Genomic DNA, 115,343 nt, shown 5'->3' on the forward strand with positions numbered 1-115,343 from the left:
AAGCTTGTCGATAAATTCCTGTGAAGACCCACGGCGCGAAGCCATCGTTTTAGCTTCACCAATCCCATGAATAACAATTCGTGCGGATTTCACCAGCTTCAGGATATCCTTAAGTGACGGCTCTAAAAGAAGAGAAGAATACGCATCCTCACTAAGCTGATCAGGAACATGAAGCATTCGGTACTGAGCCCCTGCTCGACTAGCAAACTGAGCACTAATCGTGTTCGACTGATTTTCCACTCTCTCACCAAGACCTCCGCGCGCTGGAACAAACATTAAGTTACGTGTTCGATGCTCTGGAGTCATCATATCGGCGACTGCAGCGATGGTTGTACCACCCGTTACCGCGATCACATCGTTTGGTAAAAGGTGCTCCTTTAACTCAGCCACACAGGCGCGTCCCATTTCCCGCTTTACCCAGCTATCCACGTCACTGTTTCCAGAAACAACAAGTACTTTTTTTACACCGAGCTTTTGTTCAAGCTCAGTTTCAAGTGAGCGTAAACCTAGCAGCTCTTTCATCATGTCCTCAAGTTGAAGAAACAATGCTTCGCCATCAGCGGTGATACTCATCCCAGCACTAGCAAAGTGAACAAGCCCCTGCTCCTTTAAAAAGTTAACCTCGCTGCGTAAAACTCGTTCAGACAGCTGAATGTTTGAAGATAAGCTTCGCCTACCAATTGGTTGCATGACACGAATGTTCTGGAGAATACGATAACGTTTCACCATTACATCCAAAAGATCTGGTAATAATTTTTGCTGAATGTCTAATAATACTCGCATAGAGCGAAAACCCCTTATTTTTTGTATACTACAACTCTCGGGACTTATTGAGTCCCGCTTAGACGTTTTTTGTCCCGAATAGAGCAAAAAAATAAGACCAAATCCTATCTTCATTTTTATTCTATCAAGGAAGTGGTCGCTTCACAAGTATATTTTATCCAATCGCCTCTTGTAAGCCCTTTCTTATTTTCTCTTTCGAAAGCTGTCCAAAATCAATTTCAACATCGCCGATCACTACAACCGGTATCATTACTTGATATTTCTCAAGTAAATCATCATCTTTATAAATATCAATGACATCATATTCGAATAAAAAATCTTTTTTTAATTCTTCGACAATTCGCACACCTTTATCGCATAAAGGACAATTTTCTTTAGAATAAATCGTCATGTTTATCATGGTTACTTTTCCCTTTCCTATTCGTACCTTTTCCTTTTTGATGACGAAGGTATACCGAGTTCATCTCGATATTTAGCTATCGCTCGTCTTGACACGGACATGCCATGCTCCTCTGCCAAAATGTTCACTAACTTTTGATCTGATAGTGGTTTTTGTTTATTTTCAACATGAACAATTTGCTTGAGTTTTTCTTTAATTGCCTGGCTAGAGGTCGATTGTCCATCCTCGCCTTGAACGCTAGATGAAAATAATGCTTTTAATTCAAAGACACCTCTAGGCGTATACACATATTTATTTGTTGTAGCCCGACTCACGGTCGATTCATGCATATCAATTTCTTCAGCCACTTGTCGCAATGTTAACGGTTTGAGTGTTCCCTTTGGTGACTTAAAAAAATCAAACTGATGTTGCGCAATCATCTCAGTTACCTTTAGAATCGTGTGCTGACGTTGGTGAATACTTTTCATTAACCATTGCACCTGCTGATATTTTTCTCTTACATATTGTGCTACCTCATCACTTGATTGATTCAATAAATACTCGTAATCACGGTTAATCTGAATGAGAGGTAACTGTTGATCCGGAATGACAACTAATTCTCCTTCTTTCCAAACAAGGCTAAGGTCAGGCTTCACAAATTGAGCAGGTTCATCATGATAGCGCAACCCCGGTCTTGGATTAAGTAATTGAATTTTATCATATACTTCTTGGATGTCACTTAATGAAATGTGTAAATCTTTCGAAATGTCCTTCCACTTCTTCTCAGCAAGCTCCGTTAAATAACCACTCACAATTTCCTCGACCAATGCCTCTCGCTTAGGAAGACGACGCAGCTGTAGAAGTAAACACTCTTGCAAATTTCTTGCCCCAACTCCTGCTGGCTCAAAGGTTTGCAATATATGAAGCAGGCGCTCACCTTGCTCTAACGGTGCTCCCAGTTCCTCACAAATCTCTTCAAAACCTCTAGTTAAATATCCATGGTCATCTAAACTATGAATGAAATAGCGAATCCCCTTTTCCCATTCTTTCGGCAAGGAAAGTAGTCGGAGCTGCTCCGTTAATATTTTGTTTAGACTTGTATGTTCGATTACCGCATAGTCGAGCGGCGATACGTCATTAGTCGGCCTTGTTCGTTTCCGATCGAATTGGAATAAATCTGTTGGCGGTTGCTCCTTTAATTCGATAAGAGGATTCTCAAGTGCTTGTTCATGGATAAAGGACGTAAGCTCAATCGTAGAAAATTGTAATAAATGTATCGCTTGTTGTAATTCCTTTGTCATGACCAAATTTGTCATTTGTTTTTGATAAAAACCAAGCTCCATGCCTTCTCCCCTCCTTTCCTCATCATAGCACATAGATGGTATCACTGAAATGAAAACGTTTACTTCGTATAATATTGTTTATATTTGATTTGTTGAAAAAGTATGATTGAATATCATATTACTTTTTTGTTTGAGGATTATGAAAAACGGATAAGATGAAAGAAGGGTTTAAAAGGCTTAATCGTGAATAGTATAAGATAGGAATGTTCGTAAGACGGATATTCACATTCAAAGCAAGGCAAATCATTTGACCTTCTTTGACCTTTTAAGTATGATATACATAATTGCAAAACTCATATCCACAAGGAGGAATTTATATGAACTTAATCCCTACTGTCATTGAACAAACGAACCGAGGCGAACGTGCTTATGACATTTATTCTCGTTTGTTAAAGGATCGCATCGTAATGCTTGGTAGTGCCATTGATGATAATGTTGCAAACTCAATCGTTGCACAGCTTCTTTTCTTGAATGCTGAAGACCCTGAAAAGGATATTTCCCTTTACATTAACAGCCCTGGCGGCTCAATCACAGCTGGTATGGCGATCTACGATACAATGAACTTCATTAAGCCTAAAGTATCAACGATTTGTATTGGTATGGCAGCATCTATGGGTGCATTTCTTTTAGCTGCTGGGGAAAAAGGTAAGCGTTACGCGCTTCCTAACAGTGAAGTGATGATTCACCAACCACTTGGTGGAACACGTGGGCAAGCATCTGATATTGAAATTCACGCTCGTCGCATTATCGAAATGCGCGAAACGTTAAATAAAATTTTAGCGGATCGCACAGGTCAACCAATTGACGTAATCGCACGTGACACAGACCGTGATAACTTTATGACAGCTGAAAAAGCAAAAGATTACGGATTAATTGATGATATTATCTCTACGCCAAATGCAAAATAATATTATACGAACAAAAAAAACTCTTGGGGCTTTGCTCCAAGAGTTTTTTTGAAAAGATTAACTCGAGAAAACCGATCGAGTTAAATAACGAGCCAGAGGAAGGTCGCCTCTGGCTTTCAAAGACTAACTCGAGAAAAACGCTCGAGTCAAATAACGAGCCAGTGGAAGGCCGCCTCTGGCTTTCAAAGACTAACTCGAGAAAAACGCTCGAGTTAGTCTTTTTCAATAAACGCGACTAATGCGTTTAGGGCGTCTTGTTCGTCTTTGCCGTCGACGATGAGGTTAATTGTTGAGCCTTGGCCGATAGCTAAGCTCATGAGGCCCATAATACTTTTAGCATTGACCCTCTTGTTTTCCTTTTCAATAAAGACTTCTGATGAAAAGCGATTTGCTTCTTGTACGAATAAGGCAGCTGGTCTTGCTTGTAATCCTGATTTCAATTTCACTTCTACTTGTTTTTCAACCATGTCGTTTCCCCCTCACATTTTTTACAATTTATTTGGTTCAAAAGGTTGGCCTGAGCGAATTTTCTCGGCAATTTCATCAATTTTCCGGAGACGATGGTTCACACCTGATTTACTCACTTTACCACTTTCAACCATTTCTCCTAACTCCTTTAATGTAACATCCTGATGCTTCATTCGTAATTCAGCAATTTCTTTTAATTTTGGCGGCAATTGGGCCAAGCCAAGTTCTCGGTCTACTAAGCGTATATTTTCTACTTGCCTTAGTGCTGCCCCGACCGTTTTATTTAAATTCGCGGTTTCGCAATTGACGAGGCGGTTCACTGAATTACGCATGTCCTTCATGATGCGTACATCTTCGAAATAGAGTAAGGCCTGATGTGCGCCGATAACATTTAAAAATTCGGTAATTTTTTCACTCTCTTTTATATACGTGATGAACCCCTTCTTACGTTCCAAAGTTTTTGCTTTTAATTGATATTCGTTCATTAATTCACATAAAGATTGATTATGTTCTTCATATAATGAAAAAATCTCAAGATGGTACGAAGAGGTCTCTGGATGATTAATCGAGCCACCTGCTAAAAAAGCCCCTCTAAGATAGGCACGTTTGCAGCATGTTGATTCAATTAATGACTTCGGAATCGTTCTAGTAAACAGGAATCCTTCTGCGAGAATCCCTAATTCCTCCAGAAGACTTTTTGCTTCTTGTGTCATCCGAACGAGGTAAACATTATTTTTCTTTAGGCGCATTTTTTTACGAACAAGAAGTTCCACATACATCGTTGGATAGAGCTTTTTTATCAATGTGTAAATTCTTCTTGCGATGGCAGCGTTTTCAGTGGTTACATCTAACCCAAACTGCCGATTCCCTAATGAAAGTGTCCCATTCATTCTGATGAGAGCTGACAATTCTGCCTTGGCACAGCATAACTTATATTCAAGCTGTGTTAATTCTTTTTTTGTTGTGGCTGCGAAGGACAACGGTCTCACCCCTTTTTAACCCGTATAGAGAACGAGATTGGTTCTCTATACGTATAAACATTCATTTTGTGTACCGTCCTGCTTGAAGCAAGGCACGCGATACCTTTATCGCATCATGACGAAGCATGTTTTCCTGTTCTATTACATAATGATCTTTGATAATATTTACTCCCATCGCTGCTAGACGTTCTTCATCCACTATAACAGGTTCGGCTTTTTCTTCAGCATATCGCTCCTTTACCTGTTGCGAAATGATCGAACCATGGACAAGAATATCATCAACTAAACCAGGACCACAATGACTAACAATTCCTTGTAAATGGTCCGCTGCTGAATAATGGTCGGTTTCTCCATGCTGAGTCATGACATTACAAATGTATACTTTACGTGCCTTAGATTCAAGAATTGCTTCACAGATGCCTGGAACGAGTAAATTCGGTAGCACACTTGTATATAAACTGCCTGGCCCTAAAACAATTAAATCTGCGTTCTTAATCGCACGTATACTTTCAGGCAACGGTTGAATCTGATCAGGCGTTAAGAACACACGCTTGATTTGTTTTTCCTCGAGTGGAATTTTTGACTCTCCACTTACAATCGTTCCATCTTCCATTTCGGCATGTAAAACAATACTTCTATTTGCTGCCGGAAGCACTTTTCCACGGACATTTAACACCTTACTTAACTCCGTAATCCCTCTAGAAAAGTCACCCGTTATCGATGTCATTCCAGCTAATAATAGATTGCCTAGTGAGTGGCCAGATAGCCCGTTTCCATTTTTAAAACGATGCTGGAATAATTCCTCCACTAGAGGCTCCACCTCCGCTAAGGCGATGAGCACATTTCGTACATCACCTGGAGGTGGAATATCTAATTCTTGGCGTAGTCTTCCGGAGCTTCCACCATCGTCAGCTACTGTAACGATGGCTGTAATCGAAACAGGGAACGTTTTTAATCCCCTTAATAGAACCGATAACCCGGTTCCTCCTCCGATAACAACTATTTTTTTCTTTTTCACGTAACCTTTTCCTTCCCTTTATCCTTATCAATATCTCGATGACTAACATGTATGACAAACTCATCAGAAAAGGCCTCACCAAAATATTCTGCTAATGTGACAGAGCGGTGCTTTCCACCCGTACATCCAATTCCAATGACAACTTGACTCTTCCCTTCACGTTTATATTGTGGAAGCATAAACGTTAGTAAGTCATTCAATTTCTCGATAAATTGCTGGGTTTCAGACCATTTCAAAACGTAAGAAGAAACCTCTTCATCCAATCCTGTTTTGGGACGCATATGGTCAATATAATGTGGATTTGGTAGGAAACGCACATCAAAAACTAAATCAGCATCAATTGGAATGCCATATTTGAACCCAAATGACATGACATTAACCGTAAACGGATGACGCTCTGTTAAAGCGAACCGTTGGATAATTCTTTCCCGCAGTTGAATTGGCTTCAAATCGGTCGTATCAATAATCTGCTGTGAACGTCCCTTCATTTCTTCTAACATTTCTCGTTCTAATTGAATTCCCTCTAAAGGAAGACCACTTTTTGCAAGAGGATGTGAGCGTCTAGTCTCTTTGTAACGTTGGACAAGTTTTGCATCTTTTGCATCAAGGAATAGGATATGCATTTTTAAATTAATATTCGGTGATTGACTGATCGTGTCAATCGCTTCGAATAAATGGTCGAAGAACTTTCGACCTCTTAAATCAATCACCAATGCCACACGATTCATTTTTCCATTAGACCCTTCAATAAGGTCAACAAACTTTGGTATAAGCGCCGGTGGCAAATTATCAACACAGAAATAACCAAGGTCCTCAAAACTTTGAACAGCTACGGTTTTACCGGCCCCAGACATTCCTGTAATAATGACGATTTGAATTTCCTCTTGCTTAGACGTCAACGATTTCACCTTCTTTATAAAAATATAACGAGCTTTTCACCCATTCAAAAGCTGAGAAGAACGCGTAAGCTGACGTATTAGACCTTTCTTTACTCAGGTAATGGATCTAGACGCGACGACAGGAGCTTAAAATCCGGCGTATAATGAAACGTTCCGTACATCATCCCGTCTCCTTCGAGTAAATGACGGAATAAATACGTATCTCCTTCTGCCATCGGTAATGCTAAAATGTCCTCGTTATTCTTCCACTCTAACTTACCTTCAGGCGATTCATCTAACTGCTCACCTTCAAACTCAGTCGCCTTAAATGTAAACATCATCCATTCCGAAATGATCGTATCATCTTCTTTTATAAGAATCGTAAAAACTGCTCTTAATTGAACATCTTTAAGAAGAAGTCCTGTTTCCTCGCGAAACTCGCGACAAACGGATTCTTTAATCGTTTCTCCTGCTTCCATTTTACCACCAGGAGCTACCCACCAGCCCTTGCTTGGCTTTTGTAATAGCAAGGACCTATTACCATCAACTAAAAGACAATTTGTTACACGCTGCAATGACTTCACCTCACGTTCCTACCTTAACATTATACGATCATTTTCATGTCGTCACAATTACAAGGATTAGGGAATCAAGGTGAACATCTTGTGAATCAATATGGAAATATCATGATAGAATCTGTAAAAAGTTGGTTTGGGTTGTAAAACTTAGATGTGGTTCTGTGTAAAAAAAGGGCACGGACGTAACGTCCGTGCAAAAATTATATAAAAAAGGGGGTCAATTACTTACTCTTATAGTACCCTTTTTTTGTTTCATGATTGTTACAGTCTGATTAAGACCGAATTACGTTTTATATCGATTGTATTACTTTACCTTTTCTGCCAAACTTTCAACGTAATGCTGAACATTTTGAGCAGCTAAACTTCCATCCCCAGTCGCTGTGACAATCTGGCGTAAAGACTTTTCCCGTACGTCCCCAGCAGCAAAAATACCAGGCACTTTTGTTTCCATTTCTTGATTTGTCACAACATAGCCTTCTTCGTTTAGAATACCAAGGTTTTTGACGCTTTCATTAAGCGGAAGCATACCAATATAAATGAACACACCATCCGTTTTAAAATCTTTTTGCTCTCCAGTTTCTGTATCCTCAATCGTGACACTTCCGACTTTACCATTTTCCGCATTGATCTCTTTCACAACATGGTTCCAAATAAAGTCGATTTTGTCATTGTTAAACGCACGATCTTGGAGAATCTTTTGAGCACGTAGCTGATCACGACGGTGGATGACCGTTACTTTCGATGCAAATCGTGTTAAATAGACCGCTTCCTCAACTGCCGAGTCACCTCCACCTACAACAACAAGCTCTTTGCCTTTAAAGAACGCTCCATCACATACGGCACAATACGAAACACCGCGCCCGCTTAATTCCTTTTCACCAGGCACACCGATTTTTTTATATTCTGCGCCAGTCGCAACAATAACAGCTCGCGCCTTATATTCCTTGCTCCCGGCTTTGACGACTTTAATATCTCCTTCGTCAATGATTTCCTTTACATCACCATAGCCATATTCAGCACCGAATTTCTTCGCATGCTCAAACATCTTCGTTGATAAGTCAGGCCCTAGAATATGGTCAAATCCTGGGTAGTTTTCAACATCCTCTGTATTTGCCATTTGTCCCCCAGGAATCCCGCGCTCTAGCATAATTGTACTTAAGTTAGCACGTGATGTATAAACCGCTGCTGTCATCCCAGCAGGACCAGCACCAGCAATAATAACATCGTAAATTTTTTCTTCACTCATCATACTCACACTCCTCAACACTCTATCGATGGAATTAGGTCGTTCCCTATTCCGACCGCTCTCGATTACAATTTCATCGTAGCCAAATTAAAACATATTGTCTATAAATATGCTTATAGAATAAGCCCCGCTTTTCTTTGTACAAGCAACCTAATCTAAATCTATCGCCAAATGTCATATTTAAGATTGCTTTTTGATAATGTTCCAACCGTACTTTCCTCTAACAGCTGTTGGGCTATGCGATACCCCAAGCCTGAAGCACGACGCCAATATCCATTTGCTTTTTCTACGTAACCAAGCTGGTACAAGGCAATTCCGTAGCAAAGTAACAGCTCAGGTCGTTGGTCGAACATGTAAGTCTCAAGCATTTTCATTCTTTCAACCGTTTGCTGATAATCACCAACCGTACATAGCACTTGAGCTACCTTTACGTGATGATCGACATCAAGCGGGTATACTTGACGTAATGCTGAAACGAAAGGCTCGGCTTGTTTAGTGTCTCCTTGAGCAGTAAAAAACATCGCTAAATTACAGATCGCAAATAAATTCCCTTTATCCTCATTTAAAATGTGTTCACAAATCGCAAACGCTTCATCCTTGCCCTCACGATAATAAGCCTCTGCTAAATGATTATGTGCCGCCCAACATGTAGGATGTGACTGAATGACCGATTCTAAAATCGGAATCGCAGCCTTCACATCCCCATTTCTAAGTAATGTTCTTGCTTTCTCATGCTCAATGATTAATTCATCAGATTCCGACTCGTAATCTTCCCAACCGTCTATTTCGCTGCGCTCAAACTGAAGAAGCTCAAGAAGATCACGAGCATCATCAGAAAACCCATCCTCAGGACAGAGCTTCAAGTACCGAATGACTGCATTCTCAGCTTTTTCAAAAAGCCCTAAATAAGCATAATTGTTAGCCATAAAGAAATAGCATTCCGATTGCTCATCCCCTTGTTCCTGTAAAATTGTTGATAAAATCTCATTTGAACGCTCATATTCACCGAGTTCCGACAAAACAGCTGCTAACTGAATATGAAAAACAGGCTCCTGATTTGTTAGCTTAACCGCCCTCTCAAAGAGTTTAACGGCTCGTTGCAAATGATTTTTTCGGTACGCAACAATTCCACGGTGAAAAAAGTAATCTCCACTCCTAAAAAAAGGAACAACAGTGGTGCGCTTATCTTTCTGTGTTTGATGGGTTCCATCCATTAAGTCAATTCCTCCAGCATTTCATTCATAAGTCCTAGTATACAATAAATTTAGACATAGTTGGCATTTTCAACGCAGATTTCTAAACATCATATTAAATTTCTATTTTTATTTTTTCTAATTTGTTTCAAAAAAAGACCTCCAAAAGATTTGGAAATAAAATCTTTTGGAGGTGCATCCTTATTCGAGGGCACTGAAAAAGGGTGGGTTTTCCTTTTCCAGTGGCCTTTATGTAATGTGCGTAGCCGTTGCCCGATTTTGAAAACCTTGCTACGAGTGGTTTTTTCGTAGCAAAGCGTGCAACGTGCGTAGCCATTACTTCTTCTTTGAGTTACTTAAGAAGGTTTTTCAGCAGCTTCCCTTATTCTGCTTTTTTCGGTTTATGTCTTTCTTCAAGCACCGCAAGAACATCATCAAGGGGAAGCTTTTGTTCACGTAAAAGCACCATCGTATGGTAAAGTAAATCAGCGACTTCCCACTTAAGCTCTTCTGGATCCCGGTTTTTTGCCGCGATAATGACTTCTCCAGCCTCTTCGCCAACCTTCTTCAAAATCTTATCAACGCCTTTTTCAAACAAATACGTTGTATAAGCCCCTTCTGGCATTTCTGCCTCACGCTTCGCAATCGTTTCTTCAAGCTCATCCAAAATCGCAAAACGAGTCGGATTCACATTCACCTTTTCACCTAATAATGAATCAGCAAAGCATGTATATTCACCTTTGTGACAAGCAGGACCAGCAGGAACAACTAATACCACTACTGCATCCGCATCACAATCATAACGCATGTCGACGATTTGTTGCGTGTTACCTGACGTTGCCCCTTTATGCCAAAGCTCTTGGCGAGAGCGACTGTAGAACCACGTTTCTCTCGTTTCAAGCGACTTTTCTAACGACTCCCTATTCATATAAGCAAGCGTAAGCACTTCTTTGCTGCCTGCATCTTGAACAATCGCAGGAACAAGACCCTTTTCATCAAACTTAATCGTTTCTATACTCATCGAATCTCCACTCCTTGCGTTTTTAAATATGCCTTTACTTCAGCCACCGACGTCTCCTTATAGTGGAAAATCGAAGCAGCTAAAGCCGCATCCGCATTCGCTTGCTGGAACACGTCAGAAAAGCTTTCTTTATTACCAGCGCCACCTGAGGCAATAACAGGAACCGTAACTGCATCATTAACGGCTTTCGTTAACGCTAAATCAAACCCCGTTTTCGCCCCATCTTGGTCCATGCTCGTTAATAAAATTTCTCCAGCACCGCGACGAACAGCTTCTCTCGCCCAATCGGTTACTTCCCAATCTGTCGCTTTTCGACCACCATGTGTGTAAATCCGCCATGAGCCTAGTTCTTCGTCGTACTTGGCATCAATCGCGACAACGATACATTGTGAGCCGAAAAAGTCCGACCCTTCGGTAATTAATTCGGGACGATTCACAGCAGCTGTATTTAACGATACTTTATCCGCACCCGCTCGTAAAATCCGCTTCATATCCTCAAGCGTATTTATCCCGCCACCAACTGTAAACGGAATGGCTAGTTTACCTGCAACCTCTTCAACAACCTCAACCATCGTTTTACGACCTTCGTGTGAGGCTGAAATATCTAAAAATACAAGTTCATCTGCTCCTTGCTCATCATAAAATGCAGCAAGCTCAACTGGGTCTCCAGCGTCACGTAAATCAACAAATTGAACGCCTTTAACAACACGGCCATCCTTTACATCTAAACACGGGATAATTCGTTTCGTTAACATCGATTACTCTCCCCCTTGAAGCGCTTCTTCCAACGTGAATTGGTTCGTGTAGAGCGCTTTTCCAACAATCGCCCCAGCCACTCCTTTTTCAGCTTTCGTACGAAGCTCAGTTAAGTCCGCTAGTGAGCTCACCCCGCCTGATGCGATGACCTCTTTTCCAGTCGCAACTGCCAAGTTCGTAATGGCTTCTGTATTCGGGCCAGATAGCATGCCATCTCGAGAAATATCGGTGAAAATAAACACTTCAGCCCCATATCGTACAAGCTCCTGCGCTAGCTCCTCAGCTTTAACAGAAGACGTTTCTAGCCAGCCCTCTGTTACCACATACCCATCACGCGCATCTAAACCAATCGCAATACGTTGGCCACCATACTTAGCAAGCATTTTTTTCGTGAATTCCGGATTATTCACCGCGACACTCCCAAGAATGACACGGTCAACGCCTTGCTCTAAATAATACGCAATATCTTCAGCTGTACGAATACCTCCACCAACTTGAACTTTCGCATTCAGCTCTTTCGCTACACGGACAACATGCTCATGATTGACACGTTTTTTCGCCTTCGCACCATCAAGATCAACCATGTGAATCCACTCTGCCCCTGCATCCGCAAAAGACTTTGCCATATCAAACGGAGAATCTCCATATACTGTTTCTTGATCATAATCGCCTTGGACAAGACGGACACATTTTCCATCTCTCATATCAATTGCTGGATAAATGATAAACTTACTCACGTCCTGCCACCTCTTCTTCTACTAATTTACCAAAGTTCTTTAAAATGCTCATTCCTACTGTACTACTTTTCTCTGGGTGAAATTGCGCCCCCATCACATAGCCCCGTCCAACAACGGCAGGAACCTCTTTATAATAATCACTTGTTGCAAGTAAGACAGATTCATCATCTGTGTTTACTACATACGAGTGAACGAAATACACATGTCCTTCATCGACTCCATCAAGCAACGGATGGTCAGCGTCTTTAAATGTCAACCTATTCCAGCCCATATGTGGGACTTTATACGTTTCGCCAGACTCCGTTTTTCCAGAGAAACGCTCAACACGTCCAGGTAATAAGCAGATCCCTTTTGTGTTCCCGTGCTCTTCACTTTCTTCAAATAAAAGCTGCATCCCAAGACAAATGCCAAGCAATGGTCGTTTCGCAAACGCCCAATCTTGTAAAAACGCAGCTAGTCCTGTTTCATTTAAGATGTTCATCGCATCTGGGAAGGCACCAACACCAGGTAAAATTAAACCATCAACCTCAGCTAGCTCCTCAATGCTATCGGACAAAATATAGTCCAGCCCAAGACGCTCTAGTGCTTTGCTGACACTATGCAAATTTCCCATGCCATAATCGACAATTCCAATCATGTTACAACATTCCTTTCGTAGAAGGTACACCTTTCACACGAGCGTCAATCGTTGTTGCTTCATCAAGTGCGCGCGCCAATGCTTTAAAGATTGCTTCAATAATATGATGCGTGTTGTGACCGTAATGAACAATGACATGAAGGTTCATACGCGCTTCCAGAGCGAGCTTCCATAAAAACTCATGTACAAGCTCGGTATCAAACGTCCCTACCTTTTGACTCGGGAATTCTGCACGGAATTCAAGATGCGGACGGTTGCTTAAATCAACGACAACCTGCGCTAATGTTTCATCCATCGGAACAAATGCATTTCCGTAGCGCTTAATGCCTTTTTTATCTCCTAGTGCTTCTTTTAACACGTGCCCAAGACAAATGCCAATATCCTCTGTTGTATGGTGATCATCAACCTCAACATCGCCTGTCGCATCAATCGTTAAGTCGAAGTGGCCATGCTTCGTGAACAAGTCAAGCATGTGTGTCATAAACGGAACACCTGTCTCGAGCTCCGACTTTCCTTCACCATCAATAGTGAAATCTAATTTAATTTGTGTTTCTCCTGTATTACGTTCTATTTGAGCACGACGTTGTTCCATTATTCATCCTCCATTCGAATGTCGATCGCACGGGCATGCGCCTCTAAGCCTTCAAGGCGTGCTAATGCAGATATTTGAGCGCCGTTTGCAAGCAGCGCTTCTTTGCTATAAGAGATAATACTCGATTTTTTCGTAAAATCATCGACGTTTAACGGACTTGAAAAACGAGCCGTTCCGTTTGTCGGTAGTACGTGATTTGGTCCCGCAAAATAATCACCGACGGGCTCTGAACTATACGCTCCAAGGAAAATTGCCCCAGCATGACGGATTTTACCGACTAGCTTCATCGGATCAGCTGTTAAAATTTCTAAGTGCTCAGGTGCCAATTCATTGACAACCTCAACCGCTTCGGCCATATCCACGGCAACATAAATTACACCGTAGTCTTCAATGGACTTCGACGCAATCGCACGCTTCGGTAACGTTGCAAGCTGGTTCTCTACCTCGACCGCTACTTGTTCCGCAAGTGTCTGCGACGGTGTAACTAGAACAGCCGAGGCCATTTCATCATGCTCCGCTTGCGACAGCAAATCAGCCGCAATATAGCGTGGATTCGCCTCTGCATCAGCTAGCACCACGATTTCACTCGGACCCGCAATCATATCAATGTCGACTTGACCAAAGACAGCACGCTTTGCTAACGCAACATAAATATTTCCCGGCCCTGTGATTTTATCGACATTCGGAACGCTTTCCGTCCCATATGCTAATGCTGCGATTGCCTGAGCACCACCGACCTTAAAAATGTGCTTCACACCTAATTCATTTGCCGTTACAAGCACGCCTGCTGGTAACGTTCCATCCGCTTGAGGCGGAGACACCATTACGATTTTCTTCACGCCAGCGACCTGTGCGGGAATGACGTTCATCATAATCGATGAAGGGTACGCTGCTTTTCCGCCTGGAACATACACACCCACTGAATCTAATGGCGTAATTTTTTGCCCAAGTACGGTTCCATCTTCTTTCGTTGTCATCCATGATTGACGTGTTTGACGTTGGTGAAAGTCACGAATATTGTCAATCGCTTGACGCAACGCTGCTAAAATGGTGTCATCAATCTTTTCATAAGCAGCCTCAATTTCACCCTGTGACACTTCTAATGTAGAAAGCCGTGCTTTATCAAACGTTTCTGTCAATGTGAACAAGGCCTTATCGCCTTGCTCTCTCACCTGTGCAATGATATTCGCAACAGCATCTCGTTGCATTTCTGTGCCCGTATCTAAACTGCGCTTGATACTGACTTGTTTATCAACGGCTACAATTCTCATGCCTCTTCCCCCTCAATCACTTTTGACAAACGCTCGACCATCTCATCAATCCGCTCATCCTTCATCCGATAGCTAACAGGATTTACGATGAGGCGAGAGGTAATCGGAACAATCGTTTCCAGTTCAACAAGCCCATTTTCCTTTAGTGTACGCCCCGTTGATACAATATCAACAATCCGGTCCGCCAGCCCAATTAACGGTGCAAGCTCAATCGATCCATTTAGCTTAATAATTTCAACTTGTTCGCCCTGCTCTTTAAAATATTGCGTTGCTAAATTCGGATATTTTGAAGCCACCTTAGGATTAATATCCTCTTTCGTATAACCAGGCAGTCCAGCAACCGCTAAATAACACTCACTAATTTTCAAATCAAGGACTTCATATACATCTCGCTCTTCCTCAATCATCGTATCTTTACCAGCAACACCAACATCAGCAACACCGTGTTCCACATACGTCGGAACATCCATCGGCTTCGCTAAGATGAAACGCATATTTTCTTCTGGTACATCGACAATGAGCTTTCGAGAATCATCGAATTCCGCCGGCAAATTGTAGCCACACTTCCGTAATAGCTCAACCGCCTCTTCAAAAATCCGTCCCTTCGGCATCGCGACAGTTAACATATCACTCATCCTACTCGCCTCCTTTCTTTGTCTTTCCAATACAATAAATTACATCTGAGTATTGCTCAGACATGCGGTCAACATCTGAAATCCCCGCTAAATCCTGTAAAACAACAACTTCTCCATTTGCTCGCTTATCTGTTGCAAGAGCAATCGCTTCTTGACGATGATCCTTGCTAAAAATAATACATGTCTTTTCTCGTCTTTCAACTGTTTTCCCGATAGCTTCTACTAATAGATCAAGTCGAACACCGAAGCCAGTCGCTTGCGCCGGACGGTTGAATTTTTCGAGTAACTCATCATAGCGTCCACCACTACATAACGGTACACCTAACCGATCGCCACCATAGCCTTCGAACACGGTTCCGGTATAATAGCTCATATGAAGCACAAGATTTAAATCAAATTTTACATACTCATCAATCCCATAGCTTTCAAGCACTTCCCACAGCTGGTTTAACTCCGCTAACGCCACCTCGCCTTGCTCGGTTTGCACAAGCTTCGATGCTTTTTGAAGCGCATCTTTTCCGCCACGTAGCTTTAATAACCCAAGTAGACGACCTTTATCAATCGATGATAATGGCAGGTTTTTCACATGCTCACGGAAGCCAACATAATTTTTTTCATATAAATAACGACGCAAAGCATCGGCGCGATCTTCATTTCCGACGACATCTAATAGTAATGCGTTCACATAGCCAACATGGCCAATCGCAATTTTAAAATTCGATAAACCCGCTCGTTTTAATGAAGCAACCATTAACGCGATGACTTCACCATCAGCACTTACGGTTCCATCACCGATCAATTCCACCCCAACTTGTTCAAACTCTGCCGGCTTCCCACCTTCATGCTGCTGCGCACGATACACATGTGATTGGTACGCCAAACGAATCGGGTACTCTGCTCCCTTTAAGCTTGACGCCACAAGTCTTGCGATCGGCGCCGTCATATCCGGACGTAGCACAAGTGTATTACCTTGTTGGTCTAATAACTTAAACAGCTGTTGATCTAGAATTGCCGATGCCACTCCTACTGTTTCATAATACTCTAGTGTCGGTGTTTCAATGGTTTGATAGCCCCAGCCTTCCATTTCCAACTCAAGCTGCTCACGAATCTGCTTTTTCGTTTCATATAATTCAGGTAACGTATCCCGCATTCCAATTGGTTTTTCAAACATAAATGGTTTTGACATGCTTACACCCCAGTTCGCTCATTTCATTTATTTTAACATTTATTCGACGCTTTAGTTCGCTAATATACTACCAAGATAAAGTATAATCTCAGTTTACACGGCAACAGAGAACACGTCAATAAAAACAACCTTCATTATTTTTGTAGAATGGCCCAAAAATAGACTACGATTAAGAGCATGCAGATTCAATTAATTAAAATGAACAATGATAAATGCATAAGAAAAAACGGACAGCGATTGCCGAACTGACTCAATCATAGAGAGTTTAACAATAGTTATTTAGTCTACCAAAAAAATGTTGTTTAATGTCGAATTTTGCAATTGATAAATCTTAGGTCATAGGATAAAATGAGTGGATAATAGAAACACTTACCTAAAAGTAGGAGGAGACAGCATGAATGAATTAACGGTACAACAGGAAACAGTAAGAGGGAAAAACATGTATATGTTTTACTTTTTAGTGTTAAATACGATCTTCAATATACTCGTTACGTTCACCTTAGGTGGATCAACATTAGTAACGATTATTAATCTTGTATTATGCACACTAATTGGGGTGTTACATTTTAAGAAAATAGCCATAAATTCGATTCCGTATCTTGCACTTATAACATTAAATTTATTTTTTAGTATTATTGTTTTCACAGCTCCACCTGGGGTTGATTTAACAATGCTTTATTATCTAACTATCGTTTTAGCAGCTTTTTATCTTGATAAAAAACTATTTTACATCGGTAGCGCTTTAACGACTGGCACATATCTCACTTATTTTGTAACATTTAACCTCGAACCTGCTGCTCTTATCGGCTTTGGTATTCTTTATTCCTTACTTTTTATCGTTTTATTATTAATTGTTTTAATTGCCCAAAAGAACGACCAAAAAATCAAAGACATGCAAGCTCAATTACTTACAAAGCTAGAAGGTGAACAACAAACGAAGGAACTTCTTGAGAAAAACGGACAAGCGATTGTGATTCAGCTTGACACCATCCAAACAAAGGCTAGTGAAAATGTCACATCCTTTAGACAAATGAACGATTCTATTCAGGAAGTGGCATCAGGGACTAATATTCAATCTCAAACATCAAATGCAATTCTTGAAACAGTTGCTAGAACAAACAATCGCGTAAAAGATATGTTAGTCAAAACAGATGAGCTACGTCAATATTCTGAAGTGGCCGAGCAAAACTCGAGCCTTGGGGCAGAGCAAGTCGCGTTATTAGAAAACCAAGTATTACACTTCCAAAAGCTTATCGAAGACATGTCTAAGGATATGGAAAGCCTTAGTGGGATGATTGCTCAATCCGTTAGCTCGTTGGAATCGATTCAACAAATTACATCACAAACGAATTTACTTGCACTAAATGCCTCAATTGAAGCTGCTAGAGCAGGTGAAAGTGGTAGAGGATTTTCTGTTGTCGCATCTGAAATCCGTAAGCTTGCGGAAACAACGGAGGAAACAGCGAAAAATATTTCAGTTAACCTTACCAACATTGAACAAAACAACATCTTAACACAAAATCAAATGAAGACCATTGCCGATGAAATGAAAACAAACATTAATACAACACATAAGACAAAAGAGGCCTTCCAGCACATTGATTTTGCGGTCGAATCGTTAATGAACGAGTTTAAAGCATTTTCAACCATTGCCGGCCAAATTGGTTCAGATTCCAATCAAATTGAACAATCCGTAACGGAATTCGCAAGCATCATTGAACAAACAACGGCTTCACTCCAAGAAGTATCAAGCACAGTTCAATTACAACTACAAACAAATTCCGACTTAAATCAAACCATCCAAGAAACGTACGATGGTGTTCTACAAATGACATCGAAAAAGTAAACCTCATGTAAAAAAGGGCTGTGCCAAAAAGGTTAACAAACAACCTTTTGGCACAGCCTTATCTTTCTTTATATTCATCAACCTACTCCGGCAAAATGAATCAGCCTAACAGAGGAAATCTAATACTTTTCCTGCTGGTTCGCTTTATATTTCGCAAAATAAGGAAAAAGCAGCAGCACTATAAGAGGTAATAAAACAGCTAGCACCATTCCTAAATAAAAAGAAACTTTACTTACATAAGAGATTACAAATAATACGATTAACCCTGTTATAGCACCTAAAAGTAGCCTTGTTTGTATCGTAATAGAATGTCGAGTTTGACATCTACTACATTCCAATGGTTTATATGACCACCGAACACCCTTCTGAATTTCTCTCCAGGTGAATGGCTGACCACAAATCTCACACTTTTGGATTCCCAAAAAATCACCTCTCAAGCATGTAACGCATCAAGAATTATATAACGGAAGAACAACACTTTAATAGAAGCGTTGCAATATGAAAAAACCTTTTACTTTTTCTCCACCACATATGTAATAGCATTTGTCTTTAATAATACAGGCTTATCATGACGGACGATTTCAAATTCCAATGGTTTAACTAATTGGTTTTTAACGTCCCAGCCTTCATAAATCCTGTTTAATTTAGTTAGCATATACTCAGTTGGCAGGTTGATCTCTATTAATGCATCAAGTTCTTTGCCCGTTTCCATATCAAGTTCAATCACTTCTGAATTAACAATGATACAATTAATTCCGCCAGATTTTGTGCCTTCCACCATTTGTTGAATCACGTTATCAAATATTTTTTCAGTCATAACATGCTCTAAACTAGAAACAGCAACGATGTAATCGAATTCAGCTTTCTTTATCCGAACATTCCCTATGTCCGCTTTTTCTGTTTCGATTACATGGTCCACTCCAAATTCTCTACTATACTTCTCTAATTTCTCAATGGCTGAATCTAATAAATCGACACAAACAACTTTCCCACTACGTTCTTTAACTTTCTGTGCTATCGGAATACTGTTTCTCCCAACGCCAGACCCTAGATCCAGAATTTTAAGGTTATCTCTACCCTCAAACGACGCTAGGAAGTCCATTACGGTTTTTACCGGTTTATATAACCACGAACCTTTCTCAAATAACTTGTAGTTCTCATAGCAAAAATCATGGTACTTTTTTTCTTCATTCCGAATAAATTGTATTCGACTCATGAGCTTCCCCCTGAAATTTATATATCACACCTTTATCATAACACCGTCTTTCCCTATATTGGATATTTTTTCAAAATACAATTTCTATAACAATCTCTTTCATATTTTGTGAGAGTTCATACGTTGTTACTTATTCATTTTCATCTCGTGCCCACTTTACTACAAATCGTAAAGCAAATAATAGGAATACTAATCCACCGAGCCACCCGATAATTGCTAAATATCCCCCGTAATCTTTTAACACCATTCCTCCTGCAATAAAGGCATTTCCTAAAAGGACAAATAGAATGGTCAATTTTCGATTTTCACTCAATCTCTTTCTCCTTTCCGGCCACTTCTCCCTTATCGTTACTTAAGAAAAAGCAATTCCTCTTCTTAGAAGGATTACTGCCTACTACAACGTTAGCTGGTACTTTAATGACAACTGCGCCTGCAATAACAGCATTATCTCCTATGTTGGACACTTGGATTGATAGCAAAGGATGAGTGGGCATATAGATATCTACACTGGGTTCAAGCATACAACGATCTCCAAAATCTCACTTCACATAATAACTTCAAATTCATAAAAAGCCGTTGGATACTTACCTAAGATAACTTCTTCTCTTACCTTTTTAAACCCCTGTTCTTCATAGAAGTTGCATAACTTCATTCTATCCGCTGCACAATCAAGCCTTAAATACCTTTTATTCTTTTTTTCCGCTTGTAGTTTCGCCCATTCCACCATTTGTTGCGGTAGTCCCTTTTTCGCAAACTTCCTGCGAATCGCAAGCTTATGTAAATAGAGTGAAGGAGTTTCATCTGACCAAAGTAGACTATCTTGTTCTTGAAGTATAACAGCTACCGCTGACTCGTTATTAACAAACCCAATAAACAAATCCTTCACGGTATTGTTTTTTAATATGGTATCGATTGAAAGCTGGTTATCGCTCCACATTTCCATCTCATTATTTCTTAACCATTCAGCAGCTTCTTTGAGAATGGAAGAGAACTCTTTCAGTTCACTCTCTAAAATCCCTCTAATTTTTAATTCCATTGTTTTCAACTCCAATTGAGAAGTAACTTCATTTCCTAAACTCTCGCCGTTAACGAAATGAGGTTCTTAATTAGGTAAATACTCTCCTTCTTCAGTCCATTCGCCACCTTTTGATAAGGAAGAAAGGCGTTTCATAATATTCTCACTTTCCTGATTATCTGCCGTCCAGACTGCTCCCATATCAATTTTCATCGGGTATACTTTTGCAGTTTGCTTCCCATCCTCATTAATCGCCACCTGTAAAACAACGCTTTGTCTTGCAAGTTCTTGATGACTGTTTGTAAAGATAAAATTACCTAAACTGTAGGCAATAAGCTTTCCTTTGTAGTATTCAAGCCCCTGCAGCACATGAGGATGGGAACCTATGACCATATCTACTCCCAAATCAATTAATTGACGGGCCATTTCTCTATCAGCTGTTTCTGGAGTATCCGCTAATTCTTTCCCCCAATGCATATAAACGACCGTTATATCTGAATTTTCTACTGCTTGCGTGGCCAGTTCATACACTCGTTCATCTTGATACCCACTTGCAAGTCCTGGCTGTTCCTTTCGTGCATACCAGGAAACAGACGGTAACACACGACTAAATCCAAGAAACGAAACGGTTTTTCCTCGAATCGTCATTTGCTTTGATTGATAAGCTTCTTCCTCGTTAAAGCCGCCACCGACGTATGTAATATCATGTTCTGTAAGAGTGTTAAGTGTATCTTCAAAAGACTCTGTTCCAAAATCCAAACTATGGTTATTAGCAACGGTGACCATATTTACCCCTGCCCATTTCATTCCTTTAATAAGGTCAGGATGACTTCGGAAAGCATACGTTTTATTCGTAGGTTCACCTCTTAAACTAACTGCTGTTTCAAGGTTAACCATAGCTATATCACTTTCCTCAAGATATGGCCTTGCTTGTTCCCACGGAAATTGATAGCCTTTTTCTTCTAAAATGGGTGCGACATTACCGGCAGCCATCGTATCACCCGCAAACGAAAAGGTTATTGGCGGCTCAGGTTCTATTTCTTTTTGTGGTGCAATATCGTCTTGATTCTGCAGTGGCTGTCGTTCCCGGGAGATATCTTCTTCATTTTGAGCACATCCCGTACATACGAAAATTACTACAGGAACAATGAATAACAAACAAAACCTCTTTACCATGCAAGTTACCTCCTGATTGACGTTTTAAAATTAATGATTTTGTAATCGTAACAGAAAAAGCCTTTGTAATGAATTCAACCTTTAACTTACTCCCATAGTACTAGAACAGAAAAAGGAACTGCCGAAGCAAATTCCTTTTCAACGAACGTTTGGATTCATAAGTAGTGTAGCTAGCTATGATCGTTGGACTAGTTGGTTCATTCATTAATCTATTTAGGAAACACAATAAATAGACGTCCTATTATGGCGGAGCGCCTCAAAAAGGTAGATGTTTATCTTTTGGGACACCTCTGCATATTAACTTTTTAATAAGAAAAGCCATACTCTCTTTTTGAAGTATGGCTACTTGTTAGCGGAATACCCTTATTATGGCATCATTCTTTATTTTCGTAATTTAATAGTTCAGACACTGTTAGAAATGAATAGCCTTGCTCTTTTAACGAAGTAATAATACCTTCTACTGAGATTAGCGATTCTATCCTGCTTTCATACATGACATGCAATAAGATGATGGAACCCGGTTCTATATTTTCTACAACATGGTTAACAATTTCATTTGAGTCAGTAGCTATTTTAGGATAGGATTCAGGCTCTAAATTCCATAAAATCGTATCCCTATCTTGTTTAAATAAATAATATGGTAGCAACACTAACCTTTTACCAAATGGAGGGCGGAAAGTGATTTCACCTTCATATCCAATTTGACGTATCAACTCATCTGTTTTCTCTATTTCTTCTTTGATAAAAGAAGGGGATTTAAAAACCATTCGTTGATGTGAATATGAGTGATTTCCAATTTCGTGCCCGTCTTGTACAATATTTTTCGCATCCTCAAAATAATTAACAATTTCATTTCCCGTTAAATAGAAAGTAGCTTTAATATCATGTTCTTTCATAATATTTAGTATTTCATATGTATTTTCCCCAGGACCATCTTCAAAGGTTAATGCTACTACTTTTTCGTTTGTTTCTACACTCGTAATCAGACCACCAAAAAGTTGTAACGTTCTTGATTTAGCTAGTTCATTTAATAAATAACCTATACCCATAAATAGAATAATGGCAATACTAAGACTTATTATTGTTTTTTTCATGCTTCCTCCCATTTAAACTACTTTCACCTTAGTATAGATTACTATCATTCATTAACTCCTCTTACATATTTTTCTGCGTCTCCATTAATTAAACGGTCTTAACCCTAATGAGTATAGGACTAAGACCGCTTGAAATTTATTATTTCCGTTGTCTACTTGACTGGGGGACAGTTCTTTTTAAGGATTGCCTACTTTAATTCTAATAATTTTATTGCTCTAATTAGCCAATATAAAACAACCCAAGGAAAAACAAACTTTGTACTCCATTCAATAAAATGAATGATGACAAAAAAATGATAACCGAAAGATTGCAAACAATATAAAGAACAAATAGTGTTGAAGCAACAATAATGGAATACTTCCTCGTAGAACTTAAGCGGAAACGTCTAATAATAAAATAACTAATTACAATTACAAAATATACGATAAGTGCTGTAACAAAAAAGGGATATACAATCGCCCAAAACTCTCCTGTAAACATCGTCCCCTCCTACTTGAAAGACTTATGCCTATTTCTATATATTAATATATTTCTTTAATTAGTGGGAAATTTTGATTCTTCTACATTAATAGTTTTGCCGAGGAGAATCTACATATTTGCATCGTAAAATTCTTTTTAAAAACCACTTTTTCGTGGTGGCATATTACATACTTCTAGGCTTTGAAGGAACAACCGTACCGGTTTACACCCTCAAAGAGCCTCCTTTTCCTCTATTTCATTTGTTCCGCTGATTATTTGTAAAGCCTTGGTAACAGTTTGCACAATTAATAAATAGAATACAGGCAGCACTAATTCAACGACAGAAGCAATTAACCAAATGACTCCGATAATGGTTTCAGATGCACTGCCAATCAAAATCTCCATGACAAATCTCGATATAAAATACAAAACAAAATAATAAGGAATATAACGACTTAACTGGTTAGCAAGCTCTTTCGTCACGTGCCTCGTTTCAAATTGTCTCGCCATTGTTGAGTAAATGTTCCACATTCCCCAAATGTTATAAATAGGAATTAGTATTCGAAGTAAAGCCCCACTAGGTGAAATAGGATACTTGATATAGAAGTGATTCAAATCTAAATGAACCTTATAAATCCAAATTAAGTAAAGAACAATTAAAATAAAGGAGATTCCATTAAAAAATAATGTGATAAATTGATCAAATGGTAAAATGCTTTCGTAAATATTTTGATGAAAGGTATAAAAATATGTATTGATTAAAGCAATCCCACCAATAATTATTGTTGTCCATAAAAAGATTCGTAAAACCTTACCGATTGAGTTTGAAACAAGCCTCACTTGATTCATCCACCTTTCTTTCTATATAAATTTTCTAAGTAATCAATAGCCTCATCTAACGTAGCTACTGGAATGACGTTCAAAGATAAATCCTCTTTTTCAACTACTTCAAACGCTTCTAGTTGATTACTTTTTGTCTCACCGTAATACTCTCGGTGTTTTGGTACAAAAAAAATGTCTACTTGGTTCTGTTCTGCTGTGAGTAGTTTGTGACGAATGGCCCCTACTTCTCCTACCGTGTAATCTGAGTTAATTGTTCCTGTTCCCGCAATAAGAAGCGATTGGTTACGAGAATAATCTCTACCATTCCATTCTTCAAATAAACCAATAGCTACCATTAACCCAAACGAATCGCCGCTATATAAAGAAGAATGCTCTAAAATCTCACTCACCCGCGAATAAAGTATATTAGACTCACTAGATTCCTCAGGAACAGATAGCGAAACCGCGTTAAAAATTGCATCCTCTTTATAAGATTCCATCTCCTCCAATTGCTCATTATAATAAGCATATTCTAATGGACTGATAGGAGTAAATTCTACATCGGGATAAGAATTCTGAAATGCTAATTTCTCAAAAAGGTTTGTAGTCACTCCTGAATTTACATAAGTAAAAAAAACACTCCCCCTAATACCCAACTCTTCAACAGAAACAACATCTCCAGTTGCAACAAATTCTTCATGCTTAGGGAAAAGAAAGGCTAGAGAAAAGCCCAAAACAACCGACATCAAGACCATACTAATTTTAACTTCTTTAGATAGTTTAGGAGCAACACTCATCTACATTCACCTCCTTACAAAAGAATTACGACAATAGACATTATATCGGAAAAACCCATCATTTTATTAAGAAAAAAAGAAATAATACCCAAAAAAAATAGGACAAAACAAGTTTGTCCTTAGAAAAAGTAGTACGACATTCCTATTATGTTTCTATTCCTCAAAACAATAGAGAGTTCAGAAAATGAGAGATGGCGATACCAGAAAGTTACCAGTAGTTCAATACTTCACTAGTCACAATGAATTTGCAGAAAAGCGAAAAGCCAAGAAAGGCAATAAATATTTAAAATCCGCTCTAACTGAATGTGCCCTCTCTATTCACCGCTCAAAAAACTACCTTGGATGGCAAAAAGAACAGCTCCCTTCTAGAAAGGGCTCTCGATTCCGTAATATTCCTTTAAAATTTTTCTAATTATCTTTTCATAATTACCACTATCTTTACTATGCATTTCCTTCATAAATTCTTCACTGCAATAATTCTGCGTTAATTTAAATCCTGTATAGCTAAAATTAATCTTTTTATTACCTTCATCAAATGTTTCAAATCCACCTGTACCAAAACCACTAACACACGTATTACTTATTAGAGTTCGATTACCTTCTTTATCTACATAATAATACTTATCCGTAACAGTTCCATAATCCAAGTCGGGTGTGGAAGTGATAAAATATCCTTCATCATTTATCTTATGAACAGTATAACCTTCTTCCGTTTCGACTCTTGGTGCCCCTGGGATATTATAGAATGCAAAAACATCACCTTCATATCCTTGAGGAATTAAATATATATCATACGTTTCAGTGCTTGTAACACTAATAAAAGTATATATTGCTGGTATTGTTATAGCTCCTGCCGCTAAAATGCTTAAGCCTATTCTAGTTCCATTAGAAAAGCGTTTAATTTTCTCTAGCAGCATATAAATAATAAAAGAAATTGTGCCTAATGCTAAAAAAATTGGTGTAAAGTAATACAATCCCCAAAAAACACTTTCTTCGAACGAGAAATAATACGTATCAGGTCCTCTTTCTGACAAAGAAATGTAAACAATTGATAAAATCACAGACAGCAACATTACTTTTAGTAGTCTCACAGAAATTGCCCCTTCTCTAATAACTAATATAACTAACCTCATAATGGTAACAAAATGAATAACTAAAATTAACTACGACGTGATACTATTTTTGGCTTTGTAATTTCTCATTAATAAATAACTATTCTTCTATTTCAACTACTTGATTACCGAACCAATGTATATAACCACAACGCACACATAATAAAGTATGAGCAGACTCATTTAGCCAATCCAAATCAAAAAATGTCAAACCTCTTGTGTTGAGCAGGGCTTTTCCTAGTTGAAACGTTTTATTCTTACAATGGACACAGGTAATTTGAATTTCATTAGATTTATACTTGCGACCAACAGCTTTATTTAACTCCATTTCTTGAGCCTTTTTTTCACCTTCTATTCTCAACCTTTCTAACTCTTCTTTACTATAATAAATATTAATCCACTCCCTCAATAATAGTAATCATCATTTTGATTCATTAACCTATTTCTTCATTCGAACAAAAAAAACGATTCTTTTTCTCCTTTTGAGTCCTATCTATCTTCTATACTTGGAATGTGTCGTAAAAAGGCGTCTACTTCACTCATGTCGGAAGTCTGTAATAGAACTCCCGTGTTATCTAGGACGATAAAAGTTGGGAATTTATCTATGTTTAGAACTTCGATTTGTTCTTGAACATGCTCTTTTTTTCGAACGCCAAATACATGAAGTTTCTCAAGCTGAAGTTTCTCATTCATCGTTTCATAAACTTCGTATTGGCATTGAAGATTTTCATCTTCTGTTTTCTCCATTTCCGATTCACTTGGAAATCCATTCGGGAAATTAAAATAGGCATACATATGATATTGTCCTTCTTCAGGTGGTTTCAGTTGTCCAATAACCCGAACCTCTTTGGCTTTCTCTAAATTCGAACAACCTCCCATCAGTAATAAGAAAACAACTAGATATGAATAAAATAATTCTATTCGCATTTCAATCCCCTCCGTAATACATAGCTTAATGATAACATTTAACCCATTACATTTTTTTGGAGAATATATGGAAAACCGGATATAGACACTTTTTTATTTAGTGTCTATATCCGGTTTCAGTTTTACTAAATAAGTAGGTTTTGAATCCAAATATAAGCTAATTATGGATGACAGAGAGTATGCGTTTGAAGGGAAGTAATTTATTAGCAGCACTAAATTTATCCAATTCTGATTTGTCCTTGAACAGCTTTTCTAAATCAGTATAGGTTCGTAATCCCTTTAATATATTTACAATAACATTCTTAAGCGTATCCTTCTCAATCGCTGAAATTAGATTTGCATTTATAACCAGCCATTCAAAGCTTTTCGTTTCATAATCCAAATCAAAATTCCACCTTAAATACTGATAGCCTAGTTCCGGTATATCATTGCAATTAGAAAAAATATCATTACAGGTTTCTATTGCTATACTTTTATTTTTTATCTTAACCACCAACTTGTTTTATTAATAAACTAAAATTAACTAAAAGGGTCATTTCAGTTTTACACCAACCGTTAAGATAACATCTTACTATCAATTTGAAAAGAGCGTGTCGCTATTTCCATGTAACTAATATAGTATTATCAATTATAGTTTCACAGCCTTCAAGAATGTAGTCCGTTCTCTCACTAGTTTCAATCACTTCAATTGAGGCACAAGTCGTAGTATTTATACTTCCTACTCCAAATTGATCTCTCCGTGTATCGGTTGTTGATTTTATCACTTTACCATCATATTCAAGATCCTGAAGCATAGGGTCACCTTCTGTTGTATATTTAACTACTCGAATATTATCTTTTTGCCCGAGTTTAACCTTATCTAGGAATTCGATAAATCTCTGAATGTTATTAATTTCACCATGCTTATCAACTACATCTGCAGATGAAGGTATATATTCTTGAACGTTCTTTTGTGCTTGCTTCATTTTAATTGGAGAGGTCTCTGTAGTTTGACAACCTACCATTAAAACAAGTAATAGAACAACACGAACCTTTATCGTTTTCATAACTGTTCTCCCCTCTTTTTTGAATGCTTCTTGTTCTAAATAATGATGTTCCGATTCCGAATTAAGGACGTAATTAAGAGAATTAGTAAGAAGATTCGCTTGTTAAGCGTTAATTAAACAAGAAAGCGATGCTCTTGTCTTTCAAGCATTGCACATCGTTTTTCAAGCATTTCCCCTTCAATTTTTTTATCGAATCGTCAAAACAACCATTCTAACTGTTAACCCTGAGAATAATGTTCCAGCCGATTTATTTTAATGTTCTAAAAAAACCATTAGTTTGCCTTCCCTTCAAAAATTTACAAACCTTTTGACTTACTCCCTCTTCCTAACTGCCCGTTCTCATCCCCCCATTAACATGAAGCATTTGACCCGTAACATAACTCGAATCATCACTTGCTAAGTACACATAGGCGGGGGCAAGTTCATACGGCTGGCCAGCTCGCTTCATTGGTGTCCCATACCCAAAACTCATCATTTGTTCAGCAGGAAAACTTGAGGGGATGATCGGTGTCCAAATCGGTCCCGGCGAAACACCATTTACACGAATTCCTTCATGAACGAGATCCATTGCAAGCGAACGGGTAAATGTAATAATTGCGCCCTTTGATGTAGAGTAATCGAGATTTCCTTGCTGTCCTTCATACGCCACTGCCGAACCTGTGTTTATAATCGAACTTCCTCGTTTTAAATAAGGTAAGGCGGCTTTCGTTAAGTAAAAATAAGAAAAAACATTGGATTGAAACACTCGGAGAAGCTGCTCAGAAGTTATTTCCGTTAGCCGTTCCCTCGGGTAAGATTCCGCACAGTTATTTACAATAATATCTATTTTGCCGAACTCCGCTAAGGCTTGCTGTACGACTTGATAACTTGTCTTTTCTTGTCCTAAGTCTCCTGCAATGACTAGGCAACGTTGTCCTAATTGCTCAACACGCTGTTTTGTTTCAAATGCATCCACATGCTCATTTAAATAGGCAATGACGATATTTGCCCCTTCCTTAGCAAAGGCATACGCAGTTGCCCTTCCGATACCGCTATCTCCACCTGAAATGATCGCTACTTTCCCCTGTAATTTCCCTGTTGCTCGGTAGGTACCAATTTCCGAAATAGGTCTAGGTACCATCAACCATTCAATCCCTGGATGAAAGGGCTGATGCTGTGGCGGGAATTGAACAGGTATCCTTTCCGTTCTTACCACATATTGTTGCAGCTCCATTTTTCTGCTCCCTTCTAGGTGTTATTTGTTAACTTATGCCTAGAAAAGGAGTTTAGTTCGTGCCTATCTTTTTGAATATAGAGGTTATCATGAACAGCCTAGTTCTTCTCATGTCGGATATTATAATTTTGAGGTTAAATGCTTCTTAAATATTGATTAGTCTATATTTAACTTTCAACTTTATATTTTTTACCGGATAATTTATAAATTGAAACTAGAAGAGAGGGCGCAGCAACTAAAATCGTCGTTCATTTTAAATCCCCTACAATTTGAATTATTTACCTAACTACTTCTTCAATACTGTTAAAAAACCCTAAAAGCTGGTGATTTTATTTATAGGGTAGTATCTAAAAATCACTTTGCCAATGACATGTTCTCTTGGTACTGGACCAATCTCTCTACTATCCTTACTCCCATTTCGATTATCACCCATTACAAATACATAATTATCTGGGACAACTATCGTTTCAAAAGGAAATGCCATCTCTTCTTTTATGTAACTTTCAACTAATTCGATTCCGTTACGATAGATCTTCCCATCGTTAAATTCTAGCGTATCTCCAGCTTCACCAATGACTCTTTTTATCCAATGTGTTTTTTCATTATTTTCTCTTAAAATCATGTTCACGATTGTACTTTCGGTGAGATGATCTTTTAACGACCTTTTTCGGTTAACACGACTATCGATAATGACCATGTCGTTATACTTAGGTTCATCTAAAATGTAGGCACTTTTGAAAATCATGACACGATCCCCCGGTTTATCTTCATTTATAGGGTCTGTCCCGTCCAGTGTCGGTTCCATCGAACGACCGCTTACTGAAAATGGTTGTACAATAAAGGTACTAATAAGAAATGAAATGATGAATGCAACTAAAATAGCCTTACCCCAATTTACTATTTCTGTCATAACTTTTGAACGTTCCATTTTAAAACACCTCACTCAAAACAAATTAAATGTATTCCCTTCTTAAAAAGACGTTTTCAACTGACATAAAGTTTCAAAAAGTTGGTTAAATCCCAATCTAAATAGAAAACGCATGTCCATAAACAACTGGAAAAACCTTGAATAACAGAACCGGAATAAAGGGATAGTAAGAACAAATAAACAAGTTAGCGGGCACTGAAAAAGGGTGCTTTTCCCTTTTTCAGTGCCCGCTAAGCAATGTGCGGAGCCGTTGCCATCTTTTTAAAAGCCTGCTCTGAGTGGGTTTCTCATAGCAGGCGAGCAACGTGTGGAGCCATTGCTACTTAATAACAACCACTGAAAAAGAGTGCTTTTCCCTTTTCCAGTGCCCGTCTGTTCACCCTTCACCTGAGGGATAAACATAAGGAGATGAACACAAGTATGCCCTTTGCCAAAGAAAGACGTCAGCCTGCTATTTATTATGAAACAATCGGGAAAGGAACGCCGATTATTTTTATTCCACCGCCGGGTGTGGGGCATCTAACATTTCGTTACCAGGTTGAGTTAATAGATGAATGTAAGCTGATTACGTTTGATATAAGAGGCGATGGTCAAAGCGGTCGAAGTTCCGAACCAATGACGATGACACAGCTTGCTTACGATGTTAAACGAGTGTTAGATGCCAACCGAGTACGTAAAGCTGTTATTTGTGGTTACTCAAACGGAGCCTGCATCGCCCAAGAATTCGCACTCACTTATCCAGAACGGACAGTCGGTCTTATTCTCATCGGTGGCTATTTTGCAGTGAGAAGCTTTTTATTAGAAAAGGAATATCAGATCGGAATATGGGCTGCCAAAAATGGATTAATGACGCTCCTGGCAGCAGGTCTAGCTAAAAACCATTTTTCTGATAATCAAGCTGCCAAGGAACACTATCAAGAAATCAAAAAAACGAATTCACAAATGCTAGCCGAGCAGTACCATGTTGGCTTGCATTACAGTAGCGCAGATCGACTTCACCAAATAAACGTTCCATTGCTACTCATTTACGGTGCAAAGGATTATTACATCCAGTCCTATCAGTACCTATTTCGGCGGTTAATTCATGATGTAGAAGTGGTGTATATCCAACAAACAAAGCATCAAGTTCCAACAAAGGCCTCGCACGAATGCAATGCGGTCATAAGAAGCTGGCTGAAACGAAAAAAATTACTTCCTTCTTAAAAGGCACAGTCGTAACACTCGCTTCAACGAAAAGAGGCCGTTCCAAAAGGTTGTTTTTAAGAGGGCACTGAAAAAGGGTGGGTTTCCCTTTTTCAGTACCCTTTTTTTTAAACCTTTTCGCACAGCCTTCATGCACTCTTTAAGCTTTTAAGACAGCCCTTTTTCGTTATTAAGCTATCAAAGATTATGATGAGACTTCCTTTGCTCCGCCTTTCCTCTTTAAAACCAGTCCTAACAAAAAGATGACAATCGGAACGCCAAATGTAATTGGCATGGCGATGGGTGGCCAGTAATACGTCAACAAATCCATTGCTCGGTTATGATCGCTAACGACCCAGTAACCGAATCCTCCCATAATGAGACTGACAGGAATAAATAATCCGTTTATTTTCTTCATTCCTAATAGATGCTTTACCGAAATCGTTCCACACAGCAAACACATCATCACTTGTATTAAGGCTGACATGGCGAAAAAAATGACCATAATCAGTTCATAACGGTGAATAAACAAACCTATCTCTGCACTTCTCGCCATTTGCATACAGGATACCAAATACTGCCCTGTTAACTCAGGAGATAATACACCAACCTCGAGAATCGGCCACATCAGAATAAGTAATCCGCTATATATCATGGCTACTCTCGATGATTTCGTCCACTTTTCTTTCTCTTTTACCATAGGTAGTAAGATCGCTACCATAAATATTGCCATCGCCCAATCTGCATTATGATGCTTTGTGACTTCAACTGCATTAAAAAACCCATTTCTCAACACTGGGAAAAACTCTCTAATTGTAAAATAGTCAAGCGAGCCTAATAATAGGAGAATATTTAATATAATGATTGAAAACACACCTAGAAGTGCTAATCTAGAGATGACCTCAACCCCCTTCATAATACCGTAAATACCCACACCGACAATAAGGACGACAAAGATATAGATAGGTAAATCGGGTAAGAAGAAATCATGTAAATGATACACGACGGTAATCATGACTGTACCAAATGCCCCTAGAAAAAAAATGAAAATACACAGTCCTATTAATTTTTCTCCCCATTTCCCAGTGAGGACGTTCATATGCTCAAAAATATTTTTATCAGGGTAGCGCTTAATGATTTTAACCATTAACCACATAACCCCCAAGCCGAGGATGGTTGAAAATATCGTAATTAACCACATATCTCCCCCAGCCTGTCTCGCCAATATTCCCTGTGTAACGCCGATCGACTTAGCGTATACAATGTTAATAATAATCGCAATTAACATGCCATTCGATATTTGAATACGTCGTTTCATTTTATTCATTCCTTACTTGGTCTTGTTGGTTTCTCTAACAGCTGAGGATTATTTAAATGAACGGTTATATTGACATTGACCTCTACATCAGGAAATAACTCATCCCAATCGTCCTTTATCTCATTCCAATGCTGAGGATACTTTTCCCGAAACGTTCGGCCAAGCCGAATCACATCGACTTTGTATTCCTTTTGCACCATTTCAAGCATGGCTTCAATATCTTGTTCTAAATGTTTAATTACACCCTCTTCTAGTTTTTTCATCACATCGGTAATGTCTTGCTTAATAGGACAACCCAACTCCACCAAATCCAAATCGGATACAATTTCCACATCAAAGCGAGCCTTGCCATGTTCATAAATAGGGTCGATATTGAATTGATTATGCTTCAACTCAATACTCGCCTTTCCGTCTCCATTCGGGCAAGGTACTGGTATAATTGCATTTCCCACTTTTTCAACAAACCAAAGCATCCCTCTGCTTTCTCTCGGGCCTAATTTCCCGACCATCTTATCATCTCGAAAAACAGCCGTACCAAACAACTCCACTTGGGGGATACTACCAAACTCCTTTGGTTTAGTTGGGTCCACTCCTCTATCCCGTATATGAACAAGCGCCAAGTACGGGTGAATATTCTCACCTAGATAGGATTTTGACAATGTCATCATGTCCGTATTTGGTGCCTCCGATAAAATCGGACTGTATCTAAATAACTGGTCTAGTGATACTCCAGGAACCACTTCTAGCCCTGTTTTCATTGCAACAATTTCGCTTGCTTTTTTTTCGGTAACGACAACCCATGTCCTCATTCTCAATTCATTATTTCTTGAAAAAAAATCGATGAGATCGACAATTCCTTCCTTAGCTACTTCTTCACTAACGACAATGATAATGTTATGCCCCCAATATACCCTCCTCGAAGAAAATCTCGCTACATTACGAATTGCTTCAAAAATCGTATCCCCTTCTCCAGTAGCTGTCCAAATCGGTTCTCCTGTTCCCCCACCAGATCCCCCTTGGCCTCTCACATCTCCAGGTCTGGCAATTTGAGTAGTAACCGTAATTTTGTCATCTTCTCCCTTATCTAAACCTACCGCCATGACTAATGCCATATCATCAATTTCTGCCCTTGTCTCACAGCCTGAACAAAAAAGCAGGAATAGGCTGAGACTTAATACGAGTTTCTTCACCACAGTCATCTCCTCATAAAATCTTACCTCTTAGGAGAAGGTTTTTGGTTATCCCCTTCTCTTCGCTCATCCCCTTTCGCTGTACTCGGTCTTTCATCAAGCGTCCATAAAGGTGCTCTAAGCAATGAATCTTTTAGCTCAGTGCTGTTTAGTGGCATAACCGGGGAGAGATAAGGTTCTCCAAAGGAACGCAAGGAAATCGCATGAATAAGAAGCACAACAAAAACAACGGAGAAACCTAATAGTCCTAATGCTCCTGATGCAAGTAATAGTGGAAAACGAAGCAGTCGAACAGAAAACGATGCTGCATAATTTGGAATGACGAAAGAAGCAATTCCAGTTGTCGCGACAATAATCACCATGGCAGGAGAAACTAATCCGGCTTCTACGGCTGCTTGACCAATAATTAAAGAGCCAACAATACTAACCGCTTGGCCAATAGGCTTCGGCATTCGAAGTCCGGCTTCCCGCATCAACTCAAACGCAAACTCCATCACAAGAGCTTCTAAAACAACAGGCAGAGGAACAACCTCCCTGCCGGCTGCAATTGTAATCGCTAACGGTGTTGGCAGCATTTCTTGATGAAACCTAATTAACATCACATACAAGGAAGGTAAGCTTAAACTAATCATAAAAGCAAGGTAGCGAATGATTCGAAAAAATGTTCCCATCCAATAATGAGAATAATGATCGTCACTCGCATCAAGAAACTGCCAAAAGTGAGTCGGGACGAGTAAAACAAATGGGGTATTATCAACAAAAATAGCAACTCTCCCTTCATAAATCCCTGAGGCAACTTTATCCGGCCTCTCCGTACCTTGAACCGTGATAAATGGGGACGTCGGGGCATCATCGATTAATTCCTCGATATAGCCACTTTCAAGGATCGCATCAATTTTAATCCGCTTTAGCCGTTCTAGCACCTCATCGACTAAGCCATCTTTTACAATCCCTTCAATATAAGCAATCGCTACACTTGTCTTTGAACGTTGACCAATATTCATCGATTGCATCCGCAGCATCGGGTCCTTAATCCGTCTTCTCACAAGAGCGATATTTACGCCTATCGATTCAACGAAACCGTCTCTTGGCCCCCTTATGACTGGTTCTGTCTGAGGCTCATCGATTGAACGTTTCGTTCCTCCAGAAGTAGAAAGAACAACTGCATGTTCACATTGATCAAGCAATAATACTGTATCTCCATTCAAAATACTGTCGATAGCCTCCTGAAAGGTTTGCACTTCTTTTTTGACAGAAGCATAGATTTTACTTTTTGCTAACTCCGATAGAGAGGGACATTCCCTTTCCTCATGATTCGATAGATGCTTGTCGAGCTGCTTTCCGATTAACGGTGCCAAGATTGACTTATCAATCACGGTGTCATTCACCATTTCATTAAGGTATATAAGAGCAGCGTCCAAATTAAGGTCACCGATAATAAACTCTTTCTTTTGCAGGTCAGAAGGAGCACCTAGTATCAAATCAATCTCATCGATATTCTGTTGTAATCGAATGTACATGTTTTGATCTAAACGCTCCCTAATATTCATCACCATACTCCTCACATCACCTTTTCAAGTAGGGTTTGTTAATCTGCATAGATTATTCAATTACTGGGAAAATTTTAATTACAACAGTAGAGAGAGGATGTCGCTTTCATGAACCTGTTTAATACGTGGTTCTATCAAAACGTTTTAAATACGGAATGGCTTGTTTGGGGAATTATTATTACGACTCTAGGGTTCAATATTCTTTCTCCGATTTTTCTATGGTACAGCTTAACAGAAACGAAATTTCAATTTCGGCCCGTTCGCTTCATTAAGAAAATAACAGGGCAAGAAAAATCAAAAGGCTCATAGTTGATATACTTCTTAATTCAAAGAAAAGCACTTGCTCGTTGCAAGTGCTCGATTAAGATGATTCGATTTCATAATAAACACTCAAAATCTCGCGGATGATCGTATCTTCACTCTCTTCCATTAAAAAAGTTATTGCATAAATTTACATACTGTTGTAAATTTATGCAATAAACAATAAATGTAAAAGAGGAGAGGAACAAACATGGCCCTAATAATCAAAACGGTTGAACAAGAGGATGTAAACGAATTAACCCATTTAATGTATCAGTATATCGTAGACTTTTACAAAAGACCTAAACCACCTATTGAAAAGCTACATCGTTTAATTGAGACCTTACTAAAAAAAGAACAAGGAATTCAATTCATTGCCAAACAAGAGGGAAAGCTCGTTGGCTTTGCAACATTATATTTTAGTTTTAGTACGACAAAGGCAGATAAAATAACGATCATGAATGATTTATTTGTCATTGAAAACGCAAGAGGAACCGGAGTAGCTCAAGAACTGTTTAACGCTTGCGAGACCTTCACGAAAGAAAATGGCTATGCCTATATGGCGTGGGTCACTGCAACCGATAATAAACGTGCGCAAAGATTTTATGAAAAGATGGGCGGCTCTGTAGGAAACTGGTTGAACTATTCGATATAACTAACAGGAGGCTGTTCCAAAAGGAGAAAGTCAACCTCTTGGAACAGCCTCCAACATATGTATGAATCTACACCTCATAGTTAAATAACCATTCTAAGCGCTTGATTTGGAATGAGTCCGGCATTGTTCGTAAAAGAAGGTTTCGACATTCGATTGCGAACGGGTTTTGAAGCTGCATCAATCGGCCCATCATTCTAGATTTCCGTACCACTTTCGTCGTTCGGGGTACTCTGACTTGTTCATACTTCCTACATGCTTGTTGAACATGGTCGGGCTGGGCTTTTAGGCAACGGGCTAATACTAGAGCATCCTCCATCGCTTGAGCGCCCCCCTGCCCGAGGTTCGGCAGCATAGGGTGGGCTGCATCCCCTAACAAAGTAGCCCTTCCTTGACTCCAATGCTTAACAGGGCTCCGATCAAAAATTTCATGGACAAGAATATTTGATTCATCGGTAGACCCAATGACCGCTTCAATCGGTTCCCACCAGCCTTTAAATAGTTGCAGAGCTGTTTTCTTCCGTTCCTCGATTGTAATGAGCTGTCCCTGTGGGGCATTAATCGCGGCAAACCAAAAAATTCGCCCTTTCCCGAGATGGGAGAACCCAAACCTTTTCCCAAAGCCCCAAGCCTCAAAGCCACCTCCAAGTTCAACCGGGAAATTTGCACTCTCAAAATGGGATATACCGCGAAAGGCCGTGAATCCGGAATAGCGTAGAGGAGTTGAGCCAATTATCGTTTTCCTAACTTGGGAATGAACCCCGTCAGCGCCAATGATTAAATCCCCTTCTGAAACATCTCCATTCTCGAATATCGCTCTAATGCTTGAAGAGTCCTGTTCAATTCGGACAAGCTTTCTATCGAATACAACTGTGTCAGGTTTTAGTTTTTGATACAAAATTTGTTGTAAGTCCGGTCGATAAATTAAGTAACTGTACGTGCCATTTCGCTTCGCCTGTTCATGAACAGGTACGTCTACGAGGAGCTTGCCATCCCAGGTGCGGATTTCAGCTTTTTTTACAGGGGAGCCAATCGTACGAACCTTTTCAGCAACTCCTAATTTTTCCAATGCCCACATCGCATTTGCAGCTAAAACAATCCCTGCCCCCGCTTCTTTAAGCTCTATTGCCTTTTCGTATACTGAAACCTTCCTCCCTACTTGCTGCAGGGCATTAGCTACGGAAAGCCCGCCTACCCCGCCGCCAATGACAATTGTTGATTCGGTGCTTTCAGTAGTTTTTCCCAAGTTGACCACCCTTTCTGTAATCCTCAGATCTGTTCCTTAATGGGCTCCCTCTTATGAAGATAGTTGAAGCTATATAGTAAACCAATGACATATAAAGCAACTAAAAAATACGCAGGAAGCAGATGAACAAAATCCGTGTAGCCTATATGAAAATGAGTACCAATACCGGCGATAAATCCTGGTAGTCCGCCAAAAAAGAACGTCCACCATATCCATTTCTCACCTTCTCTAAATCCCCATAATGAAATACACAATAGTAGGAAGCCTTCCGACAGCAAAGCTCCACCAAAGCCAGCTCGATCGTGGGCAATCAAGGGGATGAGCTTAGGATCTATTTTGATAATCTCTTCGGGGCCAAGCTGTAAGAAGAGGAGATCCGTAGGGACAAACACGGTCGTCATCCCAATTACCGAAATAACGATTCCACCCAAAAGTAAGGAGAAGCCGATAACAACAAAGCATAACTGTCCAATCTGACTGCGCTTCCAGCTAGGATGATTAAGAACATTAACCCCAGATTCTCCTTTTCGCATCGTACGACTACATAGAAGTCCGGCTATAAAAAACGGCAGCAATAGCATATTATAAACAAAATGGAGAAGATCGAAATACCCAAACCCGATAAAATAGAAGAAATTTAAGAAGCCCAAGACTCCTGCAATGACAAAGGCTTTCCTCGCCCAATGCACCTTCTTACGTATTCCGTAATAGGCTAGCTGCATATAGAGAAATCCAGCTGATATCATTACTCCAGCTAATGTATTACGGTCATGCGACATAAACTCTAGTATTTTAGGGTTTATATGACGAAGCTGCTCTTTCGTCAACCCCAAGAAATTCTCATCGTACGGAAGAATGACAGAAGTTAAGGCAAACACCATCGCGATAATCCCCGCAAGAAATACACCTAGTCCCATTAAAAATAACCAGCCCCACTCCTTAAAGGAAGCGACTTCAGTCGTTCTGCTTCGTGCTGCCAAAGCCTCATTAATTCGTTTAGGTAAACCAGGGCCACTATAAACTAACCCGCTATGCACTTGAATTAAATTCGCTCCAGCATCCAATAAGTCCAGTGCATCCTGAGGTTCGGTTACTCCCCCTGATGCGATAATTGGGATTGTCCGGTTCTCTTTACGCAGATGACGAATCACGTCTAAACAACGTGTCTTTGACTCCTTACCAACCCGATAGCCGGTATTTGGCGTACCGCTAAGATCATCCAACACAATACCATCTGGTTCCATTTGTAGTAGCTCGCTAGCTATATGAGCACATTGAGTCTGTGCACCGATGAGCAAAGGGAGGAACGAATATCTTTCTTTTAGCTTACGAAAGGTACTATCTTCGTCTATTCCTTCAATAATAAATAAATCTGCAATCGCCAATAACCTATCGATAATAATGCACGTTTCATAGAAATTCCCTTCGTAACGGACTCTTACCATCAACTTCGAGCCGTTCTTGTTAAGAGTACTCAAGCATTTATAAGTTGCTTCCAATCCACTATTTGCATCAAGACGTTCATACCCTATTTCCTCTTGATGAACGTCTCGCCTTACCTGCTCTTCCTTGACCGGTTTTAATGTCACCGGACCAACTGTGATATATCCAAACCCAAATTGAGTCATCGCTCGTAAAGAGGCTAAATCCGGGTCCAGTCTTCCGTTCAAACCGACCGGTGAGAAGAACTCTACCCCTAAAATCGACTTCTTGATTTCAGCTGGTGGCTCCATATGTCCAAAAAAGGCGATCACCGAAGACCCAAAAGGAAACCTAGATAAAAGATTTAATGCCCCAAAGGTAACATCTCTCGCTTTTTTTGGAGGCAGCTTAAAAAGGAGTGGTTTAAAAATTGAGTGATAAGACCAATCAGGCATAGGCATACCTCCTAATAAACATTTAACACTTTTACATATAGGTGAGTTAAATATAACTGTATCACAAATCGCTGTTTCACTTTTTTGATTTTGCACTAAATGATAGGGTCTTCCATTTTAAAGTCAATTATGCTTTCCTTTACGAGACCAAATGACCACTGGAATAACGAATAGTGAAAGGAGAGCGCCAGCAAGAGATAAGGTAGCAAAACTAGTATAAGCGACAACTACACCTGAAACTGCTCCACCCGCTGCTCCAGACAGAGCGACTAAAACATCGGCAGACCCTTGCGTCTTTGCACGAGTAGAAGTTGCATCAACGATGATCGCTGTACCGCTAATTAAACCAAAGTTCCAGCCAAGCCCTAGTAAAATGAGTGCAACATTGAGTAGTAGCATTGAATCAGCTGGCCCAAAAGCACCTAGCATACCGGAAGCTAGTAATGTAGTAGCCGCAGCAATTGACATAGCCGTACGTCCAATTTTGTCAACAAGGAAGCCCGTTACGATTGAGGGAAGGAACATAGCTCCAATGTGAAAACCAATGACGACCCCTACCTCATTTAAACCATGGCCATAGTGCCCCATATGAATTGGTGTCATTGTCATAATAGCCATCATGACAAATTGAGTTAAGACCATAATGATCGTTCCAGCAACCATGCCTCGTTTTTCTCGCATAGGTACTTTCGTCTGCTTTTCTGAAAGTGCAAGATTTTGTTCAGTGTTCTTAACATCCGCCAGTGCTTTAGCAATAATGAAAGGATCGGGACGAAGTAAGGCGTAAATAACCAAGCCAGCAAGAATATAGGCTACGGCTGCTAGAATGAATGGTCCCGCTAGTGCAGGAACTCCAATGAACTGTGCAAAATCACCCAATACATTTACTAAGTTAGGTCCGGCTACAGCACCAAAAGTCGTCGATACCATAGCCATACTAATCGCAGTTCCTCGTTGCTTCGCACTTGCAAGATCCGTGCCTGCATAACGTGCTAGTAAGTTTGTTGCGGTTCCGGCACCATAGATTAGCAGTGAAGCAAATAAAAGAAAAATACTATGAATGAATGCCGCAGTTACAACACCGACCGCACCAATACCTCCTGCCAAAAACCCAGTTACAAGCCCCGTACGCCGTCCATAGCGTTGAGAAAGTCGTCCTACAAGTAGTGCAGCAGCCGCAGAACCTAAAGTAAATAACGCAGTAGGAATTCCTGTCAGACTATCTGTCCCTAGCATGTCTTGTGCCAGAAGTGCTCCGACAGTTACCCCCGCAGCAAGACCAGCTCCACCAAAGATTTGTGATATGACAATGATTAATAACGTCCGTCTATACAATTGTTTTTGCTTTTCTGGGGAATCAATGTAACGTTGTAACCAAGCTGGTTGACGTTCAATAGCCTTTGAACCTTCCGCTCTATCCAACATGAGTGTTCCTGCCTTTCCGGGCTCTAATTTAATTGTAGTAAAAAAGCGTCCCCACCTCGTGTAGAAACGCCTGTCGTTTTATTCTACTATTATAGATATTTTGTCTTAATAATGTGCATATGATGGGCTTCATGACCTGCGATGATAAAAGCAGCTGCGCGTGCCGACAACGGATGCCCATTAAACTCACCACGGCGAAGTAACGCTTGCTCGCTCAAATTACGAATAAGCGTAAGCGTAGATTGCCGGACCGCTGAGAAGTCTTCAAGTACATTTACTAATGGTATATCGTCTAAAGCAGCAGACTCCGTGAAGATATCACGGTCATAACCTGAAAATTCGTGCGCATCCCCTCTTGCAATCCGAAGAATGCGATAATTCCATAACCTTTCGACGTCAGCTATATGTCCAATAACCGTTTTAAGTGACCACTTGCCTTCCGCATACTTGTATAGAGATTGTTGTTCCGATAAATCTTTCAGCAATAACATCGACTCATCATGTTGGTCCCGCAAAATAGTCAACAGATTTCCGTCGGGAACCAATTTGATATAGGTCTCACCCCTTGGATGAAACTCGTCTGAATTAGGTCTCATCATCATCATAACCTCCCGAGTAAGTTCAACTTAAGATATAGCAACAAAAAAGCATAATATAAAGGCAATACTTGATAGCGGTGTCATCATATATCTTTCTTTCTCACTCTTTGATAGTAGATTGGCTATTGTATTTATACCAAGAAAAATAGTAAATACCCAGACTAATATATGAGTAGGGAAAAAGGTAAAACCAACTGAGATTACATTAGCATGTTGCAGGAAAAGAAAGCCCATAAATAAAAGAATGATAGCATTCCCTGCACTAACAAGACGTAACCGTTTTGGTAAAACTTTATAATAGCCCCCCATTGCCGCTTCGCCTAAAGGATAACCAAGGGAAAGTAGTACTTGAAAAGCTGCGACGAACAAAAAAATAACGGCAACACTAATTGACGCTACGTACACCCAGTCAGCCTCCATACATTACCTCCTTCATTAATAGCCTCTTAAAATATAACACAAGTTTTACCAATTATATACAATAAAAAATGTCATACGAAAAATATGACAACGGACAACCGATTAGAAAGGATTAAAGATCTGCATCACTTACCATCTAAAGGATAATAACCACCTTCGCCTGTACTAATGTAGGATGTTCCTGCAATGACTTCCTCATCATAAACAAAAACCGAAACATAAACATCTCCGGACTCGACCTCGTTTAGAGGATGATTTACAACATGGAATTGGACTACATCGATTTTCTTACCAGCATACTCATGTGGTTTTGTACGTTGAACTGCCCATATTTGACTATGTGGTAGTTCATCGATTTCACTCTCCGTAAATTCATACTTACTGACTCCCAGATATTTAATAATCTCAAAGGATTCCGCTTCAATTTGTTTCTTGGCAATTTCTCCACTTTTGGACAGCTCTTGAGTGAAATCTATTTTCCTATCTTCCTGTTTGTTGGTAAATTGAGTACATCCTGTAAGTGTTAATATCAATAGGAAAAAAATTAAATACTTGATCATATGGACACCTCTTAACATAATTGATCGCCTCCTTTTCTTTCACTTAAGCACCTATTACTAAACACGGAAATTATTTAATCGTAAAACTCCATTTGTATTTTTTCCTGTTTATAATAATCCAATCTATCTTGTAAGTTACCTGTATGAAATTCAAACTTGTGACCATCTGGGTCAGTAAAGTAAATAGACTTTTTATCCCTTTCGTCTAATTTACCTATTTGCAAGGGACCCCCAGCTTTGTATTATATAAGTTTTTATGAAGATAATACCAGTGAGGAGGTTTACTAATCATGAATTTTATTAAGAATATTTCGAAACTAAAGGGTAAACATAACGGCTCAAAAAGACAATTTCACTCCCCTAAAAATAATAAATTCAGTTTAAATAAAGTTAGTGAAGAAGCTATTTCTGAAAATGTAGATTTAAACAAAACAAAAATAAAAGAGATTTTCAAGTCAGATATGGACTTAATTATTAGGGGATTCCAAACACTGAACAATAAAAAGGCTGTAGTTGTCTTTATCCAGAGTTTAGTTAATAAAGAAGTCATAAATAGAGATATTTTAGAACCCCTTATGAATTTTAAGCTTCAGGATCATTCGCTTAATGATTTTACTGCTTCTAATACAAAAAATGAAGTTTTGACAAAAATCTTACATCATAACGGGGTGAGTTGTGCAGACACATTTTCAAATGTTGTTAACTCAATTTTACTCGGTTGTACCGTTGTTATTATTGATGATCTGACCGAAGCCTTCATTATAGATACTCACAAACAAGAAAAAAGAAGTATTACTCAACCAGAGCAGGAGAGAGTAATTCGCGGACCCCGAGAAGGGTTTATTGAACAGCTTGATACGAATATATCTCTGTTACGTTATCGATTACCTGTACCTGATTTTAGAATAAAAGAAATGGCGATAGGAGAAATAACTAAAAGTAAGGTAGTCGTATTATTTTTGGAGAATATTGCAAATGGAGACCTAGTAAAAGAGGTAGAAAATCGGCTCCAGCAGATACAAATTGATCGTATTTTAGATTCTGGCTATATTGAAGAACTAATTCAAGATAATCCAAAGTCACCTTTTCCCCAGATTCAAAATACGGAACGTCCTGATAAGGTTGTTGGAGCTCTATTAGAAGGAAGGGTTGCTATTATGGTAAACGGTTCACCTTTTGCCTTAATTGCTCCTGCTACCTTTAATCAATTCTTACAGACAGTAGAGGATTACAATGAAAGATCTTTATATTCAAGTTTAATACGGATGATCCGTCAATTATCTCTAATATTGTCCTTTGTCATTCCTTCGGTTTATGTAGCTGTAATTTCGTTTCATCCAGAGTTAATTCCTACGCGCTATATGGTAGCGGTTACTGGAGGTAGAGCCGGTGTCCCGGTAATTATAGCAATTGAAGTTTTTTTGATGGAAATCATTATGGAAGTTCTACGGGAGGCTACGATTAGAATGCCACAACTTATTGGTGGCGCATTAAGTATCGTTGGAGTTCTTATCATTGGGCAAGCGTCAGTGGAAGCTGGGTTTATTAGCCCATTTACAGTAGTTATAATTGCTCTCACTACATTAAGTTCATTTACGACTCCAGCATATAATCTAGCGGTCACTATTAGAATTTTAAGATTTCCATTGCTAATTTTTTCATCAGCTTTTGGGCTTTTCGGATTAATGATGTGCCTAATCCTCATCATTAATCACATGCTATCACTGAAATCTTTTGGTCTCCCCTACATGAGCCCATTTTCACCTAGTAATTGGGATGAATTAAAGGATTCTTTCATTCGATCGCCTATTCGCTGGTTATTAGATCGTCCGGAAAGCTTAAGGCCTAAAAACCGGAGAAGAGCTACAGATATAGACTTTGAACATGGGGAGCCATTAGACGATAGCAGGAAAAGAGCAAGGAGTGAGGAGTAATGAAAACAATTATGAATGTAGAGGAAATAAAATCAGAACAAATTACAATCATGCAAACTATTGCTATCATCATGAACACCATGATTGGTGTGAGTATACTTTCTCTCCCTCGACTATCAGGTATAGTTGTAGGGAAGGGCATTATATTTTCTATTTTAATTGCTATTCTGATTTCATTAGTTGGGATTTTTATTCTTTCTCGTCTAGTCGCAAATTTTCCTACGCTGTCTTTTATTGAATTGTCTGATCATTTAATTGGCAAACCGTTAAGCAGATTTTTCGGAATAACAATTGTTCTCTTAATTATTTTCTTAACATCAATGGTAGCAAGAGAATTCTCAAGTATGATGAATACAACAATGTTATTGGAGACTCCTATCTTTGTGACAACATTGATGATATTTATCGTTGTTGCCATATCTGTCAGGAATGATATCTCCACCTTTGCACACATCCATTTTTTTTACCTACCATGTATTATCATACCGATTATTTTCTTAATTCTTATTCTGTTAAAGGATGTGGAAACCATCAATTTACTTCCCATTTTTGACAGAGAACAATATTCTTTGCAACTTTTGTTTCTAGAAGGAATTAAGATTGCTGGGCTTCCTTTTATGCAAATCGGTACTTTTATAATAAGTTTGACAGTCCCTTTTATGGTCGATAAGAAGCAAGCTACTAAAGGGAGCTTTATTGGAGTAACTACTGCAGGGATATTTATATTAATAATCACTTTAATTACGATAGCTGTTTTAGGAATAGAAACAGTTAAAATAGAAACTTGGCCCATGTTAATTTTAGCGAGAATGATTGAGCTTCCAGGAGAAATATTTGACCGGATGGATATTATCTTTTTATTAGTTTGGATTCTTTCTGGTTTTACTACTATATTTTCCTGCTATTTTTTATCCGCCTACACTGCTAGTAGAGTGTTTAAGTTAAAAAGTCATCGTTCTATAACTTTTATTTTATTACCAATTTTTATTGTATTAACTTTACTTCCTCATAATATAGTGGACGTTTATCATTTTATGAATTTTGGACAATATGGTTTAATTCTTACCATCATTTATCCTTTCCTACTCTACATCATTTCTTTATTTAGAAATGGGAAAGGTGTAAGATTATGAATCGAATTAATAAAAATCAGATAACTATAACGTATACGTTAAGAATTTTCTGGTGTGCAATGCTCCTTTTTTTAATAACTGGCTGTTGGGATCGATATGAAATCGAAGAGAGAGCAACTATTCTTGCAATTTCCATAGATAAGGTGAAAGTGGAAGAAGAGGAGATAAGCAGTACTCATCCAGAAGGTATGGAACTTTTAGATAAAGAAGATTTTTATAAAATTTCTGCCCAAATAGCAGTACCAGGAAGAATTCCTCTGGGCGCTACTCGCGGGGACATAGGTGGTGGTGGTGGGAGTACTCAAGAGAAAGTCCTTGTTTTATCAGCGAAAGGACATACCCTTTCTGACGCAATTGAAAATATGCAAAAGAAAGTTGTTCACCCTATTTTCCTGGGACAGCTTCAAGTCGTAATTATGTCAAAGAAAGTTGCATCAGAAAATATTCAAGAAGTAAATGAATATTTTCGCAGGAAGGCAGAAATTAGAAGGACTTTATGGATGGCCGTAATCGAAGACAATGCTGAACAAGTAATGAATATTGCCCCAAAATTGGAACGTGTTCCTGCTTTATTTATATCCTACTCTTTCAAACAAGCAGTAGCAATGGGAAAATTACCGAATGGGAATGTAGGTGTCTTCTGGTCAAGAATTGATGCAATCGGTCAAGACGCCTTTTTACCCTATATTAGTATTCAGGAGAAAGATACAATTCAAATTGATGGACTTGCTTATTTTAAGGGAGATGCTTATGTTGGTCGAACAAAACCTTATCAAATAGCTTATTTTATTGGGATTACGGGTGATAATCCAGGAGGCGCAAACCATTTGATCCCACTTAAAGAAAAAGATAGTCTTGTCATGCTCCAAACCACTTTTAGAAAATCTAATTATGTCGTTAAGATGATAGATGACAAACCTCAGGTCACTGTTCAAGTCGAATTAATTGGAATAATAAATGAGGTGATTGGAGAAAACATAGATATAAGTAAGCCAGAAGTTATTGAATTAATCCGTACTGAAGCTAAAGACTTTTTAACAGAAGAATTTAAAAAAGTAATTAAGGAAACTCAGGAAAAGGAATCAGACATCTTTGGATTTGGGAAGTATATTCAAGCTAAACATCCCCAGTTTTGGAATGAACAAATTAAGTCAAATAGTGATTACAGTAAGTACTATAAAAACTTAAGCGTTGATATTAATATTGATATTAATATCACAAGATTAGGTATGAAAGCACAATAATCATCTTGCATATCTATTTTAAGTTTGACTAGGTTGCTCAATTTTATATTTGAAGTTTCACTATTATGTCAGGTACAATGTAGATTCATTTGTAACTATACTTATTTCTGCAATTATCCTGCAAGAGCAAACGATATTTGTTCAAAATGCTTAGTGGTGTCAACTTTTCAAAATTATTAAACCAGCTAAATAATGTAGAAAAACAGTGGGAAGCAATCATTTCCCACTGTTTTGTATTTTAAAGTGTACTTAGGAACACCACTCGGTCTAGTTTGATCACATCAAAAATGCTGTGTACTTGTTGTAATAACGACGAATTTAATTAATTTAAAGGAGATTAGTTTAAATTACGAGCTCAGAGCTTTGGACATCCCTGATATTCTTGTTGAACTTTAATATGACCGATCATAATTAACTGGTGTCTATCGATTCCTTTACTTACGAAAAGTAAATTACCTGTGCTGAAATCCCCTCATACTAGCTGTGTCCGCATCCTTTGATTTAATAATTCCTTAACCGTTTGTACAGTATTTTCTACAAACTCATCGACTTCATATGACGTAAGATAAATAAACTCGTGGTCATCGGAAATCGTCCGACTATGATAAAAATTAGTAATATTTCTAATCTGTTCAAGTGTCTGACCCTGTGGAAAGAAACTCAAATACTCTGGAAAATCAGTAATGTGTTGAAACTCTTTCCAAAAAATATTATCTTTATGATTTTTAAGATATAAAAAATCTAAACCGTACCAATCTCTCTTAACTAGATTAATATATTCAGGAGTATTTAGTATTTCTTGGTACACTTTTTCTTTTTTCTTTTGCTCGATGAATTCAATCCATTCCTCATCAGTCAACAAATGTATGTAATATCCAAGATAATAGGAAAATTCACTAGATAAACTCTCTTTTTCGTCACTAAGATATTTTTGGTAAAAAGAATCAGAGTTAATTTTTCCCTCAATCTCGAAATGCGTAATCTCTTTTGGAGGTGTGGGTTTACCATTTTCTCCGATAAGTCCACAATCTGGACCAATATTACCAACCAAAAAATCAATTGTTGAAACAGGAAGTTCTTTTATTAATAATTCTTCAGCAATCCTAAAGTGTGTAACCCAAGTAGCCAAATTGTTCACTCCTTACATGCTTATATATTTTTTCATTGAAAAAGGATTTCGTCCTGATGCATTCAATTCCTTTTTTTTGGATGATTAATAATCTAAAATTATGTCAAAGTTGCACTCACCGTAGTTTAAATTTTGCCCCTTATTTAAAGTGGTCCAGTTGTGAAATATCGCTACTTGTGTATATATGGTCATCAATAATTGGGAAATCAAAGCAAATACCATAAATATCCTTTTTATTTATTGAACTATACTCCCTTTAACTTAACAATAAAGCTCAGGTTGAATAGCTTTCTTATTTGTTCCATCAAAAATATAGGCAGGTTTTGTCCCAATTACTTTTATACCTTCTCCATCTACAAATAAAGCTGTTTCTTCTAGTAATGAGATTTAATCCAATTACTTTTTTAATTTAAAAACTATAAAGTCAGCACACCTAAAGTCTTCTTCAAATGAAGGATATTTTTGTAACATCTCTATTGATGGCTTCGGTTCTACTATGCCCTCTAAGACAAAACCTATTTTAATTAAAGTATTTATGTAACTCGTTAATGTTCTATGGAATAATAACATTTTTTCTTTATCACCTAAACGTTGCTCATAAGCGCCTTCATAAAAGTATTTATCTACGTTCCAATGCAATTTTCTACCGTCCTCTGTTTTCTCCCAGCCACTTTCTGGGGTAACAAAACAAGGATGTAATATTGAAAAAATAAAATAACCTCCATCCTCTAATAACCGATACATTTCTTGAAATGCTTTTTCATAATTTGCAAGGTCTTGGATAACCATATTGGATACTATTAAATCAAAACTTTTATCTTCTAAAGTATTCAAGTCCTCACAATTCCCCTGGCTATAATCAATTAACAAATCTTTTGGCGTTCTACTTTTAGCTATTTCTATCATTCTTGGAGAATAATCGACTGCTGTTACAACCGCACAAGACTTGGATAAAATTCTACTAAGATACCCTTCACCACATCCAGCATCTAACACTTTTTTATTTTCTACATTTCCCATAAGTGAAAATAAAGTGGGATTTAAAAAGACTTCTTTATGTAGGTCTCCTTGTTCAGTATGTTTTTTGGAATATGTATCTGCGAAGCTATCCCACCTTTTAATCGCTTCTTCGGTACTGACATTTTGCTTCATTTTTAAAACCTCCATTGCCTTTAATTTTAAAATTTTCTTAAATATCCTCCACCGTTCATCAAAAAAATTGATTATCACAACTCAATTTTAACACTTATTTCCTTTTGTAATGATAAAAAGAAAACACCCCTGCAAAAATTGCAGGAATGCAAGAAAAGGTGTTAGAAATGTCTTCATTGTTCTCAGTAGCTATTAATCGTTTATACAAAAAAATACGTGTCTTTATTCATTTACTTTTTGCTTAGCCCAATAATACTCTGAGAATACCTCCGCAAGTGCTTCTGCCGTTCTGTACGTTTCATCTAAGGTGTTATAAATACCACCAACTTCTATTAAAATGGCCTTTTCTGAAAGATCTTGATTAAACCGTCCATTTGTTCCTTGACCTGCTTTCGTTATAACACCTCGGCTCAAACGAAGGCACTGAAAAACCTTCTTAAGTAACTCAAAGAAGAAGTAATGGCTTCGCACGTTACTTAAAGGACACTGAAAAAGGGAAACCCACCCTTTTTCAGTGCCCTCGCTCAAACCTGGATATTTTTTTTCTAACAAATGATGCAACTCTTCAGCCAACTGTAAATTCAGATTATAGTTACTATGATTTCCACCAATAACGAAAAATGTTCTTGCGTATTTAATTTCTCCATTAATGGGTACTCCCTTATCTTTCTTTAGTTAAAATAAGTTTTTTATTAAACGAATAAGCATTCTTGGAATAAAGAATAATATTCTCCAAGTTATTTCAATGAAGATTGAATCTCGAATTTCATTGATTATGTTTCTTAGAATTCCTTCTTTTTTCTTTTCACTCGTTTTTCCTTTTCTCATCTTTTTAATCACCTATGTTAAAAGATATTTTAATTTATTGTTTTCATATAAAACTGATCTCTAACCTTTCCTTAATGTGAATTCCATCAACTTGGTATGTTGAAATGGAAATTAAATCTTTATATACAGTGCTAAGGTCCCTGTGGTATTCTAAAACAAGCTATCATTTTTCGACAAAAAACTACAAACCAGGAGGGAATCATGTTTAAAAATGACAGGGGTAATAAGCAATCAGACAAACTTCGATTTCGTAATAGTTTAATACTAAAAGTAATGTTGCTTGTTTCCATCATCGTTCTTTTAAGCTCTTCACTGTTAGGATTCGTTAGTTATCAAACGGCGAAAAATGAATTAATTGATGCAGGGAAAGAGAACATGAAAAGCATCGTTACAAGTGCTAAATCTACAATAAGCGAGCTTGATAAAGAAGTGAAGGCTGGTCATCTCACTATTGAAGAGGCTAAAGAACGTGCTAGAAATGCAATTGTTGGACCTGTGATAACTGAAGGAGAGCCTAATCGCGATTTTAGTCAGTCTGCATTTGTATATAAAAATATAAAAGCCAAGGATATATGTTTGCTTATGATAGTAACGGTATATTACAAATGTCAACATCGCTTCAACCTGGTTTAGATATGATTGACTCACAGGATGCAAGTGGCAAATACCTTGTGCAGGAATATATAAGTCATGCGAAATTAAAAAATCAAGAAGAGCGCTTTATTGATTATTCCTGGAGTAATCCTGGAGAAACTGAAGCTCATAAAAAAATCGCATATATTGATTATTATGAAGAATGGGATTGGATTTTAGTAGTTGGTGCTTATTATGATGAATTTTATCAACCTTTAGAGTTCTTGAAATATGTAATAGCTGGCGTCTGTATAATTTTTGTTCTTTCAGGTATTATCGTATTTTATCTATTATCAAGAAGGCATATTGAACTTATAAAACAAATGCAAAAGGTAACTTCTAAAATATCTAACGGCGATCTTACTGTAACACCTATCGAAATCAAGGGAAATGATGAATTGTACAGTGTAGCAGCATCCGTTAATTCAATGGCTATTAGCCTGAAATCCTTGATTGGCAAAATGAGTACAACCGGAAAGCAGGTTACTTTGTTTGCTAATGATTTTTCTGTAAGTATTGATGAATCGGTAAAAGCCTCAAATGTAATTACCGAATCTATTACGAAGGTGGCTGAAGGTGCTGAGAAACAATCGATAGGTGCACAACAGAGTGCTACTGCTGTAGAAGAAATTTCAATTGGTATTCAACGAATTGCTGAAACAACGTCGTCTGTGTCTGAATCAACAAGTGGAACAGCTAAGACTGCAAGCGAAGGAAATGACTCTATCAAGCAAGCAGTGATTCAAATGAATAAAATTCGCAAAGTCGTTGATGAATCCTCGTTCGTTATTCAAAAATTAGGTGATCGTTCAAAGCAAATCGGCGATATCATTAGTATTATTACAGATATTTCCGCTCAAACAAATTTACTTTCTCTTAATGCAGCAATTGAGGCTGCAAAGGCGGGTGAACACGGAAAAGGATTTGCTGTTGTCGCATCAGAGGTAAGAAAGTTAGCTGAACAAACGACCCATTCTGCTGATAATATTAGTGAACTTATTAATGAAATTCAAAAGGATGCTGGACAGTCAATTCAATCAATGACAACTGTAACAAATGAAGTTAGTCAAGGCATTGATGCCGTGAATATAGCAGGAAATACTTTTGAAGAAATTGTAATAGCAGCAGAGCAAGTTGCTGCACAAATTCTTGAAGTTTCTGCTTCAGTGGAACAAATGTCTGCTGGGTCTGAACAAGTTTCAGCATCACTTTCTGAGATGACTACCATCTCATCTGAAACAACCAATAATTCCCAAAGTGTAGCTGCATCATCAGAAGAACAACTAGCTACAATGCAAGAGCTCCAAGTTGTAAAAGGACATCTTCAACAAATGGCTAATGAACTCGAAGAAGCCATTTCAAAATTCAAATTTTAATTATAGGGTAGCGTGAATTTAATACGTTATTAATACCCAATATTAGTTATCCCCATTCCTATTTACAATATAGAAATGGGGATTTTTTAGTTTCTAATGATAGGGTACGATTACTTCAAGTTAAAAAAGAACGCCTTTTATCTTTAGCAATATTCCTTTTTCCACAATAAATTTAATATAACTCCTAAATAAAAAGAAACCAGTATGAAACCTTAATTACTTATGCAAACTTATACTAAATGTATTACTTTAGGAGGATGTTATTATGGAGAAATTAGGGAAAGAAATTGATAAAATTTCAAACCAGTTGACAGACTTGAGGTGGGAAATATGGACAAAGCATACATTATTCACTTGGCAATGGTGGATGCTGCTTGGGGCTTGTTTCTTAATGATAATTTTATTTTTTGTCTTAGTTAAAAAGGAAAAACTCCTCCCATCCATCGCCTTTCTTGGATTCATATACATCCTTAATAAAAACTTAGATGATGTAGCAACAGCCATGGATTGGTATGATTATCGGATGCAACTTGAACCCATCATCCCTACAATGTTACCTGCTAATCTTTTCATCATTCCAATAGGACTAAGCATCATATACCACCGATTCGAAGAGTGGAAGTCCTTCTTAATAGTGTCAGGCTTCTTCTCAGCATTTGTCTCTTATTTAGCATTACCTCTTATGAAAATTGCAAATATCTACTTAGAAAAGGCATGGAATGCTCATTGGTCATTTATCAGCCTTGTTGTTATGTCTATAATTTCCAAACTAGTAGTTGACCGTGTTAAGTCACTGTATAGAGTTCAAAGTGAGAAAGCCATAAACTAATCCCAACTAATTCAAAAAGAGTAACACCTAAAAAACATTCGTCAATTTCACGAAAAGCAGCTCTGCATAAAATAGTAAGGTTAAACCACTAATATCATGAACTGCACCCCAATTGTTAGTTGTGTGTCTAACTTTTCGGGTTCAGTTCATATCATTGGTGGTTTTTCTATTGGATATTTTTATACAGCTACATAATAAATTGGTATGTCAACACTCATACAATTTTTTTAAAGGTACAGTACTGTTTATAACACATAAAAGCTGGAACAGTTTTGATGGAAAACAGAGTAGACAGTTTGTCACTTCACTTTGAGCCTCTACGGGCATGAGTGTTAGCCAGAAAGCCGGCCCAATGTAAAAGCGGCTCGGTCTTTCACTGAATTCGCTAAACTCCTTTTTATGTTTTCATACCTTTCATACTCAGTTACTGCTTCTGAATTATTTCAAGAGATAGATCCTTACTTAACAAGATGTGTTTAGTTTTTGAAAAGTGTAGAAATATTAAAAATGTCAGGTAAAGTGGTAACTGCAAAATCTGGTTGGACATTGCCGTTAATTTTTTTATTATTTCTGTTTACCCACACGCTTTTAATCCCTACATTCTTGGCACCTGTAACATCACTTGATAAAGAGTCCCCAACATGAATTACTTCTTCTGGTGATAACTTACTTTGCTTTAAGGCGTATTCAAACATTTCTGAACGAGGCTTATACGATTTCACATCTTCGCTTGTAATTACTTCTTTAACTGATAACTGGTGTAGGTTAATAGCTTCCAAAATATCTGAACGGTCAATATTAGAAAGTATATAAATTGGATTTGTATTCTGTTCAAAGAATTCCAATGAATCTTTAAAGATTTCAGGTTTCATCCAATGCTTAAATATCATTTCACTTAATTCATTTTCTTTTGATGTTGAATTGAAATGATTTAAAGTATTACGTAAAGAAATCCTTTCTAATTCCCTTTGAGATAAAAAAGTATCGCCATAGCTTTCAATAAAAAAATGATAAAATTCATTCCACCAAAAACGACCAATTTCAGCTGACGTAACGTCTTCTTTTTTTGAATTTACTTTTATTCGATTACAAATATCTGAAATGATTTCTCCATCTTCGTGTACCACGGTTCCATAAAAGTCCAAAAAAATAGCTTTAACAGACATAACTCTCAATCCTTTTGTTGAAATAGTATTAATTTACATCTCCTAGATAAACAGGTAAGTAAAACCCTATCTATAAAGTCTGAGCCGTTGCTATGACACCATTTTTCTACATATGCAACTAGTTTTTTGGCTATTCTATCGCTTAGTTGGAGAAATGATGAATCTCCTACTTAATTCTTGCTCCAAATATTTTTATAAAGGTTTGACACAGTTAAACCCACGACTCCTTGTTCATTTAAACGAATTTCTTGATAAGATTCATGAGGAAATATATAGAACCCGAATTCATCCCCGTCCTTATAGTTCAATCCACTCACACCGCTTATCGGACTTTCATAGATTTTCCCATTATATTCGGCTGTCATCTTTGCGGTCATTATATTTGTAAACGAGTGTTCATTTATCCGAGCATGCTGGACACCTGAAACCAGTGATGCAGCATTCAATGATATCCTTCCACTCGATCTAAAACTAATGCTATACCCGCCTGTATTTTCACTACCTGTGTTATTTACGGAAGAAACATATATCGTATGTTTTCCATCGTTGTATAATTCTTTTCCAATATTACTTTCTAAATTTGATAGATCAATTGAAATAGAATAATCCCCTGCTATGAAATGACTTTTTGTAGTAGTGAAGTCTTTTGTATTATTTGCCTTTTCAGCAATACCGCCAGTCCACAAACCAATGAAGCCGGTAAGCCAAAGGAATAAGAGGGTTACAACAAGGATTGGTGTGACAATAAAAACAAGACTCTGTATGTTGATTTTCATTACTATCCCTCTCCTAAAAACTGATAACTATCCTTTACTTTCTTATTTTAACATTAATTTACTTCGATTTTGTAGGTCAACAGAAAAAACTTCCCGACTATTCTAGGAAAGTTTCATTCGCGATTTTTTCATCAATCTCTTTAACAAATAAACTACTCATTACTATAAATCGTAGGAACTACACTTATATTTTCCTGCTTTGGCGTGTAGTCACCTATTTCGCTTCAATTTTACGTTTTTCACTCTAAGGCACAAAAAACGTTGCCTTCCCTTATACAGGAAGGCAACGTTTCAGGTTGACTTACAACTTTTCTTTATATTTCAGCAATTCCTCAATAAGTACGCCGTTGATCTTTAATCCAGAAATATCACAATCACTAATCTCTACATTTGTTAAATTACAATTTCTTATTTGTCCATTTGTCAGATCACAATTTTGAAAACTAATCGGTTTATACTGTCCATCTGGATTAAAGTTCCCGTCACCTTCCATCGGAAAAACGACATTGTGAAATTCTGTTCCATATAAATGAACATGATCAATGACGGCATTACTAAAATTCGCATGCTGAATTCCTACTCCAGAAAGATTTGCATTTGATATGCGACTTTCTCCCATATTAACATCATTTAAAACCATTCCACTCATATTTACATTGTTGATTTTTGTTTTAGCCAAATTTACATCACTAATATCTAACTCCATAGCATTAACCTCTTGCCACTTCGACCCTGAAATATCAACCTTATGCAAATCCAACTTTTCAGCCTTTAATCCCATTCCTTCATCTCCTTTTAACATTATTTTAAAACAAGATAAAGAATTCCCTATTTTCCAACAAATTCCTCCTAGAATAGAGATAAAATCTAATAGAATACCACTTTCTTTTCGCTCACCATGAAAAGTCAACAAACCTTCGTAACCTAATAGATTTTAACTAGTAACGTTCGGGTATGATCTTACTTGTTTGAACTATCATCCATGAAAAAAATCTCCCAAAGATGACCGTCAATATCCTGAAAACTCCATCCATACATAAAGCCATGGTCCTGTGGTTCATTTGAAGGCTTTCCACCAGCTGCAAGAGCCTTGGACGCTACGAAAGAGGAATTTTTTGAGAAGGGCTATAATGGTGCCAGAATTAAATCCATTGCAAAACGTGCAGGTTTAAATAAACAATTGATCTACCATTACTTTAAAGGAAAAGTGGACGAACTTTCTCAACTTGATAAGCGAACGAATTTTTCAAATGGAATCCCATAAATAATCAAGACATCGTGGGGCTGTCTCAAATGCTTAAAGCGTGCACAGCAATGGCTCCATTCACTACGCTTTCATGAAGGCAGTGCCAAAAGGTTAAAAAACAACCCTTTGGCACTGCCTCTTTTATGTGATTTAAGGAGGATAACGCGGCAAAGTCATTACTTTCTTCAAAATCAAAATAGAAAAACGATGCTCTTTTCATTTAAGCATCGCTCCATCCATGAAGCAACTCAGATATTTAATAATTTATCAAATATACGAAATCACCACTCTTTTTCACTTGAAAAGTCAAATCATCATTTGAATTAATCCTTTGGGCAACATGATTAAATCCTTCACCTGAAAAATATATGCCATAACGGTTATTTTGAGGATACCCGAATAAATAACAAACGACTTTTTCATCCTTCATAAAAACGATTTGGTTCATTCCTTCACTAACGGTTTCACTGATTGTATCCCATTTATAACCTACTGTTTCATAGACCTTTTCCTTCGATGTATAAGGGTCAAAGGAATATACCATATCCCATTCAAATGGAGTTACATCTAATAAATTTACTGTTTCAACCGATTGTTCAATTGATATTACTTCTTCTTTTAACATTTCTTCGTTTACATCCCACACATCGTTATTAAATAGATTCATTAAAACAGTAATAAACAGCATGCCAATAGCAATAGTCGTTATGGTTTTTCTTGATTTCATATCGATATTCTCCCTTAATCACAATTGTTAACGCTTCTGCTCCTTTTACGTAAGCTACCGTCACGACAGCTCTCTTTTACTTACTATTACTAAATCTTCGCCGAAAGTGAAATGTGCTCTATAATCAGACCTTTTCAGAAATAACCCCATTTTTTATGTTTTAGCGGACATCTGATACGCTATTTGCCAAAAATCAGAGGAAATCAAGGCCACTGAATAACCGCTTGAAAGTCATGCTAGGAAGCAGCAATGGCTCCACACGTTGCTTAGAGGGCATTGAAAAAGAGAAAAGTAGCCTCAGGAAATCGGCTTCCTTTTTGATAAATAAAGGAACGAATGTCTACCAATCCCCCAAAAACACTACTTTCAGTGAATATTTTCATATCATTTCTAGGATGTTCGGAAATTTTCAGAGATATTTCATCCCATAGCTTTCTATAACGCAGTTTAAAGTCTTCCTTAAATTTATACTGTGTTGGTATGTAAGGGAATTTAGATTCATCATTACTCTAACTTTAATTAATAAATATATTTTGAATATAGATCAAGAAGTTCAACGAATAAGAGGCCTCTGTCCTGCAATGAATTTCCATTTTCTTCTCCTAATTATCTACTATCGAGTATTACAAGGATGTTCTTCAATGATTAATTCCCTGTTTTTCTAACACAATTAGAAATATGAGCTGTCGTTCCTAATTGTTTTGCCTCTTACAAGCGTTTAGTAAAAAAATCTATCTTGTCACTATTTCTACTATATCATCAATCGAACCAATGATTGTTTTCACTTCAGGTACATGATAAAACGTACTTGTTGTTTCCACATTATTTACTTCGTTGCTCGGTGAATACACATAAATTCTTTTGCCTTGTCCAAGCGCAATACCTAATTCAATATGACTTCCTTTTCCTGCTGGTAATATGACGATTAGAAAATCCGCCTCCATCACAGCACTCTTTTCTAGTTGTCCTATATCCTTTAAATCTTTAAGTGTTGAAGCTTTTTCATTTTTCGTCCAATCATATGTTTGAATGTAGCCTTTATTTATTAACTGCTTACTAACAGAACGAACTGTATCTATGTTTTTAAAACTTGATGCAACATAAAATTTATTCATTATATCCTCCCTATTTTTCTCTAACTTTGTAAGGCATAACTGTAGGTATAGCAAAAAATGCGATAGGAGTTGCCGAAAACGACAACTCCCGCTCTTGAAGTCTTGCATCCTTTGGTTCAAAAAGGTATTTGATATAACTTTACTATTACATGAACTATATAACTGTAAATGTCATTGCTAATCACTACCTAATAAAATATCATTTACCTGATTAATACTGTTAACAATATGAGTAGGGTTAGAATCGTTTAATTCTTCAAATGAACCGTATCCATAAGTAACTCCTATAGAGGCAATCCTAGTATTGTTTGCGCCGATGATATCGTGTTTTCTGTCTCCAATCATAATAAACTCACCGAGTTTATATTCGTTGTTATATATATCTAGGATGTATTGAATGATGTCAGTTTTTGACGATCTTGTTCCATCAAGATTACTTCCAACAATCTGTTCAAAATAGTGGTCAATCGAAAAATACTTTAGGATTTGTTCAGCAAAAACAGTAGGCTTTGAAGTGGCAACAGCTAACGTATAGCCATTTTCTTTTAACGACTTTAGTAGTAAGGGAATATTTGAATATAACTCATTTTCAAACATTCCCTTATCCTTAAACCTCTCCCGATAGAACTGTATCGCTTTTTGTGTTTGTTCCTCGTCAAACTTGTAATATTCAGAAAATGATACGTGGAGTGGTGGACCAATGAAACATTCTAGTTTATCGAGATTGGATTCGGCAATGCCCATTTTTTGTAATGCTTACTGAACTGATTTCGTTATACCTACCTTTGGGTCTGAAAGTGTACCGTCTAAATCAAATAATATGATGTTATATTTATCCATGTAATGACTCCTTCATATTCCTGTTCGCATCTTTTGGTACAACTCTTTATTTTCAAAAAGAGAATAAGACATTTGAGCAACTGTATTTGCTAATTTGGCTGAATATAACCAAATGCTTTAAGGAGCTTATACCTGTCTACTGTAAGGATTCCTTTCCAATATGTTCTGGCAACAGCAAATTCTCCGGGATAGCTTCCCCAATTCCACGAAATGTCCCAAGTGCCTTCTTCAGATAATTGTTCTAAATAATAGTTTAAGTTCTGCTCAATTAACTCACCGAATGTTCGACAAAGAGGGTGCTCGGGACTATCAATAAAGTCTAATGGGAGTGTTTTGTAGCCTGTTGACCACGTAGCGACATCCTTATCCACACATTGCTCTGCCAGTGAATGTAATTTATCTAAAACGTCTTTATACGAATCGTTTAGCTTCGTGTTAAAGGTTTCTTCATGTGTGTTCATTATTTTCATTAACCGTTGATAATTATTTATTTGATGCTTATCCATCTCTTTCATATTCATTAAATGGTCAACTGCTTTTTCAATTGCTGTCCAGCCTATTTGGGAAGCTTCACTTTGTTTGGGAGACCAATGCACAAGAAATCCAGCTAACTCTGCGCTAGGATTAAACATCCAATTCTCCTGTACGCCCTCTTCCCAATGCCACCACGGCGCATGGGGATAGTGATTATTTTCAGGTAGGACTGATACCCACATTCCTGTTTCTTTCTCGTTACTTTTAATCAAATATGATAGCATTGACTGGACTATTTTTTCATTCGGCTCGGCTCCTATTTCCATTAAGATCTGTCCTGCTGCCCATGTGGCCATCGGTGATGAATGTGGCAGCCAAAAATCAGGCTCAATTCCATGTCCAAAACCACCATCGTCATTTTGATATGCAGATAAGTAGTGAATAACGTTATCCCGTGAAGCACCCTCGAACCAGTACCCCCACCTTGCACACTCTAACGGTCGGGCATTTCGCTTCATCCATGAGCTAGTTTTTTTAACTGTTTTTTCAGATACATTCATTTTTAACTTAGCCTCCAGTAAAGTATTATTGTCCCACCTCATCGTTTTCTTGAAGTGTTTGGATCAATTCATCAACATTTTCATTAAATCGGTTTAATTCGTATTCATAAGTCCCATTGTCAATACTATTTCTTGATGACTCTCTTATTGCACTCGAAATATGAAAAGCTGAAAACAAAATACACACACTTAAAATAACGATTGCGCTAGGCAAAGATAACCTCCATTTTTTCTCACTCAAAATGCAGCCTCCCCTTTTACAAATAGCTGGTTACTAAAGATAAATTAATAAAGCTTCCTATTTTCTAGTTTAACACTAAAAATGGACGACTTGGACATTGTTTCCATTTTTTCTTTTGCTAATCTACTCTAGACTTGAAGAAAACAAATACCATTAGCATAAAACGCTAATGGTATGTTGAAGTTGAATACCTGTTGTGCTTTGGGGTTCTTTAAGGTCCCTTTATTTAAAGAAAAAAACATTTCTACTGCTCTTGTTATCTGAACGTCCCCAAAGTAAAAGCTACTAACTAACCTTTATCTATCTTATTCATTTTTTCTTCTATCCTATTAAGTTGTTTCCTAATATCATCTATACTTACTTGTAATTTATTTGCATTATTGTCAGGATTCCATATCCACTTAGCGATCAAGATTATTAGTGTTATAAGTAAGATGGGCATGAGTAACGCCGTTAACACATCGAGAATTGGAAACATATTATAATCGCCTCTAAACTTTATTCGATACAATATCCTTACCATTAAATAACTATTCTTGGGTAAACATTAATTAGAAAAGGCATCCCCTCTTAAGTCCAACCGTATTCAGTATTATATCTCCTTCGCTGCAGCTGTCAGCAACTGTTACAGGATTTCCTCAACTGTGTGTGCCAACCTATTTCATAGCTTAAAAAACTTCATCACAGCTTCCCTTCTTTTATCCATGACCACATTCGATAACTTCCCAATAACGAAATGATAAATAAGAACAGTAATTTTAGTACCCAACTTGATAACATTTCTATTTGAATTAACCCTTCAGCGTTTACAAAAACCCAAATTGAAAACCCAATAAACATTAACCACATAAAAATCGTTGGAATAAGCCAGATGATTCTTAGTTTTATATTCTTCAACACGTAACCCCCCCTTAAGATTACGATGTACGAAAGGAAAATGTTTCAGGATTACCATAGTGTTTGTCCATTTTCACTCCTCCCAGTTAAGCCCTTTAATGTTTAGATAACTTAATAACTGCTGTACGGTTGATTTGTTGTTTGTTCTTAGACTTTATAGAAGGTAAATGCTGACTATTAAGCGCAACAACAAAATATCGTCTTTGCAAAAAAGTGTTACTACCTTTATATTCACGTTTCAAAAATATCCTATTGATGGAAATTTTATCATAGCATACAATCAATCGAGATGGGAGGTGATTACTTCAGTCTGTTAAGTGGAAATTACCTATCTAGGAATGTGTAAAGAAAGATTACTATTCTTGCATTCAAGGGAGGCGGTATCGTGCAAAACGTGTTCTTAAAAGCATTAACGTTGCTTGTAATCATGACGGTCATTGGTGGTTTTGTTCATTTATCAGCAGAGGCAGCACCGAACAAATACAAGTTCGACTTTGGTAATGGAGAGGTCGAAAAGGGCTATATCGGTGTAAGTGCCTCTGATAAGTATGATGAAAAAAAGCGTTATGGCTTTCATACACCAGAGAACATGATTAATGTTCCGGCATCTGGAACAGGTGCAGCCAGTGATGCTGTACAGTTTGAAACGTCCGGTACGAAAAGTACAAACACCTTTGATGTTGACCTGCCAGACGGGCTTTACGAGGTGAAGGTTACGTTAGGGGATACGTTCAGAGCAAGCGTTGCAGCAGAAGGTGTTTACCAAATTATCAACATGACAGGAAACAATGCGACTGATTCTTTTCAAATCCCTATTACTGATGGGCAACTGAACTTACTTGTAACAGCAGGTAGAGTCGGCACAAACTTTACATTAAGTGCCTTAGAAATTAAAAAGCTGTCTCGCCATCCGGAGACCAATCGAACCATCTATATCGGAGGCGACTCCACAGTATGCAATTACTATCCATTAGACAACAGTGTTCAGGCAGGATGGGGACAATTACTCCCGGAATTTGTAGACACGGATACTTTCCAAGTTAGAAATATGGCATCTGGCGGCCAAATTGCAAGAGGGTTTAGAAATGATGGTCAGTTAGAAGCGATTTTAAAATATATTAAACCAGGTGATTATTTTATATTACAGCTCGGCATTAATGATACTAATCCAAAAAATGAAACAACCGAAGAGGAATTTAAAGAGATTATGCGTGATATGGTTCAACAAGTAAAGGCAACAGGAGCAACCGTGATCTTATCGACGCCACAAGGTAGAGCAACCGACTTTAATTCAGAGGGCGAACATACTTCTGTTCATCGTTGGTATAGACATTCTACTGCCGCTTTAGCTCAGGAGGAAAACGTACCATTAGTAGACCTTAATGTGTTAAGTTCGGCCTACTTTACCTCAATCGGACCAGAAGCCACATCTGACCTTTATATGAACGGAGACTCATTACATCCGAACCGTGCCGGAGCAACCGAGCTTGCCCGAATCGTCGCAGAAGAACTACAAAAACAAGGTCTAGACGGTTTTACGCAAGAATAGAAATAGAAAAAAACGGGCCTGTCTCAAAAGTTACTGAAGCAGAGGCAAGCGCTCCGTCACTACATTATCGGAGATATCCCAAAAGGTAAAAATCTACCTTCTGGGGTACCTTCTTTGTCGATTACAGTTCATTCAGAAGCTTTGTAAGCTCTTTAAATTTCCGGTCAAGTTCTGTGTACGCTTCATCATTTGGCGTCATAAAGCTAAGCTTACCTAACACTTCTTGTCTTTCTGTTTCAAGCGTTAAACGTAATTCATCTAGATTATCTCTTTTTGGAGATACGTCATTTAGTCGCTTTTGAATGCTATTATTCGAAATCACAAGTTGGCTGTTTGTCGTTTTTTCGAGGAAATATCGATCATGTGAAACGACGATGAGCGTTCCATCATACTGTGCTAACGTATATTCAAGCTGTTCACGTGAAGCTAAGTCAAGATGATTCGTTGGCTCATCTAACATAAGTACATCTTTTTCTTCTAAAATATACTTCATTAACTTACACTTAATACGCTCACCCATACTCATATTCTTAATCGGTTCTCTCCAATGAGATGTCGTAAATCCTAAATGCTTCATTAACGTTTGGACTTTCCCTCTCGCCTCGAATGTTTCTTGATAAAATAGCTGCTCCGGTGCTTGTTCAAGTGGTAAATCAAACACCTCTTGCGTTAAATAACCAATTTTTGCAGAGGGAGAAATCCATACAGCGCCTTCAGCTGCAACGTGTCCAACTATGACTTTCAATAATGTCGTCTTTCCGCTTCCATTTGGACCTAGTATAGCAATTTTTTCACCGTGCTGAATTGTAAAGTTGGCGTTTTCAAATAGGATTCGTTCGCCAAAAGTTTTTGTTAGATTCTTAACTTCTAAAAACCGTTTTCCTACCTTGCTTTTTGCTTTCATTGAAAAGCGAACTGTATATTCTGGCTCAACCGGTTCAGCCTTTGCCTTTTCTAGCGCTTTTTCAAGACGCTTTTGTTTTGATTTTACTTGTGCATCCATACGCTTTGCTTTGACGCGATAATGCTCTTTATATCCTTCCTTTTTCGTCGATTGAGCATGAGCTTTGTTCGACCAAGACGTGAGCTCTTTAATTTGGCCTTCAATCCGTTCAACCATTTTTTGCTGTTTCTCATATTCACGCTGCTGGGTAAGTCGTTTCTGCTTGCGAACCTCCATATAACTAGAATAATTCCCTTTATGTTCAATAAGCTGCTTCCCTTCAATCGACCATATTTTTGTTGCCACTGCATCTAGAAAATAACGATCGTGCGAAACAAATATAATGGTACCTTTATAATTCGTTATTTGACTAACGAGTAATTCAACGCTTTGCTCATCGAGATGGTTTGTCGGTTCATCTAGTAGTAAAAGGTCTGCCTCCTTTGAAAAACCTTTTGCAAGACGTGCTTTCAGCTTTTCACCACCACTCAATTGTTGAAAATCATCGGTAGGGACATGCCATTTCTCTAGTAATTTGGCTTCAAGAGGAGTCTTATTTCCGGAAAGATGCGCCTCGGTTTCTTGTTCAACCATCACAATGCTCAAGTCATTCTGCAGCCATTGTATTTGTCCTTTTGTCGGCACTAATTCATTATTAATTAATTGCAATAACGTCGATTTCCCAGCACCATTTTTGCCAATGACACCGATGACATCTCCGTGTTGAACACGAGCATTTATTTCTGCAAAAACGTTAACGTCAGTTATTTCATAGCTAATATTTGATATTTTTAATAGTTCTTTCATACATGTAATCCCTCTCTTTAAAGGGAGAATCAAAAAAATCCCCCCAGTTCATTTGGAAGGATTAGTCGTTCTTTGCATATTCTAATAAGCTATTTCATTAATAGCTCTACAATTTATAGAAAATGGGCAGACTAATCCTATTTTATCTGATTTGAAATATGTGATTTCAAACTTTTTAAAATAAGATTAGTTAATCATCGGCCACCCATCATCCCTTCTACTTTTAGTACCATTAGTATAGCACAAACCATTTGTAAAAAAAGTAAAAACCGTGGAATTCTGTACCAGTTTTATTTATCTAACTTAAAATGACCTACTGATTGGTTTAATGAATCGGCTAACCGAGCAACAGATTCAGAGTTTATAACGATCTCGTTCATTGCACTTGTTGATTGTTGAATATTGGCGGAAGTCTGTTCAATACCTACTGACGACTCTTGTGAAATCGCAGAGACATTTTCAAGAGATCGATTGATTTCTTTGCTTCGAACCGTAATGTCTTTAAGATTGCTTGAAATGTTCTCAATTTTCGTTTGGATCGATGAAATAGACGTATTGAATTCTTCAAAGGTTTATCCGGTTTTATTTACTTTCTTTGTTCCCTCAACCGCTTGATCATAGCTAGATTGTAAGGCTTTTACGACCTCGCTTGATGATCGTTTCATACTTATCTAAAAGCAGAGCTTTTGTATTAAGCAAAAAAGCCGATTCCTTTTTTAGAATCGACTATCACATTTATAAAAATTGTCTGATTGGTACATCTTAATATTGTTTCATTTATGCCACTTATTGAAGGAGAGTACGATGACTAATCCTATTTTCGATCAGTATTATTCAAAGGAAAACGAGTTAATGAATGAGAAATTTCAAATTTGGCTTGAGCATTCTCTGTTTTCCTGGCAGTGGTGGTTCGGTCTCATCTTGTTATTTATTTCAATCATTTTTTGGATAAGATTCAGAAAACAGGACAGCACACATCGATTATTATATTCTGGCTTTTTTGTAGTAATATTCTCCTCATTCTTTGACTTACTTGGAGCTTCGATTGGCTTATTTCATTATCACTATGAGCTATTTCCATTTTCCTCTAACTATTTACCTTGGAGCATCGCCATATTGCCAATATCCATTATGACGGTTCTACAAATAAAGCCTAACGTTAACCCATTTTTAAAATCAGCTATTTACTCAGCTGTTATAGCATTTATAGCGCTACCTTTGCTTCATCTTATTGGCGTTTATCATCCGGTAAAATGGCACTATTTTTATTCATTTCTTATTTTATTCGTCCTTTACTTGATGGCGTATTTTCTTGTTCGTCGGAGTCATTTTGAGGAACTCACTTAGAGTAGCAATTTCTGTGACCTGAATGAAACGAGTTTTTTTAAAACTATACTTCTTTTCGGCCTTTTTAATTGCACGCCAGAAAGGTGTAATTAGTAATACTTTTTTAGAAACGTCATAATCTCACTGTTAATTTTCGTTAAACCTTCTTTTGATGGGAAATGTCCCATGTCGTAGGTTTTGAATGCAATTAAATTGGGGATGATTTCTTGAGCCAATTTCTTCAATCTTCTTTCAGGAAAGAAAATATCATGTTTCCCTGCGATGATTAAAGTGGGTGCGTAATAATTTGTTAATTCTTTCTTCTCCGTTAATTTAGGCATTTCTTGTTCAAGCTTTATGTATTTAAATACATCCCCGATAATTTTTTTATCGACTTCTTTCATGCTATTATTTGACATAATCCCAGTGATTTTATGAAGATGTTTTTCTGATGATGTAACGTTAAATAAGACTAAAGGAAGTAAAATATCTTTAATCATTTTGGCTTTGGAGCCTAATCCTATTCCAGCTGGTGATACTAAAATGGAACAATCGATTTTATGTGGCATAAATGTCGCTAATCTTAAGATGATTCCAGCACCGTACGAAGGACCAATGAATGCACAACTATCGATATTAAAATAATTCATTAGTTCTTCGATCCACTGTGCAAAACTATGATCCTTCGCTGAAATTCTGTTTTCATCACTGTATCCCGGATGACCAATAGTATCTGGTGCATAAATTCTATAGTTGTTTAGTAATGGTAGAAACCAAGATAACGTCATTGGATTGATACAATTACCACCCTGGAATATAAAAACAGGTTTTCCTTCAGGTGGACCAGCAACAAGAACGTGCGTTTTTCCATAACTTGTATTAACAAAAATTCGTTCGACATCTACATTAAGTGAATGTACATAGCTTTCATAGTGTTGGTTTATCGCATTTTTTCCTTCTTCGCTTTTATAAATGGTCCCATTCCCCATAAGACCCTCCTACTATCTAACATTAGAAAGAATAACTACTCCGTCCAGCCCATTCGTCGTTTAATTTCAATAATTTGTGCTATATGATGTCTTCCATGCCAGGCAAATCTCTGTATAGCAACATCAAGATTCATCATCCCGTGACTGGGGCTTATGAATGTTCTTTGAAAGTCTGACGGCTGCAACGCAGAAAGCAAGGTTACAAATCTAGCATGAAGTGACTCTAGAAGAACTAACGAGGTTTCAATCGGCGTCTCTTGATAATCAATAAGCTCAGCCCAGAGGTCTTCTCTATATGAGCTTGAAGTTGGGTTTTCCTCGGTTAAAGCCTTCTTGAAACGGATATAGGCATTCATATTATTATCCGCCAAATGATGAACAATCTGCTGAACGGTCCATCGGTCAGGTCGGTAAGGAGTAGTGAGCTGCTCCTTCGATAAATTTTGTACAATATGCCTTAGAATTTTGGGAATATCTGAAATCTCATGATTCCATTTTTTACGTTGTTCTGAATTCGGATTTTCTGTTGGTTCGAACTGCCCTATCGGAAAACGAAGAGAACTTTCCATTAGTTCACCCCTTAAAAAATGATTTCCTCTAAATCGAAAATACCAAGCTTTCGTAAAAGATTATTTGCAAACTCCGTATACTAAACCGTTTCCTCAAACCACTTTTTTAATTCAGGTTGTTTGTTAAGCTGTGCTTCTGTTACTCGCAACGCTAGGTTGTTTTTAATGACAACTAACTGGGGGTCTCCGTCGACATCTAGTAAGAAGTGGTTTTTTATTGGTGTTGGGTAGATTTCATTTATGTGTCCATTTGCTATATAATCCTGTCTAATAAAACGTTTTTCTTCTTCGCTCACTGTATGACGCCCCTCCTTCTCATTTAATTGTCTCCTCCAGTCATGTGGCAATGGGGTTGATTTGCTTGAATCATCGGTATCGGTTTTAGTGGTACGTGGGTCAATATATTCGCGCCATAATATAACGATCCCAACGATCGTGAGTAGTATACCTATTACAAACGGAATACCGAGCTGTAAGCTTTGACCTCCAGCTTGTGGTCCAAAAATAGCAAACCAAAACTTTGATTGTCCAGACCATTCGGTAATACTTGCGGCGTAGATTGTTGCGCCCAATATGATTGTTAACGTTATGAATAGACCGCCAAACATGATGAATCCACCAATTACAGTTTTCTTCATTTAGATTTCCTCTATTCTATGCTATTTTCTATTAATCTACCATAAAAATACAATATTGTATTGTATTACAGACCGTAGACAAAACGCCTTTGAAAAAGATTTCAAAGACGTTTTTACGTGATTTTGCTTATTTGTCGTTGTTGCCACTGGAGGATGAGTGTTTCTCCAGCGCCAATTCACTAACTTCTTCAGGTTCATGGAAGCGAAAACAAGCATCGCCTGCATTGAATTATTTTCCAACCCTTTTAGATTGGTCCAACGCAAACCATGCTTCTGTGTTGAGATCAGCAAAGACGCGTTCGATGGTTTCCTTCCGCTTCGCGTAAATCTCTTTATTTAAATCCGTATGTCGCAAGTGTTCAGCATCATCTAAGGCACCCTGCCAAATGTGCCGTAAAACTAGCTTCTGATGGTTTTTACTTTTCGTACATTGGTGTAACACAGGACAGTCCTGACAAATGGATGGATTCGATATGTACTCTCGATATCCGTCTCGGTTTGTGGTTCGATATGGGAGAATCTGATCTTCTGGACATATGTAACAATCATAGTACTCATCATAAACAAACTCGTGTTTTCGGAAATAGCATCCGTATTATAGAAAAAAACCAGTCAACTGTCTCGCATTTGTGAGATAAAGGATGTTAAAAAGGACGTGGACTCGTATTTCCCCTCAGAAAAAGCGGACGGGATGGGAGGGCCGACTCCTGCAGGAGGAAAGGGCAGGTGGAAATCCACCGGCGGAGCCGGTTAGTTCCACGCCCGCCTGCGGAAAGCATGCCCCCCATCCCGGGAGCGGATTCGAAGCGTCTTATCATGGCAACCCCACAAAAATACAAAAGCTAGTAGACTGTCTCGTTATAGAGACTTTGTCGACAAGCTGAAATACAATATTGTATTGTATTATATGCCTGAGCTGTATCTCATTTTTTCTGTCATTTTTATTAAAACTGCCTGCCTCTATGGTCTGTTTTTAGTTAAATGCTTTAATAAAACTGTCAAAATCGTGGCTTTCTCCTTATGATTTACTCCCTTTTTCCGACATGCATGTTTTTTTGATTTCTTTTACGCTTTGTTTACCGCGGAATATAGGGAAGCGCGCTTCTTATTTGGGAAGGTTTAAATGGAAGCTAATGATTTTGAAAAGGTACTGGAGACATTTGAGCCATTGATTAAAGGACAATTAAAGAAGCTTCATCTTTATCAAGATCATGAGGAGTTTTATCAAGTAGGTGTGATCGCTCTATGGGAGGCTTATCGACACTTTGATGATGAGAAAGGCTGCTTTGAGGCATATGCCTACCAAACCGTCCGCGGACGGCTCTTAACGAAGCTACGCCGGGAACGTCTCTATTCGGAACGTACAATTTTTCTCGATGAGCAGTCGAATGGACAAATTCCAGATGTAGACGATCCTTGTGAAACTAGCATCATGCTGTTATCACCTTATTTGACTCAGCTCACCCCGCGTGAACAGCTGTGGGTTTATGAGGCCGTTATTCTTGATAAGAAGAGAGAAGATATTGCAAAAGAACAAGGGGTATCGGTTAGTACGGTGGCATCTTGGCGAAAGCAAGCACTCCGAAAGCTGCGGGAAACTGTGAAAGGAATAGATTGTGAGAGGCTGTAATAGTAGAAGAGACGAGGTTCAATTTGGTTTCGTCTGTCATAGATTGTAGTACTGCTATAAAGCGTTTGCTATACGTATTATTCTAGTGTGGTTGAAAAAGGCTTTTAGTCAAAAGGACTGAAGTATACGTAGGTCATTTACCTAGGTATACTTTCTTTTTTTTACAAAAAAACTACTTTATTTCAACAATTAACGACATTTTCATTGATTTTTTGCTATGATATAAAGTACTATATGAGAAGAAATTCCATTTACCTGTTTCAATTTCTATTTATATTCTTGTTACTAATTATATAAGAAAATGGCAAACTTGCTGAAAAGCAAGGACGCAAAGCTACAGGGACTAAAGGGAAACCAATGTCAGCCAGCTGCCTTAGACTTGTAGGATCTTCTTGTAAAAGGCAGCGAAACTTTTATAGGAGGATTTTTTTACATGCAGTTTGACGAATACGATTTAATAGAAGCGCTTAAAAAATTCGATATCATTGTAAGCCATACACCTGACGACCCACAGCTCGTGTATATTTTCAAAAACTTTATTAACTACTTTTTGAACGTAAGAACAAAAACGATTCCGCTACCGCTTCCAGAACTTTTGTCTGTTTTAGAGCATGAGAAGCCGACTATATATACTTACTTACAACATGAAGATAGTTTGTACCTTTATCATATGCTTGACTCAAGAATCAAGTACGATGAAGCAAGGAACCGATTAACAGACCTTGCTTCAAAATTGGAACCGAGCTTTCCGAAGTGATCCAATTATTATCTAAATAAGAGATGGACACCTACGCAAGGTGGCTCATCTCTTTTTTTTAGGCGCTCATCATTCGATACACTTCCTTCAAAAAATCATCTGATGTACTGCGGTGCATAAGCTTATATGCACTCATCTCAAGATATTGTCGCTCATTGATTTTCCCTTCATAAAGGAGCTTATCAAAATAAGGCAAACGAAAGTGTTCGATCGAAATATAGGCGATTAATAGCTCCTCTTTCTCTTTTCTTACGTAAATTTTCAAGCCATTTAATTTCGGAAAAATAAACGACGTATAATCAGGCTCAGCCACAAGCTGATCGAGTGTGGCATTGGCGAGTAATGGCAGCCGGTTCGGTAGCGGGACAAAGTAGGTCATCTCTTCAAAGGAGAAGTGAATATCATGTAGCTTTACGCCCAAACCGCGCAGCCTCCGTTCGGTTTTCCAGCGTAAAACGACGTACAGACACGGTCGGCTCATGTACATTATGACGAACGCCAGCAAAAAGACAATCAATCCGTAGCCAATCATATGTGACTTCCCCCTTTATAGCTGTAAACTTGGTCTTTGCCATTGTGTTTTGCTGCATATAATGCGTCATCGGCAAATGACAGCAATGAATCTACCCCGATGTTCCCGTTTGCATATGTAGCCACACCAATGCTGACGGTGACTTTGCCTTTAGGCTGTGTATCTCCAGCTGGAAAGCGATGATGACGAACTGCTTGGCAAATACGTTCTCCTGTCTGCTTCGCTTGCTCGGCCCCTTGCTTCGGAAGTAAAACGACGAATTCCTCGCCACCGAAGCGACAAACAATGTCTTCTTGATCGACTTGAGCTGTGATAATATCAGCAAGCTGCGTGAGAACTTCATTTCCTTGGAGATGTCCGTTCGTATCATTGTAGACTTTGAAATAATCAATATCTAACACAAGCGCAGAGAGTGGTTCATCATTTGTTAAAGCGGAGTCCGTTAAATGTGGCAGCATCCGGTCGAGAAAACGTTTATTATATAAACCAGTTAGTCCATCCTTTATCGCCATTTCCTCCATTTTTTCATAGAGTGCAGCATTTTCAATCGCCATCGCCGTTTGCGTAGCTAGTGGCGTAATATTGTCTAAGTCTTGATGAAGAATCGGCTTCTGATTGACGATATTGTCAATGAATATAAGACCGATAATGTTCCCTCTGCTTAAGAGTGGAAGAACGGCAAGCTGTTTCATCGAAAACGTATCGCGCAAGCTTGTAATGGTCTTGTCCTTTGCCCCTTCATGTTCATCAATGATATACGGTTCTTTGTTTTCGATAATCTTTTGTAGGAGCTCATTGTCATCGTCAATAGCGAAGGTGAAGGTGCGGATTTTCGCATTAAGTTCATGATCATCCAATACTGCTTTGTCTTGAAGCTGGATGAAATCCTTTAGCGTAAATTTGTTAATGACAACATTTTCCCAAATTTTATGTCCGCGTTCGACTGAAATGGGACCGATGCCGATTCGACCTGAATACGATGAATCGTTATTTTTCAAAAATAGCAGCGCCCGATTAAAGCCGAGTCCGTAGCCAGCTGTTAGCGATGTTAGAAAGATGTGCAATAATTTATCAATATTTAACGTACTTTGTAAGGCAATCGATACTTCCCTTAGGACGTGGAGGTTTTTCGATTGTAGGTAAAATTGCTTTTGCCATTGATGAAAGCGAGCCCTGCTAACCGCTAAGTAATTCGTCAGCCCTGCAACTGTGAACGCAAATAAAAAATAACTAGTGGAAATTCCAGCGGCCCAGCCTTCCGGAAAAACCCCAGCCTTATAAAGGGCGACGGAGATTGTCAATGCAGCTACTGTCCCTCCAACCCACTCATAGCTTATTGCAGCAACGAAGAGGACGAGCAGTGCCATCCAAGGTAAATGATGGACGCCAACTAAGTAACTGTTAATGCCTGTAAACGCAATTGCAGCCACCATCAATATCGAGCGGTTTACATGCTCCGAGAATAAAAACCTCACAACATTTAAACAAAAAAAGCCAGCGAGTATGAACACGAACAAAACGATAGACATGGCCATTTTTCCCCATCCCCCTTTCTCAACAAACGATTTTGATAGTTCTATTTTACCATAGTTTTAATAATCTAACCTTTCTAGTTTTAAAAGAGGGGATGTTCCAAAAGGTTCGTTCTTAACCTTTTGGAACATCCCCTCAGCCATGTGCTCATTCTTCGCGAGTCTTTTTTCGTTTATTTGCTAAAATAGCAGCTAGCGTAATGATAGGTGTGATGTATAAAAGCATAATCACTGCGATCATGTTCGTACTGTCGCTTCTTTCATTTACTAAATTTACTGTGTTCGCCGGCTTATCGCCTTCGCCCAAATAAGATAATTCCTCTTGTGCCTGATCCAGTAATCTCGTTCCCATACAGGAATCTGTCTGATATTCTCCTGCTTCTTTCTTCGCAAAGACGACGTACGTTTGTCCTTCACTAAACTCATAGTCAATACTAGAGCTCGTATTGTCGTAGATCGATGGGTTAAGAAGACGAACTTGCGTATTATTTACACCTTTCCAAGCTGAATCCACTTCAAATACAACGTAATCATTGGCCCTTCCATTCGTTCTACTTACCTTTGGGTCAATCGCAATCACAGTTCCTTTAAAAACGATGTCACTATGATTGACTTGCTCTTCTGTTGATATCCCTCCAGCGCAGGATGCGGACGTTTGGACCGGATAAAAACTAAGCATTAGCACGAAAATAAACCATCTTCCTCGCATCGTCATTCCCCTTTTTAAATGATAAGTAAATTATATACAATTTGTAGCAACCCGGCTATGTTAATACAAACAGAGCCACTGCAATCTTGTGACTGCAGTGGCTCTTACTACTATTCTTCTATAACGACAAACGTTCCATTTAATGTACTTGTAAAGATCGCAGTTGTACCTTGATATTTTGTTGGCACAGCTGTATAGCTACCATCCTCCTCTACTCTAACAACGGTCGCACGCTCTTCGTTAAGCTTCGTTGAAAGCTTGATTTCACGCTCAACCTCTTGCTCAAATTGCATTAGCTCTATGTCATTATTCGCCCCAGTTGCAAACACGCGATAATCAACATAGTCGGAGACGACGTTAGCGTCGATGGTGTTCAACTCCGGTGCTTTATTCACGTATACCGAAAGCGAAACGTCTTTCTCTTTTACTCCGAGCTCAGAAGCTAGAGCAGCAACATCGATTTCAGCTGCCGGTAAGCGAATCGTCCCTTCATCCGATTCAAATTCAATAATAGCATCCGCCTTCTTCTTTAACTGCTTTAATACAGAAGACGGGATGTTGACTTCGCCCCATTCATCTTGTTCCTTTTCAACCTTGATTAAAAATCGCTCTTCTTTGTTTTGCTTTGATTGATTCGCTTGGTTGTTTTTAACCGTCGTTACGACTTTCGTTTTACCATCTTCTGTGCTTACACGTTCTACTTTCACCGCATCGTTATCAACAATAACTTGAGCCTTCTCTCGCTTACCCGGTTTCTTTACATCTGCAGCAACATCACCTGTAAAAATCGACGGCGCTTGCGGTGCATCCATGCCATGTCCTAAGTAGAATCCAACCTGTGGCGGCTGGTTGTAGCCGACGTTTTGCCAAGCCACACTTAGGCGATACGTCGGATCATGCATTAACGTGTAAATCCGGTGCTCAGTCACATCGGTTGTCGTATAGATGCGAAGCTCCGTACTATCAGAAGAAGGCCAAATGACTTCCTCTCTCCAGTCACCGAAAAGATCGGCTTGTAACGAAGGGTTTCCTTTCGTTCCATTACTTGAACGTGTGCCCTCTGGAATGAGAACCGTCTCAAGCTTCTCTTCTTCCCAATTCCATTTCTCAATTTTTCCGACACCATGTGGATCTGTACTTGGATTATACGTATGATCTAGAAGCTCTCGAAGTAAATCACCAGTCCACCATACAGAATGGTTAATAGATTTAGGTGTATTATCGGAAATACGCTCACCTTCAACAGAAAACAATCCACTTCCGCCTGAGCTTCCATCCCAGCTATCAGATGCCCATAGCTCCGCACCATCATACCTTGGATCAATGTCGGCAGCAACAGCACGACCAACATCTGTACCTGTACGAACGCCCCAGAGTAATTCACCTGTCTCAGCATCACGGATACCGTAACCAACTGGTGAGCTTGAACTTTCATGAGGCTGATAGATTTCTAATCCTGGACGATTTGGATTTAAGTCAGACACATGGTTCGCATCACCATGTCCCCAGCCTGTGGAATGGAGACCTGTCCCATCATGGTCGATAACACTTCCGCCATAAATGATCTCATCAAAACCATCTTCATCAACATCCGCAACCGCTAAACTATGGTTTCCTTGTCCATAATACGCATAGTTACCCGGATCATTCGTATCGAATACCCACTCTTGCGTAATTTCTCCATCACGGAAATTGTACGCTGCCAGAACCGTTCTCGTATAATAGCCACGGGCCATAACAAAGCTCGGACGCTCTCCATCTAAATACGCCACACCTGCTAAGAAACGGTCAACACGGTTTCCGTAGCCATCACCCCAATCACTCACATTTCCACGCGGTGGGTAATAGTCAGTTGTTGCAAGTGCTTTACCTGTTTCCCCTTCAAACACTGTTACATATTCAGGTCCGCTTAAAATATATCCAGCGCTGTTGCGATAGTCCGCACTAGCATCTCCAATCACCGTTCCTTCACCATCGACCGTTCCATCAGCCGTTTTGAAGACGACTTCCGACTTGCCATTGCCATCGAAATCATAAACGAGGAACTGTGTATAGTGTGCGCCTGCACGAATGTTTTTACCTGCATCAATTCTCCAAAGCTTCGTACCGTCTAGCTTATACGCATCAAGATAAACATTGCCTGTATAGCCTGCCTGTGAGTTATCCTTCGAGTTCGTCGGGTTCCACTTCAGGATAATTTCATAGTTCCCATCCCCGTCAAGGTCGCCCACACTTGCATCATTTGCCACATACTCGTATTCCACTCCATCAGGCGTTACGCCACCCTCTGGCTTTTCAAGCGGGATACTAAGATGCTGCTCTGACCAAACACCTACCTCTTCAGTAACAGGGTCCCCACTGCCGTTTCTTACTCTTACTTGATACGTTGAATCAAGTGTACCGTCTGGATCAACGTAGTTTGTACTCGTCGTAATCGGTTTGTCATTCACCTTTTCACCATCACGGTAAAGATCAAAGCTCACACTCTCTGGGTCCGTACCGAGCATCTTCCAGCCAACATAAACGCCTTCATCTGTTTTAACCGCAACAACAGCACGATTAAGCTTTTCCATTTGACGTAAACGGACTAATTCTATTGGAGATTCTAACACTTCAGATGCTTCAGAGATTCCACCTTCATTGACGGCACGTACTTTATAATAATAATGACGATGAGTAAAAATCGAATCATCTGTAAACGTAACGTCTGTTGTTACACCAATTTTCGTATAGGATACTTCAGCTTGCGGATAGTTCGTTTCATCGTAACGAGCACGATAAACGTAATATTTAACAGCATCGTCTACTTCGTTCCATGAAAACGATACTTCATCCTCTGTTGCATCTACAAGCTTAAGACCAGTCGGTGCAGCTGGCACAGCAACTGACTCATCAAATACATCAACTGTCACTTCATTACTCGGAGCTGATTCAATTCCTAACGCATTTTTCAACGTAACCGCATACGTATACGTGTAGCCAAGCTCTGCTGTCTCATCCGTATACTCAGCTGTACTTGAGCTTCCGATGTTTGTAAATTCACTTTCACCTTCTGCTTTACGATACACTTCGTATGTCTCAGCCGATTCCTCAGCCTCCCAGCCTAACGTAACCGACTCTGGCGTTAACGTTTTGTCGACAACGTGAAGGCTTGTAATTTCCGACATCGGAATAATTTCAAGTCCATTAATCCGTCCATTGCCACCAATCGCAATGTTTAATTGCTCATCTGAAACCGTTGTCATTTCTGCTAATACAGCAAACTCTCCAGCTTGTGAGGAAATGCTGCCTTTGTCTTCTCCTTCAATCGAGAAATTCGTTCGATTAAAAGCAATATCATCACCCGCAATAATACGGACAAAATAATCACCATTTGGTACGTCAACTGTGAACTCATAGCTTCCATCAATAATAAAATCCCGTCTTAAATCGTCTGGACCACTACGGTTACGTTCAGCAACGGATTTACTAATACCATATCCACGCTCTTGCGTATAGATCATCGTATTCGTTACTTGTAAATAGCCGTCTTCAACTGGCGATGATGCCGAACCAAAGTCAAACATTAACTGAAGCGGCTCCTCTTCAGCTGGCTCCCCTTCGTTCTCATTTGTACCTGTCGAAATTTCAATTCCGTTAATACGACCATCACCTGAAAAGCCAATATTTAATTGACCATCTTCAATTGTCACATCAAACGTTTCTTCAAAATATTCACCATTTCCCGTTCTCGGACTGCCATGCTGGTCATCTTCAATGACTAAATTCGTCCGGTTTCCAGCATCCTCGTCCCCTGCAATAATCAATACCTCATAATGGCCATTTTCAAGCTCAACCTTAAATTCACTGCCTGCTGCTAATACAAAATCCTTTCTTAGATCATCAGGCCCAGCTCGGTCACGAAAGGCATTCTCTGCTAACGCTTCAGCAAAGCCAAAGCCCCTCTCCTCACTGTACGCTGTTGTTGGTGCTACTTGTGTATATCCATCAGCTACTGCACTCGTTTCAGAGCCAAAATCAAATTTCAAATCGACTACTTGCTCTTCTGCCGTCGTTACACTAGCAGAAAAAGCACCCGTTCCTGTAAAGAGAGAAAAAATCATCATAAATACCATGAACAAAGAGACTTTTTTAGACATGTACATCCTCCTCCAATTTAATCTGTTTTTACTCATCTAACAGCTTATTAGCGTTAGCCTCACCCCCTTAACAGATTTAACGTAAGCGGTTTCATGTCATATTAAAAAAATAAAAGGTCATTTATATGTATTGGAAATGTTCATTTATACGTCATTTTGAATAAGAGGAAAAATAGAATATTTTATGAATGGTAGAATTTCTTGAAGGTAGATATCTGGTATTTAATTATAGAGGCGTTTTTTCATAGATTGAATAGAAAAAATGTTAAATAATATATAAAAAGTAATGATCTTTTGACCATACTTTTTTGCAGCTTCAGCATGTGAGGAACTTAGTGGTTTATCGACAAAAAACGTTCCTATTTAGGAGGGATACACTATTCGTTGGTTCATTCATTCTGGGGCTTAATTCTTTATCATCAGCTTACTAAGAGTAGAATTTTGTTAAACGACTATCGAGTATTATAGCTCTAGTTAACATACAATTTTTAAAAATTTTTGAGCCATAGGCATTAAAAGAATACTCTTGCACATTGTTATTGCTACGAGCTTTGTCATTCTCGTTAGTTTGTTAGCCAATCAATGTCATATAACTACCCCTGCCATATAAAATGTCATATCGCCCAATCTCACACTTGTTCATCCCCCTCCAATATTAAAACGATACTCCATGACGGTATAACCATCATGAGCTCTCGATTCTCAAACAAGTCATTTTCTTTTTCTCCAACTCAAATATCAGCTGATTTGATATAAGGCAAAGTAAAAAAACCTTGAAAGGCATTTAGCCAATCAAGGTTAATAAATCTGTATTATTCTTGCTTTTCTAACATACGAGAGACCTGCTTAAGTGAACGATATAAAAGCATCATTTTTAAAATAATAATAAAATGCATCAAATAAGTCTAATTCAGAGCACTCTATAAGTTGTTGCTGTGCATTATCAACAATATCTTGAACATCGGCTATAGATAACACATACTTAAAATCATTATCTAAAGCAACTTTAGGAGCTTCTTCATCATCCTCTAAATCATCTAAATTATATAAATAGCACTTAGAGCTTAGAGACCATTCTTCTTTACTAGATAAAAATAGCGAATCATCCCAATTGAAGTCCATCGCATTCAACAATACGTTTCTCAATTCTATTAATTTTCCCATAATTAATTCCTCCAATTAATTATCGTCTACCACCCCAATTTTCCATTCCACCACGTCCCCCTGGATGGAGAATTTGTTGTATTGGACCTTTTGCTTGATGTTGGTTCCTAGGTACTAATTGTAACACCCCTTCGCGGTCTGCATGATGATGCCAAGTTACCTCTTTTATAGGTGCATTACGTGAAAATTTCCCTCTGCTACCTGGTTGTACACCTTTATTAATTCCTGGGTATAATCCTTCCATTTGTTGTGCAAATTTTGAATCCTTCTGGAACGCATTATATAGTTGCTCATTAGCATTTTGAAAGTGTCTTGGCGAACTTACATTAGGGTACATATCTTTTGGTAAATTCACTTCATACGCAACAGAGTATATCCCTTTATCAGAAGACCACTTACTAGAATTACCCGTACCCTTAGAAACTTCCCTTACCGTACTGCTTGGAGTAGCTCGGTTAATGCCCATCGTCGCATTAACAGCCGCATTTCCTACCTTAAGGGAATTTTTTAAAGCTCCTCCTCCGACAATACCCGAAGCTGCTATTAACCGTTCAGCACTTGATAACTTATCCCCCGTAATTAAATCCCTTCCAACTAAGGCTTCGACACCACTTTTTATATTTCCTACGACAGGGATAAAATCAAGACCTGTTGACGCTATTTGTTTGGGATTGATTCCCTTTAACGCCTTCCCTATCCCTCCTCTTAATGTTCGATTTGGTATTAGGCTCGAAGATGACGTAACTACCTGGTTTACTCTTCCTGTTAATCGCTGTACCTCTTGATACATCACCCCAGCTCGATCCCCATGCTGACTAAAATCAAAGCTAGACTCATAGATCGTCTCCCCATTAAGGGATACATGGCTAAACGAACCAAGATGATTTCTTGTCACACTTACTGGATTTCCTGCCGCATCTCGGAGGATCCCTTGGTTGTCTCGGTATACGTCTCTAGCTGACGTTATTTCTTCAAAGAACCCGTCTTCCAATACCGTGTAGGTTTCGGTGGCTTCTTTGCTTGAAATTAAGTTTCTTCCTTCCCACACTTCTTCTAAGTAATTATACGTATAATTTGTCATCTTAAGGTAACTGTATAGATTGACAATTTGTCTCGCTTGGACATCTTCTTGGATATGGGTTTCTTCGTAGCTGTATGTCTTGCTTTGTAGTTCCCACTCTTTTAACTGCAATCTGTTAGGATTGCTATGGCCGTCATACCCATTATCAATCAAGGTTCTTGCTTCTGAATGATACTTCTTTCCCAACCACTCCGGCACATTCCCAGTTGGATCCCACATGTTGATTGGGTTGTTTCCGACATACGCGTACCGATTTTGCGTCCATGGCATGTCGAGTTCGCCTCGGTAGCTATCTTCTTGCAGGAAGCGACCGACTTGCGGGTTATACCACCGCGCATTCATATCGATTAATCCAACGCCTCCATCATACGTTTGACTCGTGTAACCTGTCGTATTGTTTGGCGCCGTGATGCCTGTGTAGATTCCTCCAAACGCATCATAGCGATAGCGTTCGATCCAATCGCCGTGTCGATCTGTCGTTTCCGTTACATTGTGTTGGCCGTCATACGGTGTTCATCCGACAACGTTCAAATTCTTAGACCGTTACGAAAATTAAAATTTATGTAACGCTTTTTAAACGAATAGCGAGTATTATACGACCGTCTCTAGTAAAAATACAACCCAAAATTTATAAGCCAAAGCAGTAAAAGAACGCTTAACTCGTTTCCTATTGTTTATCGCCACGGGATTTGTCATTCTCGTAAGTTTTTTAGCTATTCCATGTCATACTACCCCTGCCATGTAAAATGTCATCTCACCGAATTCTCGTTCTTGTCAGACAATCCAAGTATTAACATGATACTCCATGATGGTACAACCATCATGAGTTATGAATTTCGAAAAACTAATTTTTCTTTTTTATCCCACTTTAAAATCTTTATCTTTTTTTGTTCATTTGCTTATATTTTGTTAATTTCCTCCTATATCATTACAAGCTTTATAATTTTTTTGTGCAATTATAAATTGAGTGTAAGTGTGGTTGTTTATTTAAATGTCTTTGCAACCAATCAAGTAAGTTTTGCTAACCATCATGAGTTTTTGATTCAAAAGTTATTTTGTTTTTCACCATAATGTTATTAAAATCAAAAAACCTTGAAAGGCATACAGCCAATCAAGGTCTTTTGCAAAGTACTCGTTAAACTAATCTTACGTATTCAACTCTACCTCATCCCATGCTTTATCTCCCACTATCCATTCAAAAGCATGATGTCTCCATTGTGCAATAAATTTCATACGATTCATCTCTTCTGAATTTAAAACATTAAAAGCTTTATTATTTACAATAAAATCATCCTGATCATTCTTAAATGCTTGCATGCTATCTATAACCTGCATATATTGGTTTCCAAAAGTAGATATTATTATCTCCTTTTCAGGCTTAAGGTTAAAAATTGAATTATTTGCTTCTCTTGTTCTCCAATGCCAAAGCATAGATATTTCATTTTGTAGGAATATATCTTCAAACACCCTTAAACGACATTTATTTAAAAGTTTTTCTAATGAATGCGTCCCACCTATCTCTAACAAAGGATGAAAATCCTCAGAAACTAATCTATCATATTCAGATAGTTTATTTACAAGTCCCAGTGACCATAAACAAGGTTCAATTGCTTCATATTGAATTTGTTTTGAGAGAATTTCATCTTTATTTCCTTTACCTACTTCTTGCTCAAATAACAATTTTTCATCCAAAGTCATTGAGATATTATAACCTTTATCATGCAACCATTTATATATAGCTTTCCTCTGCTCGTCTCTTTGTTTTAATGTATATACTCTTCCCCCAATTGTTGTTCTTTCTAAGGCACATCTGTCAGAGAGACACAATAATATAATTGCTCTAGTTGCAATTTCTTCAGCATTTTTCATTTTAACCCTCATCTTCCTTTCTATTTGAACAATCCAAATCCACCTTGGCCATTAGGACCAGGATGTAAAACATCTTGTAATAATGGGCTTTGGTGTTGATTTTTAGGAACTAGTCTAACTACACCTGGTGTGTCCGCAGGGTGATGCCAAGCCCAATCCTTAGATGGATTCTTTAATGCACTCTTTCCACTTTTCATATGTCCCATTACATCATAACCAAAGGAATCGTCCATTGCTTTCTTAAATTGGGCATCATTAGCCATTTGATTATAAAATTCTTTATTAGCTGCATTTCGATGGGCACTTCTTGATGCACCATTTCCTGTACTTGCCTCATATAGAGTGCTATATTGTTTTCCATTTCCTATAGAGTTACCCGTACCCTATGTTGTAATCTTAAAATCTATAAATAAAAAAACAACCAATTTATAACCTTATTACACTACTTCATTCTCTTTTATTATCGGTAGTTCATAGGCTGTTTTTTGCTTCATCATGCCATAAACAATGTTCAGAGTAAGAACACCTTATTACGTTAGCCATTGTTTATCGCCACGAGCTTTGTCATTCTCGTTAGTTTCTTAGCCATTCCATGTCATAACTACCCCTGCCGCATAAATTGTAATTTTCGTAACGCTTTTTAAACTGCTTTTAATATCACAACCGTATTTCTTCAACTCTGGATGTATAAGCACTTTCACAATATCTGACCGCCATAATCGGCCATCATGAGCTCTCGATTCTCAAACACAGTCATTTTCATTTTGTCCTGCTCAATAATCATCCTTATGTTCCTGTATTATTTTTACAAAACAAAACCTTGAAAAGCATTGAACCAATCAAGGTTTTCTAAATTTCTATTTATTACTATGAAATGAGACAAAGTAAATAGGGTATATATTTTAAAGGTGGTGTACGTACTAAAGAATTTGTTAAAACATCATTCAGGGCTTACATAGGTTCAGTCCATTCTGTAAATAATAAGCAGTTTATTCGGCACTCCGTCCTGAAAATTAAAAACACCTCAATAAAAGGTATTTTATTTTACCCTATTTATTGAGGTGTTATATTAGATTATACTTCTTTCCACAGACCCTCGAATGGAAAATCCGGATAAACCAACCGCCATTTTTGATTACATCCTGAACATTTATACCATTTCTCTTGTAAGATGTTACTTCCCCCATATTTAATTTCCACAGGAATTTCAACTAAATCTGTATCATTTACAAGATTATAAATATAAACTAAAAACCTTTCAAATTCATTTATTGAATGAAATCCATTAATTTCTTCTAATACGTTACAAATACACTCTATTTTACTATCCATGAAGGGTCAACCTCCCTTATCCATACTTGATTACCACCACCAACTAATCCTCTTTGGGGAGCTGCTATACCTTCAAAAATCTCAACACCTTTTGGAACTTTTATTTGAGAGACTTTTGTAGCATTATTTCCCCAATTTTGGTCTAAAGCACTATCTATAACTGATTGTAATGGACCATTTGGTTTCGTTCTAGTCCAATATGAACCTAACTCTCCTGCTTTACCACCATATACTCTATATAAAGTGGTTTCACTTTGTGTAATACTTCTTGTATAAGTGGCACTTCTAAATGACTTAGCTATTCCTTCAGGTAGAGGACCTGGATTTATTGGAGTAAACTTTTCAGTATTACTTATACCCTAAGTTGTAATTTTAAGGACCATCCTATTAAACAAAAGAAACCTTGAAAGACATTTAGCCAATCAAGGTATGGTAGTTTATTTAATACCTAATTTTTCTCTGTTTATCCAGTTTAGATTCCATAATTCCTCAATTGGGACTATTGACCTTGAGCGATTTGAAATAGGTTCACCTTCTGCCCAAATGTATGGATAAATCAAAACGCCCTTATTTCCGTTCATTTTCTGAATCTCTTCTTTCCAACCATTCCAACGAAAAGTTTCGTAGAATCTTTTTACATCACCTACACAAGCCCAGTTTACAAAATCCGAAAATTGCATATCTAAACTTTCCCATTCCAAAGTGTCGGGTGCAAAATAAAATACATCCCCAAGGTTACCCTCGAAAGCCCCACCATTTAGTGCAAAGAAGCCACCAACTGCATCATCAGCAATTAGCAATGATGAAGGTAATCTCGAACTTTTTCCTTTAGAGTCTATTTCATTCCACGAAGTCAAATTTCTCGGCAATCGACTACTACCTGAACCTAATAATCGTAGCCAACCATCCTCAAATAAGATTCCACCTGTATAATACGCAACTGTGCCTAATAAGGACTTGGTTGAAACTTGTAGCTTATGCAGAACCTCTCTCGCTTCAAGTTGGTTCACAGCTAAAATCTCTACATTATTGGTTGCCTTTGAAATCCAATCCTGTAGTAATAACCATCCTGATTCTGATTCATCAAGTAGTTCATCCAATGATTTCATTTATTCCCTTCACCTCGTTTCATTCATCTTACCATGCTCAATCATCGATTTTAATTCTTATTTTTGTTCCATCAGGATATTGTCTAAGTTGATGTCCCATTGATGAACCTGCGCCTCTATTATCAGACGGTGATATAGGTCTAACACTTGCGCCACTTCCACCTTCATTAAACATTGCAGGAGGATATTCATCAAGGTCTTTACTTTGTACTTTCTTATGTCCTTTTAATGAATCCCGTCTGTTGGATTTTGCCCCACCACGATTGATTGTTAGAGTATTAGGTTGACCGTTCTTTATTGCATCTTCAATATGCTGAGCCGATTCTGGATACTTACTCCTAGAAATCGTACATTCAGGGCAATCAAGATTTCCCTTACCCTTATCTCTATTACCACTCTTACTAAATAAGGTCTGCATATCACTAAAAACATTTGATGTTGAATGGGCGGATACATTTGCACCGTAACTTGCTCCAACAGCAGCTACTGCTACACCTCCAACGGCCGCTGTTCCTCCTGAACCAACAGTGATTACTGCCCCCCCTGCAATACTGCCTGCTGCAATTAATCCTCCATTTAAAGCGGATACTACATCTCCAAATACCGCTCCAGCTTGATAGAATTTGCTGTGACGGCTCGGATCCCCTTCTGGATAGAATACGGTCCATCCTTCCAATGTAACATTACTAACTGCGCGATATCCAGCACCTTCTAAGAACTCTCCAGCAGCTCTCCAAATGGGACGGTTTGATTCCGGCTTTGGTGGGTCAAACGCAGTTGGGATTCTTTCACCGATGAGTCGGTTCACCTCTTGATACATCACTCCAGCTCGATCCCCATGCTGACTAAAATCAAAGTTAGACTCATAGATGGTCTCGCCATTTAACATCACATGGCTAAACGAACCAAGATGATTTATTTCTCATTCTTGTTAAGTTCCTCCAAGTGTTAAAACGATACTCCATGATGGTACAACCATCATGAGCTTTTGATTTTCAGAGAAAACATTGTTCATGTTGTCCACTATTAAATCTTTATTTCTTTTCTTTTTCTATTGGCCTATGTAACTGTGTAGCTCATCCTTTATCATCACACGCTATGTCAGTATCGTATGGAAATATAAAACAAGTAGTAAGTGCTGTAAGTTTTATTAAAAATGTCAAAGCAATATTTGCTTACTATCATCAAAAAACCTTGAAAGGCATATAAGCCCTCCAAGGTTTTCCAATTACTTCAATTTTTTATACTCTTGTGCCACAGCTAGTAACTTATCACCAATTTTTGAATGTATATCCCAGGAATCTACTATTTGTCTAGTATAAGTCGGGTAATAATTTATTGGAGATAATACTCTCTTCATTTTAATTAATTCATCAGATATAGACTCTAGTTGCAATACCGAGGGTATCTCATTACTACCTGTCAGCCCTTTTTTTCTAGCCTCAATTTCTTGAGATAAGTCCATTAGAACTTTATCTATTAAACCAATCACTTTTTTTGCTGTTTTTCTAAGGTTCGATTAATTTTGTTCTGTCCATTATCCACCATTGATTTACTCCTCCTACATATTGTGATCCAAATTGATATTGTGGTGCAGCCCTTCCAGTTATCATTTGAGTTCCAGATGGTACCTGCCACTGTTTTATTCCAGTCATCCCTTGAAAGGCATGAAGCCAATCAAGGTAATAATTGTTTAAAATTCATAAATTACTTCTAAAGTTTTAAATCTAGATGGATCGTTTGCTTTAGAAGCATATATGGAAGGACTTTCTAAATTAGACAACCTAAATATTTTACCTTCTTTAAAGTCTATAAAATTCTTCAAATCTTCTTTTAATCCCATATATTCAACTTTTTCAAATATCTCACTAGACAAAGTAACTATTATATGTGAATGTTTTAACCTGTTTGTCCTACTTATATATAAGTTATAATCAAAAGCAGCTATTTCAAAATCAGCAGGAAGATTATATATGGATACAGATGAAATTTCCTCATTATTAGCTAAAGATGTGTAAAGCTTCTTTTCAATTCTTTTCAAAGAAGAAATCTTGCTACTTTTAATTGATACTCCAGAAACACCCATATAATTTGGAGCTAAATTAATTGAAGTAGCAAACCTAACAATATAATTATAAAACTCTAACCACTTTTTCGAGTCAAAAGAATCAATCTCACCATATAATACAACTGATGTTGTTACTCTTTCATTCATCGGTTTACCTCCCTTCATTATTTTTTTGGTGGTAAAATAAATATGTCTCCTGCTCTGTCCTTCAAGAGTCTTTGATTATCTTCCATCCTCTCTATTAGGTCTTCCACATTATCTGTTTTACTCGGAACCTCATACTGATCAATTTTTCCACCTTTCCTAACAGCCATTATATCAGGTCTTCGGTTTGGTTTAACTCCTGGTATTTCATTCGATAGACCTTTATTTAAATAAATTTTACTTATATCATCGCTATTAGCTAATTCATCTGCTTTATCTACCATTGCTTCCCAATGTCCAGGTGTTTTGTTAGTATGTGGTTTACTCGGGTAGACAATTTTATCTTGTACTAATTTACCCGTACCCTTAGAAACTTCCCTTACCGTACTGCTAGGAGTAGCTCGGTTAATGCCCATCGTCGCATTAACAGCCGCATTTCCTACCTTAAGGGAATTTTTTAAAGCTCCTCCTCCGACAATACCCGAAGCTGCTATTAACCGTTCAGCACTTGATAACTTATCCCCCGTAATTAAATCCCTTCCAACTAAGGCTTCGACACCACTTTTTATATTTCCTACGACAGGGATAAAATCAAGACCTGTTGACGCTATTTGTTTGGGATTGATTCCCTTTAACGCCTTCCCTATCCCTCCTCTTAATGTTCGATTTGGTATTAGGCTCGAAGATGACGTAACTACCTGGTTTACTCTTCCTGTTAATCGCTGTACCTCTTGATACATCACCCCAGCTCGATCCCCATGCTGACTAAAATCAAAGCTAGACTCATAGATCGTCTCCCCATTAAGGGATACATGTCTAAACGAACCAAGATGATTTCTTGTCACACTTACTGGATTTCCTGCCGCATCTCGGAGGATCCCTTGGTTGTCTCGGTATACGTCCTCAGCTGAGATAATTTCCTCAAAAAAACCAGTCCGGGTATCAGTGTAAGTTTTTGTTTTTCTCAACCGTTCAATGAAATTTCCGCCGTTCCAATGTTCCTCTAGGTAATCATACGTGTAATTAGTCTCAGACACATAACTGTAAAGATCAACGATTTGTCTAGTTTGGACGTCTCTTTGTACATGGTTTTCTTCATAGTTACTGGTCGAACTTCGTAGATCCCACACTCTTGTTTTGGCTTCGTTAAATTCGATATCCCCACGATCAACCAATATTTCAGTTTCCATATGAAAATCTTGGCCCAACCACTCCGGCACATTCCCAGTTGGATCCCACATGTTGATTGGGTTGTTTCCGACATACGCGTACCGGTTTTGCGTCCATGGCATGTCGAGTTCGCCTCGGTAGCTATCTTCTTGCAGGAAGCGACCGACTTGCGGGTTATACCACCGCGCATTCATATCGATTAATCCAACGCCTCCATCATACGTTTGACTCGTGTAACCTGTCGTATTGTATGGCGCCGTGATGCCTGTGTAGATTCCTCCAAACGCATCATAGCGATAGCGTTCGATCCAATCGCCGTGTCGATCTGTCGTTTCTGTTACATTGTGTTGGCCGTCATATTGATTATATAATAATCCGCCTGTCGTTTTCAGCTTTGGTTCGAGGGCTGGGTTAACCAAATTGTGCAAGCCAAACATTTTTCGAGAAACGACCTGGTTGTTTGGTCCCTGGTAATACTCGGCGTACGGTGACCCTTTGTCACTGTATTCTTTATGGACATTCGTACTGTGTCCGATGTATTGGTATTGGGTATGGGTGTCATGTAATTTCGACTGGCCTTGGCTGTCTTTCTCTAATTGCTTTCGAAGGAGCCCCAGCTTCTTTCCTTTCCCATTATTCAGAGCATTGTCATTTCCCGTTTCTTTGTTGCCCTGATTTCCATTGCCCTTCCCATTATTACCTGAATCCTTACATTGATTAGAGTTGCCGTTGCCGTTGCCATTGCCAATGCCGTTCTTGTTCCCGTTCCCGTTTCCGTTTCCTTTACCTGGATTGGTTTTTGAACCATCTTTTGCAAGGTCGTGGCCCATTTCACCATTGTTTTGCCATGTGTATTCTTCACGGTATACTTTACGTCCAAGTGCGTCATATTTGAATCCGACAAAGGCCGAATCTTCCAATAAGACGGCGGCTAAGCGATTAGCATCATCATACTCATAAAAGACTTCTTCGTTTCCGGATGTTTCATATATGATGTTTCCACGCTTGTCATAGTCGTAGCTTGTCTCGCCAGCTTGAATTAGTTGATTTGCTGCGTTATAACGATAAGAAATTGTTTCAGTATCATTTGACATGCTTAGACGATTTCCTACGGCGTCATACGTATAGGTGACATGACGGTGGGCATTCATTAAGTAAGCTGGTTGTTTAAGCTCGGATTTGCCAGTCTCTTCTTCCACTTCTTCTTGAGTGTCTATTGAATCTGGTGGTCCACACGCCTTAAGCTCATCTTTCTTATTTTTTCCGTTTCCGTTTCCATTGCCTTTCTCTTTCTCTTTGTCTTGTCTGTTACCATTTTCTTCACCGTTCTTGTTGCCGTTGCCTTTTCCATTCCCGCTATTCTCTTTTTCTCGACCTTCGCTTGCTTCGTCTGCTTGGTCTTCGCTTGCTTCGCCTTCTTGGTCTTCGCTTGCTTCGCCTTCTTGGCCTTCGCTTGCTTCGTCTGCTTCGCCTTCTTGGCCTTCGCTTGCTTCGTCTGCTTCGCCTTCGGTTGCTTCTTCTGCTTCGCCTTCGGTTGCTTCTTCTGCTTCGCCTTCGGTTGCTTCTTCTGCTTGGCCTTCGGTTGCTTCGCCTGCTTGGCCTTCGATTGCTTCGTCTTCTACACTGTTCGTTGCTATTTGTACTTCATCGTGAGTACGTTCAAATTTTTTGAATAAGGAGACAAGTGGATCGACTGCTTTCATTAGTACATTCCGTGCCGACTCGACTAATGTCATTTCCTCTTCATTATATTTTTCTTTGTTTCTTTCGTTGTTTTGATAATCTCGCCCTTCATCAGGTGTATCAAACTCTTGACGAAGTGCTTCAATTTTTTCTAAAGGATACTCAACTTCTACTAATCGATTTAGATCATCGTACGTATAAAGCGTCTCAGCCCCGTCTTCCTCTTGTTGAGCAATTCGATTACCAGCCTTATCATACTTATAGTCAAACGAAGATAATACTCCTCGCCCATTTGTATTCTCGATAGAAGTAAGGTAGCCATCTTCATTGTAGCTCTTATGAATTTGGTTGCCATTTCCTAAAGAACGAGTAGCTTCTCTCCCTAATGCATCATACTCAAAACGAGAGATGTTTTCCTCTGGATCCATCGTACTCGTCAAGAGTGATCGTTCATCATAGGTAAAGGTGGTTTCCCTTTCTTCGCTGTTAAGAATAGACAACAAGTTTCCTCTAGGGTCATAGTCGTACCTTAATTCTTTCTCCAATGTTATGTTTTGTTGGGATGTTATCCTCCCTAACGGATCATAGTTAAAACGCTCGGTAGAATCCGGAGATTGCATACCTGTCAACCGACCAAGCTTGTCATATTGATACGACAACGTCATTTCAGGATAGCGAATCGTTGACAGTTCCCCACTCTGTGTATAATCCATTGTCGTTTGTTGATTGTCAGGTTGGCGAATGCTAATAAGCTGATTTGCTGAATCATATTCATACTGAATGCGATCTCCTAATGGGTTCTGCTCTGTCGTTAGCATTCCATTTAAGTTGTATTCAAACTGCTGAGCCGCCCCATTAGCATCTATAATTCCCGTAAGATTGCCAAGTCCATCATATTCGTACGACGTCATGCCACCCATACTATCGATAACCTCTTGTATCCGATTAAGAGGATCATGTTGGTACGTCGTCTCTCTTCCTAGTGGATCGATAACTTTTTCTAGGTTCCCTACAGGGTCATACTCATACTGTGTCGTTGAGCCTGAAGGAAGCTTCGTTGCTGTTTGTCTATTCAATGAATCATAGCTGTACTCGATGGTTTCACCTAAAGCATTGGTTTCTGCTACAAGATTCCCCACCGCATCATAGGTCCACTGCGATTCTTCATTCGCTTGATCTACATAACGAACAAGGCGACCAAGTGCGTCGTAGTCATAAAGCTCACGATGCTGTAACGGATCGATTTCCTCTACTAAAAAACCTTCCTCATCATAGTGAAACCGTTGCTCATAGCTCATTGGGTCAATCATTTTTGTAACGAGATCTAGCGCATTGTATTCGTAACGCCACTGTCCTCCTTCTGCATCAATTTGTTCGGTTAAACGTCCCTTCTTATCGTAAGAAAATGTAGTCGTTCTTCCAGAAGGGTCGACATAGGTCTCGATTTGATGCTTTGGATTGTATTCGTACTGTGTAACTCTATTAATCGGGTCCTTTTCCTTAATAAGACGGCCTAATGGATCGTATTCATAGCTCCACATCCCGCCTTCTGGCTCCGTTTCTTTTACAAGCTGCCCAACAGGGTCGTATTCAAATTGCATTTCTCCATTTTCTTCATGAATCCACGTAACGAGCTGCCCAACAGAGTCATATTCATATTTAGTTTCATAACCTAGCGGGTCCTCTTCTACCGTCAACTGACCAGACAGATCGTAGTCTAACTTATATGTGTTCTGTTTTTGATCTGTGAACGATGTCATTAGATTTATTTCGTTATACGTAAACTGTTGTTTTTGCTGAAGAGGGTCAATTTCTTCAATTAACCTTCCTTCTTCATCGTAGACAAACTGCGTCGTACGCTCTAATGGATCAACAACTTCAACTAGATTTTCTAAGGCATCAAAGGTCCATCGTGTGACTTCTCCATGTGGATCGGTCATTTTTACGATGCCTTCTTCATCGACAAACGTATACGTCGTTTCATGTCCTTTACGGTCGATCTCTTTCGTCAAGCGACCTAGTGCGTCGTATTCGTAGAATGAATCATGTCCGACTGGATCTGTTATTGCCGTCACATAACTGAGTGGATTATATGCATAGCTTGTCTCATAACCTAGTTCATCCGTTACGACAACTGGTCTTCCCAACGAGTCATAATCAAATTTGTTTGATGTCCCATCAGGAAATTCTACTTCGATGACTCGGTCTGCTTTGTCGTACGTATAGGTCGTTGTCTCCCCAAGAGGGTTCACTTCCTGTTGTACTAAGCCTGCATTATTATACGTAAAGTCTGTTTCCTGCCCTAGTGGGTCAACCGTTGTACGTAATTGGCCGACCTCATCATAGTGATAGCTAGTTTCATATCCGAGTGGATTCACTTCTTTAACTAGAAATCCTCGTGGGTCGTATTCATATTCAAATTCGCCTTCATTAGGTAATATTCGCTTCGTCAATAAACCGAGCTCGTTATAATGAAATGTATAAACGGCTCCATTGGCTAACTGTATTTGCTGTAAGCCTGTTTCATTGTCATACATGTATGAGGTTTCATGACCTAATGGTGACACCTGTTTTGTTACACGACCCAATGCATCGTACTCCCATTGCATCGTAGAGCCTAATGGGTTGGTCTCACTGATCTTTCTACCAACATCATCGTATGTAAAAGATGTTGATCCCGTCAGCTCATCCTCCACCTCTACCAAATAGCCTAAATCATCATAGTGCATAACAACTTTATGATCTAATGGATTTTGAATTTCGACTAGACGACCGACCTGATCATATTGATAGGTGTAGATTGAGCCATCTGGTCTGACAATCTCAGTTGGTAAATCGATGTCATTATACGTAATGCTCGTTTTTTGCCCGAGAGCATCGATTACTCCAACCTGTCTTCCACCTGCGTCATATTCATAGGTCGTTTCTTCCCCTTGACCATTGATTGTTTTCGAAAGCTGAGATCTGTTATTATATTCATTTGTTATCGTTATTCCGTCAGGACGAATGTATCGAACCATGCGGTTTTCGTCATCATATTCCCACTTATGTGTACGGCCTCCTTCATCAAGAAGAGAGACTAAGCGATCTTGAATATCATATTTGTATTCTTTCGTTAGTCCTTTTGGATTCGTTTGTTTAGACACACGTCCAACTACATCATACTCATAGGTTGTTAAATGACCTAACGGGTCGGTGACAGAGGTCATCAAGCCGAGTTCATCATATTTGTACGTAAGAGTTCCACCATCTGGGTTTGTCTGTTGTGTGAGTCGACCGAAATCATCATACTCGAAAAAAGTAGACTCTCCTAAAGCATTGATTTTTTCCTTAGGCTGCATGCTTCCATCTTCATAACGGTATTCTTCACTCGTTCCGTCACGGTCTACCTTTTTGAGCAGTCTTTGGACTTCGTCATATTCATAGGTGATTTCCGTTCCATCTGGTAAATGCTGTGCAGTGAGTCTACCTTCTTCATTATAAGAATAAGAGACTGTTTGACCATCAGGCATCGTTTCCGTTTTCGTCCGTCCTAGTTCATCATACGTATATGTCGTTACTCTGCCATACCCATCTTCAATCGATTTGACTTGACCTTTTCCGTTATAGGTGTATTGCATCATTCGCTTAAGCGGATCGATGATGGCCTTTAGTTGTCCAGTATCATCGTATTGATATTCATACGTCCCTTGATGATCCTTAATTTTTTCAATCCCATGAGGACCATATTCGTAGTGAATCGTCTCATGCGGGGACATGATGTCTGTAACTCGTCCTAAAGCATCCCTTGTCATTTTAGTGACCTGCCCGGAAGGATCCTTCACTTCTAGGAGTTGTCCTAGCACATCATAGTGATATGTAAAGACTCTTCCAAGAGCATCCGTATGCTGAGTGATGTTTCCGAAACGATCATAAGCAAAGCTTTCTTTTTCCCCATGAGGATTAGTGATTTCCGTAATTTGATTATTATTATTGTATTTATAGTGATAGACAATACCGTTGCCTAAATCTCGTTGAACTAGATTCCCTGCCTTATCATAATCGTATAAAGTCTCTTGCCCATTTACACTTGTTTCTTTCGTTAGTCTTCCTCGTTTGTCATAGGCAAATTCTCTTTCGATTCCAAGAGGGCGTTTGACTTTAGAAATATTTCCTTCCGCGTCATATTCAAAATTTGTCCGATTTTGTAACCCACTTTCAACCCACTTTCGTTGTCCATTTTCTTTATAACCGTAACGAATGGTTTCATTTTTCGCATTGGTTCGTTTAATGACATTTCCTTTTGAATCGTAGTCAAATGTTGTCTTTCCTTGTTGATTAAGTATGCTACTTAGTGAGTTCCATGTGTCATGATGAGCGTATTTAATGACGGCTCCAGTTGGTAATGTTTCTGCGGTTTTCCTACCTTCACTGTCGTACTCATAAAAGGTTTGACCACTGTTAGTGTGAACAGATCGTAATTGATCCTTATCATCATAGGTATAGCTTATTTCATTTCCTAATGGGTCCACTTCTTTAACTATCTGCTTATCTTCAATCGTATAGATCCACTTGTCACCATACAGGTTCTTCTTTTCGATCGTATTTGTAGAATAGGTGTATTCGTAAAGCGTCGTATCCTCAGGACTACTAACCGATGTTACTTGGTCATCATTATTGTACGTAAAATGAAAGACTCCTCCTTCTCCATCGACAATCGCTGTTAGACGATGTTGAGAGTCATATCGATAGCTTGTTGTACTACCATTTGGATAAATGATTTCAACGAGACGCTGTTGACCATCATATCGATACTCAATCGTGTCTCCCTCTGGCCCAGTTATGGCTGTTATAACATCTCCCGTCCATGCTAGCTTTACGACTCTCCCAACCGAATCTGTAATCTTTGAGACTTGTCCAGCATCATTATAAGCAAATGTCATCTCATTTCCATAACGGTCTTCTTGCTTAATCAACCGCCCTTCAATTGGAGACTGATTATCTCTCCATGGGGCTTCGTATCCATAATATGTATAAGTATTGCCCTCTTTTGTACTTACTTCATATTCATATTGAGAGAGTCTTTTTAACGTATCTCCATTTTCTGATACTTGATAGTAACCTTTATCAAGCTCATAGTTGATTAACTCATCACCATCATAGCTTGTAATAAACGCTTCTTCATCTTCCATAACAAATTCAAATGGCTGAGTGCTACCATCTATACGGAATTCACTCATATGAAACTCGGCATGCAAGGTAAGCTTCGCCTCTAGAGGGTAAAGCCATCCTTTACCGAAAGGGCCTTGCTCTTTACTACCACTTTCATAGGTTCTCTTAATTTCAATCCCATAATTAATTTCTGGAAGTGACAAATCTATTTCTTCAAGAGAAAGTTTGCCGGTTGCTTCCTCAATAGGAGGATTATAGGCATTCCCTGAAATAGGCATTGGTGCATTCGAAATAGAAGGTGTGCTTGAGGTCAGATTTCCAACATTAGAATTTTGTTGTGGTTGAACCGATTCAAGCGGATTTTGAGGATTCGGTTTAGTAGGACTCACGAATGAGCTTGGATTAGGTGTTTCAAGCTTACTAAACCAATCATTTGTAGGATACTGGTCCTCCAATGATGTAGGATTTACGTAGTAATTGTTGTATGCTGCAGCATTTCCGATACTAGGGTACATAGTAAAGGATGTGACAATCATGACTAATGAAAGAATGATTGCCATTGTTTGTTTAAAGCGTTTTCGAATAACGACACTCATAAATATTCCCCCTTAATGTTCAAACTCCTAAACGACTGCTAGAAATGTTCACTTTAACTAACAAAAAAAACCTCATGTCTAAAAAGCACATAAGGGTTTCGATTGGCCGTTTACCTTTTTTACGTTAAGTAGGGTTCCAAATATGAGTATCCTGCTTCATTCGGTAACCTGGCAATCGTAGTCAAGTGCTCGCTCGACGTTAGACCCATGGCTTTGCGTCACTTCTTTTCAGAAGCTTTGCCTTTTCGTATAGGAAATTCGTATGATATTAACATTACTTTTACTAGGTTAGTCTATTTATCACTTAATTTCAACATAATTTTACATATTTTGAAGAAATAATTCTTATTTTGCAAAAAAAATCAATGGATATACAAGGAAAATGTCCTCTATTTTCAATACTATCCACCCTACTTTCGTATGAGAGACGTACTATTTTTTCTGATTCTATCAAAACAAAACGAATTAACAAGCTCATATAGGGGGAGTTCCCCGCTACTAAAGAAAGGTAAATGATGTAGGTATATTGATTCAAGAATAGTTGATCTACAATCACGAAAAAAAATGCCCACAATAAACTTGTGGGCACCTTTATTTCTATTCTTTTAATTGCAATCCGCCAAAGACAATTTCGAGCTGATGATCAAGCGCTTCATCTAACGATTCATCCTCTTTGCTTTGGTACGTGTAGATAACCTTTAATCCGTGCAGGATGACGGAAGCCGCAACGCGCGGATGGACGTTTGCAATTTCCTTTGTGTTCATTCCTTCCTCAAGAACAGCTTCCATCAAATTCACCATCGCTAACTGTTTATCTAGCAATTGCATATGAATGCTTTGTGGGATTTTCCCAAAGTCGTTGAGCATAATTTCGCGCAAGGCGGTGTTTGCCAGAAATAGCTCTAAGTTTTTCCGGTACATTCGGGTAACTTTCTCTTGAACGGTTCCCGGTGTTCTTAGCTCGGCCATCAGCTCATCGATGACGCGATTAATCCCTGTAATTAATACTTCTCCTAACAACGCTTCTTTGCTCGGGAAATATTCATAGGTTGTCCCTTTGCCGACACCTGCGCGCTTGGCGATATTTTGCATCGTCGCTCGTTCATAGCCTTCTTCTACAAAGTTCTCAAGCGCTGATTGCAAAATCAGATCACGTTTGCTCTCCTTTTTCTGCAAGTTCCACATCCCCTGTTCTTTGACGCTTTCTCCGCGAAAACGTTGATGTTCTCTTCTTCTTCAGCCAGTTTGAGAAATCATCTAGCATCGTATACATTACTGGAATGAGAACGAGTGTAAACACCGTCGAGAAGCTTAACCCGAAAATAATCACAACGCCCATCGGTGCTTGTGCCTCAGCCCCTTCACCGATTCCAAGCGCAAGTGGTACCATCGCTAACGCTGTCGTTAAGGTTGTCATTAAAATCGGACGTAACCGACTTCGGCCTGCTTCAACGATCGCTTCATAACGTTCTATTCCTTGTTCTCGTAAAATATTAATGTAGCTCACGAGAATAATTGCATTGTTCACAACAATCCCGGCGAGCATGATGACCCCAATAAAGGCCGGTATGCTTAACGGTTCATTCATGACAAACAGTCCAACTAATATCCCGATTAACGTCGTCGGTAGGGAGAACATAATCGTAAACGGATGTAAAAATGATTCAAATTGAACGGCCATTACTAGGTAGACGAGAAAGATGGAAAGCAGTAACGCTAACGTTAGTTGCGTAAACGATTCCGCCATCTCTTCGGCATCTCCACCCATAACAACCGAGTAGCCTTCTGGCAAATTCATTCGATCAATACGCTGCTGAATGTCATTGGTGACACTTCCAAGGTCTCTGCCATCAATGTCACTCGTCACCCGAACCTGTCTTTGCTGATTGCTTCGGTTAATTTCTGTCGGTCCTTGGACTTGCTTTAACTCAGCAATTGCACTAATCGGCACGTCTACCCCACGTGCGGAGCGGACAACCATTGTTTCTAGGTTCCGAATCGTTTTTCGTTCTTCCTCTGGTAAAATCACTCGAACATCATATTCACTACCGTCCGAACGGTACCGTGTCGCAAGCTGACCATTAAAGCCGAGCACGACTTCGCTCATCACTTGTTGATAGCTAAGACCATACGATTCGGCAAGATCTCGGTTCACCACAATTTGTAGCTCTGGTCGCCCTTCTGAAACCGTGCTTTCCACATTCACTGTGCCGTCAACTTCCTCAACCGCCCATATGACCTGCTGCGCTAAATCCTCAAGCACCGCTAAATCAGAGCCGCTAATGTTTAATTGAATCGGTGAACCTGTTCCAAAGCCTGCTTCTACCCCTTGAACAGTAATTTCTGCACCAGGAATATCGACAATCGAGTCACTTAGCTGCTTTTGGAATTGTTCTGTCGTAATATCCCGCTCACTTGGCGGAACAAGCTGGATCGTATAGTTCGCTTCATTCGTCGAGCCACCGCTAATCCCATCATTGCTCCCACCAATTAACACATAGCTCGTGTCAATCGCAGCGGCCAGCGGCTCCATTACGCCATTAATTTTTTGGACAATGTCCTTCGTCTCGTCAAGCGTTGAACCCGTTTGACCAACAACACTAATCGTTACTTGACCTTGGTCTGATCCTGGAATAAAGGCCGTCCCAATAAACGGCACAAGCGCCAAACTGGCAACGATTAAAGCACCGGTGATAGCTAGCGTTGTTTTTCGCAAACGAAGAGCCCGTTGCAATAAACGGCTGTAGCGATTTTCTACTTTATTTAATAGTTTATTAAACCCTTTATTGTCTTCCCCGTCAAATGATACTTTCGTATTCCCTAATAATTTCGACGAAAGCATCGGGATGAGCGTTAATGCTGCAACAAGTGATGCAAATAATGAAAAGGCAACCGTTAACGCGAGCGGACTGAAGATTTCCGCAGCAAGCCCTTCAACGAATACAATGGGAACAAATACGACGACCGTTGTCATCGTCGAAGCAAACACGGCCGGTGCTAGCTCACGTCCCCCTTCAATGGCAGCCCTTCGAATCGGGTAGCCCTTTTGGAGCTTTGTAAAAATATTTTCTAAAATAACGATCGCACTGTCAACCATCATTCCAATTCCAAGCGCCAATCCGCCCATCGACAGAATGTTTAACGTTTCCCCTGTAAAATACATTAGAGTAAACGTTGAAATAATCGCAATTGGAATCGTTAACCCGATCACAAGCGTCGTGCGAATGCTGTTTAAAAACAAGAGAAGAATCCCGACGGAGAGCACCGCCCCCATCAACATATTGTTCACGACACTACTAATCGATTGTTTAATGAATTGTGATGTATCTAATACGACAGACAGCTCGAGGCCATCACGCTGTAAATCCTTTTGCAGACGGTCAATCGCCTTATGCATACCATTAGCGACTTCAACTGTATTGCCGTCTGATTGCTTCATAATCGATAAGACGAGCGCATTTTCACCGTTCACTTGGGAAAGCAGCGCCTGCTCTTTAAACGTATCATTAACCGTTGCCACATCGGAAACCTTGACGCTTCCACCTGTGTTTAGCGGAATCGGTGTTTTTTCAATATCGGCAATCGACGAATATTCCCCAACAATCCGAAGCTGTAAATCTTGGCTTCCTCGCGTCAAGTTCCCGGCTGAAGCATTGCTATTTTCGCCACTAATCGCTTGCACAACATTAGACCCAGTTAAACCATAGGTTAAGAGCTTGGCCCGATCGAGCTCAATTAAAATCTCGCGCTGCTTCCCACCTTCAATTCCGACTGAAGCCACACCTGGAACACGTTCAAACGCTGGTTCAATTTCCTCTTCGACAAGCACTTGAAGTTTTTCTGGGGCAGCGCCTGAAATCCCGACCCACATTACCGGTGTTTGTTGCGGATCAATTCGTAAAATCGAAGGCCGGCCCACATCCTCTGGCAGTATTCCCGCGACTTGATCAATCCGCTCACGAATATCATTCATCGCCTCGTCAATTTCACGACCCCAATCAAACTGCATAATCACAAGGGATGCTCCCGGCGAAGAGGTTGATTCAACCATCGTCACCCCTTCAATTGACCCGAGTGCCGACTCAACCGGTCTTGTAACAAGCTGCTCAACCTCCTGCGGCGCAGCCCCGTCATATGTCGTCGTCACGACCGCAACCGGAATGTCCATTTTCGGAAAAAGATCAATCGCTAAGTTCTTCAGGGACATTCCACCGAGGATGAGAGCCGCAATGACAAACATGATCACACCAACTGGTCGTTTTACGGATAGCTCTACTAATTTCACGTTACTTATCCTCCTCTATGATTCTGACTAAATCACCATCATCGAGAAGGTTTTGACCTTTCGTAACAACAACATCCCCATCGACAATATCACCTGTCACAGCCGTGAACTCCGTGTCATACCACACAACATCAATTAACTTCCGGACGACTTGATCACCTTCTACTACAAAAATAAACGTTTCTTCCTGACGTTCAACGATAGACTTGGTCGGAATAATCATACTATCTTCGACGAGTATTTCTTCAATCGTTAACGTCGCAACCATACCTGGGCGGATGTTGCTGACGTCATTTTGAATGTCAACCTCAACGGTAAATAGCCCTGATTCATTTGTCGTTGGTGAAATATAGGACACTTCACCTTGAATGTCCTCGGTAATCCCTGCAACGTCGACAGCAATGCTATCCCCTATTTCAAAGAGTAAGAGCTGCTCAGCCGTCACTTGTGCAACCGCATGGACGACACTAGTTGAAATGAGCCTTCCGATTGGTGATTGTGTTGAGGCGAATCCACCAACTTGTACATCAAAGGAAGCCAATTCCCCACTCATCGGCGCCTTAATCTGATAATCACCAAGACTATCTTCTGCGTTGTCGACGGATAACTGAGCTTGCTCAAGAGAAACCTTCGCATCGTTCACACTAAGCTCAGCATCGGTTACACTTGCCTGTGCAAGCTCAACTCCAACCTCTGCCTGCTCGACTGACGCTGTTACCGAGTCAATCGAGAGTTCACTCGAAGCTTGATTCATGCTTAATTGAAGTTGGTCGTATGCGGATTGAGCCCGTTGTCTGACCGCTACTGCTTCCTCATACTCCGCTCTCGTAATTTGTCCTGCATCAAAAAGCTCCTTCATCCGCTCTACGTTGTTCTTTGCTTCCTTTAACTGCTTTTCGGCATTCTTTAATTCTATCGCGACATTATCAATGTTATGCTGTCTACCTTGCTTTGCCTCTTTTAAACTAGCTTCCGCTTGCTTCTTACTCGCTAACGCTTGCTTATAATTCCCTTCTGCTTGAACAAGACCATTTTTCGCGCGTTGATACGCACTTTCCGCTTGCTTCAACGTCGCTTTCTCCATCTTTAATGCTTGCTCCTGAGCCGAGTGATCGACACGTGCCAGCACTTGTCCTTTTTCTACCTTATCCCCTTTTTTCACAAGCACTTCAACGACTTCACCTGTGACTTTTGGAGTAATATCAATCGTTGAACCGGCAACAATTTCACCGTATAACTGATTCGTCCCACTTAAAGACCCGGTTACAGCGCTCGCTACAGCAACAGGCGTTTCCTGAACGACATCAACTGTCGCGTCCTCCGTCTGGCTACAGCCCATGACCGTTAACAGTACTATCACACTAAAAAACTTTACGACATCCAGCATCGTGACCTTTTTCATCATTTCTCCCCTTTTCATCCTAAACAACTGACTGACCAGTCGGTTCTTTATAGTCTCATTGTAGGATGGTTTTGGGGTTGAGTCAATGTATTTTCTAGATCCTTTAAAGGTAGAAACGAAATCTTTAGAAAAGCTCTTATTTGATGCGTAAAAAAAAGCACCCTAGTAGATACTGTCTACGTTAGTGATGCTCATCCTCCTTAAGTCATATTCAAAACAATTGACCGCATTAAAACTCCACTTCAAATTCTATAAGGAATTATTAACAATATAAAAAAAGAGTAGGAGCTAGTCCTACTCTTAATTGCTATTACTCGTCGTCTTCGTCTTCTTCTACTTCTTTATCTTTTTTCTTTTCTTTTTGTTTCTTGGCTTCTTCTTTTGCCTTTTCCTCTTGCTTCTTCACTTTTTCACGTTCTTCTTCAGCACGTTTTTGTGCTTCTTCACGTTTCTTTTCTTCTTGCTTCTTGGCTTCTTCACGTTTCTTTTCTTCTGCTTTTTTAGCTTGTTCTTCTTGCTTCTTTACAGCTTCACGTTGTTTTTCTTCAGCCTTTTTACTTGCTTTTTCTTCTTTCTTTGCTTCTTTCTTAGCTTGCTCTTTGCTGCTTTCAGTAGCTTTTACAGTAGCTTTTTCTACGACTTCATCTACTTCTTCGTTGAGCTCATCAACGATTTCAGCTTGTTCTTCTGCTAACTCTTCGTCAATTTCAGCAAGCTCTTCGTTTAGTTCTTCTTCACCAATTTCACCTGATTCTAACTTTTCCTCTAGCTCAGCACGTTCCTCGTCAGCCTTTTGTTGTTTTTCTTCCAACTTAGCTAACTTTTTGTTGATTTTCTTTTCTAATTTCTCTTGTGCTTTGACAATATTATTTTGAAGAGCTTCTTTCGCTCTCGGATTTTCTACTTTTTCTAATGCTGCTTGTAATGCTAGGATATTAGCCGAAAATTTCGCTTCAAGCGCTTCACGAATTGAATCAACTGAATCCTGCTCTTCTTCAACACTATCAACAGGCACTACTTCTTCATCAACTTCCTCTACTACTTCTTCAGATTCAGAAGCTGATTCTTCACCTTCTTCTTCAGATGTCGGTTCTTCAGTTGTTTCGTCCTCTTCAGTCGATTGTGATTGCTCGTATTTCTCTAATGCTTGCTCTTGTTGGTCAATCGCATCTTGAAGAACTTTATGAGCCATCTCTTCTTCACCTTGAGTAAATAACGCTTCTGCTTCCTTAATACGTTCTTCTGCAAAAGCAGCTAATAATTCAGCCTCTTTAATATCATCAAACGTTAAAGCAAGTTGTACATTTTCCATTAACGATTTCATAAAATAGAAGAAATCACCAGGTAAAAGGGAAGGTGCATCTTCCTCAGTATCTTCAGTTACTTCTTCTTCCGTTGATTCTTCTGCTTCCGGTTGTACATCCTCTTCTTCAGTCGACTCTTCCGTTTCTGGCTGTACATCCTCTTCTTCAGTTGTTTCTTCTGTTTCCGGCTCTTCAGTCACTACCTCATCTGTACCTTCAGTAGACTCCTCTTCAGGTGTTGTTTCTGTTGCTTCACCTTCTTGAGTTGTTGATTCCTCTGTAGAATCTGTTGTTTCTTCAGCAGTTTGCTCTTCTTGAACTACTTCTTCTGTGTCATGATTATCCGCAAAAGCCTGCGTAGTTAAAGATAACGTGAAAACTGTCGCAACAGCACCCGTCGTTAAAGCCTTACGAACCTTCTTAAATGAAACATCTTTCTTTGACATTAATAAATCCCTCCATAACAGTTTTCTGTAAGGAAAAATCTTGAGTTAACTCGATGAAATGTGAGTCTTTTCGCGATTTTTCATTTGGTAGTCCAGCCACCGTAGAATCCACCATAGGTCTGTGACTTTGCGTCTCTACCTTTCGATAGATTTGCCTTTTTCAAATGAGGGAACGATTCTTTCGTTATTCGTCCATCATTATCTAAATTAAGTATACACTTAAAAACCAAGAAAGACTATCATGCTTTTATTAGCATTTTTTAGAAACTAGTACTCTCTATCACCAATGGCTTCCCGGCAGGATTACCTATAGTTAGCTTTACGAGTAATAAATTATTTTTAAGGGGGTTCAAAAGAATATTAAACTATTATTTTTTAATATTACTTTCTATTTAATATTTTCACTGATGTAAAATTGAATACTTTTTCATTAATGTGACTGCTTCACTATTAAAAAAAATGGCTATTTCATGTCTCACTCGATTATGACATATCTTCCTTCATCAACTCCCGTCGAAATCATACATAGTGAAAATTAACTTTTATGAAGTGCTCCTAATTATAAACTCCTAAAAATTTACATAATCATTAAACTAAAAAACCATACTAAACATAAAGGAGGGAGAATTATTGGACAAACACTCCTCATGGGATACGATTGTAAAATTACGGCACGAGTTAAAGGCTGTACATATGGACTATTGGCTTGAGGAAAATTTATTTACCTTAGGTTGGTGGTTTTTAATCATTAGTACGATTACTTTACTGGGTATTTGGCTGCTCATGTTAGATAAAAAGAACATAATGGAGATCCTTACATATGGGTTAATGTTGGCACTAACAACATATGTACTTGATTGTATTGGTAGTTCATTCATGCTATGGGAATATCCAAATAAAATACTGCCCGTTATGCCTCCCATAATAGAAATTCATACTGTTCATTTACCGATTAGTTATATGCTAATTTATCAATATTTCACGAGGTGGAAACCCTTTATCATTGCCTTAACAATCGTCTCATTTGTTTTTGCGTTTATATTAGAACCAATTACCGAGTGGTTAAATATTTATGAAATGTATAAATGGAAACACATCTATTCTTTTCCGTTCTATATTGGTTTAGGTCTTTTCTTTAAATGGTTGATCATCAAACTAAAGCAAATTAGCATAGAAAACGGTCATGTTTAAGTAGGCTCAATCGTAGAGCCTACTTTTTTATTATGTTGCAGATTCCAAGCGGTAAACATCCTCCTTTTGTTTCATGATAAAAAAGTTGTTTAAAAACGCCAATCATGCTATTCAACAAACGGAGCTATAAGAGTATGTTTCTTATGAAATACACTGGAGCTGTTGCAGATCCTGCTTGTGCTAACGGCGAATAGAGTTAATTTTTTTGAAATATATACCATTTTCAAACTGAAATGTTTATAATTTATTTATGTAGTTAAGAGGAGGTTTTACAATGAATATATTTCTTTTGGTAGTAGCAATAGTTACACTTTTAGCAGTTCTTAAAAGGATAACTGCAATAGAAAAAGTAAATGCTGGTTCAATTAAAAAAGAAATAAAGAAAAATACATTTCTAATGTTATGGGGAATTATTTTTGTTTCTTGTATTGTTTTTATTCCTTATCAAGTGTGGGTATTAACAGGAAGTTCAAATGATTGGGATGGGATGTATATTATAGGAGCAACAGTTATAGCGATTGTAATCATATGTTTAACTTTCTATTCTAAATTTAAGGTTAAAAAATCATTAGTTTAATTCAACTAATAGGATGGAGATAGATGAAACTTAAAGTTACTTTAATAGCAGGTTTGTTCATCATTATAATAATCAGCAGTTTATTAGGACTTCGCTGGTATGATTTAAATAACTTATCAGAAACAAGCGAAATTGCAAGATCATTTCTTAACGATGAAGGTTTCTTTATTCTTTATCATAGTGGAGATTTTGGTCCATATGTACTGGCAGAAAAAGAACTTAATGAAAAACCTTATAGTAGTTATCTAAGAGTACAACATATCTCAAAGGAATACTTTCTTGAAAAAGAACTTCGTCATGAATTTTTCTACGTTAGTAACCAATTTTTTGGAGTAGGTATGACACATGTAACGGTTATTATGAATGGTGAGGATATTGTAGGAGCTTTTTCAATTAAAAATGGCATGACATATCCTTTACATGGAGAATAAAAAATTTTATTCGATTAACGTCTAATGGAATTTTTGATAGAACGTTCGAAGGTTACAAAGTCCAAATCTTGGTAAAACATTTATGAATTAGCAAGCGATAATGAACCGTTGAACGAATAAGAACTTAAGTAGTTAGAAAGTGTAGAAGGATACATTTCAGGGGAGGGCGTAAAGCGGAAATGGAATCGAGCCAATACTCGTTTCTTATAAGCCTAAAACAATGAACCAACTATTATTTTCATATAGCTGCCCCTTTAATCTAGATCCTTAAATCATTTTGACGTCTCTGTATCAACGTTCCATTTTAAAAACGAGGTATCCCAAAGGAAAATTTTCACCTTTTGAGATACCTCGTTCATTTCATCTTATTCTTTTATGATTTGCATTGGATTACCGCCAACGAAAGCTCCAGCAGGTACGTCGCGGTTGACGAGTGTTCCAGCTGAAATTATCGCCTTATCTCCAATGGTGACACCGGGAAGGATCGTTGTATTTGCACCTATCATCACTTCATCCCCGATGACGACATCACCTAAGCGATATTCTGTGATTAAATATTCATGAGCAAGAATCGTCGTGTTGTAGCCGATAATCGTGTTACGCCCGATCGAGATCCGTTCAGGAAACATGATATCGAGCATGACCATTAAGGCAACGGCAGTCTCGTCGCCCACCTTCATCCGCAAAAAGGTGCGATACAACCAATTTTTCACGTGGAGAAAAGGGGTGTAGCGAGAAATTTGAATAATGATAAAATTTTTGACAACCTTCCAAAACGGAACCGTACGATAAATATGCCAGAGTGAATTTGCTGACTTCACCGGGTAACGCTCCGTTTTTCGACTCAACGTGTTGTCACCCCTACAATCTCTAGCAAGTCACTCATCGAGTCTAAAATATAGTCTGGGTTATAGGATTGAATCACGTCGCGTCCTTTGATCGACCATCCCACTACCGCAGTAGGCAGACCTGTATTTTTCCCAGCTAAAATATCATGTGGTGTATCGCCAACCATCATCGCCGTTTCCTTCGAAGAGCCTAAAGCCTGTAACGCTTTTTCTAGCGGCTCAGGATCTGGTTTAACCTTCTCCACATCGTCAAAGCCGACAATAACATCAAAGAATTGAGCTAAATTTGTAAGCTCTAAGCCCATTATGGCTGTCTTGCGAATTTTTGTTGTGACGATCGCCAGCTTGAAGCCTTGCTTGTGAAGGGCTTCAATGGTTTCGTACACACCTTCATATTCCTTTACAAGCAGGTCATGATTCGCATGATTATGCTTACGATACGTTTGGATCATTTCCTCGACACGGTTTTCATCGAGTGATTGAAATGTATCTGTTAACGGAGGCCCAATAAAATCAATGACCTTTTCTCGTGTGAATTCTCCAGGATAATATTCCTCTAGCGTATGGAGAAATGAGGAAATAATAAGTTCATTTGTGTTAATAAGCGTTCCGTCCAAATCAAATAATATCGTGTCAATGCTCATAGGTTGATTCCTTTCTCTTTAACAAGTTATTTCTTTCCATCTGCTTCCATACCGCGGCAATTACCATCGTTAATAAAATCGCCGTTGTCAAGCGGATAAGCAGCAAGGGCCAGACAGGAATACCGAGCGGAATAAAAATCAGCGTATCCTCAACAACAGCATGACAAGCGACGAGAAAAATAAACACTAAATACAAGTCCTTCTTTTTAACTCCATCTTCCTTCGCTGCTTGAATCATCACCCCTGCCCCAAAGGCAAGGCCAATTGTAAGCCCCGATGCCAATGTGGTGGACGTATTTTTATCGATTCCAAGCAAGCGCGTAAATGGTGCCATCCAATTTGATAACCGATTTAAACCATTTTTCTCTTTCATCCACTGCACAATAACCATTAGTGGAATGACGATCGCCGCCATTTGTAAAATTCCAAATGCTGCCGTCTCAAAGCCTTTACCGACTATCGCCAACCAGCCACTTACTGGCTCCTGCCCTGTTGCGACAAGCCCATATTCTGCTCGCTCCTGTCCTCCACTCCAAAGCAAATGAATAGCGAGAGCTGAGCTGAGTGCAAGCCCAAATCGCACGATCAAAACAATTGACATGCGAATGCCGAGCTTTGCGGCCACAGCGGATTCAACGAAAACATTATGTGAAAAGCTCAGCATAACCGCTAAAATAAACACTTCTTTTACTGTTAAATCTAGTGTTAGAATAGCTCCAATCCCAGCATATAAATTCAGTACATTCCCGAGCACGAGTGGAATCGCAGCTTCACCTGGGAGACCAATTGCTCCCATAAACGGGGCAAGCCCGTTCGCGAGCATTCCGAGCAAGGGTGTATAGCCAAGGATCGTAATAATTAATGTAATTGGAAAAATAATTTTACCTAAAGTCCACGTTGTTTGTACTCCTACGCGTAGGCCTCTCTTCATAATTCCCATCCAACCGCTCCCTTCTCTTTTTTGTTTATAGGGTGCGATTTATTTCTTCTTTTTCTTTGGTCCTTTTTTTACCGATTTCTTTTCTTCTACTTGCTTTCTATCGAAGTAGCGTGGCGTATCTGGCTGTTTGCGACGATACACCCACAAAATGATCGCACCGATAATTAGCACAACTGAGATTACTTGAGCTGTTTTTAATACGCCACCGATTAATAAATAGTCGGTGCGAATGCTTTCCATGTAGAAGCGGCCAATTGAGTACCAAATGACATATGTAAAGAAAATTTCCCCTTGTTTTAGGTTGACTCTTCTTAAATAAAGAAGCAAGGCTACCCCTACTAGATTCCAAAGCGATTCATAGAGAAACGTCGGGTGACGGAATGCGCCATCAATGTACATTTGGTTCATAATAAAGTCTGGCAGTAACGCGTAAAGTGTTTTCAAAGCTTCATCAGATACGACACCACCATATACTTCTTGGTTCATGAAATTTCCCCAACGACCAATCGCTTGACCGAGTAAAATACTTGGAGCGGCAACATCGACAAGCTGCCAAAAAGAAAGCTCATGCTTCTTCGCAAAAATATAAGCGGTGATGACGGAACCAATTAACGCGCCATGAATCGCGATTCCACCTTCCCAAATATAAAATACTCGAATCGGGTCATCCGCAAACTGATCCCAGCGAAAAATGACGTAATAGATTCTTGCGGAAATGATCGCAATCGGAATCGCATATAAAAGCAGATCCGAAAACGTCTCCTTCGGCATTCCCCTTTTGACAGACTCTCTTGTTGCAATAATATACCCTAGAAAAACACCAAATCCAATAATAACGCCATACCAATGAATGGTAAGTGGACCTAGTTCTAAAAAGACTCGATTTAATGGTTCTATGTTTTCCTCCACTACGCTTCCCCTCTTTCGTATATTTGTTTAGAAGATGATGGAATATGCTTGTTTTGTTCCTATTAATGAAACTCGTCCGTATCAGCTTCCCCAATTACCTCTGTTAACCGCTCAGAAAACTCCTGTGCAGCATTATAGCCAAGTCGTTTCAAACGGAAATTCATCGCTGCCACTTCAATAATAACAGCAAGGTTTCGTCCAGGTCGAACAGGAACGGTTAGCTTCGTAATTTCAGCATCAATGATTTTCATCTTTTCTTCTTCTAGTCCTAGACGATCATATGCCTTCTTCTGGTCCCATAATTCCAAATGAATACAAAGCGCAATTCGCTTAAACGGTCGAACCGCCCCAGCACCAAATAACGTCATCACATTAATAATCCCTAACCCACGAATTTCAAGTAAATGCTGAATTAAATCAGGGGAACGACCAATTAATGTATCTTCATTTTCCTGACGAATCTCAACTGAATCATCGGCCACTAGACGATGTCCACGACGGACGAGGTCGAGGGCTGTCTCACTTTTACCGACTCCACTGTTTCCAGTAATTAATACACCAATCCCATATATATCGACGAGCACACCGTGAATGGCCGTCACAGGCGCGAGCTCACTTTCCAAATAGTTCGTCAAGCGACTACTTAAACGAGTCGTCGTCAATGTCGAACCCATCAACGGTACACCATGCGCTTCAGCAGCATCCTTTAATTCCTTAGGTGCATCTAATCCACGGGAGAGAATAATGCCAGGGGTATCATATGTACAGAGTTTAAGCATCCGTTCCTCTTTTTCATGGTCACTTAGCTGCTCAAAGAATGATAGTTCTGTCCGTCCAATTAATTGAAGACGCTTCGCTGGATAATACGTAAAAAATCCAGCCATTTCAATCCCTGGTCTTGAGATGTCACTCGTTGTGATCGGACGATAAATACCCTCTTCGCCGGCTATTAATTCAAATTGAAACTTTTCCAATAAATCATTCGCTGTAACCTTTGCCATGTTCATCCCACCTTATCTCGAAAAACAAAACTTCAAATAGACATAATCCCTTAATTATACTCTAAGTTTTCAAGGCCATTCACCTTTGAAGCGCTGTCTCTTTCTATTTTTATCGCTCCCGATTACTCGTTCACTACGCTCTTTATTTTAGCATGTTTTTGTATAGAACATTTCATACTCGTGTAAAATCTTTTTTATTCTTTTGTGGCCGGCGCATTCTTCGGTTACGCCTCATTTTTTGAGCCAAGCAGGCTTGGCTGCCGGCGCGCTCTTCGGTTACGCCTATTAAATTAAGCTCCTTTCGGTTGAAAAGAGCTTAGCGTTTCTTCTTTATTGGCTTGATGATCAAAGTTTGGACGATGGTAATAAGGATGGCTGCTAGTAATGCCATTCCAAAGCCACTAATGTTAAATGCTGAGCCCATTAAGCTCGCTGTTAACATAAGGGTGATAGCACTTATTACAAATAAGAAGAGTCCTAAGGTTACGACTGTAATCGGTAAGGTTAACACGACGAGGATGGGTCTTACAATTGCATTAACAATCGATAGCAGCAAGCTTGCGATGAGAGCTGCCCCAAACCCGGACAGATAAAAGCCTGTAAACATCGAAGCTAATAGTAATAAAAATCCGGCATTCAAAAGCCAGCCAATTATCCATCTCATTCCATCACATCCTCTTCATTTGGAATTATAAAGATCGCAATGATATACCCAATCAGCATTGGGAACCCTAACGAAAACAAAAATAAAAGAATCATAATAATTCGAACGACAGTAGGGTCTAAATTAAAATATTTCGCAAGTCCTCCACAAATACCTGCAACTTTCCGATCGTATTGAGTACGATAAAGTCGCTTCATCTCTTTTCACCCCTCTCCTCTTTCTTTTTCGTGACGTTTTTATTTCGTTGAGATCGATCCTGTGTTTGTTGTCGCATTAATTTTTATCGTTGGTTGCGCTTCTTTTCGGGCGACAAAGCTTAGACTTTTCGCTGCAAACTCTTTCTTTTCCGATAGGACTTCATGATCGGGTACATCGACTAAAAAGCCGCCTACATTCGTTTTTAGCTTTCCTTCGACACGTAGCGCATCTGGCAGTGTGATGTTAATACTTCCGGTTGTTGCTTTAAGGTCGGCGTAGCCGTCTTTTGTTAAAGACGTTAATTCATAGGTAACCGTGCCGTTAATCGTTTCGACGTCGACATCCTGCATTTGTCCTAGTAAGGTGATGCCACCGTGTATTGTTTTTGCATCAATTAAATGAACATCCAATTGCTTTAACTCGATGCTGCCATTTACGGTTTCCGCCATGACTTTTTTTGCAGTGACCGCATCAAAGGACAATCCTCCGTTTAACGTGTTCACATCAAGCGTGTCTACAACGATCGGTTTCCCTTTTATTTGTCCGTTAAACGTATAAAGCTTTATTAAATCAAAGCTTGTTTTCGGAACATATACGACGGTATGTGTTTTCATATATTTTACTTTTGTTTGGAAGACTAGCTTTTCCGCATCAACGTTAAAACGAGATTCTTGTAAAAAGACGCGTCGTGCTTCTTCACTGTCTTTAACGCGATAAACCTTCGCTTGGCATTCGATACGAACGTCAGGTTCATCCCATGGTATGATTTCGATTGAACCGTTCTCTAATGAAATATCTAGTGATTTCGGTGAAATTTCGCGATGTTGAAAAATATGGTCAATGTCAATTGATGTTCCGAAGTTAAAATCAAGATCAAAGTCTTTTATTTTTTGAAAGGCACTTTCGAGAAAACTAGTAAACTTGCTTGCAGATGAAGAGAAATGCCGTTGCTGCCGTTCCTCTCTGCCTTCTGACCAATTCACGTTTGTTGATACGGCCGTTGTTTGCTGCTCCGAGCTTTTGCCGTCCTCTAACGCTTCGAGCAGCTTTAGCCCTTCTTCTGCCGTAATCTTTCCATCTTCAATCATCTTTAAAATCATTTTACGCTCTTCCACGGTCTTCACTCCCTTTTTTCGTACTAAGGGTCAAAAAGCTGCTATTCTTTTTGACCACACTCAATTGGCTTCCTCATTGTAGTACGATCCCATTAGATAAAAGGTTTCAATCGTTAATTTTTTTGTAGTTCCATCTCGTGAATATGTGTCTCCATCCGCTTCCGGTCGCGATCTAGAACTGGTTTTAAATACCGCCCCGTATGCGACGCCACAACGTCTGCCACTTGTTCTGGTGTTCCTTCAGCGACAATTTGCCCACCTTTGTCGCCCCCTTCTGGGCCTAGGTCGATAATATGATCAACGGTTTTAATCACATCTAGATTATGCTCAATAACCAGTACCGTATCACCATTATCGACTAAACGTTGCAGAACATGTAAAAGTCGTGAAATGTCATCCACATGTAAGCCTGTTGTCGGTTCATCTAAAATATAGATCGTCCGACCTGTTGCGCGCTTGTGCAATTGAGAGGCGAGCTTCACCCTCTGTGCTTCCCCGCCGGATAACGTCGTCGCAGGCTGACCGAGACGAATATAGCCTAAGCCAACATCAACAAGCGTCTGGACTTTCCGACTAATTTTCGGGATGTTCGCAAAAAACTCGAGGCTTTCCTCTACTGTCATCTCAAGCACATCGGCAATCGTTTTTCCCTTATAAGTAATTTCAAGCGTTTCGCGGTTATAGCGCTTGCCGTGACAGACTTCACATGGCACGTACACATCAGGAAGGAAATGCATCTCAATTTTGATAATCCCGTCACCGCGGCACGCTTCACAACGTCCACCTTTCACATTAAAGCTGAAGCGTCCTTTTTTATAACCACGAACCTTAGCTTCGTTCGTCATCGCAAACACATCGCGAATGTCATCAAAGACACCTGTATACGTTGCTGGGTTGGAACGTGGTGTTCGTCCAATTGGTGACTGGTCAATATCAATGACTTTGTCGATTTCTTCCATTCCGACGATTTCTTTATGCTGACCCGGTTTCTCTTTGGCACGGTGAAGCTTTTGGGCTAATGACTTATAAACAATTTCATTAATTAACGTACTTTTTCCTGAGCCCGACACTCCAGTAACAGCGATGAATACACCGAGTGGAAAGGATACGGTCACATTTTTCAGGTTGTTTTCTGAAGCCTTCTTCACAGTGAATGAACGTCCTGTATGCTCTCGGCGCTCGCTCGGCACGGGAATGAACTTTTTCCCTGATAAGTATTGACCTGTAAGCGAATTCTCATCCTTCATAATTTCCTCAGGAGTTCCTTGAGCGGTAATTTGCCCGCCGTGGACCCCAGCGCCAGGGCCAATATCAATAATGTAATCTGCCGCCATCATTGTGTCTTCATCATGCTCAACGACGATTAGCGTATTGCCGAGGTTCCGCATATGCTCTAATGTTTGGATCAGTCGGTCATTATCGCGTTGATGTAAGCCAATTGAAGGCTCATCTAAAATGTAGAGAACACCCATTAACGACGAGCCTATTTGTGTCGCGAGGCGAATCCGCTGCGCTTCTCCCCCTGATAATGTTCCAGCTGCACGGCTTAACGCTAAATAATCTAACCCGACATTGATTAGGAAGCCGAGTCGGTCATTAATTTCTTTGAAAATTAGCCGAGCGATCGCCTGCTCCTTCTCGGTTAGCTCGATGTTTTCAAAAAGGATTTTCGCATCCTTAACCGATAAAGAGGTCACTTCACCAATATGATGACCACCGACAAAGACAGCGAGTGATTCTTTTTTTAAACGATAGCCTTTGCACGTCGGACAATGCTTTTGCGTCATATACGCTTCCATCTGTTCACGAATATAATCGGAGCTTGTCTCGTGATAACGACGGGCGATGTTATTGACAACACCTTCAAATTGAATTAAATTTTCACGAACTTGTCCAAACTCATTTTCATAATGGAAGAAAATTTTGTCCGTGCCACTGCCGTACAAGATTTTATTAAATAGCTCCTCAGGAATTTGCTCAACGGGCACATCCATGCTGATGCTATAATGCTCACAAACTGCTTCAAGCAGCTGCGGGTAATATTGCGAGCTCGTCGGCTCCCAGGCTGCAATCGCATGCTCCCGCAATGTTTTCGTGCGATCCGGTACGACAAGATCTAAATCGACCTCAAGCTTCAAGCCGAGACCATCGCAGGACGGACACGCCCCGTACGGACTATTGAAAGAAAACATCCGCGGCTCAAGCTCAGGAATCGAAAAGCCACACTCCGGACATGCATGGTGCTGACTAAATAGCAGCTCTTCGTCTCCGATAACATCAACAAGGACGCGGCCGCCAGCAAGCTCGAGTGCTGTTTCGAGCGAGTCTGCAATTCGTGTTTGCACTCCTTCTTTTATGACGATCCGGTCAATCACGACTTCAATGCTATGCTTTTTATTTTTTTCTAATTCAATCTCTTCTGCGACCTCGTGCATCTCGCCATCGATACGGACACGGACAAAGCCTTGCTTTTTCATATCCTCTAATACTTTTACATGCGTCCCTTTACGCCCTGAGACGAGTGGGGCGAGAATTTGCATTTTCGTTCGTTCTGGATACTCTAGCAAGCGATCAACCATTTGTTGAATCGTCTGTGATGTGATTTCAATCCCATGCTTCGGACAAACAGGACGACCGACTCTCGCATATAAAAGCCGTAAATAATCAAAGATTTCTGTTACCGTTCCGACTGTCGAGCGCGGGTTCCGGCTCGTCGTCTTCTGATCAATGGAAATCGCCGGTGACAGTCCTTCGATCGCATCAACATCAGGCTTGTCCATTTGCCCTAGAAATTGACGAGCATAGGCTGACAGTGACTCGACATAGCGGCGCTGTCCTTCTGCATAAATCGTATCAAAAGCCAACGATGATTTTCCGGAACCTGATAAGCCTGTTAGCACAACAAGCTTATCACGTGGAATCGTCACATCTATGTTTTTTAAGTTATGGGAACGTGCCCCTTTTACGACGATGTTCTCTAATGCCATGTCGCTCACCCTTCCGCTTTCAGTTCTAAAATTAAATCACGAAGCTCGGCTGCGCGCTCGAAATTTAACTCGCGTGCCGCTTCTTTCATTTCCTGCTCCATCCGTTCGAGCATGGCTTGCTTTTCCTTCTTGCTCAGCTTTTGTTTCGGTGCAGCTGCTTTATAATCATCATCAGTCTCAGCGACATACGTTGCTTGAATGACGTCTGGTATTTTCTTTTGGATCGTTTTCGGCGTGATGCCGTGCTTCTTGTTATGCTCCTCTTGGGTTGTCCGGCGACGCGCGGTTTCATCAATAGCAATTTGCATAGATTTCGTGATTTTGTCGGCATACATAATCACATGCCCTTCTTCGTTACGCGCCGCCCGTCCAATCGTTTGAATTAACGACCGTTCTGAACGGAGGAAGCCTTCCTTATCAGCATCTAATATCGCTACGAGTGAAACCTCTGGAATATCGAGCCCTTCCCTTAAGAGGTTAATCCCAATAAGGGCATCAAACGTCCCCATCCGCAGCTGACGAATAATTTCAATCCGCTCTAATGTTTTCACTTCTGAGTGAAGGTAGCGGACTTTAATGCCGATTTCCTTTAAGTAATCCGTTAAATCCTCTGACATTTTCTTCGTTAGCGTCGTTACGAGTACGCGTTGATTTTTTTCAACACGGGCATTGATTTCGCCTATTAAATCATCAATCTGCCCTTCAATTGGTCGCACATCAATCGTTGGGTCAAGCAGTCCCGTCGGTCGGATGATTTGCTCAACCATCTTTGGCGTATGCTCGATTTCATACGGCCCTGGTGTTGCTGAGACGTAGACGATTTGATTGACTTTTTTCTCAAACTCTTCAAATTTTAACGGACGGTTATCAAGCGCTGATGGAAGACGGAAGCCATGGTTCACGAGAATTTCCTTCCGCGCTCGGTCACCGTTATACATCCCACGTACTTGTGGCAACGTAACGTGCGACTCATCAATAATAAGTAAAAAGTCTTCTGGGAAGAAATCAAGCAACGTATAGGGGGTGACTCCCGCTTCTCTTAACGTAAGATGTCTTGAGTAGTTCTCAATCCCAGAGCAAAAGCCCATTTCCGCCATCATTTCAAGGTCATAGCGAGTCCGCTGCTCAAGTCGCTGTGCTTCAAGCAGCTTTCCTTCTTCATGTAGCTCCTTCAGACGTTCTTCTAATTCCGCTTCAATGTTTTTAATTGCAATCTTGAGCTTCTCTTCACGGGTAACGAAGTGAGATGCCGGGAAAATGGCTACATGATTGCGTTCTCCTTTGATTTCACCAGTTAGTGCATCGACTTCGGTCATCCGGTCAATTTCATCGCCAAAAAACTCAACACGAATGCACTGTTCATCACGCGATGCAGGAAAGATTTCCACGACATCGCCACGTACGCGAAACGTTCCGCGCGTGAAGTTAATGTCGTTACGGTCATATTGAATATCGACGAGATTGCGCAGTAGCTCATTTCGTTCAATTTCCATGCCAACACGGAGAGACACAACGAGGTCACGATATTCTTCCGGCGAACCTAACCCGTAAATGCACGATACACTGGCAATGATAATAACGTCATTGCGCTCAAATAGCGAGCTTGTTGCCGAATGACGGAGCTTATCAATTTCATCGTTAATGCTCGCATCTTTTTCAATGTACGTATCCGATGAAGGCACATACGCCTCTGGCTGATAATAGTCGTAGTAACTAACAAAATACTCGACCGCGTTATTCGGGAAAAATTCCTTGAACTCGCTGTAAAGCTGGCCTGCTAGTGTTTTATTGTGAGCCATAATTAATGTTGGCTTGTTCACCTGTTGAATGACATTCGACATCGTAAATGTTTTACCCGTTCCTGTTGCACCGAGCAATGTTTGGTGCTTCTCCCCTCTTTGCATCGCGTCCACAATTTCGCGGATCGCTTCTGGTTGATCTCCTTGAGGCTGATACGCTGAGACAAGTTCAAACGAATGTTCCAATGAAAAATCCCCCTCACGAACGTATAATCGGTAGCATCATTATACCATA

Annotated in this window: 105 protein-coding genes, 6 pseudogenes and 3 riboswitches (1 of these 114 only partly in view); of the genes and pseudogenes, 19 read left to right on the forward strand and 92 right to left on the reverse strand. The window is 39.1% G+C overall.

The annotated features are described in order from the left end of the window. The 3 genes from B1R93_RS11780 to rpoN all read right to left on the reverse strand — a co-directional run. Positions 1 to 783, reverse strand: partial view of a sugar-binding transcriptional regulator gene (locus B1R93_RS11780; protein WP_088104154.1) — the 5' portion only. Its footprint begins 240 nt before the window's first position; the window shows 783 of its 1,023 coding nt (coding positions 1–783); its start codon is at positions 781 to 783; the stop codon falls past the left edge of the window. 154 nt (positions 784 to 937) lie between these two features. Then, on the reverse strand, positions 938 to 1,183 hold the full coding sequence (locus tag B1R93_RS11785) for a glutaredoxin family protein (RefSeq protein WP_342587522.1): 246 nt from the start codon (positions 1,181 to 1,183) through the stop codon (positions 938 to 940). A gap of 17 nt (positions 1,184 to 1,200) precedes the next feature. Further along, positions 1,201 to 2,505 (reverse strand): RNA polymerase factor sigma-54, encoded by a 1,305-nt coding sequence (gene rpoN, locus B1R93_RS11790; protein WP_088104155.1) that lies wholly within the window; start codon positions 2,503 to 2,505, stop codon positions 1,201 to 1,203. A 317-nt stretch (positions 2,506 to 2,822) separates the two neighbouring features. Between rpoN and clpP the strand changes: the two genes are divergently transcribed. Next, positions 2,823 to 3,413, forward strand: a complete 591-nt coding sequence (clpP, locus tag B1R93_RS11795; protein WP_088104156.1) for an ATP-dependent Clp endopeptidase proteolytic subunit ClpP — start codon at positions 2,823 to 2,825, stop codon at positions 3,411 to 3,413. 212 nt (positions 3,414 to 3,625) lie between these two features. Here the strand turns inward: clpP and B1R93_RS11800 are convergent, their stop codons facing one another. The 15 genes from B1R93_RS11800 to B1R93_RS11870 form a co-directional block, all read right to left on the reverse strand. After that, positions 3,626 to 3,880, reverse strand: a complete 255-nt coding sequence (locus tag B1R93_RS11800; protein ID WP_088104157.1) for an HPr family phosphocarrier protein — start codon at positions 3,878 to 3,880, stop codon at positions 3,626 to 3,628. 21 nt (positions 3,881 to 3,901) lie between these two features. After that, entirely contained in the window at positions 3,902 to 4,861 is a 960-nt protein-coding gene (gene whiA, locus B1R93_RS11805; protein ID WP_088104158.1) for a DNA-binding protein WhiA, read from the reverse strand. Positions 4,862 to 4,922: 61 nt separating this feature from the next. Next, positions 4,923 to 5,879 (reverse strand): gluconeogenesis factor YvcK family protein, encoded by a 957-nt coding sequence (locus B1R93_RS11810; protein ID WP_088104159.1) that lies wholly within the window; start codon positions 5,877 to 5,879, stop codon positions 4,923 to 4,925. Next, entirely contained in the window at positions 5,876 to 6,778 is a 903-nt protein-coding gene (gene rapZ, locus B1R93_RS11815) for an RNase adapter RapZ (protein WP_088104160.1), read from the reverse strand. The genes B1R93_RS11810 and rapZ overlap by 4 nt, the downstream gene beginning before the upstream one ends. Positions 6,779 to 6,867: 89 nt before the next feature. Continuing rightward, complete coding sequence (locus B1R93_RS11820) at positions 6,868 to 7,332, reverse strand: 8-oxo-dGTP diphosphatase (RefSeq protein ID WP_088104161.1); 465 nt, start codon at positions 7,330 to 7,332, stop codon at positions 6,868 to 6,870. A gap of 307 nt (positions 7,333 to 7,639) precedes the next feature. Beyond that, entirely contained in the window at positions 7,640 to 8,581 is a 942-nt protein-coding gene (trxB, locus tag B1R93_RS11825) for a thioredoxin-disulfide reductase (RefSeq protein WP_088104666.1), read from the reverse strand. 161 nt (positions 8,582 to 8,742) lie between these two features. Next, the gene (locus B1R93_RS11830; protein WP_088104162.1) at positions 8,743 to 9,795 is read right to left on the reverse strand and encodes a tetratricopeptide repeat protein; all 1,053 of its coding nucleotides are present in this window, start codon (positions 9,793 to 9,795) and stop codon (positions 8,743 to 8,745) included. Positions 9,796 to 10,156: 361 nt separating this feature from the next. Beyond that, positions 10,157 to 10,795, reverse strand: coding sequence for a bifunctional phosphoribosyl-AMP cyclohydrolase/phosphoribosyl-ATP diphosphatase HisIE (gene hisIE / locus B1R93_RS11835; RefSeq protein ID WP_088104163.1), 639 nt, complete (start codon positions 10,793 to 10,795; stop codon positions 10,157 to 10,159). Beyond that, the gene (gene hisF, locus B1R93_RS11840; RefSeq protein WP_088104164.1) at positions 10,792 to 11,550 is read right to left on the reverse strand and encodes an imidazole glycerol phosphate synthase subunit HisF; all 759 of its coding nucleotides are present in this window, start codon (positions 11,548 to 11,550) and stop codon (positions 10,792 to 10,794) included. The genes hisIE and hisF overlap by 4 nt, the downstream gene beginning before the upstream one ends. 3 nt (positions 11,551 to 11,553) lie before the next feature. Next, a complete protein-coding gene (gene hisA / locus B1R93_RS11845) occupies positions 11,554 to 12,288 on the reverse strand; it encodes a 1-(5-phosphoribosyl)-5-[(5-phosphoribosylamino)methylideneamino]imidazole-4-carboxamide isomerase (RefSeq protein ID WP_088104165.1) in 735 nt (244 codons plus the stop codon). Continuing rightward, positions 12,281 to 12,925, reverse strand: coding sequence for an imidazole glycerol phosphate synthase subunit HisH (gene hisH / locus B1R93_RS11850; RefSeq protein ID WP_088104166.1), 645 nt, complete (start codon positions 12,923 to 12,925; stop codon positions 12,281 to 12,283). Before hisH ends, hisA begins: the two co-directional genes overlap by 8 nt. 1 nt (position 12,926) lies before the next feature. After that, on the reverse strand, positions 12,927 to 13,517 hold the full coding sequence (gene hisB / locus B1R93_RS11855; protein WP_088104167.1) for an imidazoleglycerol-phosphate dehydratase HisB: 591 nt from the start codon (positions 13,515 to 13,517) through the stop codon (positions 12,927 to 12,929). Beyond that, entirely contained in the window at positions 13,517 to 14,788 is a 1,272-nt protein-coding gene (gene hisD / locus B1R93_RS11860) for a histidinol dehydrogenase (RefSeq protein WP_088104168.1), read from the reverse strand. Before hisD ends, hisB begins: the two co-directional genes overlap by 1 nt. Beyond that, positions 14,785 to 15,423: an ATP phosphoribosyltransferase gene (hisG, locus tag B1R93_RS11865; RefSeq protein WP_088104169.1), complete on the reverse strand. Its 639-nt coding sequence runs from the start codon at positions 15,421 to 15,423 to the stop codon at positions 14,785 to 14,787. Before hisG ends, hisD begins: the two co-directional genes overlap by 4 nt. Position 15,424: 1 nt before the next feature. Further along, the gene (locus tag B1R93_RS11870; RefSeq protein ID WP_207634153.1) at positions 15,425 to 16,609 is read right to left on the reverse strand and encodes an ATP phosphoribosyltransferase regulatory subunit; all 1,185 of its coding nucleotides are present in this window, start codon (positions 16,607 to 16,609) and stop codon (positions 15,425 to 15,427) included. Between the two features lie 394 nt (positions 16,610 to 17,003). On the opposite strand from B1R93_RS11870, the gene B1R93_RS11875 reads away from it, so the two are divergent. Next, positions 17,004 to 18,455, forward strand: a complete 1,452-nt coding sequence (locus tag B1R93_RS11875) for a methyl-accepting chemotaxis protein (protein WP_088104170.1) — start codon at positions 17,004 to 17,006, stop codon at positions 18,453 to 18,455. Between the two features lie 119 nt (positions 18,456 to 18,574). Here B1R93_RS11875 and B1R93_RS11880 read toward each other — a convergent pair whose 3' ends face one another. The 17 genes from B1R93_RS11880 to lepB form a co-directional block, all read right to left on the reverse strand. After that, positions 18,575 to 18,877 (reverse strand): TIGR04104 family putative zinc finger protein, encoded by a 303-nt coding sequence (locus B1R93_RS11880; RefSeq protein WP_165763796.1) that lies wholly within the window; start codon positions 18,875 to 18,877, stop codon positions 18,575 to 18,577. Between the two features lie 89 nt (positions 18,878 to 18,966). Next, positions 18,967 to 19,671 (reverse strand): class I SAM-dependent methyltransferase, encoded by a 705-nt coding sequence (locus tag B1R93_RS11885; RefSeq protein WP_088104172.1) that lies wholly within the window; start codon positions 19,669 to 19,671, stop codon positions 18,967 to 18,969. A gap of 130 nt (positions 19,672 to 19,801) precedes the next feature. Further along, complete coding sequence (locus tag B1R93_RS11890) at positions 19,802 to 19,984, reverse strand: hypothetical protein (protein ID WP_088104173.1); 183 nt, start codon at positions 19,982 to 19,984, stop codon at positions 19,802 to 19,804. Then, entirely contained in the window at positions 19,977 to 20,192 is a 216-nt protein-coding gene (locus tag B1R93_RS11895) for an LbetaH domain-containing protein (protein ID WP_088104174.1), read from the reverse strand. The genes B1R93_RS11890 and B1R93_RS11895 overlap by 8 nt, the downstream gene beginning before the upstream one ends. 23 nt (positions 20,193 to 20,215) lie before the next feature. Beyond that, positions 20,216 to 20,707 carry a GNAT family N-acetyltransferase gene (locus B1R93_RS11900; RefSeq protein WP_088104175.1) on the reverse strand — a complete coding sequence of 164 codons (492 nt, stop codon included), beginning with the start codon at positions 20,705 to 20,707 and terminating at the stop codon, positions 20,216 to 20,218. A 66-nt stretch (positions 20,708 to 20,773) separates the two neighbouring features. After that, positions 20,774 to 21,862, reverse strand: coding sequence for a CapA family protein (locus B1R93_RS11905; RefSeq protein WP_088104176.1), 1,089 nt, complete (start codon positions 21,860 to 21,862; stop codon positions 20,774 to 20,776). Positions 21,863 to 22,236: 374 nt separating this feature from the next. Beyond that, positions 22,237 to 22,956 carry a polysaccharide deacetylase family protein gene (locus tag B1R93_RS11910; RefSeq protein ID WP_088104177.1) on the reverse strand — a complete coding sequence of 240 codons (720 nt, stop codon included), beginning with the start codon at positions 22,954 to 22,956 and terminating at the stop codon, positions 22,237 to 22,239. 220 nt (positions 22,957 to 23,176) lie between these two features. Beyond that, the gene (locus B1R93_RS11915; protein ID WP_088104178.1) at positions 23,177 to 23,437 is read right to left on the reverse strand and encodes a hypothetical protein; all 261 of its coding nucleotides are present in this window, start codon (positions 23,435 to 23,437) and stop codon (positions 23,177 to 23,179) included. Positions 23,438 to 23,647: 210 nt separating this feature from the next. Beyond that, a complete protein-coding gene (locus B1R93_RS11920; protein ID WP_165763797.1) occupies positions 23,648 to 24,256 on the reverse strand; it encodes a hypothetical protein in 609 nt (202 codons plus the stop codon). Positions 24,257 to 24,261: 5 nt separating this feature from the next. Then, positions 24,262 to 25,035: a hypothetical protein gene (locus B1R93_RS11925; RefSeq protein WP_088104180.1), complete on the reverse strand. Its 774-nt coding sequence runs from the start codon at positions 25,033 to 25,035 to the stop codon at positions 24,262 to 24,264. A 365-nt stretch (positions 25,036 to 25,400) separates the two neighbouring features. Beyond that, positions 25,401 to 26,126, reverse strand: a complete 726-nt coding sequence (locus tag B1R93_RS11930; RefSeq protein WP_088104181.1) for a DUF6843 domain-containing protein — start codon at positions 26,124 to 26,126, stop codon at positions 25,401 to 25,403. A gap of 121 nt (positions 26,127 to 26,247) precedes the next feature. Further along, complete coding sequence (locus tag B1R93_RS11935) at positions 26,248 to 26,508, reverse strand: hypothetical protein (RefSeq protein ID WP_088104182.1); 261 nt, start codon at positions 26,506 to 26,508, stop codon at positions 26,248 to 26,250. A gap of 128 nt (positions 26,509 to 26,636) precedes the next feature. Then, positions 26,637 to 27,074, reverse strand: coding sequence for a hypothetical protein (locus B1R93_RS11940; RefSeq protein WP_088104183.1), 438 nt, complete (start codon positions 27,072 to 27,074; stop codon positions 26,637 to 26,639). A 157-nt stretch (positions 27,075 to 27,231) separates the two neighbouring features. Next, positions 27,232 to 27,456: a hypothetical protein gene (locus B1R93_RS11945; protein ID WP_088104184.1), complete on the reverse strand. Its 225-nt coding sequence runs from the start codon at positions 27,454 to 27,456 to the stop codon at positions 27,232 to 27,234. Positions 27,457 to 27,670: 214 nt separating this feature from the next. Beyond that, positions 27,671 to 28,120, reverse strand: coding sequence for a DUF4362 domain-containing protein (locus B1R93_RS11950; protein WP_088104185.1), 450 nt, complete (start codon positions 28,118 to 28,120; stop codon positions 27,671 to 27,673). A 325-nt stretch (positions 28,121 to 28,445) separates the two neighbouring features. Next, positions 28,446 to 29,333 (reverse strand): SDR family oxidoreductase, encoded by an 888-nt coding sequence (locus B1R93_RS11955; RefSeq protein WP_088104186.1) that lies wholly within the window; start codon positions 29,331 to 29,333, stop codon positions 28,446 to 28,448. A 313-nt stretch (positions 29,334 to 29,646) separates the two neighbouring features. Next, positions 29,647 to 30,261, reverse strand: a complete 615-nt coding sequence (lepB, locus tag B1R93_RS11960; RefSeq protein WP_088104187.1) for a signal peptidase I — start codon at positions 30,259 to 30,261, stop codon at positions 29,647 to 29,649. Between the two features lie 420 nt (positions 30,262 to 30,681). Here lepB and B1R93_RS11965 point away from each other — a divergent pair, with 420 nt between their 5' ends. Further along, entirely contained in the window at positions 30,682 to 31,464 is a 783-nt protein-coding gene (locus B1R93_RS11965; RefSeq protein ID WP_088104188.1) for an alpha/beta fold hydrolase, read from the forward strand. A 184-nt stretch (positions 31,465 to 31,648) separates the two neighbouring features. On the opposite strand, the gene B1R93_RS11970 is transcribed toward B1R93_RS11965, so the two are convergent. The 3 genes from B1R93_RS11970 to B1R93_RS11980 are packed head-to-tail and all read right to left on the reverse strand — an operon-like array spanning position 31,649 to position 35,501. Next, on the reverse strand, positions 31,649 to 32,761 hold the full coding sequence (locus tag B1R93_RS11970) for a GerAB/ArcD/ProY family transporter (protein WP_088104189.1): 1,113 nt from the start codon (positions 32,759 to 32,761) through the stop codon (positions 31,649 to 31,651). Positions 32,762 to 32,766: 5 nt separating this feature from the next. Next, positions 32,767 to 33,951, reverse strand: a complete 1,185-nt coding sequence (locus tag B1R93_RS11975; RefSeq protein WP_165763798.1) for a Ger(x)C family spore germination protein — start codon at positions 33,949 to 33,951, stop codon at positions 32,767 to 32,769. A 23-nt stretch (positions 33,952 to 33,974) separates the two neighbouring features. Next, a complete protein-coding gene (locus B1R93_RS11980) occupies positions 33,975 to 35,501 on the reverse strand; it encodes a spore germination protein (RefSeq protein ID WP_245308270.1) in 1,527 nt (508 codons plus the stop codon). Between the two features lie 108 nt (positions 35,502 to 35,609). Here B1R93_RS11980 and B1R93_RS11985 point away from each other — a divergent pair, with 108 nt between their 5' ends. Continuing rightward, positions 35,610 to 35,810, forward strand: a complete 201-nt coding sequence (locus B1R93_RS11985) for a hypothetical protein (protein ID WP_088104191.1) — start codon at positions 35,610 to 35,612, stop codon at positions 35,808 to 35,810. A 202-nt stretch (positions 35,811 to 36,012) separates the two neighbouring features. Next, the gene (locus B1R93_RS11990) at positions 36,013 to 36,456 is read left to right on the forward strand and encodes a GNAT family N-acetyltransferase (protein WP_088104192.1); all 444 of its coding nucleotides are present in this window, start codon (positions 36,013 to 36,015) and stop codon (positions 36,454 to 36,456) included. Positions 36,457 to 36,523: 67 nt separating this feature from the next. Here the strand turns inward: B1R93_RS11990 and B1R93_RS11995 are convergent, their stop codons facing one another. The 7 genes and pseudogenes from B1R93_RS11995 to B1R93_RS12025 form a co-directional block, all read right to left on the reverse strand. Beyond that, a complete protein-coding gene (locus tag B1R93_RS11995; RefSeq protein ID WP_207634154.1) occupies positions 36,524 to 37,699 on the reverse strand; it encodes an FAD-dependent monooxygenase in 1,176 nt (391 codons plus the stop codon). A gap of 23 nt (positions 37,700 to 37,722) precedes the next feature. Next, complete coding sequence (locus B1R93_RS12000) at positions 37,723 to 39,576, reverse strand: dihydroorotate dehydrogenase (protein ID WP_165763799.1); 1,854 nt, start codon at positions 39,574 to 39,576, stop codon at positions 37,723 to 37,725. Positions 39,577 to 39,699: 123 nt separating this feature from the next. Beyond that, complete coding sequence (locus B1R93_RS12005; RefSeq protein ID WP_088104195.1) at positions 39,700 to 41,001, reverse strand: MFS transporter; 1,302 nt, start codon at positions 40,999 to 41,001, stop codon at positions 39,700 to 39,702. An 89-nt stretch (positions 41,002 to 41,090) separates the two neighbouring features. After that, on the reverse strand, positions 41,091 to 41,606 hold the full coding sequence (locus tag B1R93_RS12010; RefSeq protein ID WP_342587523.1) for a DinB family protein: 516 nt from the start codon (positions 41,604 to 41,606) through the stop codon (positions 41,091 to 41,093). Between the two features lie 21 nt (positions 41,607 to 41,627). Then, on the reverse strand, positions 41,628 to 42,020 hold the full coding sequence (locus tag B1R93_RS12015) for a hypothetical protein (protein WP_088104197.1): 393 nt from the start codon (positions 42,018 to 42,020) through the stop codon (positions 41,628 to 41,630). 125 nt (positions 42,021 to 42,145) lie between these two features. Then, positions 42,146 to 42,598 carry a hypothetical protein gene (locus tag B1R93_RS12020; protein ID WP_088104198.1) on the reverse strand — a complete coding sequence of 151 codons (453 nt, stop codon included), beginning with the start codon at positions 42,596 to 42,598 and terminating at the stop codon, positions 42,146 to 42,148. 56 nt (positions 42,599 to 42,654) lie between these two features. Continuing rightward, a pseudogene (locus B1R93_RS12025) lies at positions 42,655 to 42,786 on the reverse strand (metallothiol transferase FosB); the annotation flags it as partial. Between the two features lie 84 nt (positions 42,787 to 42,870). Here B1R93_RS12025 and B1R93_RS12030 point away from each other — a divergent pair. Genes B1R93_RS12030 through B1R93_RS12040 form a run of 3 tightly spaced genes read left to right on the forward strand, consistent with a single transcriptional unit; the run spans position 42,871 to position 46,891 of the window. Further along, on the forward strand, positions 42,871 to 44,514 hold the full coding sequence (locus B1R93_RS12030; protein ID WP_088104199.1) for a spore germination protein: 1,644 nt from the start codon (positions 42,871 to 42,873) through the stop codon (positions 44,512 to 44,514). Continuing rightward, positions 44,514 to 45,647, forward strand: a complete 1,134-nt coding sequence (locus B1R93_RS12035; RefSeq protein WP_088104200.1) for a GerAB/ArcD/ProY family transporter — start codon at positions 44,514 to 44,516, stop codon at positions 45,645 to 45,647. Before B1R93_RS12030 ends, B1R93_RS12035 begins: the two co-directional genes overlap by 1 nt. Beyond that, the gene (locus B1R93_RS12040; protein ID WP_088104201.1) at positions 45,644 to 46,891 is read left to right on the forward strand and encodes a Ger(x)C family spore germination protein; all 1,248 of its coding nucleotides are present in this window, start codon (positions 45,644 to 45,646) and stop codon (positions 46,889 to 46,891) included. The genes B1R93_RS12035 and B1R93_RS12040 overlap by 4 nt, the downstream gene beginning before the upstream one ends. Positions 46,892 to 47,363: 472 nt before the next feature. Here the strand turns inward: B1R93_RS12040 and B1R93_RS12045 are convergent, their stop codons facing one another. From B1R93_RS12045 to B1R93_RS23960, 3 genes and pseudogenes are all read right to left on the reverse strand, one after another. Beyond that, positions 47,364 to 48,020 (reverse strand): zinc dependent phospholipase C family protein, encoded by a 657-nt coding sequence (locus B1R93_RS12045; protein WP_088104202.1) that lies wholly within the window; start codon positions 48,018 to 48,020, stop codon positions 47,364 to 47,366. 396 nt (positions 48,021 to 48,416) lie between these two features. After that, positions 48,417 to 49,172 (reverse strand): class I SAM-dependent methyltransferase, encoded by a 756-nt coding sequence (locus B1R93_RS12050; protein WP_088104203.1) that lies wholly within the window; start codon positions 49,170 to 49,172, stop codon positions 48,417 to 48,419. 222 nt (positions 49,173 to 49,394) lie between these two features. Next, a pseudogene (locus B1R93_RS23960) lies at positions 49,395 to 49,844 on the reverse strand (stage II sporulation protein P); the annotation flags it as partial. 357 nt (positions 49,845 to 50,201) lie between these two features. Here B1R93_RS23960 and B1R93_RS23680 point away from each other — a divergent pair. From B1R93_RS23680 to B1R93_RS12070, 3 genes are all read left to right on the forward strand, one after another. Beyond that, positions 50,202 to 50,633, forward strand: coding sequence for a cache domain-containing protein (locus tag B1R93_RS23680; protein ID WP_088104205.1), 432 nt, complete (start codon positions 50,202 to 50,204; stop codon positions 50,631 to 50,633). Next, entirely contained in the window at positions 50,606 to 52,009 is a 1,404-nt protein-coding gene (locus tag B1R93_RS23415) for a methyl-accepting chemotaxis protein (protein WP_280949476.1), read from the forward strand. The genes B1R93_RS23680 and B1R93_RS23415 overlap by 28 nt, the downstream gene beginning before the upstream one ends. A gap of 265 nt (positions 52,010 to 52,274) precedes the next feature. Next, on the forward strand, positions 52,275 to 52,838 hold the full coding sequence (locus B1R93_RS12070) for a CBO0543 family protein (RefSeq protein WP_088104207.1): 564 nt from the start codon (positions 52,275 to 52,277) through the stop codon (positions 52,836 to 52,838). Positions 52,839 to 53,314: 476 nt separating this feature from the next. Here the strand turns inward: B1R93_RS12070 and B1R93_RS12075 are convergent, their stop codons facing one another. The 4 genes and pseudogenes from B1R93_RS12075 to B1R93_RS23420 form a co-directional block, all read right to left on the reverse strand. Next, positions 53,315 to 54,004 (reverse strand): HAD family hydrolase, encoded by a 690-nt coding sequence (locus B1R93_RS12075; protein WP_088104208.1) that lies wholly within the window; start codon positions 54,002 to 54,004, stop codon positions 53,315 to 53,317. A gap of 170 nt (positions 54,005 to 54,174) precedes the next feature. Beyond that, a complete protein-coding gene (locus tag B1R93_RS12080; protein ID WP_088104209.1) occupies positions 54,175 to 54,780 on the reverse strand; it encodes a hypothetical protein in 606 nt (201 codons plus the stop codon). A gap of 301 nt (positions 54,781 to 55,081) precedes the next feature. After that, positions 55,082 to 55,561, reverse strand: coding sequence for a pentapeptide repeat-containing protein (locus B1R93_RS12085; protein WP_088104669.1), 480 nt, complete (start codon positions 55,559 to 55,561; stop codon positions 55,082 to 55,084). Between the two features lie 179 nt (positions 55,562 to 55,740). Continuing rightward, a pseudogene (locus tag B1R93_RS23420) lies at positions 55,741 to 55,881 on the reverse strand (VOC family protein); the annotation flags it as partial. Here B1R93_RS23420 and B1R93_RS12095 point away from each other — a divergent pair. Further along, entirely contained in the window at positions 55,871 to 56,044 is a 174-nt protein-coding gene (locus B1R93_RS12095) for a TetR/AcrR family transcriptional regulator (protein WP_245308272.1), read from the forward strand. The pseudogene B1R93_RS23420 and the gene B1R93_RS12095 sit on opposite strands and share 11 nt — an antisense overlap. Before the next feature lie 238 nt (positions 56,045 to 56,282). On the opposite strand, the gene B1R93_RS12100 is transcribed toward B1R93_RS12095, so the two are convergent. The 6 genes and pseudogenes from B1R93_RS12100 to B1R93_RS12130 form a co-directional block, all read right to left on the reverse strand. Continuing rightward, complete coding sequence (locus B1R93_RS12100) at positions 56,283 to 56,753, reverse strand: hypothetical protein (protein WP_088104210.1); 471 nt, start codon at positions 56,751 to 56,753, stop codon at positions 56,283 to 56,285. Between the two features lie 731 nt (positions 56,754 to 57,484). Next, on the reverse strand, positions 57,485 to 57,868 hold the full coding sequence (locus B1R93_RS12105; protein WP_088104211.1) for a group-specific protein: 384 nt from the start codon (positions 57,866 to 57,868) through the stop codon (positions 57,485 to 57,487). 177 nt (positions 57,869 to 58,045) lie between these two features. After that, positions 58,046 to 58,708: pseudogene (locus tag B1R93_RS12110) on the reverse strand (HAD family hydrolase). Between the two features lie 89 nt (positions 58,709 to 58,797). Further along, complete coding sequence (locus B1R93_RS12115; RefSeq protein WP_088104212.1) at positions 58,798 to 59,742, reverse strand: hypothetical protein; 945 nt, start codon at positions 59,740 to 59,742, stop codon at positions 58,798 to 58,800. Between the two features lie 25 nt (positions 59,743 to 59,767). After that, complete coding sequence (locus B1R93_RS12120; RefSeq protein ID WP_088104213.1) at positions 59,768 to 59,983, reverse strand: hypothetical protein; 216 nt, start codon at positions 59,981 to 59,983, stop codon at positions 59,768 to 59,770. Positions 59,984 to 60,664: 681 nt separating this feature from the next. Continuing rightward, positions 60,665 to 60,883 carry a hypothetical protein gene (locus tag B1R93_RS12130; RefSeq protein ID WP_245308273.1) on the reverse strand — a complete coding sequence of 73 codons (219 nt, stop codon included), beginning with the start codon at positions 60,881 to 60,883 and terminating at the stop codon, positions 60,665 to 60,667. 424 nt (positions 60,884 to 61,307) lie between these two features. Here B1R93_RS12130 and B1R93_RS12135 point away from each other — a divergent pair, with 424 nt between their 5' ends. After that, positions 61,308 to 62,429: a rhamnogalacturonan acetylesterase gene (locus B1R93_RS12135; protein ID WP_088104670.1), complete on the forward strand. Its 1,122-nt coding sequence runs from the start codon at positions 61,308 to 61,310 to the stop codon at positions 62,427 to 62,429. A gap of 121 nt (positions 62,430 to 62,550) precedes the next feature. Here B1R93_RS12135 and abc-f read toward each other — a convergent pair whose 3' ends face one another. Beyond that, a complete protein-coding gene (gene abc-f, locus B1R93_RS12140) occupies positions 62,551 to 64,179 on the reverse strand; it encodes a ribosomal protection-like ABC-F family protein (RefSeq protein WP_088104671.1) in 1,629 nt (542 codons plus the stop codon). A gap of 804 nt (positions 64,180 to 64,983) precedes the next feature. Between abc-f and B1R93_RS12145 the strand changes: the two genes are divergently transcribed. Then, the gene (locus B1R93_RS12145) at positions 64,984 to 65,526 is read left to right on the forward strand and encodes a CBO0543 family protein (protein ID WP_088104216.1); all 543 of its coding nucleotides are present in this window, start codon (positions 64,984 to 64,986) and stop codon (positions 65,524 to 65,526) included. Between the two features lie 89 nt (positions 65,527 to 65,615). Here B1R93_RS12145 and B1R93_RS12150 read toward each other — a convergent pair whose 3' ends face one another. The 4 genes and pseudogenes from B1R93_RS12150 to B1R93_RS12165 all read right to left on the reverse strand — a co-directional run. After that, on the reverse strand, positions 65,616 to 66,494 hold the full coding sequence (locus tag B1R93_RS12150) for an alpha/beta fold hydrolase (protein ID WP_088104217.1): 879 nt from the start codon (positions 66,492 to 66,494) through the stop codon (positions 65,616 to 65,618). A gap of 35 nt (positions 66,495 to 66,529) precedes the next feature. Beyond that, the gene (locus B1R93_RS12155) at positions 66,530 to 67,063 is read right to left on the reverse strand and encodes a YfiT family bacillithiol transferase (RefSeq protein ID WP_088104218.1); all 534 of its coding nucleotides are present in this window, start codon (positions 67,061 to 67,063) and stop codon (positions 66,530 to 66,532) included. Positions 67,064 to 67,143: 80 nt separating this feature from the next. Then, positions 67,144 to 67,701, reverse strand: coding sequence for a hypothetical protein (locus B1R93_RS12160; RefSeq protein ID WP_088104219.1), 558 nt, complete (start codon positions 67,699 to 67,701; stop codon positions 67,144 to 67,146). A gap of 36 nt (positions 67,702 to 67,737) precedes the next feature. Beyond that, positions 67,738 to 68,287 (reverse strand): annotated as a pseudogene (locus B1R93_RS12165) (transposase); the annotation flags it as partial. A gap of 537 nt (positions 68,288 to 68,824) precedes the next feature. On the opposite strand from B1R93_RS12165, the gene B1R93_RS12175 reads away from it, so the two are divergent. Together B1R93_RS12175 and B1R93_RS12180 are read left to right on the forward strand one after the other, a co-directional pair. Next, the gene (locus tag B1R93_RS12175) at positions 68,825 to 69,331 is read left to right on the forward strand and encodes a sigma-70 family RNA polymerase sigma factor (RefSeq protein ID WP_088104221.1); all 507 of its coding nucleotides are present in this window, start codon (positions 68,825 to 68,827) and stop codon (positions 69,329 to 69,331) included. A 293-nt stretch (positions 69,332 to 69,624) separates the two neighbouring features. Then, positions 69,625 to 69,707, forward strand: a riboswitch (cyclic di-GMP riboswitch). A 57-nt stretch (positions 69,708 to 69,764) separates the two neighbouring features. Continuing rightward, positions 69,765 to 70,088 carry a hypothetical protein gene (locus B1R93_RS12180; RefSeq protein WP_088104222.1) on the forward strand — a complete coding sequence of 108 codons (324 nt, stop codon included), beginning with the start codon at positions 69,765 to 69,767 and terminating at the stop codon, positions 70,086 to 70,088. A gap of 58 nt (positions 70,089 to 70,146) precedes the next feature. On the opposite strand, the gene B1R93_RS12185 is transcribed toward B1R93_RS12180, so the two are convergent. From B1R93_RS12185 to B1R93_RS22720, 19 genes and pseudogenes are all read right to left on the reverse strand, one after another. After that, on the reverse strand, positions 70,147 to 70,620 hold the full coding sequence (locus tag B1R93_RS12185) for a hypothetical protein (RefSeq protein WP_088104223.1): 474 nt from the start codon (positions 70,618 to 70,620) through the stop codon (positions 70,147 to 70,149). Next, the gene (locus B1R93_RS12190) at positions 70,617 to 72,155 is read right to left on the reverse strand and encodes a sensor domain-containing diguanylate cyclase (RefSeq protein WP_088104224.1); all 1,539 of its coding nucleotides are present in this window, start codon (positions 72,153 to 72,155) and stop codon (positions 70,617 to 70,619) included. Before B1R93_RS12190 ends, B1R93_RS12185 begins: the two co-directional genes overlap by 4 nt. Before the next feature lie 145 nt (positions 72,156 to 72,300). Further along, positions 72,301 to 72,861, reverse strand: a complete 561-nt coding sequence (locus B1R93_RS12195; RefSeq protein WP_088104225.1) for a hypothetical protein — start codon at positions 72,859 to 72,861, stop codon at positions 72,301 to 72,303. 110 nt (positions 72,862 to 72,971) lie between these two features. Further along, positions 72,972 to 77,000, reverse strand: a complete 4,029-nt coding sequence (locus B1R93_RS23685) for a rhamnogalacturonan lyase family protein (protein ID WP_088104226.1) — start codon at positions 76,998 to 77,000, stop codon at positions 72,972 to 72,974. Positions 77,001 to 77,846: 846 nt separating this feature from the next. Continuing rightward, a complete protein-coding gene (locus tag B1R93_RS12205) occupies positions 77,847 to 78,164 on the reverse strand; it encodes a DUF7716 domain-containing protein (protein WP_088104227.1) in 318 nt (105 codons plus the stop codon). Between the two features lie 19 nt (positions 78,165 to 78,183). Next, complete coding sequence (locus tag B1R93_RS12210; RefSeq protein WP_280949485.1) at positions 78,184 to 79,701, reverse strand: RHS repeat-associated core domain-containing protein; 1,518 nt, start codon at positions 79,699 to 79,701, stop codon at positions 78,184 to 78,186. Between the two features lie 690 nt (positions 79,702 to 80,391). Beyond that, complete coding sequence (locus B1R93_RS23200) at positions 80,392 to 81,114, reverse strand: DUF4272 domain-containing protein (RefSeq protein ID WP_207634155.1); 723 nt, start codon at positions 81,112 to 81,114, stop codon at positions 80,392 to 80,394. Between the two features lie 20 nt (positions 81,115 to 81,134). Then, positions 81,135 to 81,377, reverse strand: a complete 243-nt coding sequence (locus B1R93_RS12225; RefSeq protein WP_088104229.1) for a hypothetical protein — start codon at positions 81,375 to 81,377, stop codon at positions 81,135 to 81,137. Between the two features lie 384 nt (positions 81,378 to 81,761). Further along, positions 81,762 to 81,836 (reverse strand): annotated as a pseudogene (locus B1R93_RS23815) (recombinase family protein); the annotation flags it as partial. A 352-nt stretch (positions 81,837 to 82,188) separates the two neighbouring features. Next, a complete protein-coding gene (locus B1R93_RS12230; protein ID WP_088104230.1) occupies positions 82,189 to 82,446 on the reverse strand; it encodes a hypothetical protein in 258 nt (85 codons plus the stop codon). Between the two features lie 437 nt (positions 82,447 to 82,883). Then, positions 82,884 to 83,555 (reverse strand): DUF2625 family protein, encoded by a 672-nt coding sequence (locus B1R93_RS12235; protein WP_088104231.1) that lies wholly within the window; start codon positions 83,553 to 83,555, stop codon positions 82,884 to 82,886. 37 nt (positions 83,556 to 83,592) lie between these two features. Further along, the gene (locus tag B1R93_RS23435; RefSeq protein ID WP_088104232.1) at positions 83,593 to 84,444 is read right to left on the reverse strand and encodes a NucA/NucB deoxyribonuclease domain-containing protein; all 852 of its coding nucleotides are present in this window, start codon (positions 84,442 to 84,444) and stop codon (positions 83,593 to 83,595) included. 339 nt (positions 84,445 to 84,783) lie between these two features. Next, the gene (locus tag B1R93_RS12245) at positions 84,784 to 85,047 is read right to left on the reverse strand and encodes a hypothetical protein (RefSeq protein WP_088104233.1); all 264 of its coding nucleotides are present in this window, start codon (positions 85,045 to 85,047) and stop codon (positions 84,784 to 84,786) included. Positions 85,048 to 85,248: 201 nt separating this feature from the next. Next, positions 85,249 to 85,770 carry a hypothetical protein gene (locus tag B1R93_RS12250; protein WP_088104234.1) on the reverse strand — a complete coding sequence of 174 codons (522 nt, stop codon included), beginning with the start codon at positions 85,768 to 85,770 and terminating at the stop codon, positions 85,249 to 85,251. A gap of 17 nt (positions 85,771 to 85,787) precedes the next feature. Beyond that, positions 85,788 to 94,367 carry an RHS repeat-associated core domain-containing protein gene (locus tag B1R93_RS12255; protein WP_088104235.1) on the reverse strand — a complete coding sequence of 2,860 codons (8,580 nt, stop codon included), beginning with the start codon at positions 94,365 to 94,367 and terminating at the stop codon, positions 85,788 to 85,790. A gap of 159 nt (positions 94,368 to 94,526) precedes the next feature. Then, positions 94,527 to 94,619: riboswitch (cyclic di-GMP riboswitch) on the reverse strand. Positions 94,620 to 94,964: 345 nt separating this feature from the next. Further along, complete coding sequence (locus B1R93_RS12260; protein ID WP_165763800.1) at positions 94,965 to 95,510, reverse strand: TetR/AcrR family transcriptional regulator; 546 nt, start codon at positions 95,508 to 95,510, stop codon at positions 94,965 to 94,967. A gap of 7 nt (positions 95,511 to 95,517) precedes the next feature. Further along, a complete protein-coding gene (locus tag B1R93_RS12265) occupies positions 95,518 to 98,652 on the reverse strand; it encodes an efflux RND transporter permease subunit (protein WP_088104237.1) in 3,135 nt (1,044 codons plus the stop codon). A gap of 1 nt (position 98,653) precedes the next feature. Next, entirely contained in the window at positions 98,654 to 100,054 is a 1,401-nt protein-coding gene (locus B1R93_RS12270; protein ID WP_165763801.1) for an efflux RND transporter periplasmic adaptor subunit, read from the reverse strand. A 310-nt stretch (positions 100,055 to 100,364) separates the two neighbouring features. Continuing rightward, complete coding sequence (locus tag B1R93_RS22720) at positions 100,365 to 101,804, reverse strand: DUF5667 domain-containing protein (RefSeq protein WP_133058641.1); 1,440 nt, start codon at positions 101,802 to 101,804, stop codon at positions 100,365 to 100,367. 83 nt (positions 101,805 to 101,887) lie between these two features. Next, positions 101,888 to 101,970, reverse strand: a riboswitch (cyclic di-GMP riboswitch). Positions 101,971 to 102,434: 464 nt separating this feature from the next. Here B1R93_RS22720 and B1R93_RS12280 point away from each other — a divergent pair. From B1R93_RS12280 to B1R93_RS12290, 3 genes are all read left to right on the forward strand, one after another. Beyond that, the gene (locus tag B1R93_RS12280; RefSeq protein WP_245308274.1) at positions 102,435 to 102,995 is read left to right on the forward strand and encodes a CBO0543 family protein; all 561 of its coding nucleotides are present in this window, start codon (positions 102,435 to 102,437) and stop codon (positions 102,993 to 102,995) included. A gap of 274 nt (positions 102,996 to 103,269) precedes the next feature. Further along, positions 103,270 to 103,572, forward strand: coding sequence for a hypothetical protein (locus B1R93_RS12285; protein WP_088104240.1), 303 nt, complete (start codon positions 103,270 to 103,272; stop codon positions 103,570 to 103,572). A gap of 23 nt (positions 103,573 to 103,595) precedes the next feature. Further along, a complete protein-coding gene (locus tag B1R93_RS12290; RefSeq protein WP_088104241.1) occupies positions 103,596 to 104,003 on the forward strand; it encodes a hypothetical protein in 408 nt (135 codons plus the stop codon). Positions 104,004 to 104,368: 365 nt separating this feature from the next. Here the strand turns inward: B1R93_RS12290 and B1R93_RS12295 are convergent, their stop codons facing one another. The 10 genes from B1R93_RS12295 to uvrB all read right to left on the reverse strand — a co-directional run bounded on the left by B1R93_RS12295 (position 104,369) and on the right by uvrB (position 115,294). After that, positions 104,369 to 104,851 (reverse strand): acyltransferase, encoded by a 483-nt coding sequence (locus B1R93_RS12295; protein WP_088104242.1) that lies wholly within the window; start codon positions 104,849 to 104,851, stop codon positions 104,369 to 104,371. Further along, entirely contained in the window at positions 104,848 to 105,495 is a 648-nt protein-coding gene (ppaX, locus tag B1R93_RS12300) for a pyrophosphatase PpaX (RefSeq protein ID WP_088104243.1), read from the reverse strand. Before ppaX ends, B1R93_RS12295 begins: the two co-directional genes overlap by 4 nt. Then, a complete protein-coding gene (locus tag B1R93_RS12305; protein ID WP_088104244.1) occupies positions 105,485 to 106,435 on the reverse strand; it encodes a nucleoside recognition domain-containing protein in 951 nt (316 codons plus the stop codon). The genes ppaX and B1R93_RS12305 overlap by 11 nt, the downstream gene beginning before the upstream one ends. A 39-nt stretch (positions 106,436 to 106,474) precedes the next feature. Beyond that, positions 106,475 to 107,344 carry a prolipoprotein diacylglyceryl transferase gene (gene lgt / locus B1R93_RS12310; RefSeq protein ID WP_088104245.1) on the reverse strand — a complete coding sequence of 290 codons (870 nt, stop codon included), beginning with the start codon at positions 107,342 to 107,344 and terminating at the stop codon, positions 106,475 to 106,477. Between the two features lie 62 nt (positions 107,345 to 107,406). After that, positions 107,407 to 108,345: an HPr(Ser) kinase/phosphatase gene (gene hprK, locus B1R93_RS12315; RefSeq protein WP_088104246.1), complete on the reverse strand. Its 939-nt coding sequence runs from the start codon at positions 108,343 to 108,345 to the stop codon at positions 107,407 to 107,409. Positions 108,346 to 108,661: 316 nt separating this feature from the next. Next, complete coding sequence (locus B1R93_RS12320) at positions 108,662 to 109,009, reverse strand: phage holin family protein (RefSeq protein WP_088104247.1); 348 nt, start codon at positions 109,007 to 109,009, stop codon at positions 108,662 to 108,664. Beyond that, the gene (locus B1R93_RS12325) at positions 109,006 to 109,206 is read right to left on the reverse strand and encodes a PspC domain-containing protein (RefSeq protein WP_088104248.1); all 201 of its coding nucleotides are present in this window, start codon (positions 109,204 to 109,206) and stop codon (positions 109,006 to 109,008) included. Before B1R93_RS12325 ends, B1R93_RS12320 begins: the two co-directional genes overlap by 4 nt. A gap of 39 nt (positions 109,207 to 109,245) precedes the next feature. Next, the gene (locus B1R93_RS12330) at positions 109,246 to 110,322 is read right to left on the reverse strand and encodes a DUF4097 family beta strand repeat-containing protein (protein ID WP_088104249.1); all 1,077 of its coding nucleotides are present in this window, start codon (positions 110,320 to 110,322) and stop codon (positions 109,246 to 109,248) included. 113 nt (positions 110,323 to 110,435) lie between these two features. Next, entirely contained in the window at positions 110,436 to 113,309 is a 2,874-nt protein-coding gene (gene uvrA, locus B1R93_RS12335) for an excinuclease ABC subunit UvrA (protein ID WP_088104250.1), read from the reverse strand. A gap of 5 nt (positions 113,310 to 113,314) precedes the next feature. Then, the gene (gene uvrB / locus B1R93_RS12340; RefSeq protein ID WP_088104251.1) at positions 113,315 to 115,294 is read right to left on the reverse strand and encodes an excinuclease ABC subunit UvrB; all 1,980 of its coding nucleotides are present in this window, start codon (positions 115,292 to 115,294) and stop codon (positions 113,315 to 113,317) included. Between the last annotated feature and the right edge of the window lie 49 nt (positions 115,295 to 115,343).

Source organism: Halalkalibacter urbisdiaboli, assembly GCF_002156385.1.
Lineage (GTDB): Bacteria > Bacillota > Bacilli > Bacillales > Bacillaceae_D > Halalkalibacter_A > Halalkalibacter_A urbisdiaboli.

What these genes read in the sequence shown, in the direction of transcription:
- B1R93_RS11785 (WP_342587522.1), bottom strand. Translation starts at nt 1,183, where the DNA reads ATGATAAACATGACGATTTATTCTAAAGAAAATTGTCCTTTATGCGAT.
- rpoN (WP_088104155.1), bottom strand. Translation starts at nt 2,505, where the DNA reads ATGGAGCTTGGTTTTTATCAAAAACAAATGACAAATTTGGTCATGACA.
- clpP (WP_088104156.1), top strand. Translation starts at nt 2,823, where the DNA reads ATGAACTTAATCCCTACTGTCATTGAACAAACGAACCGAGGCGAACGT.
- B1R93_RS11800 (WP_088104157.1), bottom strand. Translation starts at nt 3,880, where the DNA reads ATGGTTGAAAAACAAGTAGAAGTGAAATTGAAATCAGGATTACAAGCA.
- trxB (WP_088104666.1), bottom strand. Translation starts at nt 8,581, where the DNA reads ATGAGTGAAGAAAAAATTTACGATGTTATTATTGCTGGTGCTGGTCCT.
- B1R93_RS11830 (WP_088104162.1), bottom strand. Translation starts at nt 9,795, where the DNA reads ATGGATGGAACCCATCAAACACAGAAAGATAAGCGCACCACTGTTGTT.
- hisIE (WP_088104163.1), bottom strand. Translation starts at nt 10,795, where the DNA reads ATGAGTATAGAAACGATTAAGTTTGATGAAAAGGGTCTTGTTCCTGCG.
- hisF (WP_088104164.1), bottom strand. Translation starts at nt 11,550, where the DNA reads ATGTTAACGAAACGAATTATCCCGTGTTTAGATGTAAAGGATGGCCGT.
- hisH (WP_088104166.1), bottom strand. Translation starts at nt 12,925, where the DNA reads ATGATTGGAATTGTCGATTATGGCATGGGAAATTTGCATAGTGTCAGC.
- hisB (WP_088104167.1), bottom strand. Translation starts at nt 13,517, where the DNA reads ATGGAACAACGTCGTGCTCAAATAGAACGTAATACAGGAGAAACACAA.
- hisD (WP_088104168.1), bottom strand. Translation starts at nt 14,788, where the DNA reads ATGAGAATTGTAGCCGTTGATAAACAAGTCAGTATCAAGCGCAGTTTA.
- hisG (WP_088104169.1), bottom strand. Translation starts at nt 15,423, where the DNA reads ATGAGTGATATGTTAACTGTCGCGATGCCGAAGGGACGGATTTTTGAA.
- B1R93_RS11870 (WP_207634153.1), bottom strand. Translation starts at nt 16,609, where the DNA reads ATGTCAAAACCATTTATGTTTGAAAAACCAATTGGAATGCGGGATACG.
- B1R93_RS11875 (WP_088104170.1), top strand. Translation starts at nt 17,004, where the DNA reads ATGAATGAATTAACGGTACAACAGGAAACAGTAAGAGGGAAAAACATG.
- B1R93_RS11885 (WP_088104172.1), bottom strand. Translation starts at nt 19,671, where the DNA reads ATGAGTCGAATACAATTTATTCGGAATGAAGAAAAAAAGTACCATGAT.
- B1R93_RS11895 (WP_088104174.1), bottom strand. Translation starts at nt 20,192, where the DNA reads ATGCTTGAACCCAGTGTAGATATCTATATGCCCACTCATCCTTTGCTA.
- B1R93_RS11900 (WP_088104175.1), bottom strand. Translation starts at nt 20,707, where the DNA reads ATGGAATTAAAAATTAGAGGGATTTTAGAGAGTGAACTGAAAGAGTTC.
- B1R93_RS11905 (WP_088104176.1), bottom strand. Translation starts at nt 21,862, where the DNA reads ATGGTAAAGAGGTTTTGTTTGTTATTCATTGTTCCTGTAGTAATTTTC.
- B1R93_RS11910 (WP_088104177.1), bottom strand. Translation starts at nt 22,956, where the DNA reads ATGAAAAAAACAATAATAAGTCTTAGTATTGCCATTATTCTATTTATG.
- B1R93_RS11915 (WP_088104178.1), bottom strand. Translation starts at nt 23,437, where the DNA reads ATGTTTACAGGAGAGTTTTGGGCGATTGTATATCCCTTTTTTGTTACA.
- B1R93_RS11925 (WP_088104180.1), bottom strand. Translation starts at nt 25,035, where the DNA reads ATGAGTGTTGCTCCTAAACTATCTAAAGAAGTTAAAATTAGTATGGTC.
- B1R93_RS11940 (WP_088104183.1), bottom strand. Translation starts at nt 27,074, where the DNA reads ATGCGAATAGAATTATTTTATTCATATCTAGTTGTTTTCTTATTACTG.
- B1R93_RS11950 (WP_088104185.1), bottom strand. Translation starts at nt 28,120, where the DNA reads ATGAAAACGATAAAGGTTCGTGTTGTTCTATTACTTGTTTTAATGGTA.
- B1R93_RS11955 (WP_088104186.1), bottom strand. Translation starts at nt 29,333, where the DNA reads ATGGAGCTGCAACAATATGTGGTAAGAACGGAAAGGATACCTGTTCAA.
- lepB (WP_088104187.1), bottom strand. Translation starts at nt 30,261, where the DNA reads ATGGAACGTTCAAAAGTTATGACAGAAATAGTAAATTGGGGTAAGGCT.
- B1R93_RS11965 (WP_088104188.1), top strand. Translation starts at nt 30,682, where the DNA reads ATGCCCTTTGCCAAAGAAAGACGTCAGCCTGCTATTTATTATGAAACA.
- B1R93_RS11970 (WP_088104189.1), bottom strand. Translation starts at nt 32,761, where the DNA reads ATGAAACGACGTATTCAAATATCGAATGGCATGTTAATTGCGATTATT.
- B1R93_RS11980 (WP_245308270.1), bottom strand. Translation starts at nt 35,501, where the DNA reads ATGAATATTAGGGAGCGTTTAGATCAAAACATGTACATTCGATTACAA.
- B1R93_RS11985 (WP_088104191.1), top strand. Translation starts at nt 35,610, where the DNA reads ATGAACCTGTTTAATACGTGGTTCTATCAAAACGTTTTAAATACGGAA.
- B1R93_RS11990 (WP_088104192.1), top strand. Translation starts at nt 36,013, where the DNA reads ATGGCCCTAATAATCAAAACGGTTGAACAAGAGGATGTAAACGAATTA.
- B1R93_RS12000 (WP_165763799.1), bottom strand. Translation starts at nt 39,576, where the DNA reads ATGCCTGATTGGTCTTATCACTCAATTTTTAAACCACTCCTTTTTAAG.
- B1R93_RS12005 (WP_088104195.1), bottom strand. Translation starts at nt 41,001, where the DNA reads ATGTTGGATAGAGCGGAAGGTTCAAAGGCTATTGAACGTCAACCAGCT.
- B1R93_RS12010 (WP_342587523.1), bottom strand. Translation starts at nt 41,606, where the DNA reads ATGATGATGATGAGACCTAATTCAGACGAGTTTCATCCAAGGGGTGAG.
- B1R93_RS12015 (WP_088104197.1), bottom strand. Translation starts at nt 42,020, where the DNA reads ATGGAGGCTGACTGGGTGTACGTAGCGTCAATTAGTGTTGCCGTTATT.
- B1R93_RS12020 (WP_088104198.1), bottom strand. Translation starts at nt 42,598, where the DNA reads ATGTTAAGAGGTGTCCATATGATCAAGTATTTAATTTTTTTCCTATTG.
- B1R93_RS12030 (WP_088104199.1), top strand. Translation starts at nt 42,871, where the DNA reads ATGAATTTTATTAAGAATATTTCGAAACTAAAGGGTAAACATAACGGC.
- B1R93_RS12035 (WP_088104200.1), top strand. Translation starts at nt 44,514, where the DNA reads ATGAAAACAATTATGAATGTAGAGGAAATAAAATCAGAACAAATTACA.
- B1R93_RS12040 (WP_088104201.1), top strand. Translation starts at nt 45,644, where the DNA reads ATGAATCGAATTAATAAAAATCAGATAACTATAACGTATACGTTAAGA.
- B1R93_RS12050 (WP_088104203.1), bottom strand. Translation starts at nt 49,172, where the DNA reads ATGAAGCAAAATGTCAGTACCGAAGAAGCGATTAAAAGGTGGGATAGC.
- B1R93_RS23680 (WP_088104205.1), top strand. Translation starts at nt 50,202, where the DNA reads ATGTTTAAAAATGACAGGGGTAATAAGCAATCAGACAAACTTCGATTT.
- B1R93_RS23415 (WP_280949476.1), top strand. Translation starts at nt 50,606, where the DNA reads ATGTCAACATCGCTTCAACCTGGTTTAGATATGATTGACTCACAGGAT.
- B1R93_RS12070 (WP_088104207.1), top strand. Translation starts at nt 52,275, where the DNA reads ATGGAGAAATTAGGGAAAGAAATTGATAAAATTTCAAACCAGTTGACA.
- B1R93_RS12075 (WP_088104208.1), bottom strand. Translation starts at nt 54,004, where the DNA reads ATGTCTGTTAAAGCTATTTTTTTGGACTTTTATGGAACCGTGGTACAC.
- B1R93_RS12080 (WP_088104209.1), bottom strand. Translation starts at nt 54,780, where the DNA reads ATGAAAATCAACATACAGAGTCTTGTTTTTATTGTCACACCAATCCTT.
- B1R93_RS12085 (WP_088104669.1), bottom strand. Translation starts at nt 55,561, where the DNA reads ATGGGATTAAAGGCTGAAAAGTTGGATTTGCATAAGGTTGATATTTCA.
- B1R93_RS12100 (WP_088104210.1), bottom strand. Translation starts at nt 56,753, where the DNA reads ATGAAATCAAGAAAAACCATAACGACTATTGCTATTGGCATGCTGTTT.
- B1R93_RS12105 (WP_088104211.1), bottom strand. Translation starts at nt 57,868, where the DNA reads ATGAATAAATTTTATGTTGCATCAAGTTTTAAAAACATAGATACAGTT.
- B1R93_RS12115 (WP_088104212.1), bottom strand. Translation starts at nt 59,742, where the DNA reads ATGAATGTATCTGAAAAAACAGTTAAAAAAACTAGCTCATGGATGAAG.
- B1R93_RS12135 (WP_088104670.1), top strand. Translation starts at nt 61,308, where the DNA reads ATGACGGTCATTGGTGGTTTTGTTCATTTATCAGCAGAGGCAGCACCG.
- abc-f (WP_088104671.1), bottom strand. Translation starts at nt 64,179, where the DNA reads ATGAAAGAACTATTAAAAATATCAAATATTAGCTATGAAATAACTGAC.
- B1R93_RS12145 (WP_088104216.1), top strand. Translation starts at nt 64,984, where the DNA reads ATGACTAATCCTATTTTCGATCAGTATTATTCAAAGGAAAACGAGTTA.
- B1R93_RS12150 (WP_088104217.1), bottom strand. Translation starts at nt 66,494, where the DNA reads ATGGGGAATGGGACCATTTATAAAAGCGAAGAAGGAAAAAATGCGATA.
- B1R93_RS12155 (WP_088104218.1), bottom strand. Translation starts at nt 67,063, where the DNA reads ATGGAAAGTTCTCTTCGTTTTCCGATAGGGCAGTTCGAACCAACAGAA.
- B1R93_RS12160 (WP_088104219.1), bottom strand. Translation starts at nt 67,701, where the DNA reads ATGAAGAAAACTGTAATTGGTGGATTCATCATGTTTGGCGGTCTATTC.
- B1R93_RS12175 (WP_088104221.1), top strand. Translation starts at nt 68,825, where the DNA reads ATGGAAGCTAATGATTTTGAAAAGGTACTGGAGACATTTGAGCCATTG.
- B1R93_RS12180 (WP_088104222.1), top strand. Translation starts at nt 69,765, where the DNA reads ATGCAGTTTGACGAATACGATTTAATAGAAGCGCTTAAAAAATTCGAT.
- B1R93_RS12185 (WP_088104223.1), bottom strand. Translation starts at nt 70,620, where the DNA reads ATGATTGGCTACGGATTGATTGTCTTTTTGCTGGCGTTCGTCATAATG.
- B1R93_RS12190 (WP_088104224.1), bottom strand. Translation starts at nt 72,155, where the DNA reads ATGGCCATGTCTATCGTTTTGTTCGTGTTCATACTCGCTGGCTTTTTT.
- B1R93_RS12195 (WP_088104225.1), bottom strand. Translation starts at nt 72,861, where the DNA reads ATGCGAGGAAGATGGTTTATTTTCGTGCTAATGCTTAGTTTTTATCCG.
- B1R93_RS23685 (WP_088104226.1), bottom strand. Translation starts at nt 77,000, where the DNA reads ATGTCTAAAAAAGTCTCTTTGTTCATGGTATTTATGATGATTTTTTCT.
- B1R93_RS12205 (WP_088104227.1), bottom strand. Translation starts at nt 78,164, where the DNA reads ATGGGAAAATTAATAGAATTGAGAAACGTATTGTTGAATGCGATGGAC.
- B1R93_RS23200 (WP_207634155.1), bottom strand. Translation starts at nt 81,114, where the DNA reads ATGAAAAATGCTGAAGAAATTGCAACTAGAGCAATTATATTATTGTGT.
- B1R93_RS12225 (WP_088104229.1), bottom strand. Translation starts at nt 81,377, where the DNA reads ATGGCTAATGATGCCCAATTTAAGAAAGCAATGGACGATTCCTTTGGT.
- B1R93_RS12230 (WP_088104230.1), bottom strand. Translation starts at nt 82,446, where the DNA reads ATGGATAGTAAAATAGAGTGTATTTGTAACGTATTAGAAGAAATTAAT.
- B1R93_RS12235 (WP_088104231.1), bottom strand. Translation starts at nt 83,555, where the DNA reads ATGAAATCATTGGATGAACTACTTGATGAATCAGAATCAGGATGGTTA.
- B1R93_RS23435 (WP_088104232.1), bottom strand. Translation starts at nt 84,444, where the DNA reads ATGTTAAATGGCGAGACCATCTATGAGTCTAACTTTGATTTTAGTCAG.
- B1R93_RS12250 (WP_088104234.1), bottom strand. Translation starts at nt 85,770, where the DNA reads ATGAATGAAAGAGTAACAACATCAGTTGTATTATATGGTGAGATTGAT.
- B1R93_RS12255 (WP_088104235.1), bottom strand. Translation starts at nt 94,367, where the DNA reads ATGAGTGTCGTTATTCGAAAACGCTTTAAACAAACAATGGCAATCATT.
- B1R93_RS12270 (WP_165763801.1), bottom strand. Translation starts at nt 100,054, where the DNA reads ATGAAAAAGGTCACGATGCTGGATGTCGTAAAGTTTTTTAGTGTGATA.
- B1R93_RS22720 (WP_133058641.1), bottom strand. Translation starts at nt 101,804, where the DNA reads ATGTCAAAGAAAGATGTTTCATTTAAGAAGGTTCGTAAGGCTTTAACG.
- B1R93_RS12285 (WP_088104240.1), top strand. Translation starts at nt 103,270, where the DNA reads ATGAATATATTTCTTTTGGTAGTAGCAATAGTTACACTTTTAGCAGTT.
- B1R93_RS12290 (WP_088104241.1), top strand. Translation starts at nt 103,596, where the DNA reads ATGAAACTTAAAGTTACTTTAATAGCAGGTTTGTTCATCATTATAATA.
- ppaX (WP_088104243.1), bottom strand. Translation starts at nt 105,495, where the DNA reads ATGAGCATTGACACGATATTATTTGATTTGGACGGAACGCTTATTAAC.
- B1R93_RS12305 (WP_088104244.1), bottom strand. Translation starts at nt 106,435, where the DNA reads ATGGGAATTATGAAGAGAGGCCTACGCGTAGGAGTACAAACAACGTGG.
- hprK (WP_088104246.1), bottom strand. Translation starts at nt 108,345, where the DNA reads ATGGCAAAGGTTACAGCGAATGATTTATTGGAAAAGTTTCAATTTGAA.
- B1R93_RS12320 (WP_088104247.1), bottom strand. Translation starts at nt 109,009, where the DNA reads ATGAGATGGATAATTGGCTGGCTTTTGAATGCCGGATTTTTATTACTA.
- B1R93_RS12325 (WP_088104248.1), bottom strand. Translation starts at nt 109,206, where the DNA reads ATGAAGCGACTTTATCGTACTCAATACGATCGGAAAGTTGCAGGTATT.
- uvrA (WP_088104250.1), bottom strand. Translation starts at nt 113,309, where the DNA reads ATGGCATTAGAGAACATCGTCGTAAAAGGGGCACGTTCCCATAACTTA.